The 115,343-nt window shown below is 48.2% G+C and carries 101 protein-coding genes, 2 tRNA genes and 3 rRNA genes (1 of these 106 running past the window's edge); 68 read left to right on the top strand and 38 right to left on the bottom strand.

The genetic code is table 11. The features are described from left to right. The 4 genes from dnaA (at position 1) to gyrB (ending at position 6,182) form a co-directional block, all read left to right on the top strand. Positions 1-1,383 carry a chromosomal replication initiator protein DnaA gene (dnaA, locus tag JM642_RS00005; RefSeq protein ID WP_037413464.1) on the top strand — a complete coding sequence of 461 codons (1,383 nt, stop codon included), beginning with the start codon at positions 1-3 and terminating at the stop codon, positions 1,381-1,383. 20 nt (positions 1,384-1,403) lie between these two features. Then, the gene (dnaN, locus tag JM642_RS00010; protein ID WP_037429330.1) at positions 1,404-2,504 is read left to right on the top strand and encodes a DNA polymerase III subunit beta; all 1,101 of its coding nucleotides are present in this window, start codon (positions 1,404-1,406) and stop codon (positions 2,502-2,504) included. A 161-nt stretch (positions 2,505-2,665) separates the two neighbouring features. Further along, on the top strand, positions 2,666-3,748 hold the full coding sequence (gene recF / locus JM642_RS00015; RefSeq protein ID WP_203432459.1) for a DNA replication/repair protein RecF: 1,083 nt from the start codon (positions 2,666-2,668) through the stop codon (positions 3,746-3,748). A 16-nt stretch (positions 3,749-3,764) separates the two neighbouring features. After that, positions 3,765-6,182, top strand: a complete 2,418-nt coding sequence (gyrB, locus tag JM642_RS00020) for a DNA topoisomerase (ATP-hydrolyzing) subunit B (protein ID WP_088586444.1) — start codon at positions 3,765-3,767, stop codon at positions 6,180-6,182. Between the two features lie 87 nt (positions 6,183-6,269). On the opposite strand, the gene JM642_RS00025 is transcribed toward gyrB, so the two are convergent. Beyond that, positions 6,270-6,932 (bottom strand): glutathione S-transferase family protein, encoded by a 663-nt coding sequence (locus JM642_RS00025; RefSeq protein ID WP_203432460.1) that lies wholly within the window; start codon positions 6,930-6,932, stop codon positions 6,270-6,272. A gap of 282 nt (positions 6,933-7,214) precedes the next feature. Here JM642_RS00025 and JM642_RS00030 point away from each other — a divergent pair, with 282 nt between their 5' ends. After that, entirely contained in the window at positions 7,215-8,258 is a 1,044-nt protein-coding gene (locus tag JM642_RS00030; RefSeq protein ID WP_203432461.1) for an HDOD domain-containing protein, read from the top strand. Positions 8,259-8,321: 63 nt separating this feature from the next. Here the strand turns inward: JM642_RS00030 and glyS are convergent, their stop codons facing one another. Both glyS and glyQ read right to left on the bottom strand, forming a co-directional pair. Then, positions 8,322-10,388 carry a glycine--tRNA ligase subunit beta gene (glyS, locus tag JM642_RS00035; RefSeq protein ID WP_203432462.1) on the bottom strand — a complete coding sequence of 689 codons (2,067 nt, stop codon included), beginning with the start codon at positions 10,386-10,388 and terminating at the stop codon, positions 8,322-8,324. A gap of 9 nt (positions 10,389-10,397) precedes the next feature. Further along, entirely contained in the window at positions 10,398-11,303 is a 906-nt protein-coding gene (gene glyQ / locus JM642_RS00040) for a glycine--tRNA ligase subunit alpha (RefSeq protein WP_011070431.1), read from the bottom strand. 118 nt (positions 11,304-11,421) lie between these two features. Between glyQ and JM642_RS00045 the strand changes: the two genes are divergently transcribed. Beyond that, a complete protein-coding gene (locus tag JM642_RS00045; RefSeq protein WP_037413482.1) occupies positions 11,422-11,997 on the top strand; it encodes a DNA-3-methyladenine glycosylase I in 576 nt (191 codons plus the stop codon). 86 nt (positions 11,998-12,083) lie between these two features. Here the strand turns inward: JM642_RS00045 and JM642_RS00050 are convergent, their stop codons facing one another. The 5 genes from JM642_RS00050 to fadB all read right to left on the bottom strand — a co-directional run bounded on the left by JM642_RS00050 (position 12,084) and on the right by fadB (position 19,917). Further along, a complete protein-coding gene (locus JM642_RS00050; RefSeq protein ID WP_203432463.1) occupies positions 12,084-15,272 on the bottom strand; it encodes an amidohydrolase family protein in 3,189 nt (1,062 codons plus the stop codon). Positions 15,273-15,469: 197 nt separating this feature from the next. After that, a complete protein-coding gene (locus tag JM642_RS00055; protein ID WP_203432464.1) occupies positions 15,470-15,907 on the bottom strand; it encodes an MOSC domain-containing protein in 438 nt (145 codons plus the stop codon). A 35-nt stretch (positions 15,908-15,942) separates the two neighbouring features. Continuing rightward, a complete protein-coding gene (tusA, locus tag JM642_RS00060) occupies positions 15,943-16,188 on the bottom strand; it encodes a sulfurtransferase TusA (RefSeq protein ID WP_172589388.1) in 246 nt (81 codons plus the stop codon). Between the two features lie 392 nt (positions 16,189-16,580). Beyond that, entirely contained in the window at positions 16,581-17,744 is a 1,164-nt protein-coding gene (gene fadA, locus JM642_RS00065; protein WP_037413491.1) for an acetyl-CoA C-acyltransferase FadA, read from the bottom strand. Between the two features lie 22 nt (positions 17,745-17,766). After that, on the bottom strand, positions 17,767-19,917 hold the full coding sequence (fadB, locus tag JM642_RS00070) for a fatty acid oxidation complex subunit alpha FadB (RefSeq protein WP_203432465.1): 2,151 nt from the start codon (positions 19,915-19,917) through the stop codon (positions 17,767-17,769). A gap of 443 nt (positions 19,918-20,360) precedes the next feature. Between fadB and pepQ the strand changes: the two genes are divergently transcribed. From pepQ to hemG (JM642_RS00090), 4 genes are all read left to right on the top strand, one after another. Further along, a complete protein-coding gene (gene pepQ, locus JM642_RS00075; protein WP_099457178.1) occupies positions 20,361-21,680 on the top strand; it encodes a Xaa-Pro dipeptidase in 1,320 nt (439 codons plus the stop codon). 15 nt (positions 21,681-21,695) lie between these two features. Beyond that, the gene (locus JM642_RS00080) at positions 21,696-22,310 is read left to right on the top strand and encodes a YigZ family protein (RefSeq protein ID WP_203432466.1); all 615 of its coding nucleotides are present in this window, start codon (positions 21,696-21,698) and stop codon (positions 22,308-22,310) included. Positions 22,311-22,387: 77 nt separating this feature from the next. After that, positions 22,388-23,845 (top strand): TrkH family potassium uptake protein, encoded by a 1,458-nt coding sequence (locus JM642_RS00085; protein WP_203432467.1) that lies wholly within the window; start codon positions 22,388-22,390, stop codon positions 23,843-23,845. A 1-nt stretch (position 23,846) separates the two neighbouring features. Further along, positions 23,847-24,371: a menaquinone-dependent protoporphyrinogen IX dehydrogenase gene (gene hemG, locus JM642_RS00090; RefSeq protein WP_203432468.1), complete on the top strand. Its 525-nt coding sequence runs from the start codon at positions 23,847-23,849 to the stop codon at positions 24,369-24,371. Positions 24,372-24,430: 59 nt separating this feature from the next. Here hemG (JM642_RS00090) and JM642_RS00095 read toward each other — a convergent pair whose 3' ends face one another. After that, positions 24,431-24,739, bottom strand: a complete 309-nt coding sequence (locus tag JM642_RS00095) for a metalloregulator ArsR/SmtB family transcription factor (protein WP_011715321.1) — start codon at positions 24,737-24,739, stop codon at positions 24,431-24,433. A 198-nt stretch (positions 24,740-24,937) separates the two neighbouring features. Between JM642_RS00095 and hemG (JM642_RS00100) the strand changes: the two genes are divergently transcribed. After that, positions 24,938-25,492, top strand: a complete 555-nt coding sequence (hemG, locus tag JM642_RS00100; RefSeq protein WP_140907435.1) for a menaquinone-dependent protoporphyrinogen IX dehydrogenase — start codon at positions 24,938-24,940, stop codon at positions 25,490-25,492. Between the two features lie 46 nt (positions 25,493-25,538). Here the strand turns inward: hemG (JM642_RS00100) and JM642_RS00105 are convergent, their stop codons facing one another. The 5 genes from JM642_RS00105 to def are packed head-to-tail and all read right to left on the bottom strand — an operon-like array spanning position 25,539 to position 31,188. After that, positions 25,539-26,981, bottom strand: a complete 1,443-nt coding sequence (locus tag JM642_RS00105; protein ID WP_037413506.1) for a TrkH family potassium uptake protein — start codon at positions 26,979-26,981, stop codon at positions 25,539-25,541. 11 nt (positions 26,982-26,992) lie between these two features. Next, positions 26,993-28,402, bottom strand: coding sequence for a Trk system potassium transporter TrkA (gene trkA, locus JM642_RS00110; protein ID WP_037429374.1), 1,410 nt, complete (start codon positions 28,400-28,402; stop codon positions 26,993-26,995). A 15-nt stretch (positions 28,403-28,417) separates the two neighbouring features. Continuing rightward, a complete protein-coding gene (rsmB, locus tag JM642_RS00115; protein ID WP_140907436.1) occupies positions 28,418-29,704 on the bottom strand; it encodes a 16S rRNA (cytosine(967)-C(5))-methyltransferase RsmB in 1,287 nt (428 codons plus the stop codon). A gap of 5 nt (positions 29,705-29,709) precedes the next feature. Then, entirely contained in the window at positions 29,710-30,666 is a 957-nt protein-coding gene (gene fmt / locus JM642_RS00120; protein ID WP_203432469.1) for a methionyl-tRNA formyltransferase, read from the bottom strand. A 15-nt stretch (positions 30,667-30,681) separates the two neighbouring features. Continuing rightward, positions 30,682-31,188: a peptide deformylase gene (def, locus tag JM642_RS00125; protein ID WP_037429378.1), complete on the bottom strand. Its 507-nt coding sequence runs from the start codon at positions 31,186-31,188 to the stop codon at positions 30,682-30,684. A 125-nt stretch (positions 31,189-31,313) separates the two neighbouring features. On the opposite strand from def, the gene JM642_RS00130 reads away from it, so the two are divergent. From JM642_RS00130 to hemF, 6 genes are all read left to right on the top strand, one after another. After that, complete coding sequence (locus JM642_RS00130) at positions 31,314-32,456, top strand: LysM domain-containing protein (RefSeq protein ID WP_037429380.1); 1,143 nt, start codon at positions 31,314-31,316, stop codon at positions 32,454-32,456. A gap of 83 nt (positions 32,457-32,539) precedes the next feature. Beyond that, positions 32,540-33,556, top strand: coding sequence for a DNA-processing protein DprA (dprA, locus tag JM642_RS00135; RefSeq protein WP_055647938.1), 1,017 nt, complete (start codon positions 32,540-32,542; stop codon positions 33,554-33,556). A gap of 2 nt (positions 33,557-33,558) precedes the next feature. Further along, positions 33,559-34,035 carry a DUF494 family protein gene (locus JM642_RS00140; RefSeq protein ID WP_011070451.1) on the top strand — a complete coding sequence of 159 codons (477 nt, stop codon included), beginning with the start codon at positions 33,559-33,561 and terminating at the stop codon, positions 34,033-34,035. A gap of 123 nt (positions 34,036-34,158) precedes the next feature. After that, positions 34,159-34,722: a type I DNA topoisomerase gene (locus JM642_RS00145; RefSeq protein ID WP_069455363.1), complete on the top strand. Its 564-nt coding sequence runs from the start codon at positions 34,159-34,161 to the stop codon at positions 34,720-34,722. A 129-nt stretch (positions 34,723-34,851) separates the two neighbouring features. Beyond that, on the top strand, positions 34,852-35,418 hold the full coding sequence (locus tag JM642_RS00150; protein ID WP_037413519.1) for an L-threonylcarbamoyladenylate synthase: 567 nt from the start codon (positions 34,852-34,854) through the stop codon (positions 35,416-35,418). Between the two features lie 28 nt (positions 35,419-35,446). Continuing rightward, the gene (gene hemF, locus JM642_RS00155; protein ID WP_203432470.1) at positions 35,447-36,355 is read left to right on the top strand and encodes an oxygen-dependent coproporphyrinogen oxidase; all 909 of its coding nucleotides are present in this window, start codon (positions 35,447-35,449) and stop codon (positions 36,353-36,355) included. Between the two features lie 31 nt (positions 36,356-36,386). Here hemF and JM642_RS00160 read toward each other — a convergent pair whose 3' ends face one another. Further along, entirely contained in the window at positions 36,387-36,824 is a 438-nt protein-coding gene (locus JM642_RS00160) for a group II truncated hemoglobin (RefSeq protein WP_037413521.1), read from the bottom strand. A 161-nt stretch (positions 36,825-36,985) separates the two neighbouring features. Between JM642_RS00160 and aroE the strand changes: the two genes are divergently transcribed. After that, positions 36,986-37,864 (top strand): shikimate dehydrogenase, encoded by an 879-nt coding sequence (aroE, locus tag JM642_RS00165; RefSeq protein ID WP_203432471.1) that lies wholly within the window; start codon positions 36,986-36,988, stop codon positions 37,862-37,864. Between the two features lie 20 nt (positions 37,865-37,884). Continuing rightward, positions 37,885-38,160, top strand: coding sequence for a DUF1488 domain-containing protein (locus tag JM642_RS00170; RefSeq protein WP_037413524.1), 276 nt, complete (start codon positions 37,885-37,887; stop codon positions 38,158-38,160). A gap of 54 nt (positions 38,161-38,214) precedes the next feature. Here JM642_RS00170 and JM642_RS00175 read toward each other — a convergent pair whose 3' ends face one another. Beyond that, complete coding sequence (locus JM642_RS00175) at positions 38,215-38,763, bottom strand: gamma carbonic anhydrase family protein (RefSeq protein ID WP_169548732.1); 549 nt, start codon at positions 38,761-38,763, stop codon at positions 38,215-38,217. Between the two features lie 515 nt (positions 38,764-39,278). Here JM642_RS00175 and JM642_RS00180 point away from each other — a divergent pair. From JM642_RS00180 to JM642_RS00205, 6 genes are all read left to right on the top strand, one after another. Beyond that, a 16S ribosomal RNA gene (locus JM642_RS00180) occupies positions 39,279-40,821 on the top strand. A 319-nt stretch (positions 40,822-41,140) separates the two neighbouring features. Next, positions 41,141-44,033 (top strand): 23S ribosomal RNA (locus tag JM642_RS00185). 174 nt (positions 44,034-44,207) lie between these two features. Further along, a 5S ribosomal RNA gene (gene rrf, locus JM642_RS00190) occupies positions 44,208-44,323 on the top strand. The 16S, 23S and 5S rRNA genes sit together here with 1 tRNA gene alongside, the layout of an rRNA operon. 36 nt (positions 44,324-44,359) lie before the next feature. Next, a tRNA-Asp gene (locus JM642_RS00195) sits at positions 44,360-44,436 on the top strand. A gap of 295 nt (positions 44,437-44,731) precedes the next feature. After that, the gene (locus JM642_RS00200) at positions 44,732-44,986 is read left to right on the top strand and encodes a YkgJ family cysteine cluster protein (RefSeq protein WP_011624688.1); all 255 of its coding nucleotides are present in this window, start codon (positions 44,732-44,734) and stop codon (positions 44,984-44,986) included. A 21-nt stretch (positions 44,987-45,007) separates the two neighbouring features. Then, positions 45,008-45,463 carry an Rrf2 family transcriptional regulator gene (locus JM642_RS00205; RefSeq protein ID WP_169548488.1) on the top strand — a complete coding sequence of 152 codons (456 nt, stop codon included), beginning with the start codon at positions 45,008-45,010 and terminating at the stop codon, positions 45,461-45,463. On the opposite strand, the gene JM642_RS00210 is transcribed toward JM642_RS00205, so the two are convergent. The 4 genes from JM642_RS00210 to gpmM are packed head-to-tail and all read right to left on the bottom strand — an operon-like array spanning position 45,438 to position 50,148. Next, on the bottom strand, positions 45,438-46,193 hold the full coding sequence (locus JM642_RS00210) for a divergent polysaccharide deacetylase family protein (protein ID WP_203432472.1): 756 nt from the start codon (positions 46,191-46,193) through the stop codon (positions 45,438-45,440). The two genes, JM642_RS00205 and JM642_RS00210, sit on opposite strands and share 26 nt — an antisense overlap. Before the next feature lie 12 nt (positions 46,194-46,205). Further along, complete coding sequence (locus JM642_RS00215) at positions 46,206-47,411, bottom strand: S41 family peptidase (protein WP_203432473.1); 1,206 nt, start codon at positions 47,409-47,411, stop codon at positions 46,206-46,208. A 48-nt stretch (positions 47,412-47,459) separates the two neighbouring features. Then, entirely contained in the window at positions 47,460-48,593 is a 1,134-nt protein-coding gene (locus JM642_RS00220; RefSeq protein WP_037414470.1) for a peptidoglycan DD-metalloendopeptidase family protein, read from the bottom strand. 10 nt (positions 48,594-48,603) lie between these two features. Beyond that, entirely contained in the window at positions 48,604-50,148 is a 1,545-nt protein-coding gene (gene gpmM, locus JM642_RS00225) for a 2,3-bisphosphoglycerate-independent phosphoglycerate mutase (protein ID WP_203432474.1), read from the bottom strand. A 265-nt stretch (positions 50,149-50,413) separates the two neighbouring features. Between gpmM and JM642_RS00230 the strand changes: the two genes are divergently transcribed. From JM642_RS00230 to JM642_RS00250, 5 genes are all read left to right on the top strand, one after another. Continuing rightward, positions 50,414-50,848 carry a rhodanese-like domain-containing protein gene (locus JM642_RS00230; RefSeq protein WP_037414466.1) on the top strand — a complete coding sequence of 145 codons (435 nt, stop codon included), beginning with the start codon at positions 50,414-50,416 and terminating at the stop codon, positions 50,846-50,848. A gap of 256 nt (positions 50,849-51,104) precedes the next feature. Next, positions 51,105-51,590: a protein-export chaperone SecB gene (gene secB / locus JM642_RS00235; protein ID WP_011620882.1), complete on the top strand. Its 486-nt coding sequence runs from the start codon at positions 51,105-51,107 to the stop codon at positions 51,588-51,590. Positions 51,591-51,594: 4 nt separating this feature from the next. After that, positions 51,595-52,611, top strand: coding sequence for an NAD(P)H-dependent glycerol-3-phosphate dehydrogenase (gpsA, locus tag JM642_RS00240; RefSeq protein ID WP_037431152.1), 1,017 nt, complete (start codon positions 51,595-51,597; stop codon positions 52,609-52,611). Between the two features lie 255 nt (positions 52,612-52,866). Beyond that, positions 52,867-54,051, top strand: coding sequence for an NAD(P)/FAD-dependent oxidoreductase (locus JM642_RS00245; protein WP_011715342.1), 1,185 nt, complete (start codon positions 52,867-52,869; stop codon positions 54,049-54,051). 21 nt (positions 54,052-54,072) lie between these two features. Beyond that, entirely contained in the window at positions 54,073-54,393 is a 321-nt protein-coding gene (locus JM642_RS00250; protein ID WP_203432475.1) for a hypothetical protein, read from the top strand. On the opposite strand, the gene JM642_RS00255 is transcribed toward JM642_RS00250, so the two are convergent. Beyond that, the gene (locus JM642_RS00255; RefSeq protein WP_239000469.1) at positions 54,373-55,308 is read right to left on the bottom strand and encodes a pirin family protein; all 936 of its coding nucleotides are present in this window, start codon (positions 55,306-55,308) and stop codon (positions 54,373-54,375) included. The genes JM642_RS00250 and JM642_RS00255 overlap by 21 nt on opposite strands. Before the next feature lie 134 nt (positions 55,309-55,442). On the opposite strand from JM642_RS00255, the gene JM642_RS00260 reads away from it, so the two are divergent. The 4 genes from JM642_RS00260 to JM642_RS00275 all read left to right on the top strand — a co-directional run bounded on the left by JM642_RS00260 (position 55,443) and on the right by JM642_RS00275 (position 59,350). After that, positions 55,443-56,180, top strand: a complete 738-nt coding sequence (locus tag JM642_RS00260; RefSeq protein WP_203432476.1) for a sulfite exporter TauE/SafE family protein — start codon at positions 55,443-55,445, stop codon at positions 56,178-56,180. A 115-nt stretch (positions 56,181-56,295) separates the two neighbouring features. Further along, the gene (locus JM642_RS00265; protein ID WP_037427995.1) at positions 56,296-56,760 is read left to right on the top strand and encodes an NlpC/P60 family protein; all 465 of its coding nucleotides are present in this window, start codon (positions 56,296-56,298) and stop codon (positions 56,758-56,760) included. 24 nt (positions 56,761-56,784) lie between these two features. Then, complete coding sequence (locus JM642_RS00270; RefSeq protein WP_203432477.1) at positions 56,785-58,233, top strand: MFS transporter; 1,449 nt, start codon at positions 56,785-56,787, stop codon at positions 58,231-58,233. Between the two features lie 88 nt (positions 58,234-58,321). Then, positions 58,322-59,350, top strand: coding sequence for a LacI family DNA-binding transcriptional regulator (locus JM642_RS00275; protein ID WP_203432478.1), 1,029 nt, complete (start codon positions 58,322-58,324; stop codon positions 59,348-59,350). Between the two features lie 60 nt (positions 59,351-59,410). On the opposite strand, the gene gtfA is transcribed toward JM642_RS00275, so the two are convergent. After that, on the bottom strand, positions 59,411-60,895 hold the full coding sequence (gene gtfA, locus JM642_RS00280) for a sucrose phosphorylase (protein WP_203432479.1): 1,485 nt from the start codon (positions 60,893-60,895) through the stop codon (positions 59,411-59,413). Between the two features lie 257 nt (positions 60,896-61,152). Between gtfA and JM642_RS00285 the strand changes: the two genes are divergently transcribed. The 4 genes from JM642_RS00285 to mog all read left to right on the top strand — a co-directional run bounded on the left by JM642_RS00285 (position 61,153) and on the right by mog (position 66,820). Continuing rightward, positions 61,153-62,373 carry an MFS transporter gene (locus JM642_RS00285; RefSeq protein WP_203432480.1) on the top strand — a complete coding sequence of 407 codons (1,221 nt, stop codon included), beginning with the start codon at positions 61,153-61,155 and terminating at the stop codon, positions 62,371-62,373. Between the two features lie 258 nt (positions 62,374-62,631). Beyond that, positions 62,632-65,028: a TonB-dependent receptor gene (locus tag JM642_RS00290; protein WP_203432481.1), complete on the top strand. Its 2,397-nt coding sequence runs from the start codon at positions 62,632-62,634 to the stop codon at positions 65,026-65,028. Positions 65,029-65,120: 92 nt separating this feature from the next. Further along, a complete protein-coding gene (locus JM642_RS00295) occupies positions 65,121-66,080 on the top strand; it encodes a carbohydrate kinase (RefSeq protein ID WP_144376205.1) in 960 nt (319 codons plus the stop codon). Between the two features lie 206 nt (positions 66,081-66,286). Beyond that, positions 66,287-66,820 (top strand): molybdopterin adenylyltransferase, encoded by a 534-nt coding sequence (gene mog / locus JM642_RS00300; RefSeq protein WP_047540360.1) that lies wholly within the window; start codon positions 66,287-66,289, stop codon positions 66,818-66,820. A gap of 169 nt (positions 66,821-66,989) precedes the next feature. Here mog and JM642_RS00305 read toward each other — a convergent pair whose 3' ends face one another. The 4 genes from JM642_RS00305 to JM642_RS00320 all read right to left on the bottom strand — a co-directional run bounded on the left by JM642_RS00305 (position 66,990) and on the right by JM642_RS00320 (position 70,892). Continuing rightward, positions 66,990-67,250, bottom strand: a complete 261-nt coding sequence (locus JM642_RS00305) for a phage-shock protein (RefSeq protein ID WP_037416192.1) — start codon at positions 67,248-67,250, stop codon at positions 66,990-66,992. Between the two features lie 56 nt (positions 67,251-67,306). After that, a complete protein-coding gene (locus JM642_RS00310) occupies positions 67,307-68,446 on the bottom strand; it encodes an ABC transporter permease (RefSeq protein ID WP_037427971.1) in 1,140 nt (379 codons plus the stop codon). An 88-nt stretch (positions 68,447-68,534) separates the two neighbouring features. Then, the gene (locus tag JM642_RS00315) at positions 68,535-69,269 is read right to left on the bottom strand and encodes an ATP-binding cassette domain-containing protein (RefSeq protein ID WP_023265913.1); all 735 of its coding nucleotides are present in this window, start codon (positions 69,267-69,269) and stop codon (positions 68,535-68,537) included. A 3-nt stretch (positions 69,270-69,272) separates the two neighbouring features. Beyond that, positions 69,273-70,892: an alpha/beta hydrolase gene (locus JM642_RS00320; RefSeq protein WP_203432482.1), complete on the bottom strand. Its 1,620-nt coding sequence runs from the start codon at positions 70,890-70,892 to the stop codon at positions 69,273-69,275. 92 nt (positions 70,893-70,984) lie between these two features. Here JM642_RS00320 and JM642_RS00325 point away from each other — a divergent pair, with 92 nt between their 5' ends. The 7 genes from JM642_RS00325 to JM642_RS00355 all read left to right on the top strand — a co-directional run bounded on the left by JM642_RS00325 (position 70,985) and on the right by JM642_RS00355 (position 79,303). Beyond that, positions 70,985-71,356 carry a GntR family transcriptional regulator gene (locus JM642_RS00325; RefSeq protein WP_037427968.1) on the top strand — a complete coding sequence of 124 codons (372 nt, stop codon included), beginning with the start codon at positions 70,985-70,987 and terminating at the stop codon, positions 71,354-71,356. 40 nt (positions 71,357-71,396) lie between these two features. Further along, entirely contained in the window at positions 71,397-72,260 is an 864-nt protein-coding gene (locus JM642_RS00330; protein ID WP_037416205.1) for an ABC transporter ATP-binding protein, read from the top strand. Further along, positions 72,257-73,567 (top strand): ABC transporter permease, encoded by a 1,311-nt coding sequence (locus JM642_RS00335; protein WP_203432483.1) that lies wholly within the window; start codon positions 72,257-72,259, stop codon positions 73,565-73,567. Before JM642_RS00330 ends, JM642_RS00335 begins: the two co-directional genes overlap by 4 nt. A gap of 128 nt (positions 73,568-73,695) precedes the next feature. Beyond that, positions 73,696-75,489 (top strand): long-chain fatty acid--CoA ligase, encoded by a 1,794-nt coding sequence (locus JM642_RS00340; RefSeq protein ID WP_144346088.1) that lies wholly within the window; start codon positions 73,696-73,698, stop codon positions 75,487-75,489. A 140-nt stretch (positions 75,490-75,629) separates the two neighbouring features. Then, positions 75,630-78,119 carry a hypothetical protein gene (locus JM642_RS00345; protein WP_203432484.1) on the top strand — a complete coding sequence of 830 codons (2,490 nt, stop codon included), beginning with the start codon at positions 75,630-75,632 and terminating at the stop codon, positions 78,117-78,119. Positions 78,120-78,226: 107 nt separating this feature from the next. Then, positions 78,227-78,637 (top strand): thioesterase family protein, encoded by a 411-nt coding sequence (locus tag JM642_RS00350; protein WP_069453855.1) that lies wholly within the window; start codon positions 78,227-78,229, stop codon positions 78,635-78,637. Positions 78,638-78,754: 117 nt separating this feature from the next. After that, positions 78,755-79,303 carry an HPP family protein gene (locus tag JM642_RS00355; protein WP_144376200.1) on the top strand — a complete coding sequence of 183 codons (549 nt, stop codon included), beginning with the start codon at positions 78,755-78,757 and terminating at the stop codon, positions 79,301-79,303. 20 nt (positions 79,304-79,323) lie between these two features. On the opposite strand, the gene JM642_RS00360 is transcribed toward JM642_RS00355, so the two are convergent. Both JM642_RS00360 and JM642_RS00365 read right to left on the bottom strand, forming a co-directional pair. Continuing rightward, positions 79,324-79,587 carry a GNAT family N-acetyltransferase gene (locus JM642_RS00360; protein WP_203432485.1) on the bottom strand — a complete coding sequence of 88 codons (264 nt, stop codon included), beginning with the start codon at positions 79,585-79,587 and terminating at the stop codon, positions 79,324-79,326. Between the two features lie 59 nt (positions 79,588-79,646). Continuing rightward, positions 79,647-80,075, bottom strand: coding sequence for a thioesterase family protein (locus tag JM642_RS00365; RefSeq protein WP_037416226.1), 429 nt, complete (start codon positions 80,073-80,075; stop codon positions 79,647-79,649). Positions 80,076-80,224: 149 nt separating this feature from the next. Between JM642_RS00365 and JM642_RS00370 the strand changes: the two genes are divergently transcribed. Beyond that, a complete protein-coding gene (locus JM642_RS00370) occupies positions 80,225-80,620 on the top strand; it encodes a GFA family protein (RefSeq protein ID WP_203432486.1) in 396 nt (131 codons plus the stop codon). A gap of 61 nt (positions 80,621-80,681) precedes the next feature. Here the strand turns inward: JM642_RS00370 and mtnC are convergent, their stop codons facing one another. Next, complete coding sequence (gene mtnC / locus JM642_RS00375; RefSeq protein WP_037427953.1) at positions 80,682-81,362, bottom strand: acireductone synthase; 681 nt, start codon at positions 81,360-81,362, stop codon at positions 80,682-80,684. A 372-nt stretch (positions 81,363-81,734) separates the two neighbouring features. On the opposite strand from mtnC, the gene JM642_RS00380 reads away from it, so the two are divergent. The 3 genes from JM642_RS00380 (at position 81,735) to JM642_RS00390 (ending at position 84,124) form a co-directional block, all read left to right on the top strand. Beyond that, positions 81,735-82,157 carry a hypothetical protein gene (locus tag JM642_RS00380; protein WP_239000470.1) on the top strand — a complete coding sequence of 141 codons (423 nt, stop codon included), beginning with the start codon at positions 81,735-81,737 and terminating at the stop codon, positions 82,155-82,157. Between the two features lie 93 nt (positions 82,158-82,250). Further along, positions 82,251-83,264 (top strand): DUF3137 domain-containing protein, encoded by a 1,014-nt coding sequence (locus JM642_RS00385; RefSeq protein WP_203432487.1) that lies wholly within the window; start codon positions 82,251-82,253, stop codon positions 83,262-83,264. Between the two features lie 128 nt (positions 83,265-83,392). Beyond that, the gene (locus JM642_RS00390) at positions 83,393-84,124 is read left to right on the top strand and encodes a hypothetical protein (RefSeq protein WP_203432488.1); all 732 of its coding nucleotides are present in this window, start codon (positions 83,393-83,395) and stop codon (positions 84,122-84,124) included. Positions 84,125-84,214: 90 nt separating this feature from the next. Here the strand turns inward: JM642_RS00390 and JM642_RS00395 are convergent, their stop codons facing one another. After that, positions 84,215-86,110 (bottom strand): DUF885 domain-containing protein, encoded by a 1,896-nt coding sequence (locus JM642_RS00395; RefSeq protein WP_239000471.1) that lies wholly within the window; start codon positions 86,108-86,110, stop codon positions 84,215-84,217. A gap of 267 nt (positions 86,111-86,377) precedes the next feature. Between JM642_RS00395 and JM642_RS00400 the strand changes: the two genes are divergently transcribed. From JM642_RS00400 to JM642_RS00420, 5 genes are all read left to right on the top strand, one after another. Further along, positions 86,378-86,986, top strand: coding sequence for a hypothetical protein (locus JM642_RS00400; protein WP_023265896.1), 609 nt, complete (start codon positions 86,378-86,380; stop codon positions 86,984-86,986). Positions 86,987-87,037: 51 nt separating this feature from the next. Next, positions 87,038-87,601, top strand: a complete 564-nt coding sequence (locus JM642_RS00405; protein ID WP_203432490.1) for a hypothetical protein — start codon at positions 87,038-87,040, stop codon at positions 87,599-87,601. Between the two features lie 255 nt (positions 87,602-87,856). Then, positions 87,857-88,399 carry a protein tyrosine phosphatase family protein gene (locus tag JM642_RS00410; RefSeq protein ID WP_023265894.1) on the top strand — a complete coding sequence of 181 codons (543 nt, stop codon included), beginning with the start codon at positions 87,857-87,859 and terminating at the stop codon, positions 88,397-88,399. A 69-nt stretch (positions 88,400-88,468) separates the two neighbouring features. After that, positions 88,469-88,897 carry a MarR family transcriptional regulator gene (locus JM642_RS00415; RefSeq protein WP_203432491.1) on the top strand — a complete coding sequence of 143 codons (429 nt, stop codon included), beginning with the start codon at positions 88,469-88,471 and terminating at the stop codon, positions 88,895-88,897. Between the two features lie 35 nt (positions 88,898-88,932). After that, positions 88,933-89,685 (top strand): siderophore-interacting protein, encoded by a 753-nt coding sequence (locus JM642_RS00420; protein WP_203432492.1) that lies wholly within the window; start codon positions 88,933-88,935, stop codon positions 89,683-89,685. A gap of 66 nt (positions 89,686-89,751) precedes the next feature. On the opposite strand, the gene hutI is transcribed toward JM642_RS00420, so the two are convergent. Continuing rightward, entirely contained in the window at positions 89,752-90,978 is a 1,227-nt protein-coding gene (hutI, locus tag JM642_RS00425) for an imidazolonepropionase (RefSeq protein WP_203432493.1), read from the bottom strand. Between the two features lie 179 nt (positions 90,979-91,157). Between hutI and hutC the strand changes: the two genes are divergently transcribed. From hutC to selA, 8 genes are all read left to right on the top strand, one after another. Beyond that, entirely contained in the window at positions 91,158-91,865 is a 708-nt protein-coding gene (gene hutC, locus JM642_RS00430) for a histidine utilization repressor (protein ID WP_011715378.1), read from the top strand. Between the two features lie 124 nt (positions 91,866-91,989). Then, positions 91,990-93,660, top strand: coding sequence for a urocanate hydratase (hutU, locus tag JM642_RS00435; protein ID WP_203432494.1), 1,671 nt, complete (start codon positions 91,990-91,992; stop codon positions 93,658-93,660). 49 nt (positions 93,661-93,709) lie between these two features. Next, entirely contained in the window at positions 93,710-95,251 is a 1,542-nt protein-coding gene (hutH, locus tag JM642_RS00440) for a histidine ammonia-lyase (protein WP_055646902.1), read from the top strand. Between the two features lie 608 nt (positions 95,252-95,859). Next, positions 95,860-98,874 carry a formate dehydrogenase-N subunit alpha gene (gene fdnG / locus JM642_RS00445; protein WP_203432495.1) on the top strand — a complete coding sequence of 1,005 codons (3,015 nt, stop codon included), beginning with the start codon at positions 95,860-95,862 and terminating at the stop codon, positions 98,872-98,874. Between the two features lie 2 nt (positions 98,875-98,876). Beyond that, positions 98,877-99,791, top strand: coding sequence for a formate dehydrogenase subunit beta (fdxH, locus tag JM642_RS00450; RefSeq protein WP_275403230.1), 915 nt, complete (start codon positions 98,877-98,879; stop codon positions 99,789-99,791). Beyond that, positions 99,788-100,429, top strand: coding sequence for a formate dehydrogenase subunit gamma (locus tag JM642_RS00455; protein ID WP_133181952.1), 642 nt, complete (start codon positions 99,788-99,790; stop codon positions 100,427-100,429). Before fdxH ends, JM642_RS00455 begins: the two co-directional genes overlap by 4 nt. Further along, positions 100,429-101,337 (top strand): formate dehydrogenase accessory protein FdhE, encoded by a 909-nt coding sequence (gene fdhE / locus JM642_RS00460; protein WP_023265884.1) that lies wholly within the window; start codon positions 100,429-100,431, stop codon positions 101,335-101,337. Before JM642_RS00455 ends, fdhE begins: the two co-directional genes overlap by 1 nt. A gap of 57 nt (positions 101,338-101,394) precedes the next feature. Next, positions 101,395-102,816, top strand: coding sequence for an L-seryl-tRNA(Sec) selenium transferase (gene selA, locus JM642_RS00465; protein WP_203432496.1), 1,422 nt, complete (start codon positions 101,395-101,397; stop codon positions 102,814-102,816). Positions 102,817-104,705: 1,889 nt separating this feature from the next. Here selA and JM642_RS00475 read toward each other — a convergent pair. Then, positions 104,706-104,800: transfer RNA gene (locus tag JM642_RS00475), tRNA-Sec, on the bottom strand. Between the two features lie 141 nt (positions 104,801-104,941). On the opposite strand from JM642_RS00475, the gene fdhD reads away from it, so the two are divergent. The 3 genes from fdhD to yedF all read left to right on the top strand — a co-directional run bounded on the left by fdhD (position 104,942) and on the right by yedF (position 107,336). Then, a complete protein-coding gene (gene fdhD, locus JM642_RS00480; RefSeq protein ID WP_172591176.1) occupies positions 104,942-105,778 on the top strand; it encodes a formate dehydrogenase accessory sulfurtransferase FdhD in 837 nt (278 codons plus the stop codon). A gap of 110 nt (positions 105,779-105,888) precedes the next feature. Next, positions 105,889-107,103 (top strand): selenium metabolism membrane protein YedE/FdhT, encoded by a 1,215-nt coding sequence (gene yedE / locus JM642_RS00485; protein WP_037416291.1) that lies wholly within the window; start codon positions 105,889-105,891, stop codon positions 107,101-107,103. After that, positions 107,103-107,336: a sulfurtransferase-like selenium metabolism protein YedF gene (gene yedF, locus JM642_RS00490; protein WP_011070517.1), complete on the top strand. Its 234-nt coding sequence runs from the start codon at positions 107,103-107,105 to the stop codon at positions 107,334-107,336. The genes yedE and yedF overlap by 1 nt, the downstream gene beginning before the upstream one ends. 89 nt (positions 107,337-107,425) lie before the next feature. Here the strand turns inward: yedF and JM642_RS00495 are convergent, their stop codons facing one another. Further along, complete coding sequence (locus JM642_RS00495) at positions 107,426-108,751, bottom strand: M48 family metallopeptidase (RefSeq protein WP_203432497.1); 1,326 nt, start codon at positions 108,749-108,751, stop codon at positions 107,426-107,428. Between the two features lie 116 nt (positions 108,752-108,867). After that, a complete protein-coding gene (locus tag JM642_RS00500; protein WP_203432498.1) occupies positions 108,868-109,482 on the bottom strand; it encodes a hypothetical protein in 615 nt (204 codons plus the stop codon). Positions 109,483-109,858: 376 nt separating this feature from the next. Here JM642_RS00500 and JM642_RS00505 point away from each other — a divergent pair, with 376 nt between their 5' ends. Further along, positions 109,859-110,482 (top strand): MliC family protein, encoded by a 624-nt coding sequence (locus JM642_RS00505; protein ID WP_203432499.1) that lies wholly within the window; start codon positions 109,859-109,861, stop codon positions 110,480-110,482. Here the strand turns inward: JM642_RS00505 and JM642_RS00510 are convergent, their stop codons facing one another. Both JM642_RS00510 and JM642_RS00515 read right to left on the bottom strand, forming a co-directional pair. Next, positions 110,483-111,472, bottom strand: coding sequence for a DUF481 domain-containing protein (locus tag JM642_RS00510; protein WP_144376182.1), 990 nt, complete (start codon positions 111,470-111,472; stop codon positions 110,483-110,485). A gap of 137 nt (positions 111,473-111,609) precedes the next feature. Beyond that, positions 111,610-112,251, bottom strand: coding sequence for a DUF3157 family protein (locus JM642_RS00515; protein WP_203432500.1), 642 nt, complete (start codon positions 112,249-112,251; stop codon positions 111,610-111,612). A 218-nt stretch (positions 112,252-112,469) separates the two neighbouring features. On the opposite strand from JM642_RS00515, the gene JM642_RS00520 reads away from it, so the two are divergent. Further along, positions 112,470-112,862, top strand: coding sequence for a DUF1090 domain-containing protein (locus JM642_RS00520; RefSeq protein ID WP_047536483.1), 393 nt, complete (start codon positions 112,470-112,472; stop codon positions 112,860-112,862). Between the two features lie 17 nt (positions 112,863-112,879). Here the strand turns inward: JM642_RS00520 and JM642_RS00525 are convergent, their stop codons facing one another. Next, positions 112,880-113,458, bottom strand: a complete 579-nt coding sequence (locus JM642_RS00525) for an outer membrane beta-barrel protein (protein WP_203432501.1) — start codon at positions 113,456-113,458, stop codon at positions 112,880-112,882. Positions 113,459-113,665: 207 nt separating this feature from the next. On the opposite strand from JM642_RS00525, the gene JM642_RS00530 reads away from it, so the two are divergent. After that, on the top strand, positions 113,666-114,934 hold the full coding sequence (locus JM642_RS00530) for a mechanosensitive ion channel domain-containing protein (RefSeq protein ID WP_037416320.1): 1,269 nt from the start codon (positions 113,666-113,668) through the stop codon (positions 114,932-114,934). On the opposite strand, the gene JM642_RS00535 is transcribed toward JM642_RS00530, so the two are convergent. Then, on the bottom strand, positions 114,931-115,343 hold the 3' portion of the coding sequence (locus JM642_RS00535) for a LysE family translocator (protein ID WP_088586484.1). 211 nt of this gene lie beyond the right edge of the window; 413 of the gene's 624 nt are visible here — the last part of the coding sequence; the start codon falls outside the window, past its right edge; the stop codon is at positions 114,931-114,933. The genes JM642_RS00530 and JM642_RS00535 overlap by 4 nt on opposite strands.

Raw genomic sequence — 115,343 nt, forward strand, 5'->3', positions numbered from 1 at the left:
GTGGCGGTTTCACTTTGGCAACAATGTATCGGAAGACTGCAAGATGAGCTTTCTGCTCAGCAGTTCAGTATGTGGATCAGACCGTTACAAGCCGAAATGGATGGAGATACTTTGGTGTTATATGCGCCTAACCGCTTCGTGCTCGATTGGGTTAGGGATAAGTACATCAATATCATTAATCAGTTTTTTACTGAGCAAATGGGTAATGATGCGCCTAAGCTACGCTTCGATATTGGTAGTCGTCCGTCCGCGAAAAAGCCAGAACCTGCGCCCGTCGCAGCAGTGCGCGTGCCCAATCCCCAAACTAAGGCTTCTGTTGGTACATCATTTAATACCACCGAGCCTGTTACTAACACTAATCATCGCAGCAATATCAATCCAACTTATCAATTCGATAACTTCGTTGAGGGTAAGTCAAACCAACTTGGTAAAGCGGCAGCATTGCAAGTAGCTGAAAATCCAGGCGGTGCATATAACCCACTATTCTTATATGGTGGAACTGGTCTAGGTAAGACTCACTTGTTGCACGCTGTCGGTAACGGGATCATTAAAAATAATCCGAATGCTAAAGTGGTTTATATGCATTCCGAGCGTTTTGTGCAAGACATGGTCAAAGCGCTGCAAAACAATGCGATCGAAGAATTCAAACGCTATTACCGCAGTGTCGATGCACTGTTTATCGACGATATTCAATTTTTTGCCAATAAAGACCGATCCCAAGAAGAATTTTTCCATACCTTTAACGCACTGCTTGAAGGTAACCATCAGATCATCCTGACATCGGATCGTTATCCAAAAGAGATCGACGGGGTTGAAGACAGATTAAAATCTCGCTTTGGCTGGGGTTTAACGGTTGCGATCGAGCCACCCGAACTTGAAACTCGCGTGGCGATTTTGATGCGCAAAGCGCAAGAGAGCGGCATTAACCTGCCTGATGAAGTGGCCTTTTTTATTGCTAAGCGCTTACGTTCAAACGTACGCGAGTTAGAAGGGGCGTTAAACCGCGTGATCGCCAACGCTAATTTTACCGGTCGCCCAATAACGATTGATTTTGTGCGTGAAGCACTACGTGACCTCTTGGCACTGCAGGAAAAATTAGTCACTATAGACAACATTCAGAAAACCGTAGCTGAATACTACAAAATCAAGATGGCTGATATGTTGTCTAAGCGTCGTTCGCGCAGTGTTGCGCGCCCAAGACAAGTGGCCATGGCGTTATCCAAAGAATTAACTAACCAGAGCTTGCCGGAAATTGGTGATGCCTTTGGTGGTCGAGATCACACCACAGTGTTACATGCCTGTCGTAAGATTGCTCAGCTACGGGAAGAGAGTCACGACATTAAAGAAGATTATGCTAACTTGATTAGAACCTTATCTTCTTAAAATCAAGGAATTTGGACACTATGAAATTTTCAATTGATAGGGACGCCCTATTAAAGCCGCTTCAATTGGTTTGTGGTGCGGTAGAAAGACGCCATAACTTGCCTATTTTGGCAAATCTCCTTGTAGAAGTTAGTGGTCACTCACTCAAATTAACAGGTACTGACCTTGAAGTTGAGTTAGTCGGTCAGGCGGTTATTCATGGTGATATCGAAGAAGGTCGAACTACAGTTCCTGCTAAGAAGCTGTTAGATATCGTTAAATCTTTGCCTGAGCAAAGCGAGCTTAAGGTCGAGCAGCAAGATAACAAGTGGTTGTTACGCTCTGGCCGTAGTCGTTTTTCGCTGGCAACCCTGCCCGCAGAAGAATACCCCAATGTGGAAGCCTTTCAGGCGGAAATCGAATTCACCCTTAAGCAAGGCGTGCTGAAGTCGTTGATTGATGCGACCCAGTTTTCGATGGCGAACCAAGACGTTCGTTACTATCTGAATGGTTTATTGCTCGAAACCGAAGGTAATGTGCTGCGCGCCATTGCTACCGACGGTCACCGCTTAGCCTTAAGTCACAGAACCATAGATGCACAATTACCTGAAAAACAAGTCATCGTGCCCCGTAAAGGCGTGATGGAAATGGCGCGTTTGTTGGAAGCCGACGATTTAGATATCGCAATTGCCATTGGTGATAATGCGATTCGTGCGACCACCAGCACTACTGTCTTTACCAGTAAATTAGTCGATGGTCGTTTCCCCGATTATCGCCGCGTGTTACCTAAGGGCGGTGATAAAATCGTTATCGCCAGCCGTAACCACTTCAAGCAAGCTTTAACGCGCGCTTCTATTTTATCGAATGAGAAGTTTCGTGGTGTACGCATTCAGTTAGAAGCGGGATTACTGAAAATCACCGCTAATAACCCAGAGCAAGAAGAAGCGGAAGAAATCATCGATGTGGATTACAACAATCAGCCACTCGAAATTGGTTTCAACGTCAGTTACTTATTGGACGTGCTCAACAACCTTAAGTCCGATGATGTGCGTATTACCTTAATTGATGGGAACTCGAGTGCTTTATTGGAAAACCACTTGGAAGAAGATTCCATGTATGTGGTTATGCCAATGCGCTTATAGTCATCCTATTTCTACGCAGTGCCATACGCCGCTTTTTAGCGGCGTATATGTCTTCAAACCTTATCTCTTGTTGCCTTATTAACTCTAATGGATATGAATTGCGGTATGATAACAGTCCTGAGTCTTGGCCTGAGCCGTCGATGCGGTTTGATGAGTAACGCATGAGCCTTATCCGTCTTAATATTGATTCTTTTCGCAATATTCAATTGGCGCAACTGAGCCCGAGTGAAGGGATTAATCTGATCTATGGTCAAAATGGCAGTGGTAAAACCAGTATACTTGAGGCGATTTACTTTCTCGGGATGGGGCGTTCGTTTCGCAGCCACTTATCCCAGCGAGTCATCAATAACGACCAAGACAAACTAACCCTGTTTGCGACCTTAAATTTACCCCGCGGCGACAGTAAAATCGGTCTGCGGCGTTTTCGCAGTGGCGAAACCGAAGTCAAAATTGACGGCGAAAAGGTCAAACGGCTATCGACTTTAGCTGAAACCTTGCCCATACAAGTCATCACGCCGGAAAGCTTTTCGTTATTGTTTGAAGGTCCAAAATCCCGCAGGCAATTTATTGATTGGGGCGCCTTTCATTCTGACCCACAGTTTTATACGGCGTGGGTGAATGTGAGGAGGGTTCTTAAACAACGAAATCAATTGCTTAGAAATAATTCTCCCTATGATCAAATCCAATATTGGGATCGGGAGTTTGTCCGTTATACCGAGCAGGTCACCGAAATACGAAACCGTTATGTAGACTCGTTAAATGAGCTACTTAAGGGTATAATCGAGGAGTTTTTACCGCAGGTGAATGTTAAGGTTTCATTTACCCGCGGCTGGGATAGCAAAACGGATTTTGCACAACTTCTCGAATCACAATATCCCAGAGATTTGGCTACGGGTCATACCGTCAGCGGTCCCCATAAAGCTGACTTAAGACTTCGTGTAGGCACTTTGCCGGCGCAGGATGCCCTGTCCCGTGGCCAATTGAAATTATTAGTCTGTGCACTGCGTATTGCACAGGGAAAGTTGCTCAAACAACAAATAGATAAACACAGTATTTATCTTGTGGATGATCTTCCATCCGAGTTGGATGCACAGCATAGGCAGCTATTGCTGAAACAGCTAGTGAACACTGGTGCACAAGTGTTTGTGACCGCCATTGAGCCAGCAGCAATAGTCGATTCGTTACACACGCCTCCCAGTAGGATGTTCCATGTGGAACACGGACGTGTAACGGTAATTGAATAACCATTGAGAGAATAATATGTCAGAGAATAGTTACGATTCTTCGAGTATTAAGGTCCTTAAGGGCCTTGATGCAGTACGTAAGAGACCTGGGATGTATATTGGTGACACCGACGACGGTACGGGTCTACATCATATGGTGTTCGAAGTAGTCGATAACTCTATCGATGAAGCCTTAGCGGGCCATTGTACTGATATCACAATTACTATCCATGTGGATGGTTCGGTTTCTGTTAAGGATGATGGCCGTGGTATTCCGGTCTCTATCCATGAAGAAGAAGGTGTATCGGCCGCAGAAGTTATCATGACGGTTCTGCATGCTGGTGGTAAGTTCGACGATAACTCCTATAAAGTGTCAGGTGGTCTGCACGGTGTGGGGGTGTCGGTGGTCAACGCGCTTTCTAAAAAGCTGCAATTAACTATTCGTCGCGATGGTAAAGTCCACGAGCAGTTTTACACCCATGGTGTACCTGATGCGCCAATCAAAGAGATTGGTGATGCAACTAAAACGGGTACCGAAATCCGTTTCTGGCCAAGTGAGCAAACTTTCAGTGATGTTGAGTTTCACTTTGAAATCCTGGCTAAACGGGTGCGAGAACTATCGTTCCTTAACTCTGGTGTGGGGATTCGCTTAGTCGACGAGCGTGATAATAAAAACGAATTCTTTAAATACGAAGGCGGTATCAGCGCATTCGTTGATTACTTGAACCGTAATAAAACGCCGGTAAACAAAGATGTATTCCACTTTATGCAGGAGCGTGACGACGGCATTACCGTTGAAGTGGCGATGCAGTGGAACGATGGTTACCAAGAAAACATATTCTGTTTTACCAACAACATCCCGCAGCGTGACGGTGGTACTCACTTAGCCGGTTTCCGTAGTGCGTTGACACGTAACCTCAACAACTACATGGAAAACGAAGGTTATAACAAGAAAGGCAAAACCAACGCGACTGGCGATGACGCCCGCGAAGGTTTAACGGCTGTTATCTCGGTTAAAGTGCCCGATCCTAAGTTCAGCTCGCAAACCAAAGACAAGCTAGTGTCTAGCGAAGTGAAAGCCGCGGTTGAACAAACCATGGGTGAAAAGCTAAACGACTATCTGCTTGAAAATCCTGCCGATGCTAAGTTAATCGTTGGTAAGATTGTTGATGCGGCTCGTGCCCGTGAAGCGGCGCGTAAAGCCCGTGAAATGACGCGTCGTAAAGGCGCGCTCGATTTAGGTGGTTTGCCTGGTAAGCTGGCGGATTGCCAAGAGAAAGACCCTGGTCTTTCAGAAATCTACATAGTGGAAGGGGACTCTGCTGGCGGTAGCGCTAAGCAGGGACGTAATCGTAAGAATCAAGCGATTCTGCCACTGAAAGGTAAAATCTTAAACGTTGAGAAAGCTCGTTTCGATAAAATGCTGTCTTCTCAAGAGGTTGCAACACTAATCACCGCACTTGGGTGTGGTATCGGTCGTGATGAATACAACCCAGATAAGACTCGCTACCACAACATCATCATCATGACGGATGCTGACGTCGACGGCTCGCACATTCGTACCTTGCTGTTGACCTTCTTCTTCCGTCAAATGCCTGAACTGATAGAACGTGGTTATGTGTATATTGCTCAGCCGCCTTTATTCAAAGTGAAGAAAGGTAAGCAAGAACAATATCTGAAAGATGAAGCAGCACTGACTCAGTATCTGACCACTCAAGCGTTAGATGGAACCAGCATTTATCCATCTCAAGGTGCGCCAGGTATGTCGGGTGAGCCATTAGAGCGTTTAGTGACGCAATACCGCGAAGTAGAAGCGATTGTTGCCCGTTTAGAGCAACGTTATCCAACCCATATCACTAATCGGATGCTTTACCACCCAATGATCAGCAATGAGATGTTGGCCGATGAAGCTAAGATGAAGGAATGGATAGACGCCTTTATCCATGAGTTGGTGGAATTAGAAAACAGCGGCGTGCTGTATTCTGGTGAGCCTGTACTCGATCCTGAGCGTAAAGTGTATTTGCCAAAGATCACCATCCGTAAACATGGTATCGACACGCATTACCTATTTAGCTATGACTTCTTCCAATCAATGGATTATCAACGTATTGCTAAGTTAGGTGCAGCCCTAGAAGGCTTGATTGAAGTCGGTGGTTATGTGCAACGTGGCGACCGAGTGAAAGAAGTTGGCAGCTTCATTGAAGCGCTAGATTGGACGATTTCTGAAGCGAAACGTGGTCTCTATATCCAACGTTATAAAGGATTGGGTGAGATGAACCCTGAGCAATTGTGGGAAACCACAATGGATCCTGAATCACGGCGTATGCTGCAAGTGACCATTGATGACGCCGTCGGCGCAGACCAATTGTTTACTTGCTTGATGGGCGATCAAGTAGAACCGCGTCGTGAGTTTATTGAAGCCAACGCGCTGAACGTAGCTAACTTAGACGTTTAATATCTAGACGTTTAATATCGTTTTTTACAGATAAAACTGATTGATAAAAAAGGGAAAGCTTAGCTTTCCCTTTTCTTTTGCAACAAATTACCTATCAACACCCGCCTCATCAGCTTCGACAATTTCAGTCTCCGCTTTTGCGGCAGTTATCCAAGCCTGCATTTCTGGCTGGCTCACAATAAATTCCATATACGCTCGGCTCGCTTGCGAGACTTCAATCTCATAGGTAAAGAAGCGCATTACCACTGGTGCAAACATCATATCGGCGATTGACCACTCGCCAAATAACCAAGTGCCCTGATTTTTGGATGGGGTAAACTCAGTCATTTGCTGAGACCAAATGCTGTCGATGCGTGCAATATCTTGCTGAACAGCGGGGTTAAGCTCGACATATCGACGGGCACGGATATTCATAGGCAGGGCATTTCGTAGGGCATGAAAGCCTGAATGCATTTCACAGGCGAGGGAGCGAGCCTTGGCTTTTTGTTTTGGCTCTTGTGGCCATGCAGTGCCTGAAAGATAACAATCATTGATATATTCACAAATCGACAGTGAATCCCAAACGGTAATGTCACCATCGACCAGTGTTGGTACTTTGAGCGTTGGCGAAATGGATTGGAGTTGCTGGTAGAAGCTATCGGTATCGAGTTGTAATAGCACTTCATCGAACTTAACGCCTGATTTCGCAGCCATTAACCAAGCTCGGAGCGACCAGCTAGAGTAGTTTTTATTGCCGATATAGAGTTTCATAAGCGCCTTCCAATTTTGAGTCGTGCTAATCACTATACATTATGTTTGTTTTTCTCCGAGCCGGCATGCTCATATTCAGCTATTCAAATTGCTCACGCTATCAAGCTAAATTGGACTATGGTTTCACGTGAAACAATTCGACTTGGTAACCTTATCTTAAGTTTGGCAACATATACTCAAGCTGCACATAATACTGATAGTGGCTGCTCTAGCATATCAATTACAATGGACGGATAATGTAATACTGGCTCAGTAAACACAGCTTTCATAGGTTGGAATATTTTGATTAAATCCATATTCAACAAAATTTTTAATATCCGTGAACAAGCAACACTTGAGCGACCTAAAAGCTTTAGTCAGACCGATCTCAGCAAACCTATAACGACAGCGTCACCTAAAAAACGTGTAGAAGAGCAATGTGATACTTCGATGAGTATTGACTTAGCGGCGCTGTTTTATAGTTTGTTATTCCCCGCCAGAACCAAAGATGCTGGTGGCGTTGCTAATAACCTTGAACGGCGTGTTATGGCTGAAATTGAGCTCGCTTTAGCATCGCCACAAGTGATAGCCGAAAAGGTGCTTAAGCTTCCCTCTAAGGTTTTGGAATTAGACCGTAAATTAGCAGAGCCACAGTTTGATACTAAGGACTTGTTGGCGCTAATCGAGAAAGATCCCTTACTGAGCGTCGAAGTGCTTAAACTGTGTAACTCACCGGCCTTTAAGCGTGGCGACCGAGAGGTGACAAGCCTGCAGCAGGCCTTGGTGCAACTTGGTCGTGAACAGTTACGCCGCTTTGTGACGAGCTGCCTAGTGCGTGAGATGCTAGATATTAAACCCATTTATTTTCGTCGCTTTGGTGCCGAGATTTGGCGTCATTCGATGCAGGTAGCCTTTTTAACCAGTGAACTGAGTGAAGAAGATAGAGACACCGCATTCCTATTAGGATTACTGCATGATGTGGGTAAGCTCGCCATCTTTAAAATGTTGCTCGATGCCTTTGTGCAAGCAGAACCGGGGGAGCAGCCAAATTCATGGTTATTCCGACAAGTGATGACGGCAAAATCTCTCACCTTAAGCGCTCTGTTAGCAAAGCATTGGCAATTGCCAAGTACCTTTGAAACCGAGCTGGATAAATTAGCCCATGTCCATACTCGGCCGAATGAGGGAATTGCCGCTGTGGTTTGGCGCGCCAATATCATCAGTGAGATTTCGATGCTGCAGCAAGCGGGTAAATTGCCTGCAGACATGCTGAGCAACTTGTTAGACTTGGTTGGACTGGAGCCCGCTCAATTCGAAGCATTGCACGAAAAACTTCAGCAGTTTTAATATATTGCAACCAATAAAAAACGCGCTTTTAGCGCGTTTTTTATTAGTACTCTAACGTGTTAATTACTGAAGCAGAGAAATATCCGCAACATGTAAGAACTGCTCACGTAGGTTATTTAGCAGTGCTAAACGGTTGTTTTTCAATGCTTCGTCATCCGCCATAACCATCACGTCTTCGAAGAACTGGTCAACACTTTCACGTAAGCTCGACAGCAGTGTCAATGCCTGTTGGTAATCAGCATTTGCAAACAGCGGAGCGAGTTGAGGCTGCAGTTCGGCAAGCTTAGCGGCTAATGCTTGTTCTGCTGCTTCGGCTAACAGAGCTGAGTTAATCGCGGTGGGTAATTCACCTTCCACTTTCGCCAGAATGTTAGACACACGCTTATTCGCTGCTGCCAGAGCGCTAGAGGCTTCTAAGCTTCTGAAGTGTGATACCGCATTGATACGGCTATCAAAATCAGCAGGGCGAGTTGGGCGGCGTGCTAATACGGCGAGGATCACGTCAACCTCTATACCTTTATCTTGGTACCAAGCACGGAAACGCGCCATTAGGAACTCAAGCACTTCATCGCTTGCATTCGCGTTGCTTAAGTTAGTGCCATGAAGTTCTTGAGCCTTAGCAATCAGGGTCACTAAGTCCAGTGGCAGCTTGTTCTCAACGATAATGCGTAGCACACCGATAGCGGCGCGGCGCAGTGCGAATGGGTCGGCAGCGCCCTTAGGTGCCTGACCAATACCGAAGATACCGACTAAGGTATCGAGTTTATCCGCTAAGGCTACTGCGCAAGATACCGCTGCAGTCGGAACCGTATCGCCAGAGAATTTGGGCTTGTATTGCTCTTCCATGGCCAAGGCGACGGCTTCTGTTTCACCGTCTAGGCGGGCGTAATGCATGCCCATAGTGCCTTGAGTATCGGTAAACTCCATCACCATATTGGTCATTAAGTCAGTTTTAGACAATAAACCAGCACGCGCTGCATCAACGGCGTTAGCGCCAGTTTGCTCTGCAATAAAGGCGGCTAGGGCAGATATACGAGTAACTTTGTCTTTTAAGGTACCGAGTTGTTGTTGGAACAAGACGGTCTCAAGACTCGATAAACGTGATTCTAGCGTGTGCTTTTTGTCGGTATTGAAGAAGAACTCGGCATCGGCCAAGCGTGGACGAACCACTTTCTCGTTACCCGCAATGATTTGCGCCGGATCTTTTGATTCGATGTTCGCGACAAAGATGAAGTTTGGCAGTAACTTACCGGCATCATCGAATACTGGGAAGTATTTCTGATCGCCCTTCATCGTATAAACCAAGGCTTCTGAAGGTACGTTCAAGAACTTCTCTTCAAAGCTTGCGGTTAATACGACTGGCCATTCAACTAAAGAGGTGACTTCTTCCAGCAGGTCATCTTCGATATCGGCGGTGCCACCAATCTTAGCTGCCGCTTTTTCGGCATCGGCTTTTATTAAGGCTTTACGGCTTTCGTAATCGGCGATGACTTTACCTTTTTCTTTCAGTCGCGTCAGGTAGTTGTCTGCATGGTCAAGCTCGAAGCCTGTACCCATAAAGCGGTGACCACGAACATTACGCGCCGATTTAATGCCGAGTAATTCACCTTCGATTAACTCACTGCCTAACAGCATAGTGGCGGTGTGAACAGGACGAATAAATTGTGTCTTGCTGCTTCCCCAGCGCATTGGCTTAGGAATGGGTAACTTATCCAGCGCACGTTGCGCCATCGCAGCGATTAAGCTCTTAGTTTCAACGCCTTCGACTTTGGCGTTATAAACCAGCCATTCACCTTTGTCTGTCACTAAACGTTCTGCCTGATCGACAGTAATACCGTTACCACGTGCCCAGCCTTCTGCGGCTTTCGTTGGTTTACCTTCGGCATCAAAAGCTGAACTCACAGCTGGGCCGCGTTTTTCAACGATTTTGTCCGCTTGAGCAATAGCCAGTTCAGTCACATTAATGGCAAGACGACGGGGTGCTGCATACCAAACAGCTGATTTAAAAGCTAAATCGGCTTTGATTAATTCTTCGGTAAAGTTCGCTAAGAAAGACTCAGCCAGTTTACGCAGCGCCTTTGGTGGCAGTTCTTCGGTGCCTAACTCGATGAGTAAGTTTTCAAAATTCATGTGTTACCTCTACTTACACATTGGGAAGCCAAGCGCTTCGCGTGCCTGATAATAGGATTCAGCAACGGCTTTAGCCATTGTACGAACGCGCAGGATATAACGCTGACGTTCAGTCACTGAAATGGCGTGGCGTGCATCGAGCAGGTTGAAGGCGTGCGAGGCTTTCATCACTTGCTCATAGGCTGGCAGAGGTAATGGTTTTTCAAGCGACAATAAGTGCTGACACATTTTTTCGCATTGATCGAACAGGGCAAACATAAAGTCGACGTCTGCGTGCTCAAAGTTATAGGTCGATTGCTCAACTTCGTTTTGGTGGAACACATCACCGTAGGTGATGCGACCCATTGGACCATCGGTCCATACGAGGTCGTACACGCTATCCACACCTTGGATATACATGGCGAGACGCTCTAAACCGTAGGTAATCTCACCCGTGACAGGGCTACACTCTAAGCCGCCGACTTGTTGGAAGTAAGTAAACTGAGTCACTTCCATGCCGTTTAACCAGACTTCCCAACCTAGACCCCAAGCGCCTAGCGTTGGTGATTCCCAGTTGTCTTCCACAAAACGGATATCATGGATTTGTGTATCAATACCTAGAGCTTGCAGAGAACCTAAATAGAGTTCTTGGATATTATCCGGTGACGGTTTTAACACGACTTGGAATTGGTAGTAGTGCTGCAGACGGTTTGGGTTTTCACCGTAACGGCCGTCGGTAGGGCGGCGCGATGGCTGCACATAAGCACTGCTCATTGGCTCAGGCCCTAGAGAGCGTAGGAAAGTTTGTGGGTGGAATGTACCCGCACCGACTTCCATATCTAAAGGTTGAACGATTGCACAGCCTTGCTGCGCCCAATATTCCTGTAGGGTTAGAATGAAACCCTGAAATGTTTTTACGTCGTGTTTCGTCGTCATGTCTACTTGTCTACTGCCGTCAGCTTGAATAGAAAATGGTTTCGATTATACCTTGTAGATCTCTGCTTATGTAGGTTATTTTTTACCTTCTTCGTTAAAACGTTAAGGTAGATAGGCCATGGAAGAAATCCGCTGTAATTGGGTCAGCGATGATCCCTTGTATCGTGAGTATCACGATAAAGTGTGGGGACGCCCAGTTTATGATTCGAAGGAGTTGTTTGCCAAGCTCTGTTTAGATGGCCAACAAGCCGGGTTGTCTTGGATTACTATCTTAAAGAAGCAGCAAAACTACGAACAAGCTTTTGCGGATTTTGAGCCGACAGTAATTGCCACTTTCGACGACGCTAAGGTTGAAGAGTTGATGAACAATCCAGGAATTGTGCGTAATCGCCTTAAGATCCATTCGATTATTCGTAATGCAAAAGGCTATTTAGCCTACACTGCGGATGGCAAAGATTTTGCTGAATTTCTGTGGAGCTTTGTTGGTGGTAAGCCTTTGGTTAATCAATTTACTTCCATGTCGCAGGTGCCTGCGCAAACACCAGAATCAGAGGCAATGTCCAAGGCATTAAAAAAGCTTGGCTTTAACTTTGTTGGTCCGACGATTTGTTATGCCTTTATGCAGGCGGTGGGGATGGTGAACGATCATCTTGTTGACTGTATTTCTTATCAAGCTTGTTGTGATCATCAATAATTAATTCATTTTGCTTTGATGGGCAGCGAAATAGAAAAGGCATGTTCCACGTGGAACATGCCTTTTGCTATTTCACCTTGCTGAGATTAGATTTTCTCGAAGAAGAAAGGCTTACGCTGTTTTTTGCTGCCATTGAGTTGGTTCATCGACTCTGCATCGAACAACTTACCATTGACCATAGTATAAGTAACTTTATCTGTGACGCGAATATCCGCTAATGGATCGCCATCAATAACGATTAAATCTGCAAGCTTACCTGTCTTTATCGAGCCAAGTTGATGCTCTAGGCCGAAGGTGGTGGCTGGGTTAATGGTCGCAGTTTTGAGTACATCCATATTGCTCATGCCACCTTGAGCGAACATCCACATTTCCCAATGGGCGGCTAAACCTTCACGCTGACCATGGGCACCAATATTTGGATGAATGCCTAATTTATTAAACTCATTCGCCACTTTAGCAACGTTAAAATGATTGTAGTGACCGTCTGGTGCATGGGGGCGACGCATAGAGCGAGCTTGCAAAATATCGCTTGGCACATACATAGACAGGCGAGGATGGGCCCACACATCGGTCTTATCATACCAATAGTTTTCACCCGAAATACCGCCGTAGGCGACGACTAAGGTTGGAGTGTAACCGACCTTAGTTTGGCTCCAGAACTGTTTAATATCGTTATAAATACTTGCCACGGGTAACGAGTGTTCTACGGTGGTATGGCCATCGGCAACCATGGTCAGGTTATGTTGCAGTAAGCTGCCACCCTCTGGCACGACCATCATTTCGAGTTCACGAGCTGCAGCTATAACCTGTTGTCTTTGATTGCGACGCGGTTGGTTGTAGCTCTTAACGCTAAAGGCGCCGACTTTTTTGAGTCGCTCTAAATGGAATTTTGCATCATCGAGTGAGTCGATATGCGAGGTGTATCCGGGAGCATTTGCGCCGTAGAGAATTGTTCCAGTGGAGAAAATTCGCGGGCCCACGATATTACCAGCTTTTTGTTGCTCAGAAGCGGCAAAGATTTCAGTGGTATCGTTCGATGGATCATGGATGGTCGTCACGCCTAGGGATAATCCAGAGTAGAGCGCCCAGTTTTGTTGGGGCACTATTTCATCATCGGCCTGGGCGCCATGGGCGTGAGCGTCAAACAAACCTGGCATAATGGATTTGCCGCTTATATCGATAACTTGTGCATCCTTTGGAATTGCCGTGTTAGCGTCGCCAACAGCAACAATATGATTGTCTTTGACGATCACTACACCCTTATCAATGACTTGGTCATTTTCCATGGTGATCACTTTACCGCCGACAAAGGCGACTGTTCCACGTGGAACATCAGCTTTTTCAGTAAAGCCTAAGTTGATAATGCTTGGCTTAGTTTGCGTGTTCTTTTTAAGATACTGCGAATCAACATCGGCTTGGTACAGTTCTGGGCCAAGAGTCCAATAGAGTTGATTACTCTTGCTATTCCAACTGATACTTTCGCCGGCTCGCACACTTAACTGAGTGACGGGAAGATTGCTGGCGTTAGGGCCGATTTCAACGGTTTCACCATGTTTAGCAAAGGGCGTCACCCAAACTTTAAAGCGCTCGGCAAAGGCGAGCTGTTTACCGTCGGGTGAGACTCTAAATTCGGTTGCATGCTTACTGCTGTAGTGAACGCGCTTATCAAACCCATCCAAGTTAATAGAGGCAAGCTGCGGTGTGTCATCTTCACCACTATTTATAAAAAATATGCGATCGGCTGAGGCTCCGAATTGTGCTTGATAGCCTTCTGTGGAGATTTTCTTATTTTGTTTGGTTTTTAAATTGGCCTTGTACAGACCTGGTTCCTGCGACCAAGTTCGAGGTGTGAGATGGCCGCCTTGGGTTTTACGATACACCACAAGTTCGCCATCGGGAGAAAAGGTGGGCTCGACGTATTTTCCTGGCTCAGTGGTAAGTTGTTTCGCTTTGCCACCTTTAGCGCTGATCACTTGTACTGTGCCTTGGTCTTGGTCATTCCAAGTGGTGAAGACAATATTTTTGCCATCACGCGACCACTGGGGATAGAGTTCTTCGATATTGTTATCTAACTCGGTTAAGCGCGACATCTTGCCATCGGGAAGTGTCTTCAACCAGATTTTACCCAATGCTTCGAAGGCGACCTTACTGCCATCCGGTGAAACTTGTGCCATTCGCAGCATTTTTACATCGAATACATCTTTATCAATATCTTGTTTAAAGCGTACTGAAGGCTGAACGTCTAATTGGGTTTTTACGGAAAAAGGAATATCGGTGACCGTTTTATTCGCAACGTTGAGGCGGTTAATTTTGCCCTTAGCCCAGAAGAAGATGTCTTTGTTGTCTGGAGTCCATGCCATAGTCGGGTAAACACCATGGATTGCCCAAGTCTCTTGCATATCGCGGTCTAAATCACCGAACAGTTTAGTGGTTTCACCGGATTTCAAATCAAGCAAATATAAGGATGATTGGAAATCATCACGCTTGATGTAGGCCAGTTTGGTGCCATCAGGGCTTGGGGTTGGGCGAATGGCTCCGCCAGTCCCTTCGATCAGAATTTCGATATCACCTGTTTTAGTATCGTAACGCTTGATTTTATAGATGCCGTTTACTGAGTCTTTGGAATAATGGAAGGTTTTTCCTGGGGTGTCATCTTGACTGAAATAGATATAGCGACCATCGGGTGAATAGGCGGGTTCACCTAAGTCTTTCTCATCATTTGGGCGTTCGGTGAGTTTTACACCTTCGCCACCTGCTACATGGTAGAGCCAGACTTCGCCGGCACCTAAACTACGACTGGCGGTAAAATGTTTACGACCCACTAAATATTGCGAATCAGGGCTCCACGCTGGGCTGTTGAGTAAGCGAAAAGTTTCTGATGTGACGGTGCGTGGATTGCTGCCATCGGCATCCATAATCCAAATATTGTCACCACCATCCGCATCCGAGGTAAAGGCGATGTGTTTACCATCAGGGCTATAAACGGGCTGCATTTGCCAGGCTATGCCTTGAGCTAATGGTTTAGCTTCGCCACCTGCGATCGGGATTTGATAAATATCACCGAGTAAATCGAATACTAAATGTTTACCATCTGGGCTGACACTGATGTTCATCCAAGTGCCTTCGGTTACATCTATTGCCACTTTTTCTAGCGGGGCATTGGCTGGCGCATTGACGTCCCAACTTGTTTTTTGGGTGTCTGCTGCCTGTACAACGTGGGAGTTAAGGCCAAGCATCAAGGCGATATAAAGCGGTGTCAGCTTAGGTTTCAACATGTTATGTCCTGTTATCGTTATTCTAGGGCTTGATTGTTATCAGATTGGATAAGTATTTGTTAATGCTAAGCTAAGTTATCGCACAAATACCCTGTAAGGAAAACGGAAATACTGTTTCAATTAATGACCGAGGGGCAGCAGCTGAGGCGTAGTAAACTGTTGGAGAGTAATGCGGCTTACTCTCCATGAAGTGATGATTAGTTTAATGTGACGGGATCGCCGATGTGGATCATGGCATCATTGATAACACGGCAAGTGACACCGCCTCGCCAATCAGGTGTAAGTGCTGACTCTAAGCCGGCATGAGCCTGTTCCATTTTCTTGCAGGGATCGGTTTCACCAGTCACTTCGAGGCAGAGATCACCAATCCGTAGCAGCTTACCAACGTCTACCGAGCTAAAAGTTAATCCATCTACTAATAGGTTTGCTCGGCGGGTCGTCCAAGGTAAATTTGCACCTATACTTTGACACGCAATTTGCCACTGTTGCAGCGACAGTACTGTGACTTGCCTTTTGCCTGGGCGACCAAATACATCTTTTTCAATACCGCTGTGCTGGGTGACATTCGCGCACAGCACCTCATTCATTGGTCCGCGTTTAATCGTTTTATAGGCGATAGCAACTAGTTTCGGCATGTTTGATGTCCTTATCCTAATGTCGATGTTGGGACTTAGAGTCCCTTTTTAATCAAATATTGATAGGGTGTTTGGTTGGTTTGACTGGCGATCAGTGTGTGATCCATAAACTCACAAAAACTGGGAATATCACGGGTAGTAGCAGGATCATCCGCGATGATAAGCAGTGTTTCTCCTTGAGCCATTTGTCTTACCGTTTTACGCACCATCATTACTGGTTCTGGGCAGCGCAAACCAAGAGCATCCAGTTTATGTTGTGCGGTTGAGAAAACGTCGTTCATATGACCTCGACTGAACGGTTAAACAGAATTGGCTAATGTTACTCCAGTGGTTTTGATAAACCAAGTTGGCGGCCTGATTTTGTGATGCAACGGGTAATTGGTTTTACTCCATTTTATTTATCCGAGAGTCGGGATTAGTGAGATGTTTCACGTGGAACAATGTTATTTCGTGATCCCTAATCTTTCTCAAATGCTTGAGAAAGGGAACTCTTCATCATAAAAAATACGGGACCTTTATAGCTGCTATAAAATCGAGATAATCTAACCGTAAGCGTTTTTTGGCTTAGCAACTTTATCATCGACGTTTTAGCGTTGCATTATTTCACAATGATTTTAAAGCTGCATAAAAAAGCCGGAACTAAGTCCGGCTTTGAAGGAAGAATCGTTAAGGATTAAACGCGTTCGAAAACGGTTGCAATACCTTGGCCTAAACCGATACACATAGTGGCTAAACCTAAGGTCGCATCTTTGTGTTCCATCAGGTTGATCAGCGTCGTTGAAATACGCGCACCAGAGCAACCCAGTGGATGGCCAAGCGCTATAGCACCACCGTTCAGGTTAATCTTCTCATCGACCACATCCAACAGGCCTAAATCTTTAACGCAGGGTAAAGATTGTGCGGCAAAGGCTTCGTTTAGTTCAATAACATCTAAATCAGCAACGGTAATGCCTGCGCGAGCCAGTGCTTTTTGCGTGGCTGGCACTGGGCCGTAACCCATAATAGCTGCGTCACAACCTGCAACCGCCATAGAGCGAATACGAGCACGGATTGGTAGACCCAAAGCGCGCGCTTTAGATTCTTCCATAATTAACATCGCTGAAGCACCGTCGGATAAGGCTGATGAGGTACCCGCAGTCACAGTACCGTTTGCAGGGTCGAATACTGGGCGCAGTGCTGCTAACGATTCCATGGTCGTTTCTGGGCGAATCACTTCGTCGTGCAGTACTTTAATCAGTGCACCGTTAGCATCATGGCCTTCGATGCCATAGATTTCCTTGGCAAAACGGCCTTCAACTGTGGCTGCGTAAGCGCGTTGGTGTGAACGAACAGCAAAGGCATCCTGCTGCTCACGGGTGATGCCGTGGAGCTTACCTAACATCTCAGCGGTTAAGCCCATCATGCCGGAGGCTTTGGCGACGTTATTAGCTAAACCAGGGTGGAAGTCCACACCGTGGTTCATCGGAACGTGGCCCATATGCTCAACACCACCTATGATAAAGGTGTCGCCCATGCCGGTCATAATGGCACGTGCCGCTTGGTGGATGGCTTCCATTGAAGAACCACATAGGCGGTTTACTGTCACGGCGCCAGCCGTCTTCGGGATACCTGCCAGCAATGATGCGTTACGGGCAATGTTGAAGCCTTGCTCTAGGGTTTGCTGCACGCAGCCCCAAATAACGTCTTCAATCGTATTGGGATCTAATTGCGGGTTACGCAGTAATAGACCTTTCATTAATTCGGCAGAGAGTGTTTCTGCACGTACATTACGGAACACCCCAGCCTTAGAGCGGCCCATAGGCGTACGAATGCAATCTACGATAACAGCTTGTTTCATAATTAAATTCCTTTCCCGCTAATTAGGCTTGGTAGTAGCTACCGTTGTTGGCTGCAAGGGCGCGCATGGCGTCGGTGACTTGATACAAACCACCTAAGTGAGCGTATTTGTCAGCTAAGGCGACAAAGTTGGCTACGCCCATAGTATCTAAGTAACGGAACACACCACCACGGAATGGTGGGAAGCCTAAACCGTAGACTAAGCCCATATCCGCTTCGGCAGGTGATGCCACAATGCCTTCTTCTAAACAGCGAACGGTTTCGATAATCATTGGGATCATAGTGCGGGCGATGATTTCATCCGCATCGAATGCTTTTTGTTCACCAAAGGCAGCCTTTAGCAGCTCGTAGCTGGTTGGGTCGACGTCTTTCTTTGGCTTACCGCGGCTATCCACAGAGTAAGCGTAGAAGCCTTTGCCATTCTTCTGACCGAGACGTTTGTTTTCGAACATCACGTCAATCGCGTCATTGCCAGATTTGCCCATACGATCGGGGAAGCCTTCGGCCATTACTGCTTGGGCGTGGTGGCCAGTGTCTAAACCGACAACGTCTAGCAGATAAGCAGGGCCCATTGGCCAGCCGAATTGTTTTTCCATCACTTTATCGATAGCGGCAAAGTCGCCACCTTCGGCGAGCAGGCCGTTAAAGCCCGCAAAGTACGGGAAGAGTACGCGGTTAACGAAGAATCCCGGGCAATCGTTAACAACGATTGGGGTTTTACCCATTTTGCTGGCGTAGGCAACAACAGATGCGATGGTTTCTTCTGAGCTGTACTCGCCACGGATAACTTCAACTAATGGCATTTTGTGCACTGGGTTAAAGAAGTGCATACCACAGAAGCGCTCAGGCTTCTTCATGCTCTTCGCGAGCAGGTTAATTGAAATAGTTGACGTGTTAGAGGCGATAATCGCATCTTCACTGACGTATTGCTCAACTTCAGCCAGTACTTGTGCTTTCACTTTTGGATGCTCAACGACGGCTTCGACAACCACGTCAGCATGTTTCACTGGGGCATAGTCTAAGGCAGGGGTGATGTTGTTCAGCACTTTAGCCATTTTTTCTGGGGTAGAGCGGCCACGAGCAACTTGCGCAGATAACAGTTTGGCGGCTTCGCCTAAACCTAAATCTAATGCAGGTTGAGCGATATCCTTCATCACGATTGGCGTGCCTTTACTGGCGCTTTGGTAAGCGATACCGCCACCCATAATGCCGGCACCTAATACGGCTGCGCTTTTCACATCTTTAGCGAGCTTGCCCGCTTTCTTAGCTTTACCTTTAACGAATTGATCATTAAGGAAGATACCGATTAGTGCTTTGGCTACATCGGTTTTCGCTAACTTGATGAAAGCTTGATGTTCAATTTGTAGTGCTTCGGCGCGGCCTTTGGTCGACGCTTGTTCAACTACGTTTACCGCTGCCATTGGTGCTGGGTAATGTTTGCCTGCGACAGAGAAAACCATGCCTTTAGCCGTAGTGAAAGACATCATAGCTTCGAGTTTAGGTAAGGTCAGTGGTGACATCTTGCGTTGGCGACGCGCTTGCCAATCAAGCTTTTCTGCTACTGCATCTTTTAGCATTTGAATCGCCGCAGCTTCCAAGGCTTCTGGAGCGACAACGGCGTCAACAGCGCCGACTTTTAATGCATCTTCGCCGCTTTGGTCTTTACCCGTGGTGATCCACTCAAGGGCGTTGTCAGCACCAATCACACGTGGTAAACGCACTGTGCCACCAAAGCCTGGGATGATGCCTAGCTTGGTTTCGGGTAGACCGATTTTGGCTGTGGTGTCAGCAATACGGAAATCCGTTGCCAGAATGGTTTCACAACCGCCGCCTAGGGCAAAACCTTTAATTGCACAAGCGGTTGGGAAAGGTAAATCTTCAAGTTTATTGAATACGGCATTGGCCTGTTCAACCCAAGAGAGTAGTACTGAATCATCTTGTGCGAATAAGCCTAAAAATTCAGTAATGTCGGCACCCACGATAAAGGTATCTTTACCTGAGGTGAGCACTAATGCCTGAATGTTTGATTGTTGTTTAATGCTGTCTAATGCGGCATCGAGTGAGGCGAGTGTTTCTCTGTCGAATTTGTTCACCGAACCGGGTGCGTTAAAGCACAGCTTGGCAATATTATCCTCGAGTAACTCAACCTGAATTGTAGGACTTTGGTAGATCATTGCTTGCTTCCTTTTGGCTTAAAAGTGATACCCACCATTATTTTTTGGTGTTAGTACGACTCTCTATCTCACAGCAGCTTCGGCCATCATTTGACCAGTTGTGTGCCAGTGTGCTTCGAAATTCGATAAATTACAACACCCAATTTAAACGACTGTTTAATTTCTTGTCGGCTAGAGTGAATTTTCAGCTTTGTGATACACTGCACAAAGTGTATAAGTGCCAGATTACGCGAAAGAGTACGTAGTGGGAATTTGTACTTTAGCGGTATTACTTGCTGGCTAGTTGGGTAATTTTATTTTTAGAATTAAAAGCATAGGCTTAAATCGAGAATTTGCTACCCCGTGCGAAACGAGGGCGTAAGTAGAGGAAAACACTGAGCCTATATGGCTTAGTTAGATTTGCGATTTTTTTATTAACTATTGTTCATTACAGGATATGAAACATGGATCACTTGGCTCATCACTATCATGCCCACATCGCCGAGCTTAATCGTCGAGTTGCTGAAATTGTATCGCGTGAAGCATTATCAGGTTTAGTGATCCACTCGGGTCAGCCACATCGAATGTTTTTGGACGACATTAATTATCCTTTTAAAGCCAATCCCCATTTCAAGGCTTGGTTACCTGTGTTGGATAACCCTAACTGTTGGTTAGTGGTGAATGGTCGCGATAAGCCGCAACTGATTTTTTATCGCCCAGTGGATTTTTGGCATAAGGTGTCTGACGTGCCGGAGATGTTCTGGACCGAGCATTTTGAGATCAAATTACTCACTAAGGCCGATAAGGTTGCCGAACTATTGCCTGCCGATATCGCTAACTGGGCTTATTTGGGTGAGCATTTAGATGTGGCTGAGGTGCTGGGTTTCACCAGTCGCAATCCTGACTCTGTGATGAGCTATCTGCATTTCCACCGTACCACTAAAACCGAATATGAACTCGAATGTATGCGCCGAGCGAACCAGATCGCGGTGCAAGGGCATTTAGCGGCTAAAAATGCCTTCTATAACGGTGCCAGCGAGTTTGAAATTCAGCAGCAGTATTTATCTGCCGTGGGACAGGGCGAGAACGAAGTGCCCTACGGTAATATCATTGCCTTAAACCAAAATGCGGCGATTTTGCATTACACCGCGCTCGAGCATCAAAATCCAGCGCGCCGTTTATCTTTTTTAATCGATGCGGGTGCGAGCTACTTTGGCTATGCGTCGGATATCACTCGTACCTATGCGTTTGAGAAGAATCGCTTTGATGAATTGATCACTGCCATGAACAAGGCGCAGCTCGAACTGATCGATATGATGCGCCCGGGTGTGCGTTATCCCGATTTACACTTGGCGACCCATGGCAAAGTCGCACAAATGCTGCTGGATTTTGAGTTAGCCACGGGCGATGCCCAAGGCTTAGTCGACCAAGGCATTACCAGTGCCTTCTTCCCACATGGACTCGGTCATATGCTAGGCTTGCAAGTGCATGATGTGGGAGGTTTTGCCTTCGATGAACGTGGCACTCATATTCCGGCGCCTGAAGCCCATCCGTTCCTGCGTTGCACCCGCATTTTAGCGCCAAACCAAGTGCTTACGATGGAGCCTGGTTTATACATTATCGACACTTTACTCAATGAGCTAAAACAAGATAGCCGTGGTCAGCAGATCAATTGGCGCACCGTTGATGAGTTGCGACCTTTCGGTGGTATTCGTATCGAAGATAATGTGATTGTGCATCAGGATCGAAACGAAAATATGACCCGCGAGCTGGGTTTAGCGTGATTTTAGGGAGAGCGAGTGCTCGAAAATTATCTGATACCGAGTGAAAATGTGCAGATAGAAGAAGAGATAAAGCATAGCCGCTTTATCTCTTTTCTATTTCATTGCACAAGTTTAGAACAGCTGAAGTTAGTACTTACTGACATAAAGCGAGATTATCCCGGCGCCAGCCATTACTGCTATGCCTTTATTGCTGGAGCGCCCAACGACAGCATTGCCATCGGTTCGAGTGACGATGGTGAGCCAGCGGGCAGCGCTGGTCGTCCAATGCTCGCAGTATTACAAGGCGCGAATCTCGGTGAAGTCGGTGCCGTGGTGGTGCGTTTCTATGGCGGTACTAAGTTAGGTGTGGGCGGTTTAGTGCGTGCCTATACCTCAGGATTACGCCAAGGTTTAGGGCAATTGCCGACGCGATTGAAGCAATTACGTTATCCAGCCAAACTGCATTGTGATTACACTCAATTAAGGGATGTCGAACATTTATTACAACAGTTAGAAGCGGTGATCATCGATAAGCAATTTGCCGAAGCCGTTGATATCCATTTTGAAATAGGCAAACAGCAACAGGGTATATTGAATGAATCACTGGCAACGTTGAGTCAGGGTAGCCTGCGCGCAGAGTTTGAGCTGTGATGCCTGCGTAAATTATGCCAAAATATGCAAAATGCTGAAAATACCTTTGCAGCCAATGGAATAATTGAACACGCGGAATGCAATACAAAACCATAATAAGAATCATAGGTCTGCTTATCGGCCTGTTCTCCATCACTATGCTGCCGCCAGCCTTAATCGCCATTTGGTATAACGATGGCGGTGGTACTGCGTTTATTCAGGCATTTTTTGTTAGCTTATTTATCGGTTTTTGGCTCTGGTATCCTAATCGTCGCTGCAAAGAGGAATTACGAACTCGCGAGGGTTTCCTGATCGTAGTTTTGTTCTGGACAGTGCTTGGCTCCATCGGTGCCTTACCCTTTATCTTCTCAAGCCAACCTGATCTCAGCTGGACGGACAGTTTTTTCGAATCATTCTCCGCACTGACCACCACGGGAGCCACCGTTATTGTCGGGCTGGACTCCTTACCTAAGGCCATTCTGTTTTATCGACATATGCTGCAATGGCTCGGCGGTATGGGGATCATTGTTCTAGCTGTGGCGATTCTGCCTGTACTGGGCGTTGGGGGCATGCAGCTGTATCGCGCCGAAATACCGGGCCCCGTGAAGGACAGTAAGATGACGCCGAGGATTGCCGAAACGGCCAAGGCGTTATGGTACATCTATCTATTGCTAACGATTGCCTGTGCTGGCGCTTATTGGCTCGCGGGAATGAGCGTTTTCGATGCCGTGTGTCACTCGTTTTCGACCATCGCCATCGGGGGCTTTTCGACCCACGATGCCAGTATGGGATACTTCGATAGCTCAGTGATCAACCTGATTTGCGTGTTCTTTTTGATTGTCTCAGCGGTGAACTTTAGCGTGCACTTTGCGGCATTTTCGCGCCGCGGGATCAATTTTAGAGTCTATTTTCGAGATACAGAATTCAAGATGCTGGTGGCAATTCAGTTGGTGCTGACGGCTATTTGTTTCTTAACCCTTTATCACTCAGGGATTTATGATTCGCCAGAGGAAACCTTAGATCACGCCTTATTCCAAGCGGTTTCGGTGGCGACAACCGCTGGCTTTGGTACCGAAAGCTTCCATATGTGGCCGCTTTTCCTGCCGATTCTGTTGATCTTCTCAAGCTTTATCGGTGGTTGTGGTGGTTCAACTGCGGGCGGGATTAAGGTGATCCGAGTTATCCTGCTGCTGTTGCAAGGTTCACGCGAACTTAAGCGCTTGGTTCACCCTAAGGCGATGTTCTCGATTCGTATTGGCTCCAAGGCGTTACCAGATCGTGTCGTCGATGCAGTATGGGGATTTTTCTCTGCCTATGCTTTAGTTTTCGTACTGTGTATGTTGGCGCTAATGGCCATGGGGCTGGATGATATTACCGCCTTTAGTGCTACGGCAGCCTGCTTAAATAACCTTGGCCCAGGGCTTGGGGAAGTGGCGAGTAACTATGCCAGTATCGGTGATGGCGCCAAATGGGTGCTGGTGGTGGCCATGTTATTTGGTCGCCTCGAAGTCTTTACCTTGTTGATTTTGTTCACGCCAACTTTCTGGAAGGATTGATATGCAGACATTAATAATCTATTCGACAATCGATGGCCAAACACTGGAAATTTGCCGAAAAATCAAAGCTGTTGCCGAACAAGCGGGTGAGCAGGTGTCGTTAGTCACCTTAGAGCAGGCCGAGGCCTTAAGTCTTGTCGATTTCGATAAAGTGCTGATTGGTGCGAGTATTCGTTATGGTAAACATAGACCTGAGCTATATCAGTTTGTAAATCGCAGCCACGCGGTGTTAAGTGCAAAAATTAACGGTTTTTTCACTGTTAATGTGGTGGCGCGTAAGCCATTAAAGAACACGCCAGAAACGAATCCTTACATGCAAAAGTTCCTTAAATTATCGCTGTGGCAACCACAGCAATTGGCAGTTTTTGCCGGCAAGATTGATTATCCTAAATATGGTTTATTCGACCGCACCATGATCCGCTTTATCATGTGGATGACTAAGGGGCCCACTGACCTGAAGGGCTGCTTCGAGTTTACCGACTGGGGTAAAGTCGAAGCTTTTGGGTCACACTTTAGCAAGCTGTAAAAATGATAAAGCCCTAGTCTCAGCTAGGGCTTTATGACTGCATGGCGTCGTTTAACGATTTATACCGCGCAGTAACGACTATGTAGAATGGAAATCACTTGGGTGACTTGTTCATTCTTAAGCTTGTAATACACAATCTGGGAGCTCTTACGGGTATCGACTAAGTCTTCGGCTCGCAATACTGCTAAATGCTGTGATAGTGCCGATTGGCTTAAAGGAACTGTCGCATTCAGTTCCGTCACGCTCAGCTCTTTATCCAGTAAAAGGCACAGAATCATTAAGCGATAAGGATTCGCTATAGCTTTAAGCCATTTAGCCGCACTTTCCGCATTAGTTACCATTGCATTTACATCTATATCATTTTGCATAAGGTACTCACTTGATCGCTTTTGATTAGATAATTCTAATTGAACATGTTTCTATACGCAATCATACTGCTCGGCAATTCAGATCTCAATTTTTGCATTTCAGAATATGAGACAACGCTGATTTGTGATCCTATCAGGGGTTTATTTAACCGATGATTGCCACAATGGTGCCACACTTTAACGGAACGGGAATACCCCATGACACGCATTTTGGTGCTTTATTTTACCCGTGGTGGCCACACGGCCAAGATTGCGAATGCAATCGCGCAGCAATTGACTCTGCGTGGTGCTGAGGTTGACTTAGTCGACATCAATAGTGCGGCTGCAACAAGGATTAACTGGCCCGATTATCAACTGGTGGCTTTGGGGGCTTGCGTACTCTATGGTACCTATGACAAAAGCGTATTCCAGTTTATTGAACAACATTCGCAAGCGTTGAGTGCGTTGCCAAACAGTTTTTTCTGCGTCAATGTGGTGGCGCGTAATCCTGAAAAACGTATTCCAGAGAACAATAAATACCTGCAAAAATTCATAACCTTATCACCTTGGACTCCCGCCGATTTGAAGATTATTGCTGGTAAGGTGGATTACCCTTCGTGGCCTTGGTACGACAGATTAATGATCCAATTGATTATGAAAATCACCAAAGGGCCAACGGATCCTAAGGCGGTGATCGATTATACCGACTGGGAAGATGTGAAGGTCTATGCCGACCATTTGCTGACTTTGGCCAAGGTTGCTGAGCCCGCCTAATAAAAATGCGCTCTGTGAGCGCATTTTTAGTTGATGACTGATACGACTAGTATTTCCAAAAACTGGGATGGAATAGTACGGCCACAGTTAAAATCTCTAAGCGTCCTAGCAACATACCTAATGCAAGCGCCCACTTAGCCAGATCGGGCAGTGTCGAGAAGTTACCCGCTGGGCCAATAATCGGCCCAAGTCCTGGGCCAACGTTGGTGACTGCGGTAATTGCGCCAGTAAAACTGGTCATGGGGTCGAGCCCTGTCAACACCAAAATCACCGAAAGCCCAACAATCACAAACATAAATAGCAGTACAAAGGTGATCAGCGAGCGCACAATATCCTCACTAATCAGGCGGTTATTATAGCGCTCCCTAAATATCCCATTGGGATGACATTGCTGCTTTAACTGCTCGCGCATAATGGCGCCAGCAATTTGAAAGCGGAAGATTTTGATACCGCCAGAGGTCGAGCCAGAACAGCTACCGACAAACATTAAGAACAGAAAAGCGATATTAGCAAACGCGCCCCACGTGCCATAGTCGGTTAAACCATAGCCCGTTGTGGTCACAACAGATACGACGTTAAAGCTGGATAATCGTAATGCATCAATCAAGGCGATATCGCGGGTTTGCCATAACCAAACACCAATAAAGCAAGAAACAAAGGTCAGAAAAAATAAGAAGCCTTTGACTTGGGCATCATTCCAAACGCTTAAATCGCGCTGTTGGATCATCTGCACAAACATCAGCAGGGGTAAACCTCCCGCCGCCATAAAAACAACACCAACCCAATGGGCAGAATTGGAAAACGCCGCCATCGAATTATCTGAGGTTGAATAGCCTCCCGTCGACAGTGTGGTCATCGCATGGTTGATGGCTTGAAACCACGTCATGCCTGCAACATGGTAGGCAATACAGCAGATAATAGTCAGTAAAATATAGATAAAGAATAAATGCTTAGCCATGCTTTGGGTACGAGGAACAGCCTTGTCACTCCAATCCGATGACTCAGTGCGGAACAGCCGCATACCACCAACGTTTAAGAAGGGCAGAATCGCAACCGCCATCACGATAAAGCCAATGCCACCGAGCCATTGCAATAACGAGCGCCAGATTAAGATACTGTGATCCATCGTATCTAACCCTGAGAGCACGGTTGAACCTGTGGTGGTAATACCGGACATGGTCTCGAAGAAGGCATCCGTATAACCTATACCGTGGTAAAGCGTAAAAGGCATGGCGGCAAACAGACTCACGATCAGCCAAGTTAGGCTGGTGAGCAGAAACATATCTCGAATATTGAGGTTAATAGCCTTACTTTGGCCGTTATGCAAACACAGGCTGGCGCAAATCCCAGTGACTAAAGCCGATAACATGAAAGAGCCTACGGTCTCCTCGCCGTTGAATGCGGCAAGAAGTAAGGGCGCTAACATAAAGGCTGTTAACATCGATAAAAACAGCCCTAAAATAAACAATAACGGTCTAAAGTTCAGCATAGGATGATGACTTAAAAGAAGAAGGCGCTAGGTTGGAACAGCTTTTCGACTTCGCCGATAAATTTTTTGTTTACCAAAAACAAAATCACGTGATCCCCTTGCTCAATCACTGTTTTATCATGAGCCATCAACACTTCCTCATTCCGCACAATGGCGCCAATGGTGGTTCCCGGCGGCAGCTTGATATCGCCAATCGCCTTGCCAACAACTTTAGAGGTGCTGGAGTCGCCATGGGCAATGGCTTCAATCGCTTCGGCGGCGCCGCGGCGTAAGGAATACACGTTACAGATATCGCCTTGGCGGATATGGGTCAGTAAGGCTGAAATCGTCGCCTGCTGGGGTGAAATCGCGATATCGATATTAGCTTCTTGCACAATATCCACATAGGCTTCGCGCTGGATCAGCACCATCACCTTTTTCGCCCCCATGCGCTTGGCTAGCAGGGCGGACATGATATTGGCTTCATCATCGTTAGTGACGGCAATAAACACATCGGTTTGGTCGATATGTTCTTCGAGCAGTAACTCTTGATCTGAGGCGTCACCACAAAATACTGTGGTGTTTTCAAGTTGTTCGGATAGAGACTCTGCGCGTTCGAACTTGTGTTCAATCAATTTGACTGAATGGGTGCGCTCGAGGCGTTTAGCCAGGCCTAAGCCTATGTTACCACCGCCGGCAATCATGATATTGCGGTAGGAGTTATCCAGCTTTTGCATCTCACTCATCACCGCGCGGATATGGCGACTGTCGGCCACGAAAAATACTTCGTCATCGGCTTCGATAATAGTCGTACCGCGGGGCATGATAGGGCGACCTTGGCGGAAAATCGCCGCCACCCGGGTATCAATATTTGGCATATGCTCGCGAAGCGCGGCCAAGGCATTACCGACTAAAGGGCCGCCGTAATAGGCGCGAACTGCAACCAAACTTAAGCGGCCTTCGGCAAATTCGAGCACTTGCAGCGCACCGGGATATTCAACCAAACGTTGAATGTAAGCGGTCACTAACTGCTCAGGTGCGATAAGTTCATCGATCACAAAACCGCCGCGAGGACGCCCATCGCTATTTTTGGTCTCACTGTCGATAAATAATTTATCGCGCATCGCCAGATAAGGTTCGGAGCGAATACGGGCGATTTTAGTCGGTGTACCAAATAGGCTGTAGGCCATTTGGCAGGCGACCATGTTACATTCATCGCTGTTCGTCACAGCAATCAGCATGTCGGCATCTTCGGCGCCAGCCTCTTTGAGCACATCGGGGTGGGCACCATGGCCCGCCACGACGCGAAGGTCATATTTATCCTGCAGGGCGCGTAATCTGGATTTGTCGCTATCGACGATGGTGATATCGTTGTTTTCACCCACCAAATTTTCGGCCAAGGTTCCCCCAACTTGACCCGCACCTAATATGATAATTTTCATGGCCTTGCTTACTTCCTAATGGGTCGCTTTCAATAAACGGGCGTAATAAAACCCATCCATGTTGTGTTGTCCCGGCGTGATTTGCCAACCTATATCTTGGCTTGAAGCCTGCTGGGCAAGTGTGTCTAGCTTAGCATCTGCGGTTCTGGCTAAAAATGCACTAATTTGGTCTCGATTTTCCTGCGGCAAAATAGAGCAAGTTGCATACAGGAGTGTGCCACCGGGCTTGAGCCACTTCCAGCAGTGATCGAGAATTTGTCTTTGCAGCTCTGCCAGTTCTTCGATGTCATGGTTTTTGCGTAACCATTTGATATCGGGATGGCGGCGGATAACGCCCGTCGCTGAGCAAGGTGCGTCGAGTAAGATACGATCAAATTGTTCACCCTGCCACCATGAGTCGATATTGGCCGCATCGCCATGAATAACTTCCGCTTTTAATGATAAACGGTCAAGGTTCTGTTGCACGCGCTCGAGACGTTTGGCATCGAAATCGACGGCAACCAGTTGGATGCTAGGTTCAAGTTCGAGTAAATGGCAGCTTTTACCGCCCGGAGCCGCACAGGCATCAAGAACCAGTTCATTCGCTTGCGGGGCCAGCAGGGTCGCGGCCCATTGGGCTGCGCCATCTTGCACTGATGCCGCACCTTCGTGGAAGCGTGGTAATGTCGCCACATCCTTGGGATGGGCAAGCAGGATTGCATCATCACTGAGGCCCGCACTGGCTTCTATTTCTAGTTCACTCAGGGCAGCAAGATATTCGTCGCGGCTTTGGGAGCGGCGATTGTTACGTAGCCACATAGGTGGACGCTCATGGCTTTGCTGGATTATCTCTTGCCAGTTGTCAGGATAAGCGGCTTTTAAGCGCTTAATTAACCAGCCCGGCGTGTTGTAGCTTAAGGTTTCAGATTCAGTGCTCAGAGGCGTTAATTGGCGTTGAATATTACGCAGTACCCCATTAACGACCTTGACCATACCCTCAAATTTTAACTGTCGGCAGGCCTCTGCGGTTTCGGATATGGCAGCATGGCTTGGTATGCGGGTGAAGTAAAGCTGGTAACAACCCACAATCAATAGCTGGTGGATGATCCTTTGCTTACCTTTGAGCGGATTAGCCAAACATTCGGCAACGCGTTTTTCTATTTGTGGCAAAGTACGCATTACGCCGTAGCAGAGCTCGGCGAGCAGGGCTTTATCTTTACCACTAGCAAGATGCCTTTGCTGTTCTGGCAGGGCAACTGAAAGTGACACGCCTTTTTCTAATACGTCGAAGATGGCTTTGGCCGCCAGTGCTCGCAAGTTCATCATTATTATTGCGCCTCGTTATTGAGACGAGTATTTGGGGTAAACCACTCGCCGCGGGCATTGAGAATATCTGCAACGCTGAGGGGTTTCTTACCGGGTAATTGCATGCTGAGCAGGGTTAACACACCATCGCCGGTGGTGACTTCAATACCTTTTTTACTGGCGCTGATAATAGTGCCGGGTGCGGCATTGCTGCTGGTGGTGCTGACTTGGGTCTGCCACACCTTGATAGTATTGCCTTGGTGCTCAAAGTAGCTCACAGGCCATGGATTGAAGGCGCGGACTTCTTGCCATAATTGGGTTGCTGATTTAGTCCAATCTAACCTCGCTTCTTCTTTACTGAGTTTTTCGGCGTAGTTAGCTAAGGCTTCATCTTGCTTTTCAGCGGCTAAGGTGCCGTTGGCTAAACCCTCGAGAGCTTGCAGTAGCGCATCAGGTCCTTGCTGGGCTAACTTCTCGTAAAGACTTGCCGAAGTATCGTCATCTTCAATAGGCAAGTAGGTTTTTAGTAGCATATCACCCGTATCTAGGCCGACATCCATCTGCATAATCGTCACGCCGGTTTCTTTATCACCTGCCCACAATGCGCGTTGAATCGGCGCCGCACCGCGCCAACGAGGCAGAATTGAACCATGAACATTGATACAGCCTAAACGTGGCGTATCAAGCACGACTTTAGGCAGGATCAAACCGTAGGCAACCACCACCATAATATCGGCATTAAGGGCGGCCAGTTGTTGCTGCGCGGGTTCTTTGCGTAGCGAACCGGGTTGATAAACTGGAATATTGTGGGCGAGCGCGAGCTCTTTCACTGGGCTGGCGGTGAGTTTTTTACCGCGCCCTGCGGGTCTATCCGGCTGTGTGTAAACAGCAATCACATTGTGGTGTGAGTTAATCAGCGCCTGTAAATGGCGAGCGGCAAAATCCGGTGTTCCGGCGAAGATGATATTGAGTGGTTTCAAATCTGATCCTAATGCTTATTTGGCGTCTTGTTTGGCCGCTTTTTCAAGTTTCTGTTTGATCCGTTGGCGCTTCAATGGCGACAGGTAGTCGACAAATAACTTACCTTTCAGGTGATCCATTTCATGCTGAATGCAAATCGCAAATAGGTCATCGGCTTCAACGGTGAATTCATTACCGTGTCTATCCAGTGCTTTAACGGTAACAAATTCGGCGCGGTCAACTTTGGCATAGATACCAGGGACAGACAGACAACCTTCTTCGTTACAGAAATCACCGCTACTGGCAATAATCTCGGGATTGATAAAGACTTTAGGACGTTCAACCTCGTCTTGTAAATCCATGACGATCAGTTGTTTATGATAATCAACCTGGGTTGCGGCTAAACCAATCCCTTTTTCTTGGTACATGGTTTCGAACATATCATCGATTTGAGTTTGCAACTCAGCAGTAAACTCTGTGATAGGTTGTGCTTGAGTTCGCAATCTTTCATCGGGAAAGCGTAAAACTTTTAATAGTGCCATACTTAAACTCTTAACAAGTCTGTCAAATCTCAATCAGTTGGTTATACTGACTGAGGCTAATGGGTTAATTTTAATCTTTAGTGCCTATCAATAACAGTAAAAGCTCGATTTAAGAGCTAAACAACATGGACCGCACCATGAAACGGCTAATTTTACTTGCGTTAATGACCTTTCATTGCACATTGGTTTACGCTGACACTCTCACGTTGAAAGCAGGGTATCCAGAGTCATATGTGGTAAAGAAGGGCGATACCCTGTGGGATATTTCTGCAACCTTTCTAAATGATCCGTGGAAGTGGCCACGTTTATGGGATGTTAACCCTCAAATAGCCAATCCTCATTTAATTTATCCCGGTGATCAACTCACCTTAGTCTTTATCGATGGTCAACCCAGATTAGTGCTTAATGGCGCGAGTGCGAGTATTGGAGCCAGTGAAGCAAAACCCCATATTCGCAAAACTCCAGAGGGACGCGTAATTGCCAAGAGCAATGCGGTTCCTGCGGTTGATTTGGCATTAATCCAAAACTATCTCGTTCAAAACCGTGTGGTTGATGCTAGCTGGCTAGGCATGCAACCTATGGTACTCGGCGGTGAAAGCCCGTCGCGCCATCATATTGTTGGTGATGTGATTTATATCAATAGCGAATTACCTTTGCATCAAAAGTTAGGAGTCTATGAGCGAGGCCGAGAATTCTTTAATAAAGAAACGGGCGAGGCGCTAGGACAGGAAGCGATTCTGGCATCCACGGGCCAAGTCATTGAGTCTGGCAAAGTGTCTAAGGTAAAAATTCTGAGCAATTTCCGTGAAACCAAAGCGGGCTTTAGGGTGTTGCCTATGGAGGATGAAGCGTTAATGTCAGCTTACTTTACGCCAAAACCCGCAGAACTTAAGACGCCAGCGACCATATTGGCCATCGAGTCGAAAATGCGCGAAGCCGGTAAACTCAATGTTGTCTATCTTGATAAAGGTACGCAGGACGGTATTGAGCCTGGCGAGGTATTCTCCATTTATCGCGATGGCGAAGAAATCGTGATTAATAACGATGGCCAACCTGTGCCCTCGATGGAACGGACAGCCTATGACAATGTGGTTGCGTCACTTTCATCTGACAGGGCACTCAAAATGCCTGATGTTTACAATGGTAAGTTATTAGTATTCAAAGTGTTTGATAAAGCAAGTTTAGGATTGATTGTATCGACGGAGCGTTCTGTGCGGGTCGATGATAAATTAATCGCCCCAGATTCCTTAGCCTTTAGAGGTCAATAATCTCTGAAAACTTGGTTGATTGGTTAATTGTTAGTGCGGTATCTGGGCTCGGACCCGCTCGGACACAACAATTATTAACGCACATGGATGTGGACGACCTCAGGCAAAGGCTCGAGCATGAGAAACACTCGCTCCCTTTGTCTGACAATCAGCTCCACAGCTTGGTTATTGACTATCAAAAAGTCGATGCTGCTTTAGAGTGGCAACAACAGGCGGCACATCATCATTTAGTCTGTTTTTCCGATCCGCTTTATCCTCCGTTGCTAAAACAATTAACTGATCCACCCTGCGTTTTGTTTGTTAAGGGCTGCGTCGAGGCGCTAGCGATTCCATCTCTTGCTGTTGTGGGCAGCCGTAATGCATCTCCTGGTGGGTTGCAGGTGGCTTATCAATTGGCTCGAGAGATGTCAGCGCTAGGATTTAGTATTTGTAGCGGCATGGCGATGGGGATAGATGGTGCGGCGCATAAAGCTTGTGTTGATCATGGTGGAAGAACGCTTGCCGTGCTGGGAACTGGGATTGATATTACTTATCCGCGCCGACATAAGCAGCTTTATGAGGATATTCAGCGCCAAGGCTGTATAATAAGCGAGTTTTGGCCAGATGTAGGGCCTTTTGCGGGCAATTTCCCGAAACGAAATCGCATCATTAGCGGTCTTTCTTTAGGGACGCTGGTGGTTGAAGCCTGTCGCAAAAGTGGTTCACTCATCACCGCAAGGTTGGCTATGGAGCAAGGGCGTGAGGTGTTTGCCGTGCCTGGCTCCATCCTAGGAGGATTTCACCAAGGCTGTCACGATTTATTACGTGATGGGGCAAAACTTGTGGAAAGCGCGGCCGATATAGTGGAAGAGCTGGCAAGTTTGACAGCCTTTCATCTTGAAGAACTCTACTCCAGCCACCATATACAGCAAGGTGAGATTTGTGATTTGCCATTTTCATCGCTGTTAGCTAGTGTAGGTTATGAAACTACAACAATTGATGCTGTAGTTGAACATAGTGGGAAAACGATAGATCTGGTGTTAGAACAAATGCTTGAACTTGAGTTGCAAGGTTGGGTTGTTGCAGTACCCGGTGGTTACGTCAGAGTAAAGAGGAGCTAGCCATGTTTGATATCCTCATGTATCTATTTGAAAACTATGTTCACAGTGAAGTCGAACTATTAGTTGATGAAGACGAGTTAACCAAGGAACTCACTCGCGCTGGTTTTCATCAGTCGGAGATTTTAAAAGCCTTAACTTGGTTGGAGCGTCTGGCAGAGTTACAGGAAGGGGATAAGCCTTACCTGTGTAATCATGATCAGCATTCGTTTCGGATTTACACCAAAGACGAAATGGAAAAGCTGGATGTGGAGTGCCGTGGATTCCTGCTATTTTTAGAGCAAGTTAAAGTGCTTAATGTCGAAACCCGTGAGATGGTGATCGATAGAGTCATGGAGCTTGATGAGCCTGCCTTGATCCTCGAAGATCTTAAGTGGGTTATTCTGATGGTGCTGTTTAATGCGCCCGGCCATGAGTCTGCCTATGAGCAAATGGAAGATTTAATTTTTGAGCAGCCTGAAGAAGGCCGGCTACATTCTTAAGTGTTGCGACGTGATAAATAATGAGAAAGGAGGCTAGCCCTCCTTTTTTGATGCCATATGTTTGTTGAGACCTGTGCGGTGAGTTATCTGCGGATTAGCCGCAATGACTAGTGGTAAATGATTATGTCTAAGATCGATGAACAACTATTTAGTGCCCATGAGCATGCACTGGAAAAAGAATACGAGTTATGCCCCGAGTGTGGCAGCGAGTTGTCGGTAAAACACAGTAAGCATGGGAGTTTTATTGGCTGTAATAATTATCCAACCTGTGAATATACTCGTCCTTTAGTGCAGCACGAATCGATTGAAACCCAAGTGATTGAAGGTTCTAAATGTCCCGCATGCGGCCATGAGTTGGCGGTTAAATCGGGGCGTTTTGGCATTTTTATCGGCTGTACCCAATATCCCAATTGTACTCATATTGAAAGACCTGATCAGGAGAGCGATAAACCTGAGGTGGCCTGTCCTGAATGTAAAACGGGTAAACTTGAGCATCGAACCAGCCGTTTTGGTAAGAGTTTTTATGCCTGTAGCGCGTATCCCAAATGTAAGTTTATCGTCAATTATCCACCCGTTGGCGAAAGCTGTCCGAGTTGTGGCTTTGGGATTTTAGTCGAGCGTAAAGGTGCGGCGGGAATGCGTTTAGAATGCCCGCAAAAAAGCTGTAAATACAAACGAGCGCTTTAGTGTGATCGACCTCTAAAAGTTTGGCCGCTTAAACCGCCTTAGGTATAATCCCTGTCCAACCATGGATGGGGTAGCCAAGATGCCAAAATTTGTTTGGAAAAACGATTAAATTCATAAGGTAATCCAAAGATGTTACAGCTGCACCCCTCTGACATTAAAGACGTAGTGTTAAACGGTGGCGTTATCGCTTATCCCACTGAAGCCGTCTATGGTTTAGGCTGTGACCCAGATAATGATACTGCCATTCAAAAATTACTCGCCGTAAAACAACGTCCTTGGCAGAAGGGCCTTATCTTAGTAGCGAGCGAGTTTTCACAGTTATTAGACTATGTCGATGAATCACAGTTGAGCGCCGAGCAGCTTGAGTTTGCCTTTTCTAAATGGCCAGGGCCTTTTACCTTTGTGATGCCGATTAAACCGCATGTCTCGCGTTATTTATCCGGTGAATTTGATTCTATCGCCGTGCGCGTCTCCGCCCATGAAGGTGTGCGGGCTTTGTGCCAAGCCTTGGGTAAACCACTCGTCTCAACCAGTGCCAACTTAGCCGGCGAAGATCCCGCACTTAGTGATGATGACATTCTCAACGCTTTTGAAGGCAAAATAGATGCCTTAGTGCTAGGCCAATTAGGTCAACAGCGTCAGCCGTCCACCATTGTTGATGCTCGAAGTGGCAAGATTTTGCGCAACGGACAGTAACTAATTAATAAAAATAAGGATAAAAGCTATGAGTGTGCCAGATGCGACAGTGGTAAAAGCATTTTTACTCGATCTACAACATCGAATTTGTGCGGGTCTTGAGCAGTTGGATGGGCAAGCAAGCTTTGCAGCCGATTCATGGACGCGCGCTGAAGGCGGTGGCGGTACCAGTCGTGTCTTAACCCAAGGTGCAGTGTTCGAGCAAGCTGGGGTGAACTTTTCCCATGTAACAGGTGCGGCCATGCCTGCATCGGCAACGGCTCATCGTCCAGAATTGGCGGGGCGTAGTTTTGAGGCTATGGGCGTTTCTTTAGTGATTCACCCTAAAAACCCTTATATTCCAACTACCCATGCTAACGTGCGTTTCTTTATTGCCCATAAAGACGGCGCGGATCCCGTTTGGTGGTTTGGTGGTGGTTTTGACTTAACGCCTTACTATCCTTTCGAAGAAGACGTGCGTGAGTGGCATCAAACCACTAAAAATCTGTGTCTGCCCTTTGGAGACGACGTATATCCTAAATATAAGAAGTGGTGTGATGAGTACTTCTTCCTGCCACATCGTAACGAAACCCGTGGCGTGGGCGGACTGTTTTTTGATGACTTGAATCAAGCTGGCTTCGATAAGAGTTTCGATTTTATGCAGGCGGTGGGGAATGGCTTCTTAACCGCTTATGCGCCGATAGTTGAGCGCCGTAAAGAGACGCCTTATGGCGAGCGTGAGCGTGAGTTCCAGTTGTATCGTCGCGGTCGTTATGTTGAGTTCAATCTGGTATACGACAGAGGTACCTTGTTCGGCCTGCAAACTGGTGGTCGCACTGAGTCCATTTTGATGTCCATGCCGCCATTGGTACGCTGGCAATATGCTTATACACCAGAGGCGGGCAGCCCAGAGGCAGATCTATACGATAACTACCTCAAACCTCGAGATTGGGTATAAGCACGTTACCACGAGTCGCGTAATCAGTACGTTACTGATTACGCATATGATCAGCCAGAGTTGAAATCGCCTCATAGATAGCGGCGCGATGCTCTGGCTTTTTTATATGTTTTTCAATGGCAAACTTCATGCAAAATAGCCATTGATCCCGCATTGTCTCATCTACTGCGAAGGGCATATGCCGAGCGCGTAATGCGGGATGACCATATTTTTGCTGATATAACTGCGGGCCGCCGAGCCAGCCACTTAAAAATTCATAGAGCTTTTGTTCCGACTCCGCAATCGGTGCACGGTGAATCGCGAATAAGGCTTGTGTTTCTGCTGAGCTTGCCATTTTCTGATAGAAACTATTGGCAATCGCGCGGATCACTTTGTCGCCACCAATTAAATCATAGGCATTAGACTGATTCGGATCCCTGTCATCCGACACGCTTGTGTGTTTACTGAAAATCTTTTTAAGCCAGTTCATAGGTCTAACTGCATTGCTGTCTACAATTTCGATGCGCGCATTATAGCCTGAATGTCACTGTGAAACCGAAGGCTAAAGTTAGGTACAACAACTTAGGAGCTGTGCTACCGCCTAAAAGCGCGCTAGACTGCATGCCATTCACAGCCAATAGAATCCCGCAGATGACAGATATGCCCTCAGTAACTACGCCAGTACTTGATCGATATGCCGTGTTCGGTAACCCGATAGGTCACAGTAAATCGCCCTTTATTCATGGACAGTTTGCGTCCCTTACGCAGCAGCCTTTGAGTTATGAAGCGATTCAGGCGCCCATCGATGGTTTTGAAGCGAGTTTACGAGCATTTTTTCAGGCGGGAGGAAAGGGCGCGAATGTGACCGTGCCCTTTAAAGAGCAAGCCTTTGCTCTCTGCGACAGCCTAAGTGCCGAAGCGACGCTGGCGGGGGCGGTCAATACTCTAAGCTTGTTGGCCGATGGCACTCTTTATGGTGATAACACCGATGGTTTGGGGCTGGTGGCCGATCTTATTCGCCATCTCGGCAGTTTGCAGCATAAGCGGGTGCTCTTAGTTGGGGCTGGTGGCGCAGCGCGTGGCTGTATCTTGCCATTGCTTAAGGCTGAAGTGGGTCAACTAGTCATCGCTAACCGCACTCAAACTAAGGCGCAGGCCCTAGTGGATATTTTTAGCCAAGTACAACAAGGGCGTTACCGCGATACACTCCAGTCGATGCCGATGCCAGAGTTGTCGGGGGAGTTCGATTTAGTGATTAACTCGACCTCGGCGAGTCTAGCGGGAGAGCTACCGCCACTACCACAGTCCATCATCGGCAACAAAACGGCTTGCTACGATATGATGTATGGCGCAAAACCAACGGCATTTAATCAATGGGCTGTGCAACAGGGCGCTGCGCAAGTGATTGATGGACTGGGTATGCTTGTGGGTCAAGCGGCAAAGAGTTTTGCGCTCTGGCGTGGCGTCGAGCCAGATACCTCAGGAGTGCTTAAATTGCTCAGGGACAAACTACAGGCCGACGCGCAATAGAGGCTCAAGAGGAAGATAAAATGAATCAGAGTATTTTATTCCCCGATCTGCAACATTGGGATGAAACCCAAAAGCACATTTGCTTTATTGCCCAGCAGCAGGGAATGAATATTAAGTGTTATATCAGCGCACAGAAGTTGGCGCAGTTAAATGACTTTTCGCCCCAGCCTAATATCGATGAAGCGGCCGCCATGTTAGCGCTATTTGATGCAGTTAGATTCGATGCCGAGGAAATGGCAGAAGCCTTAATTGAAGCAGAAGAGTTTGATGAGTTTGGCGCAGTGCACTTAGGCTAAGCCAAAATAAACAAGATGGCAGCTTAAACACTGCCATCCAATTTAATAGATACATTACTCTGGCTTAGGTTCTGCCAAGTATTCGTTTTTCAAGCGCACATAGTTATCTGCGGATTCGGGTAAAAACTTCAATTCCGCTTCGGTTAACGGTCGCGCCTGTTTCGCAGGGCTGCCGACATATAAGTAGCCGCTCTGCAGCACTTTACCTGGTGGTACTAACGACCCCGCACCTAAAATCACATCATCTTCTAATATGGCACCGTCGAGGATAATGGCCCCCATTCCTACTAAAACACGATTGCCCACCTTGCAGCCATGCAGCATCGCCTTATGCCCAATCGTCACATCATCACCAATAATCAGTGGATGGCCTTCAGGACGAGAAGCGGATTTGCGGGTCACGTGCAATATGCTGCCATCCTGTACATTGGAGCGTTTACCAATTCGAATATGATTGACATCCCCACGAGCGGCCACCATAGGCCAAATGCTCGCGTCGGTATCTAAAGCAATGTCACCAACGAGTACTGAAGCTTGGTCCACATACACATTATCGCCGAGTTGTGGATGAATTCCTTGGTAAGTTCTGAGTGGCCCAGACATAAAAAAGTCCCTAATTGAGTGGTTTTTAGCATTATAAAGGTTAAAAACTGACAGGTCAGGTCAAATATCCAACGAACAGTGCAAAAATGCCAATTATCTTAAAATTAGGGGTTGCACAAAAAGTTTCGCTGCCTATAATGCGCATCCACTGACACGGCAGACAGCGAAAGCGAGCGCGGTTTCGGTGCGAATCGAATGCAAAATGTGCAGTTGATTCGAAAGCCTCAAGAAGTTTGTAAAAACGCCTTGACGCGACAAGGGAAATGCGTAGAATACGCAGCCCTGACCCGCTGAGCAGTAACGCGAAGTGAATGGTCAAATGCTCTTTAACAATCTAAACAAGAAATCTGTGTGGACACTCACAGGTGTTGAGTTAATCGAAATTACTCTGCCGTTTGGCGAGTAATCAAAGAATTAAATCAATGAATGAGTGTTCATAGCAATATGTACAACGACTTATTAAGTTAAGTCGATTCAGAATTCATTGAGCCGAATCTTCGGATTCAAAAAACTTTTAATTGAAGAGTTTGATCATGGCTCAGATTGAACGCTGGCGGCAGGCCTAACACATGCAAGTCGAGCGGCAGCACAAGGGAGTTTACTTCTGAGGTGGCGAGCGGCGGACGGGTGAGTAATGCCTAGGGATCTGCCCAGTCGAGGGGGATAACAGTTGGAAACGACTGCTAATACCGCATACGCCCTACGGGGGAAAGAGGGGGACCTTCGGGCCTCTCGCGATTGGATGAACCTAGGTGGGATTAGCTAGTTGGTGAGGTAATGGCTCACCAAGGCGACGATCCCTAGCTGTTCTGAGAGGATGATCAGCCACACTGGGACTGAGACACGGCCCAGACTCCTACGGGAGGCAGCAGTGGGGAATATTGCACAATGGGGGAAACCCTGATGCAGCCATGCCGCGTGTGTGAAGAAGGCCTTCGGGTTGTAAAGCACTTTCAGTAGGGAGGAAAGGGTGAGTCTTAATACGGCTCATCTGTGACGTTACCTACAGAAGAAGGACCGGCTAACTCCGTGCCAGCAGCCGCGGTAATACGGAGGGTCCGAGCGTTAATCGGAATTACTGGGCGTAAAGCGTGCGCAGGCGGTTTGTTAAGCGAGATGTGAAAGCCCTGGGCTCAACCTAGGAATAGCATTTCGAACTGGCGAACTAGAGTCTTGTAGAGGGGGGTAGAATTCCAGGTGTAGCGGTGAAATGCGTAGAGATCTGGAGGAATACCGGTGGCGAAGGCGGCCCCCTGGACAAAGACTGACGCTCATGCACGAAAGCGTGGGGAGCAAACAGGATTAGATACCCTGGTAGTCCACGCCGTAAACGATGTCTACTCGGAGTTTGGTGTCTTGAACACTGGGCTCTCAAGCTAACGCATTAAGTAGACCGCCTGGGGAGTACGGCCGCAAGGTTAAAACTCAAATGAATTGACGGGGGCCCGCACAAGCGGTGGAGCATGTGGTTTAATTCGATGCAACGCGAAGAACCTTACCTACTCTTGACATCCACGGAAGAGACCAGAGATGGACTTGTGCCTTCGGGAACCGTGAGACAGGTGCTGCATGGCTGTCGTCAGCTCGTGTTGTGAAATGTTGGGTTAAGTCCCGCAACGAGCGCAACCCCTATCCTTATTTGCCAGCACGTAATGGTGGGAACTCTAGGGAGACTGCCGGTGATAAACCGGAGGAAGGTGGGGACGACGTCAAGTCATCATGGCCCTTACGAGTAGGGCTACACACGTGCTACAATGGCGAGTACAGAGGGTTGCAAAGCCGCGAGGTGGAGCTAATCTCACAAAGCTCGTCGTAGTCCGGATTGGAGTCTGCAACTCGACTCCATGAAGTCGGAATCGCTAGTAATCGTGGATCAGAATGCCACGGTGAATACGTTCCCGGGCCTTGTACACACCGCCCGTCACACCATGGGAGTGGGCTGCAAAAGAAGTGGGTAGCTTAACCTTCGGGGGGGCGCTCACCACTTTGTGGTTCATGACTGGGGTGAAGTCGTAACAAGGTAGCCCTAGGGGAACCTGGGGCTGGATCACCTCCTTACCTATACGACTAACTCGATGTTTGCTGAGTGTTCACACAGATGGCTTGTTGAACTTCCTGTAAGGGAAGGGAGAGCGACATGCACCGCGAGCCGGTAAGCATTGTTCTTTAACAATTTGGAAAGCTGATAGTAATTAATACAATGATGTCTGTCGTTGTGTTAATACGAAAAAAATTGAGTTCTTAAAACACTTGTTAAGTGTCTTGAATATTCAAGTCTAAGGCGAGTCCATCTTCTTGGTCGAAGATGAGACAAGTAAAACCAGCTGGTCGCAACAGCTCAAGTGGCTCACGCAAGTGAAACCTATTTGGGTTGTATGGTTAAGCGACTAAGCGTATACGGTGGATGCCTTGGCAGTCAGAGGCGATGAAGGACGTAGTAACTTGCGAAAAGCGTTGGCGAGCTAGTAACAAGCATTTGAGCTAACGATGTCCGAATGGGGGAACCCGGCCGCATAAGCGGTCATCATGTGGTGAATACATAGCTACATGAGGCAAACGAGGGGAACTGAAACATCTAAGTACCCTTAGGAAAAGAAATCAACCGAGATTCCCCTAGTAGCGGCGAGCGAACGGGGATTAGCCCTTAAGTCAGAGGGGTGTTAGTGGAATGGTCTGGAAAGTCCAGCGGCACAGGGTGATAGCCCCGTACACGAAAACTAACCTTTGATGAAAACGAGTAAGGCGGGACACGTGATATCCTGTTTGAATATGGGGGGACCATCCTCCAAGGCTAAATACTCCTGACTGACCGATAGTGAACCAGTACCGTGAGGGAAAGGCGAAAAGAACCCCTGTGAGGGGAGTGAAATAGAACCTGAAACCGTATACGTACAAGCAGTGGGAGCGGTACTTGAGACCGTGACTGCGTACCTTTTGTATAATGGGTCAGCGACTTACGTTTTGTAGCGAGGTTAAGCGAATAGCGGAGCCGTAGGGAAACCGAGTGTTAACTGCGCGTTTAGTTGCAAGGCGTAGACCCGAAACCCGGTGATCTAGCCATGGGCAGGTTGAAGGTTGAGTAACATCAACTGGAGGACCGAACCGACTAATGTTGAAAAATTAGCGGATGACTTGTGGCTGGGGGTGAAAGGCCAATCAAACCGGGAGATATCTGGTTCTCCTCGAAAGCTATTTAGGTAGCGCCTCGAGCGAATACCATTGGGGGTAGAGCACTGTTAAGGCTAGGGGGTCATCCCGACTTACCAACCCTTTGCAAACTCCGAATACCAATGAGTACTACTCGGGAGACAGACGGCGGGTGCTAACGTCCGTCGTCAAAAGGGAAACAACCCAGACCGTCAGCTAAGGTCCCAAAGTGTATGTTAAGTGGGAAACGATGTGGGAAGGCTTAGACAGCTAGGATGTTGGCTTAGAAGCAGCCATCATTTAAAGAAAGCGTAATAGCTCACTAGTCGAGTCGGCCTGCGCGGAAGATGTAACGGGGCTAAACATACCACCGAAGCTACGGGTGCAATTCATTAGAGTTGCGCGGTAGAGGAGCGTTCTGTAAGCCGTTGAAGGTGAAGGGGTAACCCACACTGGAGGTATCAGAAGTGCGAATGCTGACATGAGTAACGATAAAGGGGGTGAAAAACCCCCTCGCCGAAAGACCAAGGGTTCCTGTCCAACGTTAATCGGGGCAGGGTGAGTCGACCCCTAAGGTGAGGCCGAAAGGCGTAATCGATGGGAAACAGATTAATATTTCTGTACTTCCGCTAACTGCGATGGAGAGACGGAGAAGGCTAGGCTAGCGCGGCGTTGGTAGTCCGCGTTTAAGGTGGTAGGTGGGTGACTTAGGCAAATCCGGGTCACTATACACTGAGAGCTGATGACGAGTCCCCAAGGGGATGAAGTAGTTGATGCCATGCTTCCAGGAAAATCTTCTAAGCTTCAGGTTAGCGGGAATCGTACCCCAAACCGACACAGGTGGTCGGGTAGAGAATACCAAGGCGCTTGAGAGAACTCGGCTGAAGGAACTAGGCAAAATGGTACCGTAACTTCGGGAGAAGGTACGCTCTTGTTGGTGATGAGACTTGCTCTCTAAGCTGACGGGAGTCGCAGATACCAGGTGGCTGCAACTGTTTATCAAAAACACAGCACTGTGCAAACTCGCAAGAGGAAGTATACGGTGTGACGCCTGCCCGGTGCCGGAAGGTTAATTGATTGGGTTATCGCAAGAGAAGCTCATGATCGAAGCCCCGGTAAACGGCGGCCGTAACTATAACGGTCCTAAGGTAGCGAAATTCCTTGTCGGGTAAGTTCCGACCTGCACGAATGGCGTAATGATGGCCACGCTGTCTCCAGCCGAGACTCAGTGAAGTTGAAATTGCGGTGAAGATGCCGTATACCCGCGGCTAGACGGAAAGACCCCGTGAACCTTTACTATAGCTTGGCACTGAACATTGACCCTACATGTGTAGGATAGGTGGGAGACTATGAAGTTGGAACGCTAGTTCTGATGGAGTCGTCCTTGAAATACCACCCTTGTAGTGTTGATGTTCTAACTTGGCCCCATTATCTGGGGTAAGGACAGTGCCTGGTGGGTAGTTTGACTGGGGCGGTCTCCTCCCAAAGAGTAACGGAGGAGCACGAAGGTTGGCTAAGTACGGTCGGACATCGTACGGTTAGTGCAATGGCATAAGCCAGCTTAACTGCGAGACAGACACGTCGAGCAGGTACGAAAGTAGGTCATAGTGATCCGGTGGTTCTGAATGGAAGGGCCATCGCTCAACGGATAAAAGGTACTCCGGGGATAACAGGCTGATACCGCCCAAGAGTTCATATCGACGGCGGTGTTTGGCACCTCGATGTCGGCTCATCACATCCTGGGGCTGAAGTCGGTCCCAAGGGTATGGCTGTTCGCCATTTAAAGTGGTACGCGAGCTGGGTTCAGAACGTCGTGAGACAGTTCGGTCCCTATCTGCCGTGGGCGTTGGATGATTGAGGGGAGTTGCTCCTAGTACGAGAGGACCGGAGTGAACGAACCGCTGGTGTTCGGGTTGTCATGCCAATGGCATTGCCCGGTAGCTATGTTCGGAATCGATAACCGCTGAAAGCATCTAAGCGGGAAGCGAGCCCCAAGATGAGTCATCCCTTGGACTTTAAGTCCACTAAAGAGCCGTTCGAGACTAGGACGTTGATAGGTCAGGTGTGTAAGCGTTGTGAGGCGTTGAGCTAACTGATACTAATGACTCGAGAGGCTTAACCATACAACCCAGATGGGTTTTGCTAAGTAGCACTTAGACGAATACAAACACTTAAGAAGTGGTCATAAAATGCACCTGCATTTATGACATCAAGTACCTCCATGTACTTGTGAACTCAAACCAGCTTTCCGAATTCATTTACTGCCCACATAAGATGGGGAGTAGATACCAAATTTGCTTGGTGACAATAGCATTGTGGTCCCACCTGATCCCATCCCGAACTCAGAAGTGAAACGCAATCGCGCCGATGGTAGTGTGGGGTCTCCCCATGTGAGAGTAGGTCATCGCCAAGCGCCTAATTTAGCTTAATGTGCAAACGTTAAGTTAAAGGAGCGGTAGTTCAGTTGGTTAGAATACCGGCCTGTCACGCCGGGGGTCGCGGGTTCGAGTCCCGTCCGCTCCGCCAACATAAAGAAATAAGCCTCATCGAAAGATGAGGCTTTTTTCGTTTATTCGCCGGATAAATCTACTCAGACTAACTATCAGCGGTGTTGTACTCTGTCTCATTCTTGTAAGTTATTCTGATACCATCATTTTTATTAAAAGAATTGAGCCGTTTTCGTTATGATAGACAGCTTATTTTTACGGCTGGACAGGTCAGTTTTTCATTTGTGGGTGCGCCACTTGGCAGTATTGAACTGTGTTTCTGCCCACAGATAAATTAAACGGTATAATGTTTACCAATTTTTACGAGTAATAAAATGAATTGTCGCCTAGGCTGTGGTGCTTGTTGTATTGCACCTTCAATTAGCAGTGGGATCCCTGGAATGCCAAATGGTAAGGCGGCTGGGGAGCGCTGTGTGCAGCTCAGTGATGATAATTTGTGTTTGATTTTCGGCTCGCCTGATCGTCCTGCGGTTTGTAGTGATTTTGAAGCGTCTTTAGATGTCTGTGGGGATTCTAACGAAGAGGCGCTTTGGTTGATCACAAACCTTGAATCTCAAACATCTCAATAGTTTATTGCTGACAGGTGAATTATGCAGTTAACACGCTATACCGACTTTGGTGTTCGCACGCTGATGTATTTGGCGGTTCAGCCCGATAGAACAACCCTTTTTAGGATCGCAGAGATTACCGAGGTCTTCGATTTGTCACCAAATCATGTCTCGAAAATTGTGCATCACTTAGGCAAGTTAGGTTATCTAGAAACCATACGCGGTAAGATGGGTGGCTTTCGTTTAGGGAAACCAGCGAGCGAGATTAATCTTGGGCAACTCATTCGTGCGTTAGAGAACTCGCTGGCACCGATTGATTGCAGCAAACCTTACTGCCGCTTCACTCCCGCCTGTCAGTTGAAGGGCGTATTAGCCAAAGCGGTTGAGGCGTATTTAAGCGTGCTCGATCAATACAGCTTGGAGGACATTGTAAGCAATCGAAATGAGTTGCTAGCATTGCTGCCAGATATGACTATTTCTGTCTTACAGTTGGATTAGCGCCTTTCTCATGGGCTAGTTCGATGGGCAACAAGCGTGATGTCGGTACTAGCTCAATTCCTTCCGCCTTTAGGCGCGCTAAGTTCGTTTTTAAGAAGTGAATGGTTTCGGGGTAAGGATGCGCGATGGTCACTAAACTGCCTTGCGCGTGAGCCTGGCTTATCATCAAGTTAAACTGTTTTTCCAGCGCTGTTGCACTGACGTCATTATCGAGAAAGAGTTGGCGTCGTAGCAGTGGCACGCCGAGTAAATCTGCCTTATCTCCCGCCTTAGTGAATTTGGTTGTCATGCTATCGACAAAGTAAAGCTGCTTCTGCTTTAGCGTTTCCATTACCCATAACATAGGATCATCGAGCTGCGTCAGCAGGCTCCCCATATGATTGTTGGCACCTTTAGCGAAGGGCACGCTGGCGATAGCAGCAAGTACACTGCTACGTATCTGTGCTTCGCTCATTTTGTTGGTTAAACCGCCAAGCCCTAAGGCTTTACCATTGAGCGCCTGCATGGGTAAGTGCAGCATAATCTCGTGGCCTTTGGCGTGTGCGGCTTTGGCTAGCTTATTGCTGAGCGGCGTGTGTGGCAGCACCGATAAGGTGACTGCGCTGGGGAGTGAAAGCACGGCTTCGTCGGTGTGACGATAGCCGATATCATCGATGATCAAGGCGATTTGAGCTGCATTGCTTGGCGCAATACTGATAGCCAAAAGGGCCAATATATAAAATAGACGCACTATTTCTTCTTATTAGTCATGATGTTGTATCCAAGCAATAGCGGAAATGACTATGTTGTCTTGGCTGACATCGGTTCGTGCTGAGATGGCGTCGATTATAGCCATATTCTTTTGATTGGGGCCAGTTTCGGTTGCAACTTTGATATCTGGCACTATGCCGATAGCGTGGATGTTTTCCCCTTTGGGTGTGTTGTACTGGGCGATAGTGAGCTTGATGGCATTGCCGTCGTTCAGTATGGGGATCAGGCTTTGTACTGTGCCTTTGCCGAAGCTGGTTTCACCGAGCAGCTTGGCGCGACCATTCTCTTGTAGGGCTGCGGCGAGGACTTCGGAGGCGGAGGCCGAGCCTTTATTGATCAGCACTAACATAGGCACATTGGTCAGCATGGTTTGGGGGGAGGCGTAATAGTCGGAATTGGCATCGAAGAAGCGGCCTGAGGTAGAGACGATTCGTCCTTTAGCTAGAAACAGGTCGGCAATTTTGATTGCCTGATCCAGCAAGCCGCCGGGATTATTGCGTAAATCTAAAATCAAGCCCGTAAGATGCGCGTTTTGCCACTGGCTTAAACTGCGCACCATATCCTCGGTGGAGTTTTCTTGGAAGCTGCTGAGCCTAATATAGCCGATATTACCATCCAGTAATTTGCTGGCGACAGATTGAATCGTAATAGTGCTTGGTTTGAGTGATACCTCGAACTGAGCGTCATCATTATGGTGCTTCAGTGTGAGGTGAATACTCTGATTGCTGAGGCTATGTTGTTTGATTTGATTGAGGATATCCGCAAGATTGGTTTCGGTGGTTGGCGTGTTATTTAGCTTGATAATGATGTCACCCGCTTGGATGCCTGCCTGTTCGGCGGGCGAGTTCGCAAAGGGCGCGATAATGCTGATATGGTCTTTATCGCTGGCGACCTCAAAACCAAAGCCGAAGTATTCGCCGCGATTGGAGTCTTTTAAGTCGAGTAACTCTTGGTGATTTAAAAAGCTGGAATAGGGATCTAAGTGCTCAAAAATCCCTTTAATGGCCGCTTGCACCAGCTCATCTTTGGAAACGGTTTTAACGTAATAGGTTTCGACCGTTTCTAATACATCCTGCAATAGCGGGTAGTCGAAGTCACTCTGATATGATTTGGCATTCTCTTGGCTGGAGAGGCTAATGGACAGGCCTAGGCTTAGGCCGAGTCCAAGGCAGACGATATTGCGGAGTAGATGTTTCATAGCCGTCCCCGATGTTGATGGGGACGGCTACCTTAGCAACAGTACTGATTAACGACAGTACTTGGCTGGATCGACCGCTTGCCCCTTATACCTTATTTCAAAGTATAGGCCAGGCTCTGTCTGTCCACCCGAACGTCCGACTAAAGCAATTGCTTCACCGGTTTTGACCATGTCTCCAGGGCTTTTTAACAGGGCCTGTGCATGGCCGTAGAGGCTCATATAACCTTTACCATGGTCTATCACCATAACCATACCAAAGCCTTTAAGCCAATCGGCATAGATGACTTTACCGCCAGAAACCGCGCGAATATTTTGTCCTTCGGGCGCAGAGAGCATAGTGCCTTTCCACACCACTTGGCCCGATCTCGGGCTGCCAAAACCAGCAGTAACACGGCCCTTTGTTGGCCATTTGAGTTTACCGCCTTGTTTATCGAAGCCTTCCATCGAAGGATTGTCACGCATGGCCTTAAGCGCTTGTTCAACCACCCGTTTTAAGCTGGCCTCTTCAATTTGCAGTTGTTCGAGTTCGGCACCTTTAGTATTTAAGGTGCGCTGTAATTCATTGAGGGTTAATTGGCGTTGATCTTGTTCTTGGTTCAAGCGCTTAGATTGCACTTGTTGCTCGGCCATCAACTTAGTTAATTGTTTTTGTTTGCTGGTTTGGGTGACTTTAATCTCATCCAGCTCTGTGATGGTTTGTTTTAACTCGTTAATCGACTTCATCCGCGCTTTGTTGAGATATTGGTAATAGGCCAACATCCGCTCAATAGTGGCGGGACTTTGCTGATTCAGCATCATCTTTGTGTAATCGTGGTTACCGGCTAGGTATGCGCTCGCAAGTTGTTTTGAAAGCGTATTTTGCTGGCTCACCTTGAGGGTTTCTAACTCTTCCTGGCGTTGCTTGAGTTCGGCAAGCGTATTATCAATCTGCGCCAAACTGGTTTTGGTGCTATTGACCTTTTTGGCTGCCGCCGCAATCGCCTCTTCATCGCTGCGTAGCAGTGCGAGTAACTTTTCCCGCTGCTTACTGGTGTTTTTAAGCGCGCTTTGTTGTTGGTTGATTTGCGCTTGGATGGATTTCAACTCGGACTGACGCTTCTCCAAATCAGAAGCGTAGACCGAGAAAGATAACATCATAAAGCCAGCAATAATGCTGGCTTTAACGGGGAGTCGAGTGCTCACTAGGTAACAACTACTCTTTAACGTGGATTAAGGGCTTACCCGTCATCTCTGCGGGAATGGTTTCACCCATCAGGTGCAGAATCGTTGGGGCGACATCGCTCAGTTTACCGCCTTCATCTATGGTGGCGTCACGGCCAACAAACACAAAGGGTACGAGTTCACTGGTGTGCGCCGTATGGGCTTGGCCAGTGGTCTCGTCGGTCATCTGCTCGGCGTTGCCGTGGTCGGCGGTAATAATACATTCGCCGCCCACTTTTGCCAGTGCGTCAACTACGCGACCGATACAGGCATCGACAGCTTCGCAGGCTTTAACTGCCGCATCGAAGTTGCCAGTATGACCCACCATATCACCGTTCGGGTAGTTACAGATAATCACATCGTATTTGGCGGATTCAATCGCCGCGACTAATTTGTCCGTCAGCTCGGTTGAGCTCATCTCAGGTTGTAAGTCGTAGGTTGCCACTTTAGGTGAGTTGATCAGGATACGATCTTCACCGTTGAATGGCTCTTCCTTACCGCCGTTGAAGAAGAAGGTGACATGGGCGTATTTTTCAGTTTCGGAGATACGTAACTGAGTACGGCCACGATTTTGCAGCACTTCACCTAAGGTATTTACTAGGTTTTCAGAAGGATAAGCGATAGGCGCTTTGATATCGGCTGCGTATTCGGTCAGCGTTACAAAGTTAACCTTTGGCATCACAGCACGTTCAAAACCGTCGAAATCGGGATTGATAAAGCTGCGGGTGATTTGACGAGCGCGGTCGGCGCGGAAGTTCATGAAAATCAGCGCATCGCCATCGTTCAAGCTGGCAACCTTGCCTTCGCTATCGGTAATGGCTGACGACGACACAAACTCATCGTTTTCGTTACGCTCGTAAGCGGCTTCTAACGCGGTCACGGCGTTATCGTATTGGAACTTCGCCTTGCCTTGGGTGATCAGATCGTATGCCTGTGACACGCGGTCCCAACGGTTATCACGGTCCATAGCAAAGTAACGACCAATAATCGAGGCGATACGGCCATGGCCCAATGTAGTAAACAGATCATCAAAGTGGCTTAGGCTGCCTTTGGCGCTGCGAGGTGGGGTATCGCGACCATCTAAGAAGGCGTGTAAGTACACTTTAGTGGCGCCGCGAGCAACTGCCATACGGCACATGGCTTCGATATGCTCTTCATGGCTGTGTACGCCACCGGGAGAGAGCAGGCCCATAATGTGCACCGCACCACCGGCTTTGATGGCCGCATCTACGGCATCGCAAAGGGCTGGGTTTTGTTCAAACTCATGATCTGCAATGGCTTTGCTAATGCGGGTCAGCTCTTGGTACACGATTCGGCCAGAACCTAAGTTGATATGGCCTACTTCAGAGTTCCCCATCTGCCCATCGGGCAAGCCTACATCTAAGCCTGAACCTGAAATTAAACCGTGGGCATATTGGGCGTTGAGACGGTCGAGTACTGGAGTGTTAGCGTGGTAAATCGCATTCATATGCGTATTTTCACGGTAACCCCAGCCATCGAGGATCAACAACGCGATTGGACGTTTAGTTGTCGTCATGGTGATACCTTTAAAGTTTAAGGAAGCTAAAGAAATCTGAAATTGGTTAAATATTACTACGTAAGCGGGGTACGAAAAAGCGCTTTACCTAGATTAAGGTCATCGAATGGCTATTTCAGCGAATTCTGTGAGCGCCAAGAGAAGCGAGATGGCGCAAGGGCTGAGCTGTGTTCTAGAACTGTGACTAAACTGCTGCAATCTGCCAAGGCAATGGGTATACTCTGTGCCCTTATCGAATTTTTCGCCATTTATACGGGCTGTAACCATGCAAGAATATATCGAATTTTTTAAGGCTCACACTATGCTAAGTCTGGCTTGGGTGGGTTTGTTTGTAATGCTTGTGGTCAGTGTGATCAAATCCAGCTTTTCAAAAATCAAAAATGTTACTCATCAAGAACTCACTATTATGGTGAACCGACAAGACGCCAAAGTCGTGGATGTGCGTTCTAATGACGAATTCCGCAAGGGCCATATTGTTGATGCAGTTAACGTTACGCTCGCGGATATCAAAAATAATCAGGTTTCTGCCCTTGAAAAGTTTAAAGGTAGTCCCATTATACTGGTATGCAATGCTGGCATGACCTCGTCTCAAGCGGCTCAGCTTTTAAGTAAACAAGGTTTTGAAAACCTGTATAACTTGAAAGGTGGTATGGGTGAATGGCAGGCAGCGAATATGCCTGTTTCAAAAAGCAAAAGATAAGTTGTCGGCGGCAGTTATGCGCTGTGCTGCATAGTTAATTGATTGTGCAGCAGTAGCGTCATCATTGTTTGGCATACTAATCCTGCAGTCACTAAGGGCTTTATTAAGTGTTTAGATTGACTTCACAAGTACCCGTTAAGGGAAAGTAGGGACGGTACTGAGATCTAATACAGGCCTCGTAATAAGCCCGAGCTAAATTGACAAAAAGCCAGCCACAAAAGCGCTGGCATAACATTGATAGGATAGGTAGGAAATTATGGCTGAAGTAGCAAACAACGAACAACAAGCCCCACAATTCAACATCCAACGTGTTTACACTAAAGATGTTTCTTTCGAAACACCTAACAGCCCAGCTGTATTCCAAAAAGAATGGAATCCAGAAGTTAAGTTAGATTTAGACACTCGCAGCGCTAAATTAGCCGATGACGTATACGAAGTGGTTCTGTCTTTGACTGTGACTGCACAAAACGCTGGCGAAACTGCATTCCTGTGTGAAGTACAACAAGCGGGTATCTTCTCAATCGCAGGTCTGACTGAGCCACAACTGGCTCACTCATTAGGTGCATACTGCCCTAACATCCTATTCCCATATGCGCGTGAAGCTGTAGGTAGCTTAGTGGGTCGTGGTACTTTCCCACAACTTAACTTAGCACCAGTAAACTTCGACGCGCTGTTCGCACAATACGTGCAACAACGTCAAGCCGCAGCAGCTGCACCCGCAGCCGAAGAAGCTAACGCTTAATTACATGAAAAACTCTGCCGATATCACGGTGTTAGGGGCGGGCTCTTATGGCACCGCCCTTGCCATCTCTTTAGCCAGCAATGGTCATAAGACCTTGTTGTGGGGGCACGATCCTGCCCATATGCAGACGCTCGCTCAGGACAAATGCAACCAAGCGTTCTTGCCTGGTATTGCCTTTCCTGAGTGTTTACATATCGAAGCCGACTTAGCCAAAGCCTTAGCGGCCAGCAATAATGTGCTGATTGTCGTACCTAGCCATGTGTTTGGCTCGGTATTGGCCCAAGCGAAACCTTTGTTACGCCAAGATGCTCGCATCGTATGGGCGACCAAAGGACTCGAGCCTGAAACCGGACGTTTGCTGCAAGATGTGGCCCGTGATGTGTTAGGCGAGCAATATCCGCTGGCGGTATTGTCAGGACCGACGTTCGCGAAGGAATTAGCCATGGGATTACCTACGGCGATTTCGGTTGCGGGCACCTGTCCAAAATTTACCGCTGAGCTAGTGGAATTGCTGCACAGCCCTAAACGCTTACGTGTTTACGCTAACGACGACTTTATCGGCCTGCAATTAGGCGGCGCGGTGAAGAACGTTATCGCGATTGGTGCGGGGATGTCCGACGGTATTGGCTTTGGTGCTAATGCCAGAACGGCGTTAATCACCCGCGGTTTAGTCGAGTTAACCCGCTTAGGCGAAGCTTTAGGCGCTAGCACTGCCACCTTTATGGGCATGGCTGGATTAGGCGACCTAGTGTTGACTTGTACCGACAACCAATCCCGTAACCGCCGCTTTGGTTTAGCCTTAGGTAAAGGCTGCGATGTGGATACCGCCCAGGCCGAAATCGGCCAAGTGGTTGAAGGTTATCGCAATACTAAAGAAGTGTTTACCCTGGCGAAGCGCATGGGCGTCGAAATGCCGATCACCGAGCAAATCTACCAAGTGTTATACCAAGGCAAAGCGCCCTTGGATGCCGCCAAAGAACTGCTCAGCAGAGAAAAGAAATCAGAAACGCCAGCGCAATAAAGCGCAAGCCGTGATGATGCTGAATAAAATAAAGGGTGCTAAAATAGCGCCCTTTTTTATACATGGAAGTATTTATCCCCGATTGCCAACGCCTTAATGTTACCGGCAGCAGTCTGCATTGGCTGTATCCATTAAGGCTGAATGCTGAACGCGGAATATCTACCCAAATATCAAAGACCAATACCGTAACCAAGTCTTTGAACTATTTGGGATGATGGGCAATAGCCAAATCAATTTATCGACTGGAGTATAAGTGTGAAACATCATGATGTAATTATTATCGGAGCCGGCGCCGCAGGATTAATGTGTGCTGCAACAGCGGGTTACCGAGGTCGTGATGTACTGGTACTCGATAATGCCAAGCAGGCAGGGCGTAAAATCCTGATCAGCGGTGGTGGCCGTTGTAACTTTACTAACCTGAAAGTCGAGCCCGCCAACTTTATCTGTGGCAACCCGCACTTTGTTAAATCCGCATTGGCGCGTTATCCGTCGCAGCAGTTTATCGAACTGGTTGAGCGCCACGGCATTGAATACCACGAGCGCGACCATGGCCAGCTGTTCTGTAATGACTCGGCCAAAGAGATAGTCACTATGCTGCTGACCGAATGCGAATGGGCGGGTGTGAGCATTAAACTGCGCACCGATATTCTGGCAGTAAGCAAAACCGAGGCTGGCCGCTTTGAGCTAAACACCTCAAATGGCGAGTTAAGTTGCGACTCCTTAGTGATCGCCACCGGCGGTTTATCAATGCCAAAACTTGGCGCTACGCCTTACGGCTATCAATTGGCCGAGCAGTTTGGGCTTAAGGTGTTGCCAACTCACGCGGGTTTGGTGCCTTTTACTTGGCACAGCGAAGATAAAATTCGCTTCGAACCGCTATCGGGCATTGCCGTACCTAGCCGTATTACCGCCAAAGATGGCACCGCCTTTAGCGAAGCCTTGCTCTTTACCCACAGAGGCTTATCTGGCCCCGCTATTTTGCAGATTTCCAACTATTGGAAAGCGGGCGAAACTATAGAAATCAATCTATTACCCAATATGGATGCCGCACAGGCCATAGAGCAACAACTGGCCGCACATCCTAAACAGAGTCTGCGTAATACCTTAAGCCAGTGGTTACCTAAGCGGCTGGTGGAAGTGCTATTCGATGAGGCTTTACTCAACAAAGCCTTAAATCAGCTGGTTCATGCAGAGCGCGCCAAGCTAGTCGACGATCTGCACCGCTGGACAGTCTTAATGAATGGCACCGAAGGCTATCGCACTGCCGAAGTGACACTCGGCGGCGTGGATACCCATGAATTGTCTTCCAAAACCATGGAAGCCATAAAAGTCCCCGGCCTGTTTTTTATCGGCGAAGTGATGGATGTCAGCGGTTGGTTAGGTGGGTTTAATTTTCAATGGGCCTGGGCATCTGGTGTGGCTGCTGGACAAGCGGTTTAGTCTGTTTGGGAACAATAAAGTTTGAAGAAATATTTAGAAAAATTAAATGAACTAGAAATCGCGTGTCATAACAATTTTAAGGATGACTTGGATGAACATTGGGTTGATGAAGAATACGTCCGTATAAGAGTTGATGCTCTCAAGTTGCTAAGTAGCGCAAGCAAAGAGTTAGAAGTAAATGAACTCACGAGTTTTAGATTGAAAATAGTACAGTTCTTTTGTACCAATATGGGATGTCATTTAGATATTAAAGTGCTTGAATCTGAAGATGCAAATGTACTGTCGCATAATGAGATCGAATTAATATTGGGAAATTTTCAGTTAGCGCGGTGGAATACGTAAATTTAAGTTTGTTTTCTGCACATAACAATTCAAGGAAGTTGGCGTTGTATACATTGTCACTATTTCCCCTGTGACACGCCGCCCTTTTATTTTACAAGAAGTATCCCTATAGGCTCGACGGCGGCATCTGCAATACATGGAAGTGTAAACGCCGCCAATCAGCAGTAAACGTGCGCCTTGGTGAAGGTCGAGCGTTATACCCTCGCGCAGCATGCCAAGGTAAGCGAGGTTATTGTTATCAAAGGATTCGTCGTCGATATCGAATCGGCCCTCAAGTGGCATTAGGCCATATTCAAATCGCGGATCGAGCCTGAGTGTTAGTTGAGTGGCCTCTGTGGCGAAGATATCGAGCGCGACGATCGGTGAAAAGTGCAGTGTGGGCGCTTGTTTATCCTTCCACGAGCCAATCAATAGGGTAAATTCGACGCCCGCCTCCTGCCAAGTGGGCAGCTGGGGATAATGGTCGAACCTCGGGGCTGTGTCTTTATGTTCCAGTGGCAGCGCAATCCATAACTGCACCGCATGCATAGTGCGATGACCTTCGACAGACTCTTCGGTGTGGGCGATACCATGGCCCGCGGTCATCAGATTGACTTGCTTAGGGCGGATCACTTGGGCGCTACCTAGGCTGTCCCTGTGCATGATTTCCCCCTCCAGCATCCAAGTGAAGGTCTGTAGGCCGATATGGGGATGCTCGCCCACATTCATTAAGGGGCCGTTGGTGACAGGACCAATATGATCCAGAAAACACCAAGGGCCTATGAGTCGACGCGGTTTTTGTGGAATCGCCCGCGCTACGGGTATCCCGCCCACATCACTGATTTTTGGGGCAATCTGCTGGATTTGGATCCGTCCATCTTCGACGGGGCATTCCCTTGGGCCGCCGTAAAACGGCGACGTTTGCATTTGACTCATATCGACTCCTTATCTTCATTTAGACACGGATAGATTTAACATTTATGCTGGTGCAGCGAGGCGTGTTATCGCCCTCAAGGTCTGTTACTCGATGCTCGACCTTAATGACTTTAACGCAATATTGGGAATAAGGGATGTTAACAGACCCTGTTTTTTGGCTAGTGGCGATTCCTGCGGTGTTGATCACTGGGATCTCTAAATCGGGTTTTGCTGGTGGCGTCGGTGGCTTGACTGTGCCCCTGTTAGCGCTAGCCATAAGCCCGGCGACTGCGGCGGCAATCATGTTACCACTGCTGATTTATATGGATTTTTTAAGTGTTCGTTCGTGGTGGGGCCAACATAATCCACGCCAATTATGGATCCTCTTACCCGCGGCGATTGTGGGTATAGGCATAGCCTATTGGTTGTTCGACCGATTAAACGAAGATAACTTACGGGCGATTTTAGGCTGTGTGTCCTTAGGATTTGGTCTTTATGGCTTGGTTTTAGGGGATAAAACCCAAGCGACCCCTTCACCTTTGGTGGGGCGACTCTGCGGCTTAACCGCAGGTTTTACCAGCTTTGTGGCCCATGCAGGCGGGCCGCCACTCAATGCCTATTTGCTGCCGTTACGTTTGGCCAAACCAGAGTTTTTAGCCACGGCAGTGGTGTTTTTTGCGGTGGTGAATCTGGTTAAGTTAGTGCCCTACAGTCTGCTCGGGCAAATTAATCAAGGTAACATTCTGATTTCTCTGTTACTTGCGCCTTTGGCTTGGTTAGGGGTAAAACTGGGGTTGTCGATCCAAGATAAGATCAGCGATAGGTTGTTTAAACGCATCATCTTGATTTTAATGGTGCTGGTGGGTATTCGCTTATTGTGGACGGCGTTATAGTTTTAAGCTTGAGATTAGCTTAGGCTGTTACCATCGATTTTTTCACGGTATGTTAGTTATCGCTTTGATAGCACCCGATATTACGCAAGAATTGCCCGCGATGAGTTTTACGCTAATGAAACGATTACTGATAGTTATCTTAGCCTTAGGTCTTGGTGCCTGTGCGAGCGCGCCAGAACCTAAGCCTGTGGTTAAGCAAGTTGAACCCGTCTCCGTTTGGAACGATAGCAATATCGCCGAATTGCATTCCGAATGGCGCGGCGTACCTTATCGTTTGGGGGGCGCGACCAAGAAAGGCATCGATTGCTCGGCCTTTGTGTCGGTCGCTTACCAAAAAATGTTGGGTATGACTCTGCCGCGTACAGTGGAGGAGCAGCAAGCACTTGGTAAACCCGTGGCGCGGGATCAACTGCGTAAGGGGGACTTAGTGTTCTTTAAAACTGGCTGGAGCACGCACCATGTCGGCATTTATGTGGGCGGGAATAATTTCCTCCATGTCTCGACGAGCCAAGGGGTAAAAATTTCGAGCCTACTTAATAGCTATTGGGCATCAAAGTATTGGAATGCAAGGCGAATTTAAGCCTTAATCACAGGTAGAGACTCTATGACCCCAGCGTCTGCTTCGTCCCAACATGAGCCTCTACCCACTTCGGTTTTTCTGGCGATTTTCTCCGCCGTGTTCTTACCCATGTTTTTGGCGGCGGTCGATCAAACCCTACTCGCCACCGCAACCCCTGCCATAGTGGAAGATCTTGGCGGCCTCAGGCAAGCCTCGTGGATCACTATCGGCTATATGTTGGCAATGGCGGCCAGTGTGCCTATTTATGGCTGGCTGGGGGATAACTTTGGCCGCGCCAAAATCTTGATGATTGCCTTGGCGGTGTTCGCGTTAGGCTCAATTGTCTCCGCCAGCGCTGGGACGATGGACCATATGATTGCCGGAAGGATTCTCCAAGGCCTCGGCGGTGGCGGGCTAATGAGTCTGTCCCAATCCCTTGTGGGGGAATTGGTGCCGATACGGCAACGGGCGCGTTTTCAGGGCTATTTTGCCGCTATGTTTACCCTCGCCAGTGTTGGCGGCCCAGTGATTGGTGGTTTTGTGGTGCATGCCTATTCTTGGCACTGGTTATTTTGGGCGAATATTCCCTTGGCTATGCTGGCGGTTTGGCGACTTAATCGCTTGCATAAACAGAGTATTAAACCTGTACGACTGGGTCGGTTTGATTTGCTTGGCGTGCTGTTATTTCCTTCTATCATTACGGCGCTGCTGTATTGGTTGTCTGTGGCAGGGCAAGACTTTGCTTGGCTATCGGCCACAAGCTTAGGCTTTATGGGATTTATCTTTGTGGGCGCCGTCTTGCTGTTGTGGTGGGAGCGTCAGCGTGAGAGTCCTTTTTTGCCGCTGGATTTACTCGCCAACAAAGCCATTTATATGCCGCTATTAACCGCTGCGCTGTTTGCCGCCTGTCTGTTTGCGATGATCTTCTTTTTACCCATTTACTTACAGGTTGGTCTGCAAACCAATCCGGCCAAAACGGGCTTGCTGCTGATTCCAATGACCTTTGGTATAGTGACAGGTTCTACTATTGCGGGCCGGTTGTTGAGCCGAGATGTAGCACCTAAATGGTTGCCGACCTTCGGGATGGGGCTGGCTTCTATCGGTTTACTCTCTATCGGTTTAGTCCCGCCTAATGCGGATCTTATTGGCGGATTAGGTGTGCTGGTGGGCATAGGGTTAGGAACCGTGATGCCCAGCGTGCAGTTAGTTGTGCAGAGTGTGTCGGGCAAGGCGCGTTTAAGCCAAATTACCGCTATGGTGTCCTTGTGTCGCTCCATGGGCGCGGCAATTGGTACGGCCTTATTCAGCCTGTTGCTATATAGCTTGTTACCGCTCGAAGGGGCGCAGGTGGGGATTGCGGCGATAAAAAAGCTACCCATTGAGGTTGTGCATCACGCCTTCCAATGGGGTTTTATCGCGGCGGCCTTAGTGGCGCTCAGCTCTGCGATTGTAGGGTATCTCTCGCCCGCCACAGCGCTTAGGGATCATGAGTAGATTTGTTGGTGCACGACGGATTTAAGCTGTGTAGTATTTGCGATAGGTTAGCTTCCGCTGTGACCCCATTCTTTGCCAGGAATTCTGTATGACAACTAAAAACTGGACCTTAAAGAGCATAGCTAACGAGCTAGGTGTCTCTAACGCCACTGTTTCTAATGCTTTTAATCGTCCCGATCAACTATCGGAAAAACGCCGCAACGAAATTTTGGCCGCCTGTTCTAAATTGGGTTACTTTGGCCCAAACAAGGCGGCGCAATCCTTACGCCGAGGCAAATTTGATACCGTCGCGCTGGTATTGTCCGATAGTGTTGAATATATGGTGTCCGATCCTGTCGCCAGTAAGTTTATGAAGGGTGTGGCTTCGGTATTGGAGCGGGAAAAACTCAACTTATTGCTGTTTTCGGGCAGCTCTGACAGTGTGAATGCGGTGGCAGATTTTGTGGATGGGTTTATTTGTTATGGTCGCCCCCGCAATGCCTTGCTTGCCGAGCAACTAAAACAAGTTAAGAAGAAGGTGGTTACTGTGGATTTTGATATCCACCGCAACGCTTCTGTCAGCATCGACAATAAGTTAGCCGCCTATGAGGTGGCCAAATTAGCGTTAAAATCTCCCACCGATCAGGTGGCTGTATTAGGGTTAAGGTTGCTCGATACCCATTTAACCTGCCGAGTTTACGATTTGAATTTGCTCGAAATCGATATGTCGATTGCACACCAGAGGTTGCAGGGATACTTACAGGCGATTGAGGAAACGGGTGTCACCCTTGGTAATGATCGGATTTGGAATATTCCAGAAAGTAATGCGGAATATGCACGGATAGCGGCTAAGGAGGCACTGAGTTCGATCCCAAGACCCAATGTATTTTTATGTATGAGCGACTTAATTGCTCTCAGTGTGCTGGGGGAGGCGCAGGCCATGGGATTAGCAATTCCAGAGGATATTCGTGTTGTGGGATTTGATGGTATTGATGAGGCAACTCGCTCAACTCCACCGCTGACCACGGTTTATCAATACTCAGAGCAAAAAGGCCAAATGGCGGCGCAGATGTTTATCGACGATGCCGTGCATGCTCAGGTATTAGGGTATGAATTACGGTTAGGTAAAAGCTGCTAATGTTTTGATTTTTAAATGCAAAAGGCGCTGTTAAAGCGCCTTTTGTTTTATGTTTGGTATTTACCCCTGCGCAGGGGTAAGCAGGTCGGTCAAGGCAATTTGGGTTTCGATGCCTTGCTCATCAAGCAGGGTGATCAGCCCTTGTTTATGGGCAAAGTCGAGACTAAGACTGGCCGATGCATTTTGTGCAGACCATGTGAGTGTTAGTGATTTTCCACTGGCAGCCATCGAAAAGCCGCCATTGAATGCTGCGCTACTATTACGCAGTTTTATCAATTTAATTAAAGCGTTAACGACAGGCTTTTGCAGGGCTTGTTGTACCTTTTCTCGGTTTAAATAGGGGCGATTAATGTCTCGGCCAACGTGGGTTTGATTCAGCAACGTCATGTCGTTTGGTATGGCAAGCAGGCCTGTGTAGTAGACCTGCGGAATACCCGGTGCGAAAAACTGAATTGCTCGCGCCATCAAGTAATCTAGGTCATTTTGCCCTAGGGCATCGTAGTAGGTGCAGTTGATTTGATACAAATCGACATTGCTGGCGGCCGCCCCTGTGGCTTGCAAACTCTCGCCTTGACTGTTGCTGTGTATGGTTTCAACTAGATTATCGATTTGTTTTTCGTCTAATAATCCGCGCAAGCCATCCATTGGGCCGACATCGATAATGCCAATACCATCGTGGGTATCTAGTACGGTAATGCAGTTGCGAGGCGCCATTTCAAGCCAGTGGCTCAGGGCGCGACAATCTTGGCTGAAGAGCGTGTGTAAAATCAGCGGCGGTAATGCAAAGTCGTAAACCATATCGACCCGTTTGGCGATATCGATTTGCGTCATATGATGTGAGTGGATTTCGGCTAGGGTTGTCATGCCTAACTGATTGGCTTGCTTTGCTAATTTATCCACGAACTCGAAGGACTCCTCAATCATAAAGCAGCTAGTGCCGGGCTTTTTGATTGCATAACCTGCGGCATCTAAGCGGATTAAATTGACTTTGCTGTGGTTAAATCGCGCCAATACGCGGTTTAAGTAATCCTTACCTGCTGCGGAATTAACGTCGATATCGATCTGGTTGCGGGTAAAGGTGGTCCAAAACTCTTCCGTTGAACCATCCGCTAAGGTGTAAGTGCTAAAGCAGCTCCCTGGGCGGGGGCGGTAGATTGCATTTTGATCCTGCTCGCTTAATCCCTCGGGGAATACCTTGTCCTTGGTTAGGAATAAATCCCAGTAAGCGGATTGTTTGCCATGCTTGAGCACATCTTTAAACTCGGGAGACTCCGCGGACATATGGTTAACGATCAAGTCGGCCATGATGTCGAACTCTTCACCTATGCTTTTGACATCGTCCCAATCACCTAAGCGTGAATCCACTTGCACATGGTCTATGGGATCAAAACCCGCATCGCTGCCATCGATAGGATAGTAAAAGGGCAATAAGTGAACGCCCCCAAATAACCCCTGCAACTCGTTATTGAGTAAGGCTTTGAGTTCTTTGAGTCCGGCACCGGTTATCCGATCGACATAGGTGATCAATTGCACTTGATTTTTCATACTTTGCCCACGTTTGAGTAGCCTTCCCAGAGTAAAGTTTGCCCGCGTGTATTTATAAATTGCGCAAACAAACTTAATCGATTAAGTTGTATATTTAACCAATGTGAAACATTATTCAAGTGGTTTGTTTTATTTTTGAGTTAGTCTTAGGTTTTGGGGGGATTAGCTCACTGCTGTACATAAATAATGCCTAAAGCTGTTTGGGGCTTAGCCAGCTTCAAAGGGAGTTAGGCGCGATAACGATAAGGTGAAACAGTATGGTAAGTGATTCAAATTCTGTAGAAAATCGCCATCACACTCGTATTAGAGTTCTGACGTATTTAATGTTTTTTATGTTTGCTATGACCTCCGATGCCGTGGGTGTGATTATCCCGCAGCTGATATCTGAATTTGGCCTCTCTTTGTCTCAGGCGAGTGCCTTCCATTATATGCCGATGATTTTTATCGCAATAAGTGGCCTGTTTCTGGGTTTTTTGGCGGATAAAATAGGGCGTAAACTAACCATTTTATTAGGGTTGTTGTTGTTCGCTATTGCCTGTTTTTTATTTGCGCTTGGGGAGTCGTTTTATTATTTCCTGATGCTATTGGCCTTGGTGGGCTTGGCAATTGGGGTATTTAAAACTGGGGCTTTAGCCCTGATCGGTGATATCTCTCGGTCACCAAAACAACATTCCAGCACCATGAACACGGTCGAAGGATTCTTTGGGGTTGGCGCGATGGTGGGGCCAGCCATCGTCAGCTATCTGCTTATCAGTGGTGTGTCATGGAAGTATTTGTATTTTGGGGCGGGTGTATTTTGTCTGCTGCTCTGTTGGTTGGCGTTTAGGGCCGATTATCCGCAGGTTAAGCAATCCTCGACGGAAACAATTAATCTGGCGAACACCTTCAGTATGATGAAAAACCCTTATGCATTAGGGTTTTCCCTTGCGATTGGTTTGTATGTGGCCACCGAAGTGGCTATTTATGTATGGATGCCTAGCCTGCTGCAAGAGTATCAGGGGGATTACACTGCACTGGCGGCCTATGCCTTAACCCTCTTTTTTACCCTGCGAGCGGGTGGGCGGTTTTTGGGCGGATGGATATTAAATCACTTTTCGTGGCAACAGGTTATGTTCTGGTTTAGCTTGGCGATCAGCCTTTGCTATCTCGGTTCTATGCTCTATGGTGTTGAGGCCGCCGTTATTCTCTTGCCCCTCTCTGGGCTGTTTATGTCAATGATATATCCCACCTTAAACTCCAAGGGGATCAGTTGTTTCCCCGTGGCGCAGCACGGTTCTGTGGCTGGGGTTATCCTGTTTTTTACCGCGGTTTCTGCGGCGCTGGCTCCCCTTTGTATGGGGTTAGTTGGGGATATTTTCGGCCATGTGAAGTATGGCTTTTACCTCGCAACTGGGTTTGCCGTTTTGTTGTGTCTACTAGCGGGGGTTAATCTGATTAAAGATCCTTCCCAACCGCTGTTAAGCCGTGAAACCGCTTAAATTGAAATGTGACAGAAAAAATTTTTATGTCACATTTCTCTAATGAATCAATTAATTGTCTGTTGTTCCCACTTTAAGTTTGTTGGTTTGTACAAAAAATGCACTTGCTTTTTGTTATTTAGTTGCTAACTTGTTAACTTAATCGATTAAGATGTTTTTTAGTAAAGTGAAATAACAGGCTAATCGATTAATAACAATTTCAGTAGAAGTCGCCGTGGGGAGAGGGGCGGCTTCTCAAATATGGGTGGGGACATAAAAATGATAAATCGCACATCACAACAATTCTTGTTAAGCACAATCGCCGTCTTGGTGAGTTCTCAGCTTTGGGCTGCCGATGCACCCGCGCAGGAAGAAACCAAGAAAGATGCGTTAGGCCTTGAGCGCATTACTGTTACGGGCGTGGCCCGTGGTACTCGCGTCATGGACTCGAGCGTGTCAGTCAGCAGCGTATCACTCGCGGAGTTGGAGGTTAGTACTCCACGTTCATCCGCCGAAGCGTTCCGGATCATTCCGGGTATGAAGGTGGAATCAACGGGCGGCGAAGGTAATGCTAACATTGCGGTCCGTGGCTTACCTGTGGCATCGGGTGGTGCTAAGTTTCTTCAAATTCAAGAAGATGGTTTACCAATTCTACAGTTTGGCGATATTGCCTTTGGTAATGCGGATATCTTTTTACGTTTAGACTCTACAGTACAAACCATTGAATCTATTCGTGGTGGGTCGGCATCCACTGCGGCGAGTAACGCTCCCGGCGGCATTATTAACGTGATCAGTAAAACTGGGAGCTCGGATGCTGGCAGCGTGTCTACCACCTTTGGCTTGGACTACGATACCTTCCGTACTGACTTTGAATATGGCTCGAGCATCAATGACAGCCTGCGTTTCCATGTGGGTGGTTTTGTGCGTACTGGTGAAGGCCCTCGCCAAGCAGGTTATGACGCCAACAAAGGTGGTCAGGTAAAAGCTAACATAACCAAAGAGTTCGATAGTGGCTATGTTCGTCTTTATTTCAAACATTTAGATGATAAAAGTATTGGCTACTTACCCATGCCAATGTATTCGGACGGTAGCTCTGTTCCTGGTTTTAATGCGAAATCCGATGCCATCCAGTCAGCTTATTTTCTCTCAACCCTGAGTTTAGGTGCCGATGGTGAGCGTCGTCGCGGTGATATGCGCGATGGGATGAATCCTGAGGTTAACTCAGTGGGATTAGAAGCTTCCTTTGATTTAGGCAATGACTGGCAGGTCGAAAACCGCTTCCGTTTCTCGGATGTGAGCGGCAATTTTATGGCGCCATTCCCAGCCGAAGTGGCTAATGGCGCCGACATTGCGGCCAGTATTGCGGGCACTGGCGCCAAGTTGATTTATGCCAATGGCCCTGATGCGGGTAATCCAATGGATGGACTCGCCATGCGGATCCATACCTTTGACGTTAAGATGAATGACTTTGGTTCAATCGTAAACGACTTAAAATTAACGAAAACCTTTGACGATACCAGCGTTACTTTGGGTTATTACAATGCCACCCAAAATATCAATATGACTTGGATGTGGAACTCCTATTTGATGGAGGTCAAAGGGGATAACGCCGCATTGCTTGATGTTGTGGCCGCCGATGGTACCGCCTATTCCGATGCTGGGCTCTACGGCTATGGTGTGCCTTATTGGGGTAATTGTTGCCAACGTAATTACGATACCGAATACAACATTAAGGCGCCTTATCTTGCGGTCGCGTCAAGCTTTGGGGATTTGTCGCTGGATGCCAGTGTGCGTTACGACAGCGGCGATGCCAGTGGTTACTACGCTGGCAATGTGCAATCGCAAGTCGATATGAACTTGGATGGCGTAATCTCTATTCCTGAGCAAAGTGTCTCTTCTATCGATAATGCTAATCCGCAACCCGTGAATTATGACTGGAGCTATACCTCCTATTCGCTCGGTGCAAACTATCAGTTTGACAGCGATTTAGCTGCTTTTGGTCGCTTGAGTCATGGCGGCCGTGCTAATGCGGATCGCCTGTTATTTGGTAAGGTTCGTGCCGATGGTTCAGTGGCAAAAGAAGATGCGGTCGATAATGTGGATCAATATGAGTTAGGCGTTAAGTACCGTTACGATGATTTATCGGTGTTCGCGACCGCTTTCTACTCCGAGACCGAAGAGCAAAACTTTGAGGCGACGAGTCAGCGTTTCTTCGACCGTAAGTACAAAGCCAAAGGGATTGAAATTGAATCGGCCTATTTTATCGGTGACTTCGATTTTAGGGGCAATGTCACTTGGACCGATGCTGAGATTGCTAAGGACGCTTTAACACCAGATGTTGTGGGTAATACTCCAAGAAGACAGGCCGACCTTATCTACTCACTGATGGGCCGTTATAACTTTGACCAAGGTTCAGTGGGCATCAACCTGATTGGCACTACTGACTCCTATGCACAAGATAATAATGACCTCAAGTTTGATGGTTACAATCAGGTCAATGCCTTTGCAACCTACAACTTAACTCAGGCCTTAAGTGTCTCCTTAAACGTCAACAACCTGTTTGACGCCACGGGTATCACAGAGGCTGAGGAAGGTTCGATTCCTGATAACAATATTATCCGCGCTCGCACCATTAATGGCAGAACCACGAGTGCAACCTTGAAATACGAGTTTTAACTCCGGCGGGTTTGAGGTTTAAAACCGACAATTTAAAAGGCCCATCCAGCATGGGCTTTTTGCTTAACTAATAGAAATATAAAGGGATCCATATGACGGTATTACTCAGTTTTGGAGAGGTGTTAGTGGATTTATTACCCACAGAGGCTGGCGACAAATCCCATCAAGCCATTGCGGGCGGCGCGCCTGCAAACGTGGCTGTAGGTTATGCCAAACTGGGCGGTAAGAGTTATTTTGCTGGCGGCATTAGCAGCGATGATTATGGGGCAATGTTAAAACAAGCCCTCGAAAACGAAGGCGTTGCTACGGATTATTTGGCCGAAGTACCAGGAGCGCATACGGCGACAGTGGTGGTAAATTTGGATGAGAATGGTGAACGAACCTTCGAGTTTAACCGCCAAGGGACTGCCGATCTTTGCTATAGTCAGCGCCATTTCGATGCCATTCCATGGCCACAGATGGATGTTTTTCATCTCTGTTCCAACACCTTTACCGAAGCGAGCATTTTTAACGCGAGCATCTATGGTGCCCGTTGCGCTAATTCATTCAATAAGATAGTGAGTTTTGATGTTAACTTGCGCTTATCACTCTGGCCCGATACCGCATTGCTTGCAGAGCGGGTTGAGCAGTGTTTTCGATACACACAAGTGCTGAAAATGAGCCGTGAAGAAGCCGACTATTTAGCCTTAACGCGGAATAAGAGTTTCGAAGATTATTTGCAGTTTTGTTTGGCGCAAGGTGTTGAAGTGATTTTGATTACTGACGGCGCCAATCCAGTGCAGTGCATCACAGTAGATGAGCGATTTAGCGTGCCAGTCCCCCAAATTAAAGCCGTTGATACCACGGCGGCGGGCGACAGCTTTATGGCGGGATTTTTGTTTGCACTGGGTTCTGAGTTGGAGTTTGATCTCGAGCATTTAACCTTAAAACATCGACTTGCATGTCAGGCACAGTTGCGCAAGGCGGTTGAGTTTGCGGTGCGTTGCGGTGCTGTAACCTGTTGTCAGAAGGGCGCTTTCCCTGCTTTACCCACATTGTCGCAGGTGAGTTAACCCTTTAGTCCAAACTATTAAGCTAAGGTGAGCTATGGCTTGTCTTAGCTTTTTTCGAGCATATTGCGCGAACTTCATCACGTTTTACTTGCCCCATTGGCCGAGCATTTGTGCTATTTTAGCTGCGGCTTATAGTCGAAGGAGCATAGGTTTCTCCTCTGCTTTCGGTCGATATGGTTTTATTTCAACATGATTGGGGATTTCCTATGAGCAAAGCAAAAATCGGGATTGTAACGGTGAGCGATCGTGCCAGCGCGGGGATTTATGAGGATATCTCGGGCAAGGCGATTATCGACACCCTCAATGATTACCTCACCAGCGAGTGGGAGCCGATTTATCAAGTGATCCCCGACGAGCAGGATGTGATTGAAGCGACCCTGATCAAGATGGCCGATGAGCTGGATTGCTGCTTAATTGTGACCACGGGCGGTACTGGCCCAGCAAAACGCGATGTGACGCCCGAGGCGACCGAGGCCGTGTGCGATCGTATGATGCCGGGCTTTGGCGAGTTGATGCGCGCTGAGTCATTAAAGTTTGTGCCTACGGCGATTCTCTCGCGCCAAACCGCGGGCTTACGGGGGGATTCATTAATTGTGAACCTGCCGGGCAAGCCTAAATCAATCCGCGAATGTTTAGATGCGGTATTCCCAGCGATTCCTTACTGTATCGACCTGATGGAAGGGCCGTACCTCGAGTGTAACGAGGCCGTGATAAAGCCTTTTAGACCTAAGGCAAAATAACGCGCCGCACAGCAAGATGACATAAACCCAAGCCTAGCTTGGGTTTTTTATTGGCATTCGTTATGGACTGTTGTGGTCGCGCTAAGTCGCAACTACGCAGCTTGACTTAGCGCCTATAGACACAGCTTTAATACTCTGTAATACGAGTTTAACTGCGGTGCATTAATGACTATTTTAATGCCTCAATTTGCTGTGCCAGTGTGGTTTTAGCGGCGTTGTCCTCTGCATCTGTCACTATGCGCTCCAGCACTTGTACTCGTTCAATCAGTACCTGATTTTGTAGACTCAGCTGGGTGAGTTTATCCTCAAGCTGTCGATCGTTTCCGCCACCCAGTTGGCGCATTTTTAGGTAATGCTTAAACATCTCTGTAGCGCTTACACCGATAATAAAGGTCACCATAATGACCATGATAATAAATTCTTTTTCCATGATTGGCTCCTTAACTCAATGTTAGGGCGCGGCGCGCCCTCTGTGGGGTGATAGTGCTATAAACCGAAGATCACTTTTTCGCTCTTTAACGATTTTTCCATGCCGAATGCCAGTATTACCGCAATGGCGAGTGTGCCCAAGGTCGATACCAGCAATTGCAGCATGTTCATATCTTTACCTTTAATAAAGTCCATCAGTGCCTGTTGTTGACCCGAAACGGGCAACCACTGCAGGACGTCTGGCGCGATGTTGTAGCTGGCGGCCATCGACAGTGCCAAGGGCACAAACAACACCATGGTTAGATAGGACTGGGCTTCCTTAAAGGTTTTGGCCATAAAGGACACAAACAATTGCAAACAGGCAGCCATCAGGGCTACTGGGATACCGACTAGCAGCATCAGCGCCATAAATTCGCTGGTAATGCTGACGCTAAAGCCGAGCTCCTGCCAAGGCACGAAGGTATAGGCGACTTTAGACACCAGTAAAATCAACACTAAGCCGAGCAGGGCAAACAGGCCGACAGCAATGATTTTAGAGAGCACTAATTGGCGCGTGGTTAGCGGATGGCTGAGTAACAATGCCAAAGAGTTACGTTCACGCTCACCGGCGCTGGTGTCGATGGCCAAGTTCATCCCCGAGATAAACACTGAGTAAATCATAGTGAAAATGGCGATGCCTAAGATCATCCCGCCCTTAGAGTCGGTGGTGGCTTGGTCGTGCACATTCACTTTCAGTGGCTGCACCACGCGAGGGTCGATACCGCGGGCGATTAAGCGCAGGCTGCCCATTTCGGCGCTGTAGGCCTGCAACTGTTTCTCTAAGCGGCGAATCGAGTTTTGCAGTTTTTCCTCTGAGTTATCGGCAACGATAGTGATTTCTGCGCCTTTGCCTTGGTTCATCTGCTTGGCATAGTCGGGGCTGATAATCAGCTCGATGGCTTTCAAATCCTTCGCGCCAGCTTCGCCTTGGGTAATGCCCTTGTTAGATAAAAAACGCACTAAATCCGGCGCTTTGTCGGGGTTAGTGATGCTGATTTTAAGATCGTCCGGGCTGGTCAGCTGGCCGATAAGCACCATAAACAGGCCGCACATGATCAGCGGCGTACCGATGGCGTAGTAGAGTCCCGCCATCACAGAGCGTTTATCGCGGGCGGCGTCTATCAGTTCCTTGCGAACCATTGCGATGATTTTGTTCATGATTATTCCTTATCCCAAGTTTGTCTGTTCGCCATTAGGTCGAAGCAGGTGTTATCGCAATTTGTGTGAGCGCTAATGCTGTGAGTCATCATGCGGCAATGCCCTCATCGGTACCGATCAGCTGGATAAAGGCATCTTCGAGTGAGGCCTTACCCGTTTGCGCGCAGAGTTGCTCTGGGCTGCCGATGGCGACTACTCGGCCCTGCGCCATCACGATCACTTGGTCGCACAGCGCCGCGACTTCCTGCATCACATGGCTGGAAAACAGCACGCAATGCCCTTGATTCTTAAGGTCGATAAGAATATCCCGCAGCAAGCGAGTGCTCATCACATCGAGTCCACGGGTCGGCTCGTCGAGGATAATATTGCTCGGGCTGTGGACTATGGCCTGGGCGAGGGCGGTTTTCATTCGTTGCCCTTGGGAGAAGCCTTTACAGCGGCGATCGCTGATATCTTCGAGGCGCAGTTTGGCGATGACATTGTCGGTGGCCGCCTTGGCATCGCTTGCGGATAAACCGCTGAGTTCGGCAAAATAGCGGATATATTCCCTTGGTGTGAGGCGCTCATACAGGCCAAATGGGTCTGGAAATAAGCCTAACTGCTGCTTGGCACCAATCGGGTCGATGGCAACGTCGATACCTTCAATTTCAGCCGTGCCAGTATCGGGTTTTAACAGACCGAAAATTGTGCGTAAACAGGTGGTTTTACCCGCGCCATTGGGGCCGAGTAGGCCGGTGATCTGGCCGTTTTCGGCCACGAAGCTCAAATCGTTTAAGGCCTGCACTTCGCCGATGCGCTTAGAAAGATGGGATACTTTGATCATGACTTACTCCTTGGCTCCAGTGCTGGGCTTATCCTTGGGCTTATCTTTGGCAGATTGGGTTGCATCTTCGGTCGCGAGTGGCTCAACCGAGCTGGCATTTAAATAGAAACTCCGGCGCACATCCTTTTTCAAACATTCACCATCGAGATCTTTAACTGAGCCCGTACGCACTAACTCGGCGATTAAGTTATTGGCACAGGACTGATAGGCCACACCATGGGTAGCATAAGGTGCGACAAAGTGTTTGGCGTTGGTGAGTTTTTCCATCGCCAGTTCTCCCCAGCTCGGTGGGGTTGCAGGGTCAATTTCGCCCGATAGCAACAGGGTGGGGATATCGCTCTTGATAGGCTCGCTAAAGCTGGCATCGACGGGCGGCACCTTCCACACAGAACACGATGCTTCGAGGCTTTCGAGCATGGTTTTACCGACATAGGAGGTTTTGGCCTGTTCACGCATCGCAGGGGTGATGCGATGGATGTCTTCACCACAAACCACGGAGGCATGCATGCCCATCGCCATGCCTGCGCCATCGGTAGTTAAGGCATACAATCCGAGTAGCGGTTGATAGTTACCTTTGGCGGCTTGATGAATCGCATGGGGCACTAAGGCGCGCACATTGGTTTGATATAACGCCATTCTGATCGCGCCATAAAACTTCGCGCGGGTGAGCGTGAGTAAGGTCTTTTCACCCGTGACCGGGTCGTGTACTTGCTCCATCACTGGCCCTTCGGTCAGTCTTGCGACCACTTGGTCAAACTCGGCCCTGAGCTCTGGATACTCGGCATGGCAGGCCGCGGTGTCTTGGCAATCTTTAAACAATAAGTCAAAGCCGCGCTCAATTGCCGAGCCGATTTCTAATACGCTTTGCTGCATCGGCACTACGCCGTCTAAGGTAACTGTGGCTAAGTGCTCGGGATACAAACGCATATAGAGCTGCGCCATGCGTGTGCCGTAAGAAATGCCGTATAAGTGCAGCTTTTTGTAGCCTAAATGAGCGCGCACGGCTTCGAAGTCTGCCACGGCATTGAGACTGCCGTATTGGGTGACGTCTGTGTCGGGGTATTGATCGCGACATTTTTGCGCTTCGACTATGCTGTCAACATTGTCATCGTTGATAGCGAGTGGGGTTTGTGCACCAGGGTCGCAATTGAGTGGATTCGAACGACCTGTACCGCGTTGATCAATCAGCAAAATATCCCGCTGCTGACGCACTTTATTCAGCATGCTATCAAAGCTTGCCGCATTATCGATGGCCGATTGACCTGGGCCGCCTGCTATCGCCAGCAGTGCTTCTTCATGATTGACGTTTTTCACCGCAGGCAAGACCACATAATGCACTTGGATCTGTTTGCCATCGGGCTGATTAGGATTCTCTGGCACAGTCACAAAGCCGCAGTTTAAACGGTCCGAAACACCGTCCACATAACAGGTATTTGTGGGTGTTGTTGAAGGCGCTGATTTTTCACTTGCCCAAACCGTTGCGCTAGCCATGGCGAGCATAAGTGTGCTCAAGCCTATGATTTTGCGAGTTGAAATATGTTTATGCCAGCCTGTGTTTGAACGCTTAATCGCAACGCAAGCGCTGGTATTATGGGACTTCCTGTGGATCATGCTATCTATCATGAGCGCTTTCCTTTTTGCATTTCAGGATGAGTGTGATACTTTAAATACAGTGTATCGGTGTATCAATGTATTAATACAGTGTGTAAAGCCTAATGTTAGAACTTTTAAATGTCAACCCCAGCAGTGGTGAGCCAATTTACAAGCAGTTACACGAGCAAATCGTGCGCTTGATTGTGGGCGGCCAACTGCAAGAGGAAGACGTATTACCCTCAGTGCGCCAGATTGCGGAATACCTTGCGGTGAACCCGATGACAGTATCTCGCGCGATTCAGCAATTGGTGGATCAGGGCTGGTTAGAACGCCGCCGTGGGCAGGCGACTCGGGTTGCTGCCCGTACCGAGGCGATGGAGTCGGGCGTGAGTCTGCTTGAGCCGCAATTAGATGGCTTATTGGCACAAGCCAAGCAGCTGGGCGTGAGCCTGCCCGAGTTGCTGCAATTGATTAACGAGCGCTGGCAAGCCTAGTCGGCCCAAGCGAAAACGAGAATAAAAAGGACGCAATTCGATGGATCAAGAGTTTCCCCCAATACTTGAGTTTTCTAAGGTAAACAAAGTTTTTCGTGGAAAAAATGGCGTTGAAAAACAGGCGTTAAAGGATCTGTCCTTGTGCTTGTCTGCCGGGATGGTGGTTGGCTTATTGGGACAAAATGGTGCGGGTAAATCGACCTTAATGCGCTGCGCTTTGGGGATCCTCTCGCCCGATTCGGGTGACATCCGCACCTTAGGTGAGACGCCGGAACAACTCTCGTCTGCCGCAAAGGAGCGCCTTGGCTATGTGCCACAACAGCCCTTTGGTTATGAAGGTTTTACCGTTGAGCGCGCTCTTGATTTACACCGCAGCTTTTATCCCCATTGGGACATGCAGTTAGAGCAAGATTGGCTTGCCCGCTTTGAGTTAGATGTCAGCCAACAGGTACAACGTCTGTCCGTTGGCCAGCGCCAATCCTTAGCGTTGATCATGGCAATGGCCTATCGCCCCGAACTGTTGATCCTCGATGAACCTGTGGCCAGCCTCGATCCTATCGTTAGACGCAAATTTATGGTCGATTTGTTCGACTTAGCCCTCGAATCCGGCTCGGCGGTGCTGTTTTCATCCCATATCACCTCAGATTTAGAGCGGGTCGCGAGCCATGTGGCACTGATTAAACAGGGCGAATTAGTGCTGTTTAAGGAAATCGATGCCCTGCGGGAAGAGGTGCGTCTACTCAAACTGGCGGCGGGTACGGAGTTGCCTGAGCAGGTGCGTATTTTGAGCCGTGATGGTGATTCTGTGCTGGTGGATCGTGGTGCAGTCGATCTCAATCTTCCCGGCGTGCAGCGAAGTGAAGCGCTTAATTTGGAGCAACTCTTTGTGGAGTTACACAAATGAGTTCAGCTAAACCGCTTGTGCAAACCTCTGACAAACCCGCAACACAGCATTCAATCAATCCCTTTAACGGCATGCTGCGCCTGTGGTTATTTGATGTCGGCAGTGTGAGTTTTTTGGGTACCGGATTATTTGGCTTAGCCCTGAGCGTTTTGGCGGGATGGGCTGGGCAGAAGGAGAGTTTTGATCTTTTTGTCGGCATGGGGATTGTCTCTACCTCAGCTGCGGTCGCATGGCAGTTGATTCGCTTGATGGCGAGTGAGTGCTCAATCTTAATCCCCCGTTATCGGCAGAATATTTTTATCCAGTGCGAGGTGATGCTCATTGGCGTGTTTAGCCTTGCGGTGCTCTTATGCGTATTGTTTGATTTTACCTCTAGCCTGTCGCTACTGGTGTTTGCCCAAGGGATAAGCTTAGGTTTTATTTTGCTGTGTCTGCGGCACACCCAATGGTTTTACTCCTCATTTTTACTGTTTATCTTAGTGCCGTTTTCTAGCGCTTTGGCTGAGCAAGTACCATTGTGGCTGAGCATCATAGTGCTGTTTGTGTTGGTAGTGCTGATTTGGCGCCGCTGCCTAGTATTACCTTGGCGGGTGGAAGCACGCAGTGTGTACCTCAACGGGTTAGAAATGGGCTGGTTTTGGTTGCCTAATCTGCAATCCATGCGGTTTTTGAGCCGTTTCGAGCGTTATTTGCATCCGGTTAACTTTTTTATCGGGCCGATGTTAACCGTATTGCTGTTGTTGCTGCCCGCGCTGACATTGGTGCTGGGGGTATTATCCCATCAGTTTAATTGGGATTTTCCGGTGTTACTGCTACTGGCGCAGTTTTGTGTGATCAGCTGTTCGCTGGTGCATTGGAGTCGGGTGCAACGAGCGCGTGCAACAGAGTTACTGTTGTTGATGCCGGGTTTTGATGGCAGAACCGGTTTGGTTAATGCTTTTGCCCGAGGGCAGCAACGATTGCTGTATCTCATCAGTGTCGGCATGTTGCTCTGTAGTGTGTTTATTACTTGGCTCAATGGCGGGATAAGTGCGCCATTGCTGGCGCATTTAGTGATGAGCACCTATTGGGCTTGTGCCTTGGTGTTAGGGCTAGGTTGCCTGTGCCGCCGAGTGTTACAGGTTAGCTTGACTATGCTGGTGGTGCTGGGGCATTCACTATGGGTGTCTATCAGTTTAGCGGCATTGCAGCATGATGGTCATCTATATTATTGGTTAATAGGCGATCTTTTACTGGTTGTGTTGGGGCAAATTGCCCTGTTTGGCGGCCATAAAAAGTTATGGCGGGGCGATATCGTTGGGCTGTAATCGGCCTTAAATGACGTGATTTGGGCGACATTTGCACAAGATTAGAGCAAAAACTCTTAGTTTTTAGCTTGCCTTCAGGTAGAATGCTGCAAAAGCGGAACACTTGTAAGCTAAAAGGTGAGTCACTCATGTCGCTCGAACAATATCACGTAATTCGACTATTACAGCAGCAAAGCCAGTCGTTAAAGGAGGCTATTGCGCTGGAAGGTTTTGAAATGGCAGCCCCTTGGCATCAAGTCAGTTGGCAGGCATTTGATGAGATCAGCCATAAAATTGCACAAGTGTTGATTCAACTCGGCGTACAAGTGCAAGACCGCTGTGTGATCCTGTCACAAAACTGCCCGCAATGGACCTGTGCCGATATCGGCATTCTGAAAAGCCGTGCCATTGTCGTGCCTATTTACCCAACCAGTACCTTAGAGCAAGCCAGCTTTATCATTAATGATGCGGCGGCTAAGGTGATTTTTGTCGACGACGCTAAGCAATATGCGCTGGCCTGCGAGTTACAAAAACAATGTCCGACTCTAGAGCATGTGATTGTGTTCGATGCCGCAGTTCAGTTGGCTCAGGATAAACCTCAACATAGGCATTTAGATAACGTCCTAACGCAGGCATATGACCAAAGTGCCGAGCTGGAGCAACGCTTAAAAGACGCGAATCTTGATGATCTGTTAACCCTGATTTATACCTCCGGCACCACGGGTGATCCTAAGGGCGTCATGCTGGATTACCGCAATATGGCTTCGACTGTGCGTCAGCACGATCAGATTTTGCCTTTTAATGCTGGCGATGTGTCTTTAGCTTTCCTACCGCTAAGCCATGTGTTTGAGCGTAGCTGGAGTTTCTACGTTTTATGCCGTGGTGGCCATAATGTTTATCTGCAAAATACCCAAAGAGTAAAAGAAGCGATAAGTGCTGTGCGTCCGCATACCTTGTGTGTGGTGCCGCGTTTCCTCGAGAAGGTTTACAGCGCAGTACAGGATAAGGTCGCGAAATCCGCAGAGGGTCGTAAAAAATTATTTGCTTGGGCGATGGGGGTTGGCGAGCGTCAGTTTGAAGTGAGCCAAGGCCGCGCTAAGGGCGGTTTGTGGTTATCCTTGCAATGGCGTTTGGCGAACAAATTGGTTTACAGCAAGTTGCAGGCAGTGCTCGGTGGACGCTTAAAGTTTATGCCCTGTGGCGGTGCTGCACTTGATTTAAATGTGGCGTCTTTTTTCCATGCTATTGGTATTCCTGTGCTTTGTGGCTATGGCATGACCGAAACAAACGCTACTGTGACCTGTAACACTTTGGATAACCGTGTTGCGGGGTCAAACGGTAAAGTCTTGCCTGAAATCGAAATTAAACTGGGTAAAGACGATGAAATCTTAGTCCGTGGCGATACCGTGATGCGCGGTTATTACAATCGCCCTGAAGATACTGCCGCCGCCTTTGAAGATGGCTGGTTAAAAACCGGTGATGCGGGACGACTCGATGCCCACGGCAATTTGTTTATTACCGATCGTATTAAAGAGTTAATGAAGACCTCTAACGGTAAATATATTGCACCGCAAAGGGTTGAGGGTGCTGTTGGGTGTTGTCCTTTTATCGAACAAGTGGCGGTGATTGCCGATGCGCGTAACTATGTGACGGCGCTGATTGTGCCAGCCTTTGAATCCCTCGAAGCATGGGCAAAGGAAAAAGGCTTAAAGTATGAGTCGCCTATTGAGCTGCTGCGCCATAGCCATGTGGTTGAGCATTTCGAGCAGCGCCTCAAACAGCTCCAGCAGGAGTTGGCTAGTTTTGAGCAAATCAAAAAGTTTACCCTGCTGCCGGAAGCTTTTTCGATGGAGGCAGGATTAATCACGCCGACGCTTAAGTTGCGTCGCAAAATGATTTATCACAAGTACGCCCATGAAATTAATGCTATGTATAATAATTGATTGTTAAATATTTGATCTTAAAAGGCCGCTTAGCGGCCTTTTTTGTCTCAACTACTTCCTGACGCATAGTTCTTAGCTTAAAATTCGCCCCGTTTACTGGTGCGCACGAGGCGCAAGGTGTCGGTGTAAAGGATAGTTAAATGGAACTTTCGATTCGTCGTTTATGCGCCGCTGTCGGTGCGGTGTGGTTATCTTCTTTTGTGGTCATTCCTGCTGCGGTTGCGGCGGAATATGACAAAATGGTTCACGGTCCCGTGGATCTTCCCAATGGCCAATGGCTTAATTTTTATCAAAAAGATCAACAGGTATGGGGCGAAATGCTCTATGGCGATGCGCCCGGTGTGCGTATTGACGATTACGGCCGCGCTGAAATCGTGGCGGTGTTTTACCATGACTTTGACAAGGGCGGTACTAAGGAAGTTATCGTCATGCTCAAGGATGCCGATGGTCAGCATCTACGGGGTTATGGCTTTGAGGGTGAAGAGCTAACTAAATTGCCACGCTTGCAAGCCGTGCTCGATGAAGTTGTACCAAGCATTAGCACCTTTACCGTCGGCGGCGTCCGCAAGGTGTTAAGCCAGCTGCCGCCGCAGCAGTATCGTATGACCTATGAGGCGGAAGGGGTAAAAGATCCTGATATTAAAGCGATTTTGGATGGGACCTCTAAGCTCAAACCAACATTAATTGGTTATCGCAATTCTGAAGGCACAGCGGCGGATGTAAAAACCGCAGTGGAATACAAGCTGCGCTATCCTGTGACTCGCACCGATAAGGATGCCGAGGGGCGTGAACGAAAATACAGTCTAGTCGCCACGTTTGATCGCAGTGCCTACGTCGAAGAAGATGGCAGTTTTATGTTAGTCGCCATTGGTTATGAAGCCGACGATGTCGATTGGCTTAAAAATGGCAGCGAAAAAATCCCGCGAACAGGGCCTTTTTACGAATTCATGAGCATGGGCAGTACTTGGGCTGGTGTTGCCAGTGAAGCCAATTATGTTCAAGGCGAACTTGATGGTCACTTTGCCGCCTACGATGCCCGCAATGGCAGTGTGATGTATGCCGGTGACTATAAGCTGGGCAAACAAGTGGGTAAATGGATAGAAGCCGACAGCCGTGAAACCTATTGGGAGGGCGAGTACCTCGACGGCCAAAAGCAGGGTAAATGGGTATTGCAGTCCATGATGGATGACGCCGATAACTACGGCTTTATTCACTACAACAAGGGCGTGCCCGATGGCCCGAGTGAAATCTATACCCCAGATTACGATTCCGGCACCGAAGGCGCGAAGAAATTATCCGAAAAGGGCATTTATCTCAATGGCGTAAAAGACGGTGAGTGGCTTGAGTCCGATGGCAGCAAAGGCCAATACCAAAAGGGTGTGAAGCAAGGCGCTTGGGTAGAAAAGGTCACCCAAGGGGATTATCGCTTTCAAAGTGGTGAAGGCAGCTACCTCGATGGTAAACGTTCAGGCACTTGGGTCTATATTCGAACCCCAGATGCTAACGATGCATTTACCACTAGGCAATCGGTGACTTACCTCTACAAGACGGAAGTCAACTATGAGAACGGCCTACGCCAAGGTGAGGCTAAGTTATTCAATAAAGATAATTTTATGTTTGCCCTTAAACATTATGATAAGGGCAGACTCCACGGTGAGAGTCTATGGTATTCAGCCCCGAATACTGTCAGCAATGTAGCTAACTATCGTCAAGGCGAGTTAGATGGTCCACAAATGTGGCTCGAACCTAACGGCGATCTGAATGAGTTGAGTCAGTATAAGTTCAATGACGCCGTAAAACTTAAACCCTCGCAGGATGAATGCATGATGCGAAAAGAGCCTTATGCAGGCGATTGTGAGGGTGTAATAAACACAAACAATGCCGAGACTAGCTCGATTAAAGATGGTGATCAGCGAGTGTATCGCGGCGGCCGACTATCCGAATTAAGCTATTACACCAATGGGTCAGTCGATAAAGAATATCGATTCGATTCTAACGGCCGCTTAATGTCTTTGCAGACTTATAAAGCGGGTAAGGAATATGGCCCAAGCATTCGCTATTCCACCGACGGCGGCTATTCGCTCGTGCAATATGGTCATCTTATCAATAACCGTCTCTCTGGCCCCCATTACACTTTCTATCCTAACGGCCAGCTAAAGAGTTTGTGGAACTATTGCCAGCAAGAAGGCGAAACCTGGAACGGTGAACCTTATTTCTGGGATAACGCCATTGCACGCTGCGGTATCCAGCGGGAATATTTTGATAATGGTGCCGTGAGTTGTATCGAGGATCTCGACAGCAATTATGCCGTGGATAAAGTCTGTTATGACCAGAATGGCAAGTTAGCCAGCGAAATGCTGCGGATTGATGAGCAACATGTGGTGCACAAGCGCTATATCAACGGAGTGATCTATCAAGAGGAACCTGGATTCTCGGATTTTTCCCATGTGACTAAGGGGCGCAAAATCTATCACCTAGAAAACCCAAAAAGCCATGGTGTGTTTAAGTCCTACGACAGCAGTGGCAAGCTCAAATACGAAAAAATTTATGATATGGGTAAGGCTGGCTGTATGAAAAAGTACGATGCTAACGGCAAGCAAACCCCAGATACCGCGAGCTGCCAGTTCTAGCATCGCGCTTCTTATTTCTGTTAGGCTTGGTAGGGATAAACGGGGTAAGCGCCTCGTTTATCCCATTTACAGCATAAAAGTATAAGAACAACAAAAGGGAAGTTTGCATGTCAGTCACCGAATACAGCCTAGACATCCAGCCAAGATTTACCGAAACCGATGGCCTAGGCCATATTAACAACACAGTGATCCCCGTATGGTGCGAGGCTGCCCGCACGCCAATCTTCGAGATTTTTAATCCCGAGTTGGATTTACATCAATGGAATCTGATTGTGGCGGGTTTTACTGTAGCCTTTATCGCGCCGACTTATTACGGCAAGAGCGTGACGGTGAAAACCTATGTTAGCCGTATCGGTAATAGCAGTTTCGAACTGACTCAAAGCTGTTGGCAAGCTGGCAGTAAAACTGCGGAAGTGAAAACTACCTTAGTCCACTACGACTACAGTTGTGAAAAGAGTCGCCCTATCCCCGAAGATATTCGTGAAATCTTAGCCAGCCTCAATGGTGAAGCGGCTTAAATTCGCGTTCACTTTCACCACGTAATTGCAATTACGTGGTGAAAACGCTACCTTGTCGGCCGTAAATGTGATGCGGATCACTTATCCGCGCCTTTATTCCTTCCGGCTGGATTTAGCATGAGATTTTACTTCACCCGAATGCGTTCTAAGGACATCTGTCCGCCACGACAACCCCTGAAAAAGATCGTTTGGTCATGGGTCGGGGCCTTTTGTGGCATTTACTTAGTCGCCAGTCTTGCCACTTATATGGGCGAACATCTACTTGGCACTATGTTTGTGATTGGCTCATTTGGGGCGTCGGCGGTATTAGTGTATGGCGCGCCACTGGCTGAGTTTTCTCAGCCACGTAACTTGATTGGCGGCAGTGTATTATCGGCACTGATTGGTGTGGCTGTGTACCAAGTGTTTGCCGATTATATGATGCTTGCGAGCGCGTTAGCGGTATCACTCGCCATCGCATTGATGTACCTAACTCGCACACTGCACCCACCGGGCGGTGCAACGGCATTAATTGCTGTGATAGGCGGTGAGAACGTGCATCAACTCGGGTTTCTCTATGCGTTGATGCCAGTATTCCTCGGCTCACTACTGTTATTGCTGGTGGCGCTGGTCGTGAATAATCTCTCCACCGATCCCAAGCGCCATTACCCTGTGTATTGGATTTAGCGTACCTGTTGCGAAGCCAGTTATTTCAAAAACTTCTGCACATACCAGCAGCTGGCTTCTATATCGTAATCTTGGGCCTTTGCCCACTTCAAGCCGTGGCGAACTAAACGTTCGGCAAGACCTTTGCCACGCAGCTCGTCGGGCACAAAGGTACGGTTAAAGTCGATGTGCTGGCCATTGAGTCGGTATTCCAGTATGGCTTCATGCCCGTCAACGGGGATCACAAAGCGTTGTTTATCCTGTTGATGCTCAACAACGACTTCTATTGGCGCTTTTTCTGACATACAGCCTCCCTCTGATATGGCCTAAAGTGTTATGGCAATGTTGCCATAGACTCGGTAGCTTAAGCTTGCTCGTGTTGTTTAAGAATGGCGAGTAATTCCGTGGGAAGCTCGGCTTTTTGACCAGTTTTAAAGTTAAACATCACAGCGACCGAAGAACCTAAGGTCGTAATGGCCTGTTGCTGCTTACTAAAGGCTTGATAATGCATGGTAAATCTGTCGCTTTGAATATCGCTGATACTCACGCTGACCAATAGCGTATCGGGGAAGGTCACTGGACGTTTATAGCGGGCCTGATTTTCGCTAATCACTGGGCCAACACCGGATTTATACAGGGCATCGAGTGGAAAAAGGCGGTTGAAAAAGTCGATACGTGCGGTTTCAAAATAGCGGAAATAGACCACGTTGTTGACGTGTTGCAGCGCATCCATTTCGCCCCATGCCACGGGGATTTCGGTCACTATAGGGTGCTGTGCGAGAAACTTTTCCATTGGACTTAGTGTTGGACTTTCCATTGCATTACTCATAGTCAAAAGCTCTAGTTAAAACGCTCGTTTAAGGCTGCCAGACTAGCAGTATAAAGTGCGAGCGACAAGCCTTAGACAATAGTGACAACATTAAGTGAAGCAAGGAGTTGGCGATGATAAAACAGATTGGGGATACGGTTATTCAGGCAACACATCTTGCGTCTTGCCATTGTGGCGCCGTGATGTTGGAGTTATCGCTGCCCAATGGCATTGAAAAGCCAAGGCGTTGTGATTGCTCAATCTGTCGGCGCAAGGGCGCTATCGTCTGTTCAGTGCCGCTGGCGGGATTGAAGATTATCAAAGGCGAGGCCGTATTAAAGTGCTACGAATTTAATACCAAAACGGCCAAACATTACTTCTGCTCTGTGTGCGGCATTTATACCCATCATCAAAGGCGCTCCAACCCCAATGAATATGGCTATAACCTTGGTTGCCTCGAAGGCGTTAATCCCTATGAATTAGGCGATGTGCCCGTTTGCGATGGCGTGAATCACCCTGCGGATAGGTAGATGTGATGGCCAGAAAAACAAAAAGCGACCCTAGGGTCGCTTTTGATGTGCAGTGCCGATGTTACTCGATCACTAGCTCATCGAAACTGCTGATAGTGCGAAAATCGCCCGTGCGCTGCTTGCTGTCGCGAACCATTTGGCAGGTCATCATGCCCGCTGCATCGGCGGCTTTTAATTCTTCAATCACATCAGACACAAACAGCACTTGCTTAGGGCTTAAGCTGATGGTGTTGAGAATATTGCAGTAAGCTTGTTTATCTAATTTGTTACCTGTACGGGTATCAAAATGACCGTTAAACATCTCGGTTAAATCACCGCCATCGCTGTGGCTGAATAACAGTTTTTGGGCATCGACAGAGCCCGATGAGAAACTGTAAATACGCAGATTTTGTGCGCTAAAACGTTTAACAGCTTCGATAAAGTCAGGGAAGATATGGCCCTTAAACTCATCATGGGCATAACCTTGCTTCCAAATTAACCCCTGTAGGGTTTTGAGCGGGGTCGCTTTGCGGTCTTCACGAACCCACTGCTGTAAAATTTCAGTCACGCGCGCTAAGTCAGCATCTGGCTCTAGTGCGATATCTCGGGTGTCGCAGATACAGTTTTCCACCAAAACATTGTGTTGGTTCTGCGCTAAAAAGTCTGGCAAGGCTTTGACAGAATAGGGGAATAGCACATCTTGGATAAAGGTTAGGTCTGTCGTGGTGCCTGCTGTGTCTACGACTATGGCTCTGATACCCATAATGTTTTGATACTCCACAATATGTTGGCTAAAAAATGCAACCCTGATCCTAAGCGTTATTGGGGTAATTGGCTAGTGGATTTCACCTTTAAGCCAAGGGAGAATGTGCGCCATATCACTAACTCATTTGGCTGAAAATCAATTAAATGAGTAATTTTAGAGGCTTATCTAGTGGATATAGGTGAAATACTGGATCTAGTGTGGGGAATTATGCTGTTTATAATCCAGCAGTTTGTTGTCGACATAAGACTATGGTCTTAATAGCTAAGGGAAATTTTGGCTGTTATTGTTGCTTTACTCTCTTTCGACTGAATTTGTGCGCCTTTACGATTTAAACATTGGATTGAGCGCGTAGCAATGATGAGGCTGTTTATGAAATATTTACCCGCATTAGGCTTAGGTATTCTGTTGGCGGTATTGAGCTTTACGAGTTTTGCACTGGTTGCCAGTGCTGGCTATATGCATGCCTTGCTCGGGAGCGTCGATAATCTTAGCCACACTAGTCCGGTTTATCTGGGGTTAGCTGCCCATGATGCGGGCTTATTATTGCTGCTCTCTGGGCTGATGCTATTTAGCTATCAGCGGCTTTTCCCTCGATTACCATTCGATTGGTACACTGCGGTGGCGATGCAAATGCCACTGGGTTTATTGGTGCTGTGGGCGGATGGGGTTTCCTTTAATCTCACGGACTTTTACGGTGTAGCTAGAGCTTTAACTCTCTTTAGCGCCGCCTTTGGTGTGCTGATTATTTTTGGCTTACTGCAACGCCGTGGCCGCAGGCTTGCTCAGGCTTAATGGGTCATTTGTAGGCCTTAAACTGGCCTTGCAGGAATAAAATCCGTAAAATCATTGGCCTAAATGGATTTGAGTCGTAAAGAGTAGGAGCCAATGAGTTCGATTGAATTTGATATTCCCGAAGAGCACCGCATTCCCTTTCTGAAGTATTACAAACAAAAAATCGCCCCTAAATGTGCACCGTTTGAAGCAAAACGTGAAGGCGTAAACCAAAGGCGGCGTGAAAATGCCAAGTTCATCACCCCAATCTACTACCTATGCATCACGGTGATTTTAGGGGCATTCGCTGGGCTGCTCGGGGTGCAGTTTATGCTGGTGCCTATGGATTATTTTGTGCCTTTGATGATTGGCGTGTTTCTGCCCGTTCCGGTGATAGCGTTAGTGGTCATTGCCTCGGGTAAGGAAAGCGATGAACTCTATAATGCTGCCTTTGAAAAACTCTATCCCATTAGCCTTAAGTATTTTGGCGATGACTTTGCGCTAACGAGGGCGCCTAAGGTCGATTTCTCTCTCTTCCTTGAGCTGGGGCTGCTGCCTAAAACCGATAAGCAGTATGCGCAAAATTGCCTTAAGGGAACCTATAACAAGGTGTCGTTCCAGTTTTACGAGGTCGATGCTTACAACACTAAATCGAACAATAATGGCTCGGTTGAGCGGGAAACCATCTTCAATGGTGTACTGCTGGTGTGCAATATTCCTAAGCGATTCAACGGTACTACCTTGTTAGTCACGGATAAGGGCAGTTTAAAAAATCGCCTTGAGGGGTTTAAGACAAAGCTGTCGCGGGTCAAGCTTGAGGATGTGCGGTTTGAGCGTTGCTTTGAGGTGTATAGCAGCGACCAAGTCGAGGCGCGCTACTTACTCAATCCTTTGATGATGGAGAATCTCTTAGTCCTTAGTCGCGAATTAAATGCCGAAGTTGAAGCCTGTTTCTATCAAAAACAATTACTGATAAAGATCCCGACTAAACACCATTTCTTTATCAATCAACTCGATTTAGATCGCCCCATCGATTTTAAGCTCAATATCGAGCGGATGTTTACCGAGTTAGGTTATACCTTCTCGATCATCGATACCTTAAGGCTCGATAAACATTCTGGGTTATAGCGACAGTCGCCTCAATTGCAGCCACATTAAGTGGCTGCTTTATGCTACAGCTTAAAACATGACTTTTGGCACTTATGGGTGACTCCCCGTGTTAGTTACTATCAAGCATCAAACTTTGATGGAGCAAGATGATGAACACGATTTTCACCCTGTCGCAATTTGTGCATATCACCGCGGGCGCACTGGCATTAGTGTTATTTTGGATGCCTGCCATGCTGAAAAAGGGCAGCGCGAACCATGGTCGTTTTGGCCGTTACTATGTCTATGCCATGTACACTGTGGCGGCGACTGGCGTGGCGATGGCAACGACGGGCCTCATTGATCCACTCGCCGTGATTAAACAGCCTGCTGTCAGTGCCGACGCCTTAGCGGCGCAGATTGCGGATCGTCAAAATGCTTGGATATTTCTCATCTATATCAGCTTATTAACCTTAGTGACCGTGAGGCATGGCGTATTAGTCTTGCGTTATAAGGCGCAGCGTCAGCAATTAAAATCGCCTATGCATCTGTCGTTAATGCTGAGCTTAACGCTACTTGGCCCTGTGATGGCGCTATGGGGATACCAAGAAAAGCTGATCCTCGCGGTGATTTTCGGCCTATTAGGCACTACGGTTGGGGCGGGATTTCTGCGCTATAGCTTTAAGGCGACTTTGACTAAATTAGAATGGTGGATAGAGCATTTAGGCGCGATGATTGGCTCGGGTATCGCCTGCTACACTGCCTTTTTCGCCTTTGGTGGCAGCCGTTTGTTTATCGACCATGGTAATTTGCGTCTGTTGTCGTGGACACTACCTGGTGTTGTCGGTTTTGTGGTTATCCGCTATTTAAGCGGCAAGTATCAACGCCGCTTTGCGGATTAACCTGAAACGTAAAAGCATAGGGAGCCGTAAAAAGAACAGGGGCCGCCTAAGCTGCCCCGATTTGAGATGATGTGAGCGTTTTTACCCGAATTAAACCTTAGTCTCGGCGGCGGCATTGGCTGCCTTAGCGGATTCGAGCCACTGATCCATCTTTTGTTCTAATAAATCTAAGGGCAAGGCGCCATTTTCAAGCAATTTTTCGTGGAAGACTTTGATATCCAACTTATCACTCAAGGCTTGTTTGGCCTTAGCTCGCAGTTCGATAATTTTCAGCTCACCCAGTTTGTAACCTAAGGCTTGTCCCGGCCAAACCACATAGCGCTCGATTTCGCCCGTGGCTTCAGAGAGGTGTATTCCCTCAGTCGCCACTGCATAATCAATGGCTTGCTCACGACTCCATCCCTTAGCATGCATACCTGTGTCGACCACTAAGCGCACCGCGCGGTGTAACTCAGACTGCAAGCGACCAAGATCGTTAATCGGATTATCCTTATACATGCCCATCTCGGCGGCTAACCGCTCGGCATACAGCGCCCAGCCTTCTCCCGCGGCATTAGAGTAAAAAATGGTACTCAGCAGCGGCAAGGTATCCGACAGACCAATGAGCGTCTGTAGATGATGGCCGGGATTGGTCTCGTGATAGGTTAAGGTTTGCAGCGAATAGGAGGGCAGCGCTGCCATATCGTACAGGCTTATCCAAAAAGTACCCTTACGCGAACCATCCTGTGATGGCGCATCGTAAAATGCACCGCTGGTTGCGGCGGCACGACTATCGGGCACGGCTTCAACCGCAACATCTTGATTCGGTAACAGCCCAAACCACAGCGGTAATTTGGCATTCACTTTCGCCAGATAGCCGTGAATGTCCGTCATTAATTGTTGTTTGCCCTCGGCAGTGTTGGGGTAGATATATTTAGGATCCTTGAGCAATCGCTGCATGCGCTCGCCAACTGTGCCTTTGCGGTAACCCACTTGTTTGAGTAACACATCCATCTCGGCGGTAATGCGGGCGACTTCATCTAATCCCAGTTGGTGGATCTCATCTGGGGTCTTATCTGAATTGGCGAGGTGTTTAATCATCGCCTTATAGAGTTTCGCGCCCTGAGGCTGGTGTCCAAGTCCAGCCACATGGGTGGCCTTGAGACGCACAGCTTGTAGTGCGGAAATCAACTGGCGCGTCGCAGGGTAATATTTAGTCTCCACCAGTTCGGCGGCAGAGTTCACCAACGCCTCACTTTCTGGTACTTGGGCGGCGGTTAATTTGGCTTTAAAACTGCTGACCAAGGGATGCTTGTTGGCATGGTGGACTAACTGTTGCTGTAAGCCTGCGATGGTCTTATCGATAATAAAATCGGGTGGGATTACCCCCATTTGCACATCTTGATCCAGCTTATCGATAACCGTACCCATGGCGGCAGGATACATGCTTAAGCGGTTGAGATAAGCCTTAGCTTGCGCTGGAGTGCTGACCGCAAACTTATCTTCCATATAGCTCGGAAACTCAACATGCAATCCAGATAAGTGGTTGACGACATAAGGTAAAAACCAAACACCATATTCGCCAAGCATAGTGCCATAGGCCACGGTTTCGGCAGGCAACAGGGCGCCGGCGATTTCAGATTTTATCGAGCCTAAACTCACTTGTTCAGAGGCGCTAAGCTTACTGGCATCGATAGCATTGAGCTCAGCTAATATGGCCTTAAGCGCTTTACGGCGATGATTTTCCCCCGACGGGCTGTAATCGGTCAGCTTAGAGAGTACATCCTTGCCCGCTTCATCCTCGGCCACGCCATAATAGGTGGCGATTTCTGGCCTTAGGGCAAAATAACGTTGGGTGATTGGCGCAAGTTGCTGCTTAAGGCTCAATACTTGGACGGCCATTTCGGCCTTGGCCTGCTCAGCGGTTTGATTGGTCTGTGTTGGGTTTGGATCGCTACAACCCGTTGCTAACATGGCCAGAATTAAAGCATTTACTATTCTTTTCATCAGGTTACTCATACAAAAACATTGTGGGCAAATCCGTTGTTGGACTTGTGCCGCAAGCGTTAAACCGTGATTAGTGTGATCAAGCTCAAATTTGAACGGTTATCCTAACAGTTTATGGCACTCAAACCGTATAACTTTTGTTACTCGTTTTGAGTGGATTAAAGCCAGCGCTGTAAGCCACGACTTTCATTTTATTACTGCTTTAAATCGTAATTTGTTGCTAATTTGTTGACGGCTTAATGTATAAGTTGCTTAAATCTCATTGTTTTGGATGAGCGAGCAATAAAAGGACAAAAAATGGAAGTTATACAAAAGAAGGGAAAAAACAAACATACTTTTCGCTTAGGGCAAGAGCAGTTTGAATACGCCTATGAAGATGGATCCGCTAAAGGGGATGTTGAAGTTTATTACGGTGATTTACCCCTTAAACGTTCAGAGCAAACTGAGCAAAATGATTGGCTTAGAAACGTAGGTGTATTGTGGATCTTGCTTGGCCTGTTTCAAAGTGGCTATGGCAGTTTTACGCGAGGCGCCTTTTACTTTGACCCCATGTGGATATTTATTGGGGCTGCCTGCTTAACATGGGCACTAATGACCAAGGTAACTTACACTGTATTTAAAGCTGAGGGTGCCAATATCTTTATTATCAAAGACAAGCATCATGATGCCTTGATTGAAGAGTTAATGGCGCGCCGCAAAGCACAGTTGGCCCATTGGTATGCTGATATCAACCCTGAGAATGAGTTGAATAATGAGATCAACAAATTCAAATGGCTAGTTAAGCAAGAAGTGCTAACGGAAGAAGAGTCAGAGCAAAAGATTAAAGAAGTTAAGTTTTATCATCAAGTTGATGATGAGCAAAGGGTTTTAAACTAAGCTTCTCTTCTGAGATATTTTACTTATCCGCATGTCGTTAGGATGGCGTTCATGGCATGGCTTAACTCACTGCGAAAAAGAGATGATTGCCTGCTCTATCAAGAGCGGGCGATCTTTTATCATAATCCTATTCCGGGCTGGCTCAGGTTATTAGTCGGTTTGGTTGGGGGGTTAACTCCTCTGCTTCCGCTCGGGTATTTTCTATCTCATTGGCTGCAAATAGATTGGTCAAATCCTCCTGCTCTGTTGTTTCTCGGTATTCATACCTTGTTTTTGTGCCTGTTACCTACCGCGATTATTATATTCTCCCTCTGGTTTGCGGGCTTAGCCATGTCGATAGAGTTGCGGATTAATGCAGTGACGAATGAAGTTGTGCTAACGCGGCGCAACCTGATAAGCCAGCAAGTAACCGTATATTCACTCGACCGAATTGAAATCACAAAGGTTGGATTACCTGCGCAAAATCCTGACTACGACCAACCTTTTGTCACCTTACAAATGCCTGATGGTTTAAAAGTCGATATCTGTAGTTTTATGCGGAACCATGAAGCGAAAGAATGCGCAGGCCGCATTAGCCAGTTTATTTCAGAGGCGAGGGCAACCACTCTCAAATAGGTAGCTTTCAAATGGATTCCCATCGACATAAAACAATAAAGCACCTAATTCATATCTAATAGAGAAAGCATTTCTTATTCCTTCTCAATCATGAAGGCTAGCAAGTCATTTTTTATAAAACCGACTAATGCCAAAAATGAGTGTTTGCTCAAAGGTTTTTGCATCGGTTGCGATATTTACTGAACTTAGCGGATAAGGGATTATCAGAGCGTTAAGCAAGCCTATGATTTTTTTATGTTAACTAAGGAGTTGTAGATGAGGAAAACCGCACTTTCGAGCCTTGTTTTTGCCCTGCTTTTAGGGGCTCCGCTGGCGAATGCCACTATTGAATCTGAATCGGTTGAAAAGATAAAGCAAGTGAGGGCATTACAACAGCAAGCGCCGCAGTTATTAAGCTCGGGCTTACCGAGTGAGCAACAGTTTGCGCAGCTTAAACAGGCAGGCGTGGATGTGGTGATCAATCTTATGCCCGATAGTAATAAAGATGCCCATCCAGATGAAAGAAAACTCGTGACTCAGGCTGGAATGGAGTACGTGTATATTCCCGTGGATTGGCAAAACCCTAAAGTAGAAGATGTTGAAGCCTTCTTTACAGCAATGGATCAGCATAAGGGGAAAAATGTGTTAGTTCATTGCCTTGCTAATTATCGAGCTTCAGCGTTTGCCTATTTATATCAGTTAAAGCAAGGCCAAAAACCAGAAATAGAAAAGACAATGGCGCCATGGAATGGAGAGTTATCAAACTATCCTAAATGGCAGGCATTGCTAGCTGATGTAAGTCAAAAATACGGTTTCTAATTTCAAATGGTTGACACTGTCAATTAATCTCGATATTGTTGATACAGTCAACTATATCGAGATGCCATTATGTCTGCTATTTCCCTCGGTGAAACCTTGCACAGATTAGTGCATGCCTACAAAAAACAGCTGCGTGCGGATATTGCCGCGCAGCAGATTGAATTACCCGTTACCCATATTCGGGCGCTCAAGGGGATTTGCCGTCATCCCGAGGCCACGGCGCAGTCTATTGCCCTGCGTATGCAGCGGGATAAAGCCCAAATTACGCGGGTGCTCAATGAGCTACAGCAGGGCGGTTATATCCTAAAAGTCGATAATCCTAAGGATGGCCGTAGTCAGTTGCTGAGACTGACGGCGCAGGGCGAGCAGTTGATGACGCAAATTATTGCCGCCGAAAAAGCCACCGTTGCCCATATGACCCAAGCGCTCGATCAGGACGAAATTGCGGTGTTTATCCGTATTGCCAACCAGATCAGCGATAGCGTGGCGGAAAGCTAACAATTGAGTGCCATTTATCCTTTTGGAGTTTAATTATGAACAGACCCGCTCCGCGCGAATTGACCGTGATAGGTAAAAGCCAAGTCACGCCACATATGCTACGTATCACCTTAGGCGGCGCTGGCTTTGCAGATTTTCCCGCCGATCAAGAAAGCGCCTATATCAAATTACTGTTTCCGCAGCCGGGGGATGAGCGGCCATTAATGCGCACTTATACCATTCGTCAGCAGCGGATGAACGAAATCGATGTGGACTTTGTGCTGCACGATACCGATGGCCCCGCATCCTGTTGGGCAAAGTCGACCGAGATTGGGGATACCATCCAAATCGGTGGCCCCGGACTGAAAAAACTGATCAACTTAGATGCCGAATGGTTTTTACTGGCAGGGGATATGACGGCCTTGCCCGCCATCAGCGTGAACTTGGCGCAATTGCCAAGCAATGCAGTGGGTTACGCTGTGATTGAGGTGCTAAGTGAAGCCGATATTCAGCCCTTAGAGCATCCTAGCCATGTGCAATTGCATTGGGTGATTAATCCAGAGGCCGACCCAGAAGGTAAGCCCTTAGCCGAACGCATTGCCCAGTTGCCAAAACTTGAGGGGCAAGGCGCCGTGTGGCTCGCCTGCGAATTTAGCAGTATGCGCGCCCTAAGAAAGCTGCTAAAGCAAACATACGACTTACCGAAAAGCCATTTTTATACATCAAGTTACTGGAAAATCGGCTGTAATGAAGGCGAGCATAAGCTGGTAAAACAACAAGATGAGCAGTTAGAAAATGGCGCTCAATAACCGCAGATATGATGACTAAACAAGGCCGCCAGTATCCATGGCGACCTTGTTTAGCTGAACCGATAGTTATTGATGAATTAACTTACCGTTTTTCACTACATCCTTGCAGGGATTCACGCCGTAGCTATAGGCGAGTTGCGCTGGGGTGGAGATATCCCACAGACAGAAATCCGCCTGTTTGCCGATCACTAAGCTGCCGACATTATCTTCAATCCCAAGCGCCTTAGCGGCATTGAGTGTTAAACCCGCAAGCGCTTCCTCTGGGGTTAGGCGGAATAGGGTGCAACCCATGTTCAGCATCAGCAGGGTCGAGCAGATGGGCGATGAGCCGGGGTTAAAGTCGCTGGCGAGCACCATAGGTACGCCGTATTGACGCAATAAGTCGATAGGCGGTTTTTGGGTTTCCCGCAAAAAGTAAAACGCGCCCGGTAACAGCACGGCGCAGGTGCCACTTTCACTTAAGGCTTTAACGCCAACCTCATCCAAATATTCAATATGATCAACCGACTTAGCCCCTAAACGTGCGGCTAATGCAGAACCGCCCATATTGGATAATTGCTCGGCATGCAGTTTAACTTGCAGGCCAGCCGCTTTGGCGGCGCTCAGTACGCGCTCGGTTTGCTCTAGGTTAAAGGCGATATTCTCGCAGAACACATCCACCGCATCGGCCAGATTCTCAGCGATCACCGCGGGCAGCATCTTATTGATAATTAAGTCGACATAGCCGTCACTATTGTCTTTATATTCCGGCGGAATGGCATGTGCACCGAGGAAGGTGGTCTTCACATCCACATGGTGATGTTTACCGAGTTCGCGGGCGACACGCAGAATTTTTAATTCAGTTTCAGTATCTAAGCCATAGCCAGATTTAATCTCAACCGTGGTGACCCCTTCCTTTGCCAAGGCATTTAAGCGCTGGCGACCGAGGTCAAATAATTCTGCTTCATCCGCCTCGCGGCAGGCGTTAACCGTCGAAATAATTCCGCCGCCGGCGCGGGCGATTTCCTCATAGGTGGCGCCCTTTAGGCGTAGCTCAAATTCATTGGCGCGATTGCCTGCAAAAACCAAGTGAGTATGGGCGTCGATCAATCCAGGAGTGATCCAGCCGCCTTTACCCCTGTAAACAGGAATGGACAACACATCGAAGGTGGGCAGTTCACTGCGCGGGCCTAACCAGGCAATTTTACCGTCTTTTACTGCGATTGCCGCATCGGTAATTGCGCCGTAAGGTGCTGATATGGAAGGGTCCATTGTTGCTAAATTAACGTCTATCCAAACCTGATCCCAAGACATGTATTCCCCTCGCTGTGCTGGTAGATGTTAACCAAGTGATTAACGGTTTATTAAATTTATGTGAGCTGGCTTGTATTTACTTGTATATACAAGCTAGGATTGTAGCCGCAATTTTGAACGTTTGAAAGTGTGCCCGCATCTAGCGCCTAGATTCTAGATTTTTATACCGAGGAAGTGTTTTGGCTACGCCTAAGTTTGCAGAAATTAAGCAATATATCATTGGCTGTATCGAGTCTGGTGAGTGGGAAGAAAATGCCCGCGTGCCCTCGGAAAATCAGCTGGCCGAACTGTTTGTCTGTAGCCGTATGACGGCGCGTCGCGCCTTGACTGAGCTAACAGACAACGGCGTGCTTGAGCGCTCACAGGGGCTGGGCACCTTTGTGGCCGGGCGAAAGTCGCAATCCTCGATGTTGGCGATCCGCAACATTGCCGACGAAATCAAAGACCGTGGTCATGGTTACAGTGTGCAGCAGTTGGCACTGAGACAAGTGAATGCCACCGCGCCTATCGCCATCGCATTGGCGCTGGAGCTCGGGAGTCCGGTGTTTCATTCGGTGTTAGTGCATTGCGAGCAGGGCGTGCCGCTGCAAGTCGAGGAGCGTTATGTGAATCCCGCCTTTGCCCCTGATTACTTAGAGCAGGATTTTAGCGAGCAAACTCCCCATGAATACCTGTCACAGGTGGCGCCGCTGACCGAGGCGCACCACACCATCGAAGCCATTATTGCTAGTAGCGAGTTGCAGCAGAGGTTAGCCATTCCGGCGACCGAACCCTGTTTACAGATTTCACGCCGCACTTGGTCACGCCAAGGGGTGGTGAGTTTTGCCAAATTAGTACACCCGGGTAGCCGCTTTAAGCTCGGCGGACACCTGACATTCAATAAATAACGTCACGCAAGAAGAGGTGAAGGCTTATGGCATTCATCCGATGTTTAGCGACAAAAACACAATAAAAACAATAGCACTTAGCCGAATGGCGAGTGAGTTCAACAGGTTGAAAGAGGACATCTCAATGGACAAGCGACACGACCCAAGCCGCCGTATTATTGCGCCCCATGGTAGCCAATTAAGCTGTAAAAGCTGGTTAACCGAAGCGCCAATGCGCATGTTAATGAACAACTTACATCCCGATGTCGCCGAGCGTCCAGAGGATTTAGTAGTTTATGGCGGTATCGGCCGCGCGGCCCGCGACTGGGACTGCTACGACAAGATTATCGAAGTCCTACAACGCCTCGAAGACGATGAAACCTTAATGGTGCAATCGGGTAAGCCTGTGGGCGTATTTCGCACCCACGCCGATGCTCCACGCGTGCTGATTGCTAACTCTAACCTAGTGCCACATTGGGCAAATTGGGAACACTTCAACGAGCTAGATAAACAAGGTTTGGCAATGTATGGCCAGATGACCGCGGGTTCGTGGATCTATATTGGTACCCAAGGCATTGTCCAAGGTACCTACGAAACCTTTGTGTCTGTCGCAAAACAGCACTTTGGTGGCATCTCCAAAGGTAAATGGATTCTTACTGGCGGCTTAGGTGGTATGGGCGGCGCGCAAACGCTGGCCGGGACTATGGCTGGCTTCTCTGTACTCGCCTGTGAAGTCGACGAGACTCGCATCGATTTTCGTCTACGTACCCGTTATGTGGATAAAAAGGCCACTTCATTAGACGAAGCCTTGGCTATGATCAACGATGCTAATGCCTCGGGCAAACCCATTTCCGTCGGCCTGTTAGCTAACGCCGCCGATGTATTTGCCGAATTAGTGAAACGTGGCATTACCCCTGATGTTGTCACCGACCAAACCTCAGCCCACGATCCGCTGAACGGCTATTTGCCACAGGGCTGGACTATGGCACAAGCCGCTGACATGCGTAAAACCGATGAAGCAGCCGTCGTTAAAGCGGCTAAAGCCTCGATGGCGGTACAGGTGCAAGCCATGCTGGATCTGCAAGCGGCAGGCGCGGCGACCTTAGACTATGGTAACAACATTCGCCAAATGGCCTTCGAAACTGGCGTTAAAAACGCGTTCGATTTCCCTGGTTTTGTGCCTGCTTATATTCGCCCACTCTTCTGCGAAGGTATTGGCCCGTTCCGTTGGGTGGCCCTGTCTGGCGATCCTGAGGATATCTACAAGACCGACGCCAAAGTGAAGGAACTGATCCCCGACAATCCTCATCTGCACAACTGGTTAGATATGGCCCGTGAACGTATCGCCTTCCAAGGTCTACCAGCGCGTATCTGCTGGGTGGGCTTAAAAGACCGTGCCCGTTTAGCCCAAGCCTTTAACGAGATGGTGAAAAACGGCGAGCTGTCGGCGCCCATCGTCATTGGTCGTGACCACTTAGATTCAGGCTCTGTCGCCAGCCCTAACCGTGAAACCGAATCTATGATGGATGGTTCAGACGCAGTATCTGACTGGCCATTACTGAACGCTCTGCTAAACACTGCCAGCGGTGCGACTTGGGTATCCTTGCACCACGGCGGTGGTGTGGGCATGGGCTTTAGCCAACACTCAGGTGTGGTGATCGTCTGCGACGGTACTGAGGCCGCCGCTAAGCGTGTTGGCCGCGTGCTGTGGAACGACCCAGCGACAGGCGTGATGCGCCATGCCGATGCGGGTTATGAGATCGCCAAAAACTGCGCCAAGGAGCAGGGCTTAGATCTGCCCATGCTTAAAGACTAACAACTCAACACAAACCGTGAAAAACAACGACAAGAATACGGATATAAAAATGAAATCAGTCAATCATTTAGTATTAACGCCCGGCAGCTTAAGTCTGGCGCAACTGCGTGAAATCAGCCGCCATAAACTGACTCTCGAACTGGCGCCAGAGGCGATAAACGACATCAACACCAGCGCGCAAATCGTGCAAAAGGTATTGGATGAAGGCCGCACCGTTTATGGTATCAACACAGGTTTTGGTCTGCTGGCCAACACTAAGATTGCCCCGGAAGATCTGCAATTACTGCAACGCTCTATCGTGTTATCCCACGCAGCGGGCACGGGCCAATACATGCAGGACGCCACTGTGCGCTTGATGATGGTGTTAAAGATCAACTCCTTAAGCCGTGGCTTCTCGGGTATCCGTTTAGAAGTGATTAACTTCCTTATCAGCTTAGTGAATGCCGAGGTTTATCCTTGCGTGCCTGAAAAAGGTTCTGTGGGTGCCTCTGGTGACTTAGCGCCGTTAGCCCATATGTGTCTGCCGCTCTTGGGTGAAGGCGAGATGAGCTATCAAGGGCAGATTATTTCGGCCGCCGAAGGCTTAGAAATCGCTGGCCTCAAGCCAATCGATTTAGCCGCGAAGGAAGGCTTAGCCCTGCTCAACGGTACTCAGGCTTCTACCGCGCTGGCGCTGGAAGGCTTGTTCCACGCTGAAGACTTGTTTGCTGCCAGCTCAGTGATTGGCGCGATGAGCGTTGAGGCGGCCATGGGTAGCCGCAGTCCGTTTGACCCACGCATCCATGCGGCCCGTGGTCAAAAAGGTCAAATCGATTCAGCTATGGTGTTCCGTCATCTGTTGGGTGAAGAGTCTGAAATCAGCTTAAGCCATGCAAACTGTGAAAAGGTACAAGATCCTTACTCACTGCGCTGCCAACCACAGGTGCTAGGCGCTTGCTTAACGCAAATTCGCCAAGCGGCGGAAGTGTTAGGCACTGAGGCCAATGGCGTGACCGATAACCCGCTGGTATTTCAAGATACTGGCGATATTATCTCTGGCGGTAACTTCCACGCCGAACCAGTCGCTATGGCTGCGGATAATTTGGCGATTGCGATTGCCGAATTAGGCGCGATTGCAGAGCGTCGTATTGCGCTGCTTATCGACTCTAGCCTGTCTAAATTGCCACCATTCCTAGTGAAAAACGGCGGGGTGAACTCGGGCTTTATGATCGCCCAAGTGACGGCGGCGGCATTGGCCTCTGAAAACAAAACTTACGCCCATCCAGCTTCGGTAGACAGTTTACCAACCTCGGCAAACCAAGAAGATCACGTTTCTATGGCGACCTTTGCGGCGCGCCGTTTGCGGGATATGAGTGAAAACACCCGCGGCGTATTAGCGATTGAATTGTTAGCGGCCGCCCAAGGGTTGGATTTCCGTGCACCATTAGCGCCAAGTGATGCAGTGGCTAAGGCCAAAGCCGAGCTACGCGAAGTGGTTGCCTACTACGATAAAGACAGATACTTCGCGCCGGATATCGAAGCGGCAACGGATCTGCTTTATACCGCCAGCTTTAATACTTACTTGCCCCAAGGCGTATTGCCGAGTCTGTAATGCATAGTCTTTGGTGCCGATAACCCCTCAGCGGGTGAAAAGTGCTGAAGCAAGCGACCAATAAAGTGAAAGGCATAGCGATTTGCTATGCCTTTTGTCTATCTTATGCGGCGATTTCGCTGTTTTTGCACTTTGTACTTTAGGTGTGTTTAACACCGCAGGATGAGTGCTTTTTTATCCAATCTTTACATTGTCAGCTTTGAGAGCTGTCTATCCATCCAAAACCGGTAAATATGAGGTGTTTTTAACCATCTCTTATTTCGTTTCGGCTTTAAATCTACACCTTATATAACCTTAACATGCCATTGTGAGACAAAATGGGTCTTGATATGTGGACAAAATGTCTTTTGGTGGTTTTTAGGTTTATATCATAATTTGTTTCGCAATTATGGAATTAAATTCTAAAAAATAATATTTAAAATCTATTTAATGGTTGTTTGCTCTGTAGCTGGCGAATTGAGATCTTGATCTCATGTCATTATTTGTTATCTATTTTCACTTTAAGGATAATCTTAAATTAAGTGAGGTCTTTATTGACTCACTCAAACGATTGCAGCGTTACCACTGCAATTACCAAACTCATAACGACAAAAGTGTGAGATAACGCTATGAACAGACGCCAGTTTTTTAAACTGTGTGCGGCCGGAGCGGCAACCTCAGCGATTTCAGCGCTGGGATTGATGTCCGAAAAGGCCTATGCAGCAGTGCGAGAGTTTAAGCTGATCGGAGCCAAAGAAACCCGTAACAACTGTCCGTATTGCTCGGTAGGTTGTGGCCTGCTGATGTACAGCCAAGGCAGCGGGGGTAAAAACTCTGAACATGCTATTTTCCATATCGAGGGTGATGCCGATCATCCAGTAAACCGAGGCGCATTGTGCTCAAAGGGTGCAGGCCTTGTGGATTATGTTAACAGTCCACACCGTTTACAGTATCCAGAATATCGCGCCCCCGGCAGCAACAAGTGGGAACGGATCAGCTGGCATGATGCCTTTAAACGTATTGCTCGTTTAATGAAAGATGACCGTGATGCGAACCTGATTGAAAAGAACGCCGATGGCGTAACGGTTAACCGTTGGTTAACCACAGGGATGATGACTTCATCCGGCATGGCCAATGAAAGTGGCTTAGCGACACAAAAATTTGCTCGCGCTTTAGGCCTTGTAGCTATCGATACTATTGCACGTAACTGACACTCTCCAACGGTAGCAAGTCTTGCTCCGACATTTGGACGTGGTGCCATGACCAACCACTGGATCGATATTAAAAATTCAAACGTAGTGATTATTATGGGCGGTAATGCCGCAGAAGCTCACCCTGTCGGATTCGGCTGGGTTACGGAAGCTATGCAGCATAACAATGCTAAGTTGATTGTGGTTGACCCACGTTTCAACCGCAGTGCGTCATTGGCAGATCACTATGCCCCAATCCGCTCAGGAACTGACATTGCATTCCTTCTGGGTGTGATCCGTTATTTGATTTCGACCAATCAAGTAAACTTCGATTATGTGAAAGCCTATACCAACGCCAGTTATCTGGTGCGGGATGATTTTGACTTCCATGACGGCCTATTCTCAGGCTTTGATGAAGCAAAAGGCGAGTACAACAAAGAATCCTGGTTCTACCAACTCGACGAAGACGGCTATGCCAAAGTGGATGAAACACTTGAGCACCCGCGTTGTGTGTGGAACTTACTCAAACAACACGTAGAACGTTATGATTTTGCAACGGTAAGTAATATCACTGGTACACCAACCGAAGATTACCAAGTGGTATGTGACGCCATTGCGAGCACTCATACTAAAGATCGTGTGGCGACATTTATGTATGCGCTGGGCTGGACCCATCATAGTAAAGGTGCGCAGAACATCCGTTCTATGGCGATGATCCAGTTATTACTGGGCAACATTGGTCAGTTAGGCGGTGGTGTTAACGCATTGCGCGGTCACGCCAACGTTCAAGGTTCAACCGACATGGGGCTACTGGCCCAAAGTTTACCCGGTTACCTTAAACTGCCAAACGATAAAGAACCTACCTTAGCAGCTCACTTGGCGGCGAACACACCTAAGCCATTGCGCCCAGGTCAAACCAACTACTGGCAAAACTATCCGAAGTTTTATGTGTCCTTGCTCAAAGCCTTCTGGGGCGAGAATGCGACGCCTGAAAACGAGTTCGGTTATCAGTGGTTGCCGAAGTGGGACCAGATGTATGATTTCGGTAAGCATCTGGACATGATGTACCGTGGCAAAGTGAACGGTTGTATTGTGCAAGGGGTTAACGCCATTAACTCAATGCCTAACCGTAATAAGAACATCAAAGCACTGAGTAACCTTAAGTACTTAGTGGTGCTTGATAACTTGTCATCGGAAACCGCCACCTTCTGGCAAAACGAGCCTGGTTATAACGAGGTCGATACCGCCAGTATTCAAACCGAAGTATTCCGCCTACCTGCGACAGTGTTTGCGGAGGAAGAAGGTTCGATCGTTAACTCTGGTCGTTGGATGCAATGGCACTATAAAGGCGCTAATCCTCCAGGCGAAGCGATGTCGGACTCAGAGATTGTGTCTGGTCTGCTGCTGGAGTTGAGAAAGTTATATCGCGAAGAGGGCGGCAAACTGCCTGAGCCGATTCAAGCGATTAACTGGAACTATACCGATCCGCACAACCCTAGCGCTATCGAATTGACGAAAGAGTTGAATGGTTACGACGTCGCGACCAAGCGTCAGATCAGCAGCTTTGCTGAACTGAAGGCCGATGGCAGTACCGCGAGTGCCTGTTGGATTTACGCGGGTTCTTGGACCGAAGCCGGTAACCAAATGGCTCGCCGCGATAACCATGACCCATCGGGTAAAGGTATTACGCCGGGCTGGGCCTTCGCATGGCCGCTTAACCGCCGCGTCCTCTACAACCGTGCCTCTTGTGATGTGAACGGTAAACCTTGGGATGAGCACCGTAAGATTGTCGAGTGGAAAGACGGCAAGTGGGAAGGGATAGACGTGCCCGACTTCAATGCCAAGTTGAATCCACAGGAAAGTGCGCATCCTTTCATTATGCAGGCTGACGGCGTGGGTCGTTTCTTCGCGCTCAAACTGCTTAAAGAAGGACCGTTCCCAGAGCATTACGAGCCTGTCGAATCGCCTATCGGTACTAACCCACTGCATCCCAATGTGGTGCACAGCCCTGTACTGCGTTGGTTCGAAGGGGTGAAAGAGACCATAGGTACTAAAGAGGAATATCCCTACGCCTGTACCACTTACTCACTCACAGAACACTTTAACTTCTGGACGACACACTGCCGTTTAGCGGCGATTGCCATGCCAGAGACCTTTGTGGAAATGAATGAGCAATTGGCGGCAGAAAAAGGCATCAAGAATGGCGATTGGGTGAAAGTGAGCTCGAAACGTGGCCACATTCTCACCAAAGCCTTAGTGACCAAGCGTATGCGCCCATTGCAGGTTAATGGTCAAACGGTACACACGCTAGGTATTCCACGTCACGGTAGCCATAACGCGCTTACACGTAAGGCCTATAGCTGTAACGTCCTTACCACTGAGATGGGTGATGCCAACACGGGTGTGCCTGAGTACAAAGCGTTCCTCGTGAATGTTGAAAAGGCGGAGGTCTGATAATGGCGACTCAAGATATCATTCAACGTTCCGGCACTTCGCAAGCGACTCCACCTGCACAGGCGAGAGTCGGTGGCGTGAAGCAAATTGCGAAGCTGTTTGACGCGACTAAGTGTAATGGTTGTAAAGCCTGTCAGGTCGCTTGCTCAGAATGGAATGACCTGCGTGAAGAGGTGGGTTCGTTCCAAGGGACTTATCAAAACCCAGCATCTCTGTCGCCAGAGTGCTGGACCCTGATGAAGTTCAACGAGATCGAAGACCAAGGCAAATTACGTTGGCAGTTTACCCACAGTGCTTGTATGCACTGTGCGGATCCCGCCTGCTTGAAGGCCTGTTCTACCTCTGGCGCGATTGTTCAGCATGCCAATGGCACTGTGGATTTCGATTCGGACAAATGTATTGGCTGTGGTTATTGTGCCAGTGCCTGTCCATTCGATATCCCGAAGATCAGCGCCGTCGACAACAAAGCCTACAAGTGCACTATGTGTTCTGACCGTTTGGCTGTTGGACTCGAACCTTCCTGCGTGAAGTCCTGTACCACGGGTGCGCTACGTTTTGGCACGCGCGAAGACATGCTGTTCTACTCCGAAAAGCGTGTTAACGAGCTGAAAGAACGCGGTTTTGCCAAGGCTGGACTCTACAACCCTGAGGGCGTGGGTGGCACAGGCATGCTGATGATATTGCACGATGTCACTCAGCCTGAAACCTACGAAATGCCAAAGGATCCGCAAATCCCATTATCTGTCACCCTGTGGCAGGACTGGGTGAAACCACTAGGTACTGTCGGACTTCTTGCCACGGCGGCTGTGGCCTGCCTGCATAAGATCACCGTTGGTCGCAACATAGTGGAAGAGGACCAACCCGGCTATCAGCCGCCAGAGGACAAGGCGCAAGCGGAAGAGGAGGCCAAGAAATGAGCAAGCATAACAAGCAAGAAATGGTAGTGCGTCACAAACTGTTCGACCGCATCTGTCATTGGTTCATTGTGGCCGTGGGGCTAGTCACGTTTCTGACGGGCTTTTCCTTCTTCTATCCCTCCTTCCAATGGTTGGGCGCGATAGCGGGCACACCGCAATTGGCGAAGTTTATTCACCCAATTGCTGGCCTGATGATGTGTTTACCGCTGATGTTGATGTTGGTGCGTTATTACCACCACAACAAATGGGAAAAACACGATCTGGCTTGGATGCTCGCCATCAAGGACGTGATGTTCGAGAACGAGGAAAAAATCCCGCCTATCGGCCATTACAACCCTGGCCAGAAAGTGCTGTTCCGTGCCTTCGTGCTGACGTCTATCACCTTAACCGTGACGGGATTCATCATGTGGCAACCCTACTTTGCGCCTTACTTCTCGGCCACTGTAGTGGGCTGGGCGATCGTGCTGCATGCCATTAGCGCCTTGATCATGCTGATGTTTGTGATGGTGCACTTTTGGATGGCGACCTGGGTGGAAGGTTCTATCACAGGCATGCTTTACGGCAAAGTCTCTAAGGCGTGGTGCCGTAAACATCATCCGCTGATGTTGGATGAACATTCGGACGTGGAGAAACATTAATGAGTCATACAGCCGAGATACCTATGGTCCCCGGCAGCGAATCGCCGCTGGAGCTTAAACCCATAAAGGCGGTGGACCCTAAAGCTGTTTATCACAGACGGGCGCAGCGTTTGCTGTCGTTGGCCAAGGACTCGCCGCTGGCCGACTACTTTGAGCTATGCCGCCGTGTGGTTGCGATTCAGGCCAGATTGGCGGCGGAGGCTGACTTCGGTCAGCTTCTCGCTTGGGGGAAAGATGAAGCGATTCCGCTTTCCCACTTGGGTTCAGAGGCAGATAGCTACTGGCAAGGACTGCTACAACAACTGTTAAGCGATCTGCTGCCGCAGGTGGATGAGGATATGGCGCGAGTGCTGCGTTTGTTGATGCAGCAATCTCCAGAGCAACTCACCTCATGGGGCAGTGCACTGCGTCAGGGACATATGAGCGAAGTCCCCGCACGCTTCAGTTTGTTTATCTGGGCGGCGATGGGGGTCTACTGGTCCCATTGGGCACCTATGGTGATTAAACGGATCGATCAACGCAAAGTCGTGCAGCAGAACCTATGCCCGATTTGCGGCTGTCATCCTGTGGCGAGCGTAATCGTCGACCAGCCGAGAGCGGGTTTGCGTTATCTGCATTGCAGTCTGTGCGAGAGCGAATGGCATTACATTCGCGCCCACTGCACTAGCTGTGGTCAGGATAAAGGGACGACGCTCTGGTCATTCGATGATGCTAAGGCGCAGGTGCGCATCGAGAGCTGCGACGAATGCCATGGTTACACCAAGATGCTGTTCGTTGAAAAGTCACCGCTGATGGATGTGGCGGCCGACGACTTAGCGACCCTGATGCTCGACAGTGAGCTAAATGCCAAGGGCTTTGGGGCGACCACGGTCAATCCATTGCTGCTGGCCCACGAAACTGAGCAATAACCAAAGTCGGGAAGGGCTCACCGAGTCCTTCCCCTTATATTTATCAAGATGATACAAATGATGACCCAAGTACCCGATACACCCCAAGCCCTGTACCGCGCGCTGCCGTCGATGGACAGTCTGCTCGCCGATGCGGCGTTAGCCCCTTTGCTGCAACGCTATGGTAAAGCAGCAGTAAAAGCGGCGTTGGATAGCCAGTTACGCACGGCGCGTGAGCTGATTGCCCAGGAGCGACGTTTACCCGCTTGGTGTGCTAACCCGGCGTTATTGAACGGATATTTGGTTGATCAATTGTCTAAGGACTATAGCCATAGTCTTAAGCCCGTGTGGAACCTCACGGGAACCATCCTGCATACCAATCTTGGCCGCGCCCAGCAGTCTGAGGCGGCCATTCGGGCGGTGACCTCTGTGATGCGTTATCCCACGCCGCTGGAATTTGAATTAGCCGCCGGTGAGCGCGGCCATCGAGATAATGCCATTAGTGGATTAATCCAGCGCCTAACAGGCGCTGAAGCCTGCTGTGTGGTGAATAACAACGCCGCCGCTGTGCTGCTGATGTTGTCGGCGGTCGCGGCGGGCAAAGAAGTGATTGTCTCCCGCGGTGAGCTGGTGGAAATCGGCGGCGCCTTTCGCATTCCAGACATTATGCGCCAAGCGGGCTGCACCTTAGTGGAGGTCGGCAGTACTAACCGTACTCACCTTAAGGACTATGAGCAGGCGATAACCGAAAATACCGCAGCTATCATGAAGGTGCATACCAGCAACTACCATATCAGTGGCTTTACCGCTTCGGTGGATGAGGCCAGATTAGGCCAACTTTGCCGCGAGCGCGGTATTGCGTTGATCTCGGATCTTGGCAGTGGTTCACTCACCGACTTACGCCGTTTTGGCCTGAAACAAGAGCCGACGCCCCAAGCCATGCTGGCGGATGGGGTCGATTTGGTTAGCTTCTCCGGCGATAAACTCCTCGGCGGCCCGCAATCGGGTTTGATTGTCGGTAAGCAGGCGCTGATTAATAAGCTTCAAAGCCATCCGCTAAAGCGTGCATTGCGCTGCGACAAGCTGATTCTAGCGGCGCTCGAGGCAACGCTGATCCACTATCTCAACCCCGAAACCTTAGACAAAGAACTGCCGATTATGGCTAAGTTTGCCCGCAGCCAAGCTGAGTTGCGTCAAATCGGTGAGCGCTTGCAGCGCACCTTAGCACCGCTGTTTGCCCCGAGCTATGGCATCGAATTAGTGGAGTGCCAAACCCAAGTCGGTAGCGGTTCGCAGCCCGATACCTTTTTACCCTCAATCGCCCTGTGCTTTAACGCGCAAGAGGGCGGCAGTTTAACGTTGCTTGAGCAGCATTTTAAGCAGGCGCAGCGCCCTGTGATTGGCCGTATGACCCAAGATCAACTTCGTCTCGACTTGCGCGGTATCGATGATGAGGCCGAATTGTTAGCTGAACTCAGCACCTTAGGTGTGCAGCTATGATTATGGTCACCGCGGGCCACGTCGACCACGGCAAGAGCACGCTGATCCGTGCCTTGACGGGGATGAACACCGACAGGCTCCCCGAAGAAAAACGCCGTGGCATGACCATTGATCTCGGCTACGCCTTTATGCCACTGCGAGATGGCACTCGCTTAGCTTTTATCGATGTGCCCGGCCATGAAAAATTCATCAATAACATGCTGGTGGGCGTGAGCCATGTGCGTCACGCGCTGCTGGTGTTGGCCTGTGACGACGGCGTGATGCCACAAACCCGCGAACATCTGCAAATCCTCGCGCTTTTACCGCTCAATAGTTTGACCTTAGTGCTGACCAAGCGGGATTTGGTCGATGACCAAACCGCCGCCAAGTTGACTCTAGAGGGGATGGCACTGCTTGCTGAATACGGTATTGAGGCCAGTGGTGTGTTTGAGGTTTGCGCGAATGATGTAGGCGATGCGGGGGTAGACACTCTTAAGCAACATATTTTAGAGATTGCCGAGCAGCAATCGACCCAAGCGGAAGATGCCAGCAGCTTTAGGATGACGCTCGATCGCGCCTTTAGCGTTAAAGGTGCGGGCTGTGTAGTCACGGGCACTGTGATTAGCGGCAGTGTGTGTATCGGCGATAGTCTCTACAGTTCAGGCCAAAAGGCCAAACTACGGGTGCGCGGCATTCACTGCCAAGGGATGGAGGTCCATAGAGCCTTAAGTGGCACTCGGGTCGCTTTGAATCTTACTGGTGTTGATAACCACAGGGCGCCCGCCCGCGGCGACTGGTTAAGCAGCCTGCCTCAGGCTGAGCTTTGCGCCAGACCTGTAGTGCAGATCCGCAGTTTTGAACCCTTAACCCATTGGCAAAATGTGCACTGTCACCACGGTGCCGACCATACCTTAGGGCGAGTATCGCTTCTGGATGAAGCCGATGAGCAGGGGTGTTATCTGGCCGAAATTGTGCTGGATAAGCCGCTGCTGCTGTGTCAGGACGACCCGATAGTGCTCAGGCATATTGGCGGTAAGCAAACGCTGGGCGCGGGGCGGGTGCTGGCATTAAAAGTCCCCAATCGTAAGAAGCGTACGCCGGAGCGTGTCTGTAAGTTGCAACAGCTGGCTCAGCTCTCCAATCCGGTGAATGTGCTAGCGCTACTCGGCCAGACTGAAGCGCTCAGTATCGATGAAATCCATTGGCGCTGGCAGCTAACCTATGAAGGGCTGGCCGCCATGTTAGCGCAGGCGGGGCTGACTCGAATTGGCGCCTACGGGCTATCGACTCAGTTACTTGAGCAAGAAAAACAGCAATTTATTGAGCTGTTACGTGAGTATCACCAACAGCACCCAGACCAATTAGGGCTGGGGCGTAATCGTCTGCAACGTATGAGCCACAGCGTATTGCCTCAGGATTTAGCCAATAAGGTGCTCGATAGCCTCTGCCAAGAGGGACAAATGGTGCTGCGCGGCGCCTTGTTACAGCTGGCGGATCACAGAATTGTTCTTGATAGTGAGGCGCAGCAGTGCTGGCAGCGCTTAGCCCCTTGGCTGGCGCAGCAAACGTCGCCTGTGTGGGTGACTGAGATGGGGGAATATCTGGAACTCGAGCCCGCCAAACTTAGATTGCTATGTTTTCAACTGGTGCAACAGGGCTTTATTACCGCGGTGGTGAAGGACAGATATTTGCTGAGTGAGCAGTTGTGCCACTACGCCAATCTGGTACGTGAGCACGTGGACACCCACGGCAAGCTTGAAACCGCAGAGTTTAAGGATCTGATTGGCCTTGGCCGCAAGGTCAGTATTCAGCTGTTGGAGTTTTTTGACCGCAGTGGTTTTACCCGTAGGAAATATCGCAGTAACAGCCGGGAAATTCGGGATGGGGAACTATTTTATTCCCATGAGAATTGGCGGAAGAACATAGGAGTCGAACCTACCCAGGACTGCTGGCAGCCCTACCCGGATTTGAAATCCGGACGCCTCACCGGAGACGACGTTCTTCCAATAGAAGACCAAGCGATAGTAGAAAATGCGTAAACATGAATCAAGCGTATTTGCATTTCATTAAGTGGTTTGTGACTTGAGTCGTATTTTACAAGCAAACTAATTGTTTTTATTTGAATTTATGAGTTTTGAGGGTCGCTATGGAATATCATTCACACGCTGTGGTTACTGAAATAAAAGTGACCCTTTTAGAACAGGGACAGGCATCGGAGTTAACTGATTATGTCGCCAACGAGGTGCGTGTGGCGCTGGTCTACAACGGCATTTCCCACACTGTGATGCTCGCCAGCCCTGAAAATCTCGAAGAGTTCGCCATTGGCTTTACCTTGTCGGAGCGGATTGTTTCCCATGTGAACGAAATCAAAGGGGTGGATCTGGAGTTCACCCCCGAAGGTGTGCTCATTCAGGTGGAGATCACCCAAAGATGCTTTATGGAACTCAAGCAGCAGCGGCGCAATATGGCGGGGCGTACTGGCTGTGGTCTTTGCGGTGTGGCTCAGTTAGAAGAGGCGGTTAAACCCGTTATCCGTGTGGACTCGGATGCCAGATTTAATATCGATCATCTTCAAATCGCTCTTGGGCAACTTAAGGAAAATCAGCATCACTTTAAGCTCACTGGGGCGACCCATGCTGCCATGGGCTTAGATCAAGACGGACAAATCATCGCCGCCTTTGAGGACATTGGTCGGCACATTGCACTGGATAAGTTAATCGGTGGATTTTCAATGCGTCAGGCACAGCGTCCTGTCGCCGCGTTGCTCACCAGCCGTGCCAGTTTCGAAATGGTGCAAAAGGCCGCTAGTGCCAATATCCAAATTCTGTTTGCTATGTCCGCCGTGACTTCACTGGCGTTGGAATTAGCAGAGAAAAGCAATATCACGCTTATCGGTTTTTGCCGTAATGGCAGGGCAACGCTTTACACCCACGGTTATCGCCTGTTGGGGCAGCAGTGTGTCAGCTTAGCTAAAGCCATTTAAGCGTGAGGCCACTTGAGATTGAAGTTGTCGAACGACTTCAATCACTCTGGCACACAGGTTATAAGCGTATTGCGCTTATTTTTTATAGTCTCGTTCATTAGGGTAATGACATGACATGGCAACAATTTAAACAACAGTATCTGATTCGATTTTGGGCGCCAATGCCTGCGGTAATTGCCGCAGGTATCCTTTCTACTTACTATTTTGGTTTAACGGGCACCTTCTGGGCGGTGACGGGGGAATTTACTCGCTGGGGTGGGCATTTGCTGCAATTGGTGGGTGCCAATCCTGAAACCTGGGGTTATTTCAAGGTGATAGGTTTACAGGGGTCTCCCTTAGACCGCATCGACGGCATGATGATCATCGGTATGTTTGGTGGCTGTATTGCGGCGGCACTGTGGGCCAATAACGTTAAACTGCGTATGCCACAGAGCCGTATCCGCATCGCTCAGGCATTAATTGGCGGTATTATTGCCGGCTTTGGTGCGCGCTTGGCGATGGGCTGTAACTTAGCGGCTTTCTTTACTGGTATTCCGCAGTTTTCCTTACACGCGTGGTTTTTTGCCCTCGCGACGGCGGCGGGCTCTTACTTTGGTGCGCGCTTTACGCTGCTACCCATGTTCCGTATTCCAGTGAAATTGAAGAAAGTCGATAAGGCGTCTTCGGTCAAACAGGATGAAAACCAAGCCAGACGGCGTTTTCGCATCGGTATGTTAGTGTTCGCAGCCATTATCGGCTGGGGATTATTGACTATGTTCAATGCGCCTAAGCTGGGTATCGCCATGCTCTGTGGTGTGGGTTTTGGCTTGTTGATTGAACGGGCGCAAATCTGCTTCACCTCGGCATTTCGCGATATGTGGATCACCGGACGCACCCATATGGCTAAGGCGATTATTCTCGGTATGGCGGTGAGTGCCATCGGGATTTATAGCTATGTGCAATTAGGTGTGCCGCCGAAAATTATGTGGGCTGGCCCGAATGCGGTGATCGGCGGCCTGTTGTTTGGATTTGGCATTGTGCTGGCGGGTGGTTGTGAGACGGGTTGGATGTACCGCGCCGTTGAAGGCCAAGTACATTTCTGGTGGGTAGGTTTAGGTAACGTACTGGGTTCAACCCTGCTGGCCTATTACTGGGATGATTTAGCCCAGCCATTAGCCACAAGTTGGGACAAGGTTAACTTGCTTTCAAGCTTTGGCGATAAGGGTGGCTTATTAGTGACCTATCTACTGTTGGCATTGTCGTTTGCGGCCATGTTGCTGTGGGAAAAACGTTTCTTTGCCCGCAAAGCGAAGCGGGATGAACAATTGATCGCGGAGGCGGCGTAATGAGTCAATATATTCCAGATTATCAACTCGATATGGTGGGCGAGCCTTGCCCTTATCCTGCTGTGGCCACCCTTGAGGCCATGCCGACACTGAAACCGGGGGAGATATTAGAAGTGATTAGTGACTGCCCGCAGTCAATCAATAATATTCCACTCGATGCCAAGAATCATGGCTATAAAGTGCTAGAAATTGAGCAAAATGGACCAACGATTCGTTATCTGATCCAGCGCTAGTCTTACTGCATTCAGTGTGGCTTGATTTTTTTTAAAATAAAATAATCACAACACAGTAAAAAGCGCTGCATTAGCAGCGCTTTTGGTTTTTAGCCTTGGCAATCAACGGGTAAATACTCGTCGGGAATACCATTACTGCTACATACCCAAGTCACATTATCCTGCTCGTCGACTTGTGGCGATAGGTACACCTCATAGTCTTGATAATCCCCTAGGGGTTCGCCGCCCACAAACCCGACTATGCCATCGGTGTAGAGATTAAAGGTGGCCAGTTGTGCATCCGTGAGCCCAAGGACTTCCAATTCTGTCGGCCAAGCTTTGTGGGCTTGGTAGTAGGCCGTTAAAGTATCTGTAATGGGCGTTAATGACTGATGTAATTGATCTATATGTTTAACCGCAGCATCGGTATCGGGAACTGTCAAAGTTAAAGCCGGAGTTTGATCAGTTGGCGCCTCATAACTTACCTCTGCGCCCATTTTTTCTTGGTATTCCTTATAGGCGGGAATCGCGACCGCTGCTGCCACACCGATAATCGCCGCAAGGATGATAATCCCGCCGCCTGCTGTGCCCATACGTGGCATAAACAAACTAAAGAGATAGGCAAATACACTGCGAGAAGGCGCCGTATACACTTTGCCTTGTGCGGTTGCTTGTACTCTTGCCATGCGTTTAGTCAGCCAAGGATAGCTGCTATTGATCTCATGGAAAGACATCCAAAAGCCGCTCGACTCTTGGGTTTGGCGAATATATTGATCGACATTCATCCGTTTCCACTGCTCAACCCCGGCGGCAAGTACGGCGACCGCATTGGTGGCTGAACGTAAGCTATTGCAGCAGCGCAAGCCGTGTAAATCACAGGTATATTCACATGCGCGAGCATAGGCGGCGCCGATCAATGGCAGCCAAGTGGCAAACACTAACAGCGGTTCTTTGCCAATATGGTTACGGCGAATATGGCCAAGCTCATGACCGATATAAAAGTTAATTGCGTCTTTATCCGACTCAAGTGCATCCACTATTGATGAGAACAGCACTATGTAGTTGCGGCGCAAAAAGCGGGTTGCGAGGGCGTTTAACATACCATCGGCGGCTAACAGATAGGCGCGCGGTGGTTCTTTAATCTCTAAACGCTCACAGCAGGCGAGGTATTGCTTGTGTAAATCGGGGAACTGCTCAGGGCTAATCTCAACCGCCGTTCCCTTTAAGTAGCTGATAAACGCCGAGTGGGTGAAGAGGTAGATAATAAAAAACATCAGCACATAAATCAGGGCGAGACCTTTAGTGGCTATGATAAGCACGGCCCAAATCAGTCCTGAAATAATCGCTAAAATTGTAAAGAGTGACTTTTCCTTCGAATAGACGGTATCGGTCATTTGAATAGGGTTGTCGTTCCCTGCACTAACCACTTGTTCCATGTTGATCCTTTTCCTAGTGAAATAACAAAGCGGCGTGAAAATAGTCAATTTCACTAGGAAATTCAATCTCTATAACTGGAATAACCGATAATTTACCTTTAAGTACTAAAAATGGCTTAAGGTACCAATACGGCGGTGCCATTTTTAATCGCGTTTTGCGCCAGTTCATAAACCTGCTTTTCGGCTATATTAACTAGCTTTTGGTGTTCATCGCCGAGTTGCTCCATCTCTTTGCCCATCACTTCCATCGATGCGCCTAGGCTTTCAATTTGCGCGTTACTCTCAGCATCTTTTTCACCTGAGGCGAGATTGACTAAGAGGTTGTTGGTTTCGGCACTGATAGCATCACCCTTTACTTGCATTTGCTCGCCTAGACGCTGCATTTTTTCGCCTTGGATCTGCATTGGGCGCACGGCCTCTTTCACTTGATTTACAAGGGCTGGATCGGTAATCACATAGCGGTTTCCGCCAGTCTTAACCCACAGGTAATCCGTTTGGTAAGCATTGCCTTGTTGTTTGAGTGTGTTCCAATCTTGGCTTTCACCCGCGCCTATCGTGAGCTCACCATCTTGGCGTACATAAATCCACGAAAAGTCAGGATAATTACTGCTATTGATTGAAATATTGGTTTCGGTCGATGACTGAGTGCTTGTCTGCTGTGTAGCCAAAATTCCACAGGGGATAAGTGCGAGGATCAATAAGCCGCCAAATACTTTAGTGCGTGTGTTCATAATGCTTCCTTGTATGAATAAGTGTTTGTGATTAACTCACCTGTATAAGCAGAGTCCATGCCAATAAAATATTCTTTATTTATCATTCACATGTAGAAAGTGTCCGCCTGGCGAGCCTAAATGTGTCCGCGCGTTCAGTCTCAATGTGTCCGTTCAGTGGACACTTTTGGGATAACCCATCAGGCTGCACTACACTTAGCCGAGTTTGTTAAACGCTGCTTGATTGCGGAACGGCATTGAGTGGTTATTTGTGGAGTAGTGCTGATTTTTGCCAGTTTGATGAGCGTATTTTGCTTAAGTCAGCTTAGGTTAAGCTGAGATGGCGTTAGCTAAGGCAATTAATAGTATTGGTCGTTGATATAAGGGACTCAAGAGTATGAGGTTAACTAAGATAATCAATATGCAAATCGCAGGAATAGCGGGGTTTTTAGCCATCGCCTTGAGTATGCCTGCTATTGCGGCTGAAAAGCCTTCCTTTGACTGTAGTAAAGTACAGCCGGACAGTATCGAAGATATGGTGTGTAAGGATGCGGTCTTAACTAAGTTAGATAAACAATTGGCCGAGGTCTATGCTAAGGCCACCGCAAAAGCTAAAAATGAACAACCTCCAACGTTAAAAGCGCTGCAACGGGGTTGGGTAAAAGGTCGCAACGAATGTTGGAAAAGCGATGATAAACATGCGTGTATTGAATCGAGTTACCAAACACGGATTGCAGAGTTACAGGCGCAATATCGCCTCGTTGAGATGACTGGCCCAGTATTTTATGCCTGCGATGGCAACCCTGCCAATGAAGTCGTGGTCAGTTACTTTAATACTGAACCCGCCACCTTAATTGCAGAGTATGGCGATCAAACTTCCTTGATGTTTGTTCAGCCAAGTGGCAGTGGCGCTAAGTATCAGGGGCGCAACGAAAGCCTATGGGAACACCATGGCGAAGCCAAAATTGTCTGGGGATATGAAGCGCCAGAAATGACCTGTACGGTCAAAACAGCTAAATGATTAAAAATTAACACCAAGCCCTAGGTTATAACTGACATCCCGAACATGGCGTATCGAGGTTTTAGTCTCATTGATATCATATTTGAATGAGAGGTAAATTTGTTGAGTCAGTAGATACTTAAGCCCAAATGTTGAGTCCGAAATATAATCAATGGTTGGTGTGTCAGGAAAGGCGATTTGGAGATCGGCATAGGTCTCCAATACGCCATCAAACCAATATTGTTTATAGTTGAGCGTGGATGCCCAAGCGTTGAGTTGATAGGTAAATATTTGGGTATCCAACCAAAAATGGTTGTACGTAACAACAAAGTCCAGTTTATCTCGTCCTATTCCCCAAAACCGATAACCCGGACCAATCGCGGCGTAATAGTTGCTAATTGGGAAGTCGAGTCTATCTTCTTGAAAATAATCTTCTTGCCGCAATAACCAATGTTCACTGATGAGGTAGTCAAGGCTGTAGTGGCCTTCAATCGTATTACGTTTGGTGGCGTTACCTTCGGTTTCATAGCGCACTTCACTTTTCAGGTTATGGCGCCATTGCAAGGTTTCGGCTGTGATATCGCTTTTTGCATGGAGTTTTTGGGTATTTTTGCTGTGGCTGGTGACATCGAGTGCGGCCTCAACACTGCCACTATAGCGCCATTCTGAGTCACTTTTTCGGTCTGAATACACCAGCTCACTAATGGGAATTTGTTTATTGTTAACCTGAACAAACCCATCGAGTTCGGAGGATTTTATGCTCACATCTTGTAGCGTACGGTTGATGCTCCAATGCTGATTTTGGGTGGTTTCAAAGCTTTTAATCGCGCTACGCTCTATGGATATTTTGGGGGAATAACTGGGTTTGATAACTAAGTGTGCTTCGTCAAAGCTTTTAATTTCGCCAGTGATTTTATCGCCATTTCTCAGTAACACAGTATCTGCCAGACTTTGCCCACTTAAGCCTGCCAGTAATATGGCTACAGATAACCTAGAAGAGTGATTTGGCATTAGTGGCTGGCTCTAAAAAATAAACAGTGTCGAAGATTTGGGCATTCTAGCCTATATGGCGCAGAGTAAGGCAATAACAATAGGCGAAGATTTCAGGAATTGGATGTTAGCACCCAATTCCCTATCTTGCTTAAGGATCAACGAGAATTGATTTCGGTGATTTTGAGATTGAGCAATTGTTTCTGCCAACGGTTTTTGTCAACGCCTTCAACCCAAATCACAGGGCTCTTACGTTGCTCGCCCTTACGTAGGTAGGTTTCTGGCATGCGGAAAATCGCTTCCCAGACTTCCAGTTTTTCGGTTTTGAGCAAGGTGCCATCGTCGGCAAAGAAGCTGGCTTCGACCTCAACTAAAGTCACGTGCTCGCCGCTGGTGCTGGCAAGCTCAAAGGTCAAGCCGAGTTTATCCTGCTTCCATTGGCTCTCGCTGAAGGTGACTTTAATGCCGTCTTTGGCAGTAGAGCCTAAGATCTCGGGTCTGGCGATGGCATTGGCGGTCAAGGTAGTGACAGGTTGGGTTGCTTCAACGGCGGATGTGCTGCTGGCTACTGCCGCTGCGGCTACGGCTGTTGTTACAGTAGAACTTGGGGCCGCAACTGTAGCAACAGCTGGCGCTTTAGCGGCTTTGGTCTCTGTGATGATATATTCCCAGGTAAAGTCGTCTTTTAGTCTGACCTGAGCGCCATTCTCAAGGGTAATGGTGGCCACATCGGCTGCCATCACTGAGGATGAGAGCAATAAGAGTGAACTAAGTGCGCTAAGGCGAAATGAGGTTTGCATTGATTTTCTGGCTCCGGTATCCATCTGAGTCAACATTCTGCCCTAACATAAACAATTTGCAGCATATTCGTCACTGTCTAAGTCGCGTTTTGATGAATAAAGCGGATTTAGCCGTAAGAGAGGGCAGACTGAGTTTAAGGTATGCGCTTAGGGATAAAAAGTATCTGGGCGTTGTCATAGAGTCGGATTGTCTATAAACGTCTGTAGAGGAGAGAAAAATGCAAGGTAAACATTGTACTTATGGACTCGTTATCGGCTTGATTTTCAGTGCTGTAACCTGGGCAGATGAGCCTCCTAAAACGGGCTGTGCTGCAAAATTAGCGACTATAAGTGCTGAGCTCACTGAGGCTAAGGCGGCTGGTCATCAGCACAAAGTGGCAGGGCTGGAAAAGGCCTATAGTGAGGTCGCAAACCATTGTGACGATGACAGCTTAACTGCCGAGCGTTTAGCTAAAATTGAGGTCTTAGAGGCTAAATTAGCCGAGCGCCAGCATGAGCTTACCGAAGCGATTGCCGATGGTAAGCCTATGGATAAAATCAATAAAAAACGCCAAAAGATTGCAGAAGTTGAATCTGAGCTTGCTAAGGCGAGAGCAGAGCTCGCACAATAACTTCGGACTCTTTCGGTTTAACCCGCATACCCTATGCTCAAAATGGTCGATTCAGTGCTGGAGTTATAACCTGCACTCAGCATGACATGCTCTGTTAGGCGATATCTTAGGCCTGCTTCGGCACCCCAATGTTTGGACTTATCTTCTTCCCACGAGGGTTTGCCATCGACAATGCGGGGTGAAATATTGTTGGTATAAGCTGTGGTGCTGATATAGAGGCTGCCGCCCGCATAAATGCTAAAGTCATTGGTTAAACTGTAGCTTAAACCTAAGCGCCAGAGGCTTTCTTGTCGATGTGATAGTGCGGGTTCTGGCACCTCAATATCGGTTTCACGACTGCGGGCATAACCAAGGTAATAACCCCATCGCTGATAATCATCATCGAAATGATAGGGCGCAAGGGTGATTCCGTAGAGATTATCTTCTGCGGGAACGTAATCGAGCATCAGCGCTACATAGGGAATGGTGGTTCTCTCAACTGATTTATCTGGCATCATCAGATGATTTGAAGTGTTATATTCCGTTGCCTGTAGCGGTTGGCATAGGCTCAGTAGCCCAATGCTAAGATAGGCGGATTTAGGTAAATGACGATACATGGGATGGCTTCCTTGGTAGCAGGTGGATTATTGTTCATTTCCTTTTGTGTGTGGTCAATTCAAAATGCTAAAATCTCTTTTAAAATAATTGGTTGTAAAATTTTTGTATCTTATGGTGAGTGTTTTTAAAGGGATATTTAACTGAGGGTAACCCAGTTGTTTCCTTTGTATGACTTTGTTGCGCTAGCGCCTAAATTGGAGTGAATTGTGGATCAGGAAATAAGGCTCGAAATTTCGGCATGGTTAACGGGTTTGGGAATTGACAGTCAACCATCCGACGGAATATCAACCAGCATTATGCTGCTTGCTTGCGTGTTAGTAGCGGCCATTGCCTATTTTATTATGCGCCGTGGGGTGATCCGCGCGGTTAACATGGTGATCCTGCGATCTAGAGTGACGTGGGACGATGTGTTTATGCGCTATAAAGTGCTCGAAAAGCTGGCGATGTTAGTGCCCGCTATCGTGCTCAATCTGCTGGTGCCTATAACCTTAACAGAGCATCCGGTACTTAGCGGCTTAGTTGATCGCCTACTGAGTATCTGGCTGGTGGTATTGATGATCCGCGCTATCTACGCGGGGCTTGATGCGGTTAATGAAATCTCTGACATCAATCTGGTCAGCCGCCGTCTACCGGTTAAAAGCTTTGTGCAGTTGTTTAAGTTGTTCCTATTCTTTGTCGGCCTTATCGTGTCCCTTTCTGTGCTCGCCGATCAGTCTCCTGTGTACTTCCTCAGCGGCTTAGGTGTAGCGACGGGTTTTGTAATGTTAGTGTTCCGCGACACGATTTTAGGCTTTGTCGCAGGGATTCAGCTCGCAGCCAACCGCATGGTAAGCAAGGGCGACTGGATCCAAATGGATAAGTACGGCGCTGATGGCGCGGTGGAGGAAGTGTCCTTAACCACAGTCAAAGTACGTAACTGGGATAAGACCATCACCATGATCCCCGCCTATGCGTTAGTCTCGGATGCGTTCCGTAACTGGCGTGGTATGTCGGAATCCGGTGGTCGTCGGATCAAACGCGCGGTTAATATCGATATCAACAGTATTAAGTTTTTAACTGAGGAAGATCGAAATCGCCTGAGTAAAATCAATTGTTTGAAAGAGTATTTCCCCGCCAAGATCAGCGAGATCCAAGCGTCGAATGCTAAAGTGTCGGATCTGGATATGATGGTCAATGGTCGCCATTTGACCAACGTGGGGACTTTCCGCGCTTATTTGCAGGAATACCTGCAACGCCACGATAAAGTGCATAAGGATATGACCCTTATGGTGCGCCAATTGGCACCAACCACTGAAGGCTTACCGATTGAGGTTTATATCTTTACCAATGATACCCGCTGGGCTTTTTATGAGGCGATACAAGCGGATATCTTCGACCATATCTTTGCCGTGTTGCCTGAGTTTGGTTTGCAGGCCTTCCAAGCGCCGACGGGTAACGATATCCGCAGTCTGAAATCGGTGAAGGTCGAGGGTTAGTCTCGACTGACGAGAATCGCGGCGAGGGTAAGAAATACGCCGCCGCTGGTTCGGTCAAACCAATGCAATTTGTTGCTGGCCTTAAGGCTAGGTGCCAGCACATTGGCCATCGAGGCGTAGATCATTACAAAGCTAAAGTCGACCAGCGCCCAAGTGAGGGCAAGAATCGCCAATTGCGGTAATTGTGGTGCGGTTAAATCGATAAATTGTGGAAATAACGCCGCAAAAAACAGTAAGTCTTTAGGATTGCTGATCCCTACTAAAAATGCCTGTTTAAAGAGTTGTTTAGGCTGACCATTTCCTTCTTTTTTTGCCACTTCCAATGGCTGACCGTGCTGTTTTGTGAGCAATAATTTGATACCCAAAAACACCAGATAGGCGCCACCACACCACTTGAGTATGGTAAAGC

Source organism: Shewanella sp. LZH-2, from assembly GCF_016859145.1.
GTDB lineage: Bacteria > Pseudomonadota > Gammaproteobacteria > Enterobacterales > Shewanellaceae > Shewanella > Shewanella xiamenensis.

Bases quoted from the DNA above. Each gene is read 5' to 3' on its own strand.
- JM642_RS00200 (WP_011624688.1), top strand. From the start codon at position 44,732: ATGAATTGTCGCCTAGGCTGTGGTGCTTGTTGTATTGCACCTTCAATT.
- JM642_RS00520 (WP_047536483.1), top strand. From the start codon at position 112,470: ATGCAAGGTAAACATTGTACTTATGGACTCGTTATCGGCTTGATTTTC.
- JM642_RS00285 (WP_203432480.1), top strand. From the start codon at position 61,153: ATGGTAAGTGATTCAAATTCTGTAGAAAATCGCCATCACACTCGTATT.
- fdhE (WP_023265884.1), top strand. From the start codon at position 100,429: ATGAGTCATACAGCCGAGATACCTATGGTCCCCGGCAGCGAATCGCCG.
- JM642_RS00505 (WP_203432499.1), top strand. From the start codon at position 109,859: ATGAGGTTAACTAAGATAATCAATATGCAAATCGCAGGAATAGCGGGG.
- JM642_RS00345 (WP_203432484.1), top strand. From the start codon at position 75,630: ATGGAACTTTCGATTCGTCGTTTATGCGCCGCTGTCGGTGCGGTGTGG.
- aroE (WP_203432471.1), top strand. From the start codon at position 36,986: ATGACAGATATGCCCTCAGTAACTACGCCAGTACTTGATCGATATGCC.
- JM642_RS00275 (WP_203432478.1), top strand. From the start codon at position 58,322: ATGACAACTAAAAACTGGACCTTAAAGAGCATAGCTAACGAGCTAGGT.
- JM642_RS00055 (WP_203432464.1), bottom strand. From the start codon at position 15,907: ATGCCGAAACTAGTTGCTATCGCCTATAAAACGATTAAACGCGGACCA.
- recF (WP_203432459.1), top strand. From the start codon at position 2,666: ATGAGCCTTATCCGTCTTAATATTGATTCTTTTCGCAATATTCAATTG.
- JM642_RS00205 (WP_169548488.1), top strand. From the start codon at position 45,008: ATGCAGTTAACACGCTATACCGACTTTGGTGTTCGCACGCTGATGTAT.
- JM642_RS00525 (WP_203432501.1), bottom strand. From the start codon at position 113,458: ATGTATCGTCATTTACCTAAATCCGCCTATCTTAGCATTGGGCTACTG.
- mtnC (WP_037427953.1), bottom strand. From the start codon at position 81,362: ATGGGTATCAGAGCCATAGTCGTAGACACAGCAGGCACCACGACAGAC.
- dnaN (WP_037429330.1), top strand. From the start codon at position 1,404: ATGAAATTTTCAATTGATAGGGACGCCCTATTAAAGCCGCTTCAATTG.
- JM642_RS00085 (WP_203432467.1), top strand. From the start codon at position 22,388: ATGCAATACAAAACCATAATAAGAATCATAGGTCTGCTTATCGGCCTG.
- gtfA (WP_203432479.1), bottom strand. From the start codon at position 60,895: ATGAAAAATCAAGTGCAATTGATCACCTATGTCGATCGGATAACCGGT.
- JM642_RS00405 (WP_203432490.1), top strand. From the start codon at position 87,038: ATGGCATGGCTTAACTCACTGCGAAAAAGAGATGATTGCCTGCTCTAT.
- JM642_RS00140 (WP_011070451.1), top strand. From the start codon at position 33,559: ATGTTTGATATCCTCATGTATCTATTTGAAAACTATGTTCACAGTGAA.
- JM642_RS00170 (WP_037413524.1), top strand. From the start codon at position 37,885: ATGAATCAGAGTATTTTATTCCCCGATCTGCAACATTGGGATGAAACC.
- JM642_RS00255 (WP_239000469.1), bottom strand. From the start codon at position 55,308: ATGAGTCAAATGCAAACGTCGCCGTTTTACGGCGGCCCAAGGGAATGC.
- fadA (WP_037413491.1), bottom strand. From the start codon at position 17,744: ATGAAACAAGCTGTTATCGTAGATTGCATTCGTACGCCTATGGGCCGC.
- gyrB (WP_088586444.1), top strand. From the start codon at position 3,765: ATGTCAGAGAATAGTTACGATTCTTCGAGTATTAAGGTCCTTAAGGGC.
- JM642_RS00230 (WP_037414466.1), top strand. From the start codon at position 50,414: ATGCAAGAATATATCGAATTTTTTAAGGCTCACACTATGCTAAGTCTG.
- JM642_RS00145 (WP_069455363.1), top strand. From the start codon at position 34,159: ATGTCTAAGATCGATGAACAACTATTTAGTGCCCATGAGCATGCACTG.
- JM642_RS00045 (WP_037413482.1), top strand. From the start codon at position 11,422: ATGGAAGAAATCCGCTGTAATTGGGTCAGCGATGATCCCTTGTATCGT.
- hutI (WP_203432493.1), bottom strand. From the start codon at position 90,978: ATGTCTTGGGATCAGGTTTGGATAGACGTTAATTTAGCAACAATGGAC.
- JM642_RS00335 (WP_203432483.1), top strand. From the start codon at position 72,257: ATGAGTTCAGCTAAACCGCTTGTGCAAACCTCTGACAAACCCGCAACA.
- hemG (WP_140907435.1), top strand. From the start codon at position 24,938: ATGACACGCATTTTGGTGCTTTATTTTACCCGTGGTGGCCACACGGCC.
- JM642_RS00270 (WP_203432477.1), top strand. From the start codon at position 56,785: ATGACCCCAGCGTCTGCTTCGTCCCAACATGAGCCTCTACCCACTTCG.
- JM642_RS00395 (WP_239000471.1), bottom strand. From the start codon at position 86,110: ATGAAAAGAATAGTAAATGCTTTAATTCTGGCCATGTTAGCAACGGGT.
- mog (WP_047540360.1), top strand. From the start codon at position 66,287: ATGAGCAAAGCAAAAATCGGGATTGTAACGGTGAGCGATCGTGCCAGC.
- pepQ (WP_099457178.1), top strand. From the start codon at position 20,361: ATGGATCACTTGGCTCATCACTATCATGCCCACATCGCCGAGCTTAAT.
- def (WP_037429378.1), bottom strand. From the start codon at position 31,188: ATGGCACTATTAAAAGTTTTACGCTTTCCCGATGAAAGATTGCGAACT.
- selA (WP_203432496.1), top strand. From the start codon at position 101,395: ATGATGACCCAAGTACCCGATACACCCCAAGCCCTGTACCGCGCGCTG.
- gpsA (WP_037431152.1), top strand. From the start codon at position 51,595: ATGAAAAACTCTGCCGATATCACGGTGTTAGGGGCGGGCTCTTATGGC.
- JM642_RS00025 (WP_203432460.1), bottom strand. From the start codon at position 6,932: ATGAAACTCTATATCGGCAATAAAAACTACTCTAGCTGGTCGCTCCGA.
- JM642_RS00355 (WP_144376200.1), top strand. From the start codon at position 78,755: ATGAGATTTTACTTCACCCGAATGCGTTCTAAGGACATCTGTCCGCCA.
- JM642_RS00295 (WP_144376205.1), top strand. From the start codon at position 65,121: ATGACGGTATTACTCAGTTTTGGAGAGGTGTTAGTGGATTTATTACCC.
- JM642_RS00380 (WP_239000470.1), top strand. From the start codon at position 81,735: ATGAAATATTTACCCGCATTAGGCTTAGGTATTCTGTTGGCGGTATTG.
- JM642_RS00175 (WP_169548732.1), bottom strand. From the start codon at position 38,763: ATGTCTGGGCCACTCAGAACTTACCAAGGAATTCATCCACAACTCGGC.
- JM642_RS00340 (WP_144346088.1), top strand. From the start codon at position 73,696: ATGTCGCTCGAACAATATCACGTAATTCGACTATTACAGCAGCAAAGC.
- JM642_RS00325 (WP_037427968.1), top strand. From the start codon at position 70,985: ATGTTAGAACTTTTAAATGTCAACCCCAGCAGTGGTGAGCCAATTTAC.
- JM642_RS00050 (WP_203432463.1), bottom strand. From the start codon at position 15,272: ATGTTGAAACCTAAGCTGACACCGCTTTATATCGCCTTGATGCTTGGC.
- JM642_RS00310 (WP_037427971.1), bottom strand. From the start codon at position 68,446: ATGAACAAAATCATCGCAATGGTTCGCAAGGAACTGATAGACGCCGCC.
- JM642_RS00290 (WP_203432481.1), top strand. From the start codon at position 62,632: ATGATAAATCGCACATCACAACAATTCTTGTTAAGCACAATCGCCGTC.
- JM642_RS00410 (WP_023265894.1), top strand. From the start codon at position 87,857: ATGAGGAAAACCGCACTTTCGAGCCTTGTTTTTGCCCTGCTTTTAGGG.
- JM642_RS00315 (WP_023265913.1), bottom strand. From the start codon at position 69,269: ATGATCAAAGTATCCCATCTTTCTAAGCGCATCGGCGAAGTGCAGGCC.
- fdxH (WP_275403230.1), top strand. From the start codon at position 98,877: ATGGCGACTCAAGATATCATTCAACGTTCCGGCACTTCGCAAGCGACT.
- JM642_RS00150 (WP_037413519.1), top strand. From the start codon at position 34,852: ATGTTACAGCTGCACCCCTCTGACATTAAAGACGTAGTGTTAAACGGT.
- glyS (WP_203432462.1), bottom strand. From the start codon at position 10,388: ATGAATTTTGAAAACTTACTCATCGAGTTAGGCACCGAAGAACTGCCA.
- gpmM (WP_203432474.1), bottom strand. From the start codon at position 50,148: ATGACGACAACTAAACGTCCAATCGCGTTGTTGATCCTCGATGGCTGG.
- dprA (WP_055647938.1), top strand. From the start codon at position 32,540: ATGGATGTGGACGACCTCAGGCAAAGGCTCGAGCATGAGAAACACTCG.
- JM642_RS00330 (WP_037416205.1), top strand. From the start codon at position 71,397: ATGGATCAAGAGTTTCCCCCAATACTTGAGTTTTCTAAGGTAAACAAA.
- JM642_RS00105 (WP_037413506.1), bottom strand. From the start codon at position 26,981: ATGCTGAACTTTAGACCGTTATTGTTTATTTTAGGGCTGTTTTTATCG.
- JM642_RS00515 (WP_203432500.1), bottom strand. From the start codon at position 112,251: ATGCAAACCTCATTTCGCCTTAGCGCACTTAGTTCACTCTTATTGCTC.
- JM642_RS00350 (WP_069453855.1), top strand. From the start codon at position 78,227: ATGTCAGTCACCGAATACAGCCTAGACATCCAGCCAAGATTTACCGAA.
- glyQ (WP_011070431.1), bottom strand. From the start codon at position 11,303: ATGACGACGAAACACGACGTAAAAACATTTCAGGGTTTCATTCTAACC.
- JM642_RS00360 (WP_203432485.1), bottom strand. From the start codon at position 79,587: ATGTCAGAAAAAGCGCCAATAGAAGTCGTTGTTGAGCATCAACAGGAT.
- JM642_RS00455 (WP_133181952.1), top strand. From the start codon at position 99,788: ATGAGCAAGCATAACAAGCAAGAAATGGTAGTGCGTCACAAACTGTTC.
- fdhD (WP_172591176.1), top strand. From the start codon at position 104,942: ATGGAATATCATTCACACGCTGTGGTTACTGAAATAAAAGTGACCCTT.
- hutU (WP_203432494.1), top strand. From the start codon at position 91,990: ATGGACAAGCGACACGACCCAAGCCGCCGTATTATTGCGCCCCATGGT.
- JM642_RS00495 (WP_203432497.1), bottom strand. From the start codon at position 108,751: ATGGAACAAGTGGTTAGTGCAGGGAACGACAACCCTATTCAAATGACC.
- yedF (WP_011070517.1), top strand. From the start codon at position 107,103: ATGAGTCAATATATTCCAGATTATCAACTCGATATGGTGGGCGAGCCT.
- JM642_RS00095 (WP_011715321.1), bottom strand. From the start codon at position 24,739: ATGCAAAATGATATAGATGTAAATGCAATGGTAACTAATGCGGAAAGT.
- JM642_RS00265 (WP_037427995.1), top strand. From the start codon at position 56,296: ATGAAACGATTACTGATAGTTATCTTAGCCTTAGGTCTTGGTGCCTGT.
- JM642_RS00160 (WP_037413521.1), bottom strand. From the start codon at position 36,824: ATGAACTGGCTTAAAAAGATTTTCAGTAAACACACAAGCGTGTCGGAT.
- trkA (WP_037429374.1), bottom strand. From the start codon at position 28,402: ATGAAAATTATCATATTAGGTGCGGGTCAAGTTGGGGGAACCTTGGCC.
- JM642_RS00130 (WP_037429380.1), top strand. From the start codon at position 31,314: ATGGACCGCACCATGAAACGGCTAATTTTACTTGCGTTAATGACCTTT.
- JM642_RS00305 (WP_037416192.1), bottom strand. From the start codon at position 67,250: ATGGAAAAAGAATTTATTATCATGGTCATTATGGTGACCTTTATTATC.
- tusA (WP_172589388.1), bottom strand. From the start codon at position 16,188: ATGAACGACGTTTTCTCAACCGCACAACATAAACTGGATGCTCTTGGT.
- yedE (WP_037416291.1), top strand. From the start codon at position 105,889: ATGACATGGCAACAATTTAAACAACAGTATCTGATTCGATTTTGGGCG.
- JM642_RS00320 (WP_203432482.1), bottom strand. From the start codon at position 70,892: ATGATAGATAGCATGATCCACAGGAAGTCCCATAATACCAGCGCTTGC.
- JM642_RS00365 (WP_037416226.1), bottom strand. From the start codon at position 80,075: ATGGAAAAGTTTCTCGCACAGCACCCTATAGTGACCGAAATCCCCGTG.
- JM642_RS00510 (WP_144376182.1), bottom strand. From the start codon at position 111,472: ATGCCAAATCACTCTTCTAGGTTATCTGTAGCCATATTACTGGCAGGC.
- JM642_RS00370 (WP_203432486.1), top strand. From the start codon at position 80,225: ATGATAAAACAGATTGGGGATACGGTTATTCAGGCAACACATCTTGCG.
- JM642_RS00390 (WP_203432488.1), top strand. From the start codon at position 83,393: ATGATGAACACGATTTTCACCCTGTCGCAATTTGTGCATATCACCGCG.
- JM642_RS00420 (WP_203432492.1), top strand. From the start codon at position 88,933: ATGAACAGACCCGCTCCGCGCGAATTGACCGTGATAGGTAAAAGCCAA.
- JM642_RS00385 (WP_203432487.1), top strand. From the start codon at position 82,251: ATGAGTTCGATTGAATTTGATATTCCCGAAGAGCACCGCATTCCCTTT.
- JM642_RS00415 (WP_203432491.1), top strand. From the start codon at position 88,469: ATGTCTGCTATTTCCCTCGGTGAAACCTTGCACAGATTAGTGCATGCC.
- JM642_RS00260 (WP_203432476.1), top strand. From the start codon at position 55,443: ATGTTAACAGACCCTGTTTTTTGGCTAGTGGCGATTCCTGCGGTGTTG.
- JM642_RS00500 (WP_203432498.1), bottom strand. From the start codon at position 109,482: ATGAACACACGCACTAAAGTATTTGGCGGCTTATTGATCCTCGCACTT.
- hutH (WP_055646902.1), top strand. From the start codon at position 93,710: ATGAAATCAGTCAATCATTTAGTATTAACGCCCGGCAGCTTAAGTCTG.
- rsmB (WP_140907436.1), bottom strand. From the start codon at position 29,704: ATGAACTTGCGAGCACTGGCGGCCAAAGCCATCTTCGACGTATTAGAA.
- hemF (WP_203432470.1), top strand. From the start codon at position 35,447: ATGAGTGTGCCAGATGCGACAGTGGTAAAAGCATTTTTACTCGATCTA.
- secB (WP_011620882.1), top strand. From the start codon at position 51,105: ATGGCTGAAGTAGCAAACAACGAACAACAAGCCCCACAATTCAACATC.
- fadB (WP_203432465.1), bottom strand. From the start codon at position 19,917: ATGATCTACCAAAGTCCTACAATTCAGGTTGAGTTACTCGAGGATAAT.
- hemG (WP_203432468.1), top strand. From the start codon at position 23,847: ATGCAGACATTAATAATCTATTCGACAATCGATGGCCAAACACTGGAA.
- JM642_RS00215 (WP_203432473.1), bottom strand. From the start codon at position 47,411: ATGAAACATCTACTCCGCAATATCGTCTGCCTTGGACTCGGCCTAAGC.